General features: G+C 51.4%; 77 protein-coding genes and 2 pseudogenes (1 of these 79 cut by a window edge). 59 read left to right on the top strand and 20 right to left on the bottom strand.

Going from position 1 to position 107700, the window contains the following annotated elements; genetic code table 11:
- The first annotated feature begins 128 nt into the window (after positions 1–128).
- From EXY20_RS38835 to EXY20_RS09835, 14 genes are all read left to right on the top strand, one after another.
- Positions 129–335: a DUF5348 domain-containing protein gene (locus tag EXY20_RS38835; protein WP_268966181.1), complete on the top strand. Its 207-nt coding sequence runs from the start codon at positions 129–131 to the stop codon at positions 333–335.
- A gap of 688 nt (positions 336–1023) precedes the next feature.
- On the top strand, positions 1024–6048 hold the full coding sequence (locus tag EXY20_RS09895; RefSeq protein WP_135550333.1) for an apiosidase-like domain-containing protein: 5025 nt from the start codon (positions 1024–1026) through the stop codon (positions 6046–6048).
- A 106-nt stretch (positions 6049–6154) separates the two neighbouring features.
- Positions 6155–7804 (top strand): sensor histidine kinase, encoded by a 1650-nt coding sequence (locus EXY20_RS09890; protein ID WP_235885534.1) that lies wholly within the window; start codon positions 6155–6157, stop codon positions 7802–7804.
- Between the two features lie 24 nt (positions 7805–7828).
- Positions 7829–9382: a response regulator transcription factor gene (locus EXY20_RS09885; protein WP_135550329.1), complete on the top strand. Its 1554-nt coding sequence runs from the start codon at positions 7829–7831 to the stop codon at positions 9380–9382.
- A gap of 104 nt (positions 9383–9486) precedes the next feature.
- Positions 9487–10869, top strand: a complete 1383-nt coding sequence (locus EXY20_RS09880; RefSeq protein WP_235885533.1) for an ABC transporter substrate-binding protein — start codon at positions 9487–9489, stop codon at positions 10867–10869.
- Between the two features lie 103 nt (positions 10870–10972).
- The gene (locus tag EXY20_RS09875) at positions 10973–11845 is read left to right on the top strand and encodes a carbohydrate ABC transporter permease (RefSeq protein WP_167859128.1); all 873 of its coding nucleotides are present in this window, start codon (positions 10973–10975) and stop codon (positions 11843–11845) included.
- A gap of 1 nt (position 11846) precedes the next feature.
- Positions 11847–12674 carry a carbohydrate ABC transporter permease gene (locus EXY20_RS09870; RefSeq protein ID WP_135550323.1) on the top strand — a complete coding sequence of 276 codons (828 nt, stop codon included), beginning with the start codon at positions 11847–11849 and terminating at the stop codon, positions 12672–12674.
- A gap of 88 nt (positions 12675–12762) precedes the next feature.
- Positions 12763–14661 (top strand): ADP-ribosylglycohydrolase family protein, encoded by a 1899-nt coding sequence (locus EXY20_RS09865; protein ID WP_135550320.1) that lies wholly within the window; start codon positions 12763–12765, stop codon positions 14659–14661.
- Positions 14662–14890: 229 nt separating this feature from the next.
- Positions 14891–16501, top strand: a complete 1611-nt coding sequence (locus tag EXY20_RS09860; RefSeq protein WP_135550318.1) for a response regulator — start codon at positions 14891–14893, stop codon at positions 16499–16501.
- Positions 16502–16522: 21 nt separating this feature from the next.
- Positions 16523–18361 carry a sensor histidine kinase gene (locus EXY20_RS09855; protein ID WP_135550316.1) on the top strand — a complete coding sequence of 613 codons (1839 nt, stop codon included), beginning with the start codon at positions 16523–16525 and terminating at the stop codon, positions 18359–18361.
- Positions 18362–18517: 156 nt separating this feature from the next.
- Positions 18518–19477: an ABC transporter permease gene (locus tag EXY20_RS09850; protein WP_135550314.1), complete on the top strand. Its 960-nt coding sequence runs from the start codon at positions 18518–18520 to the stop codon at positions 19475–19477.
- Positions 19478–19493: 16 nt separating this feature from the next.
- A complete protein-coding gene (locus EXY20_RS09845; protein ID WP_135550312.1) occupies positions 19494–20372 on the top strand; it encodes a carbohydrate ABC transporter permease in 879 nt (292 codons plus the stop codon).
- A gap of 50 nt (positions 20373–20422) precedes the next feature.
- On the top strand, positions 20423–21967 hold the full coding sequence (locus EXY20_RS09840) for an extracellular solute-binding protein (RefSeq protein ID WP_135550310.1): 1545 nt from the start codon (positions 20423–20425) through the stop codon (positions 21965–21967).
- A gap of 62 nt (positions 21968–22029) precedes the next feature.
- Positions 22030–23337 (top strand): FAD-dependent oxidoreductase, encoded by a 1308-nt coding sequence (locus EXY20_RS09835; protein WP_135550308.1) that lies wholly within the window; start codon positions 22030–22032, stop codon positions 23335–23337.
- Between the two features lie 146 nt (positions 23338–23483).
- Here EXY20_RS09835 and EXY20_RS09830 read toward each other — a convergent pair whose 3' ends face one another.
- From EXY20_RS09830 to EXY20_RS09820, 3 genes are all read right to left on the bottom strand, one after another.
- A complete protein-coding gene (locus EXY20_RS09830; protein ID WP_167859127.1) occupies positions 23484–24320 on the bottom strand; it encodes an AraC family transcriptional regulator in 837 nt (278 codons plus the stop codon).
- Between the two features lie 97 nt (positions 24321–24417).
- Positions 24418–25518: a Gfo/Idh/MocA family protein gene (locus EXY20_RS09825; protein ID WP_135550303.1), complete on the bottom strand. Its 1101-nt coding sequence runs from the start codon at positions 25516–25518 to the stop codon at positions 24418–24420.
- 8 nt (positions 25519–25526) lie between these two features.
- Positions 25527–26609, bottom strand: coding sequence for a Gfo/Idh/MocA family protein (locus tag EXY20_RS09820; protein ID WP_135550301.1), 1083 nt, complete (start codon positions 26607–26609; stop codon positions 25527–25529).
- A 704-nt stretch (positions 26610–27313) separates the two neighbouring features.
- On the opposite strand from EXY20_RS09820, the gene EXY20_RS09815 reads away from it, so the two are divergent.
- A complete protein-coding gene (locus EXY20_RS09815; protein WP_235885495.1) occupies positions 27314–28234 on the top strand; it encodes an alpha/beta fold hydrolase in 921 nt (306 codons plus the stop codon).
- A gap of 401 nt (positions 28235–28635) precedes the next feature.
- Here EXY20_RS09815 and EXY20_RS09810 read toward each other — a convergent pair whose 3' ends face one another.
- The 6 genes from EXY20_RS09810 to EXY20_RS09785 form a co-directional block, all read right to left on the bottom strand.
- Positions 28636–29892: a metal-dependent hydrolase family protein gene (locus EXY20_RS09810; protein WP_135550299.1), complete on the bottom strand. Its 1257-nt coding sequence runs from the start codon at positions 29890–29892 to the stop codon at positions 28636–28638.
- A complete protein-coding gene (locus tag EXY20_RS09805; protein ID WP_135550297.1) occupies positions 29876–31357 on the bottom strand; it encodes a lanthionine synthetase LanC family protein in 1482 nt (493 codons plus the stop codon). The genes EXY20_RS09810 and EXY20_RS09805 overlap by 17 nt, the downstream gene beginning before the upstream one ends.
- A 12-nt stretch (positions 31358–31369) precedes the next feature.
- Positions 31370–32122, bottom strand: coding sequence for an amino acid ABC transporter ATP-binding protein (locus EXY20_RS09800; protein ID WP_135550295.1), 753 nt, complete (start codon positions 32120–32122; stop codon positions 31370–31372).
- Complete coding sequence (locus EXY20_RS09795; protein WP_135550293.1) at positions 32119–32826, bottom strand: amino acid ABC transporter permease; 708 nt, start codon at positions 32824–32826, stop codon at positions 32119–32121. Before EXY20_RS09795 ends, EXY20_RS09800 begins: the two co-directional genes overlap by 4 nt.
- The gene (locus tag EXY20_RS09790; RefSeq protein WP_135550290.1) at positions 32823–33536 is read right to left on the bottom strand and encodes an amino acid ABC transporter permease; all 714 of its coding nucleotides are present in this window, start codon (positions 33534–33536) and stop codon (positions 32823–32825) included. The genes EXY20_RS09795 and EXY20_RS09790 overlap by 4 nt, the downstream gene beginning before the upstream one ends.
- Positions 33537–33612: 76 nt before the next feature.
- Positions 33613–34449, bottom strand: a complete 837-nt coding sequence (locus EXY20_RS09785) for a transporter substrate-binding domain-containing protein (protein ID WP_167859126.1) — start codon at positions 34447–34449, stop codon at positions 33613–33615.
- Positions 34450–34670: 221 nt separating this feature from the next.
- On the opposite strand from EXY20_RS09785, the gene EXY20_RS09780 reads away from it, so the two are divergent.
- Both EXY20_RS09780 and EXY20_RS09775 read left to right on the top strand, forming a co-directional pair.
- Positions 34671–35261 (top strand): TetR/AcrR family transcriptional regulator, encoded by a 591-nt coding sequence (locus tag EXY20_RS09780; protein ID WP_167859125.1) that lies wholly within the window; start codon positions 34671–34673, stop codon positions 35259–35261.
- Between the two features lie 201 nt (positions 35262–35462).
- Positions 35463–36314: pseudogene (locus EXY20_RS09775) on the top strand (NmrA/HSCARG family protein); the annotation flags it as partial.
- 184 nt (positions 36315–36498) lie between these two features.
- On the opposite strand, the gene EXY20_RS09770 reads toward EXY20_RS09775, so the two are convergent.
- Positions 36499–37137, bottom strand: coding sequence for an FMN-dependent NADH-azoreductase (locus tag EXY20_RS09770; protein WP_135550273.1), 639 nt, complete (start codon positions 37135–37137; stop codon positions 36499–36501).
- Positions 37138–37271: 134 nt separating this feature from the next.
- Here EXY20_RS09770 and EXY20_RS09765 point away from each other — a divergent pair, with 134 nt between their 5' ends.
- The 4 genes from EXY20_RS09765 (at position 37272) to EXY20_RS09750 (ending at position 42684) form a co-directional block, all read left to right on the top strand.
- A complete protein-coding gene (locus tag EXY20_RS09765) occupies positions 37272–37643 on the top strand; it encodes a winged helix-turn-helix transcriptional regulator (RefSeq protein WP_135550271.1) in 372 nt (123 codons plus the stop codon).
- 297 nt (positions 37644–37940) lie between these two features.
- A complete protein-coding gene (locus EXY20_RS09760; protein ID WP_167859124.1) occupies positions 37941–39356 on the top strand; it encodes a sulfatase family protein in 1416 nt (471 codons plus the stop codon).
- A gap of 127 nt (positions 39357–39483) precedes the next feature.
- The gene (locus EXY20_RS09755) at positions 39484–41643 is read left to right on the top strand and encodes a right-handed parallel beta-helix repeat-containing protein (protein ID WP_167859123.1); all 2160 of its coding nucleotides are present in this window, start codon (positions 39484–39486) and stop codon (positions 41641–41643) included.
- A 42-nt stretch (positions 41644–41685) separates the two neighbouring features.
- Positions 41686–42684 carry an SGNH/GDSL hydrolase family protein gene (locus tag EXY20_RS09750; RefSeq protein WP_135550265.1) on the top strand — a complete coding sequence of 333 codons (999 nt, stop codon included), beginning with the start codon at positions 41686–41688 and terminating at the stop codon, positions 42682–42684.
- 117 nt (positions 42685–42801) lie between these two features.
- Here the strand turns inward: EXY20_RS09750 and EXY20_RS09745 are convergent, their stop codons facing one another.
- A complete protein-coding gene (locus EXY20_RS09745; RefSeq protein WP_135550263.1) occupies positions 42802–43893 on the bottom strand; it encodes a GntR family transcriptional regulator in 1092 nt (363 codons plus the stop codon).
- A 188-nt stretch (positions 43894–44081) separates the two neighbouring features.
- Between EXY20_RS09745 and EXY20_RS09740 the strand changes: the two genes are divergently transcribed.
- The 7 genes from EXY20_RS09740 (at position 44082) to EXY20_RS09710 (ending at position 57109) form a co-directional block, all read left to right on the top strand.
- A complete protein-coding gene (locus EXY20_RS09740) occupies positions 44082–45737 on the top strand; it encodes an ABC transporter substrate-binding protein (RefSeq protein ID WP_135550261.1) in 1656 nt (551 codons plus the stop codon).
- A 91-nt stretch (positions 45738–45828) separates the two neighbouring features.
- Complete coding sequence (locus tag EXY20_RS09735) at positions 45829–47775, top strand: ABC transporter permease subunit (protein ID WP_167859122.1); 1947 nt, start codon at positions 45829–45831, stop codon at positions 47773–47775.
- Between the two features lie 28 nt (positions 47776–47803).
- Complete coding sequence (locus tag EXY20_RS09730) at positions 47804–48679, top strand: carbohydrate ABC transporter permease (RefSeq protein ID WP_135550257.1); 876 nt, start codon at positions 47804–47806, stop codon at positions 48677–48679.
- A 30-nt stretch (positions 48680–48709) separates the two neighbouring features.
- Positions 48710–49378 carry a hypothetical protein gene (locus tag EXY20_RS09725; protein ID WP_135550255.1) on the top strand — a complete coding sequence of 223 codons (669 nt, stop codon included), beginning with the start codon at positions 48710–48712 and terminating at the stop codon, positions 49376–49378.
- Positions 49375–51486, top strand: a complete 2112-nt coding sequence (locus EXY20_RS09720) for a sulfatase-like hydrolase/transferase (protein ID WP_135550253.1) — start codon at positions 49375–49377, stop codon at positions 51484–51486. The genes EXY20_RS09725 and EXY20_RS09720 overlap by 4 nt, the downstream gene beginning before the upstream one ends.
- An 89-nt stretch (positions 51487–51575) precedes the next feature.
- On the top strand, positions 51576–54704 hold the full coding sequence (locus EXY20_RS09715; protein WP_135550251.1) for a hypothetical protein: 3129 nt from the start codon (positions 51576–51578) through the stop codon (positions 54702–54704).
- Positions 54701–57109, top strand: coding sequence for an alpha-L-rhamnosidase-related protein (locus EXY20_RS09710; protein WP_135550249.1), 2409 nt, complete (start codon positions 54701–54703; stop codon positions 57107–57109). The genes EXY20_RS09715 and EXY20_RS09710 overlap by 4 nt, the downstream gene beginning before the upstream one ends.
- Positions 57110–57328: 219 nt before the next feature.
- On the opposite strand, the gene EXY20_RS09705 is transcribed toward EXY20_RS09710, so the two are convergent.
- Positions 57329–58126, bottom strand: coding sequence for an arsenite methyltransferase (locus tag EXY20_RS09705; protein ID WP_135550246.1), 798 nt, complete (start codon positions 58124–58126; stop codon positions 57329–57331).
- Positions 58127–58246: 120 nt separating this feature from the next.
- The gene (locus EXY20_RS09700) at positions 58247–58696 is read right to left on the bottom strand and encodes a MarR family winged helix-turn-helix transcriptional regulator (RefSeq protein ID WP_135550244.1); all 450 of its coding nucleotides are present in this window, start codon (positions 58694–58696) and stop codon (positions 58247–58249) included.
- A gap of 35 nt (positions 58697–58731) precedes the next feature.
- Here EXY20_RS09700 and EXY20_RS09695 point away from each other — a divergent pair, with 35 nt between their 5' ends.
- The 18 genes and pseudogenes from EXY20_RS09695 (at position 58732) to EXY20_RS09610 (ending at position 85705) form a co-directional block, all read left to right on the top strand.
- Positions 58732–59103 carry an arsenate reductase ArsC gene (locus EXY20_RS09695; protein WP_167859121.1) on the top strand — a complete coding sequence of 124 codons (372 nt, stop codon included), beginning with the start codon at positions 58732–58734 and terminating at the stop codon, positions 59101–59103.
- A 13-nt stretch (positions 59104–59116) separates the two neighbouring features.
- The gene (locus EXY20_RS09690) at positions 59117–59443 is read left to right on the top strand and encodes an ArsR/SmtB family transcription factor (RefSeq protein ID WP_135550240.1); all 327 of its coding nucleotides are present in this window, start codon (positions 59117–59119) and stop codon (positions 59441–59443) included.
- Between the two features lie 69 nt (positions 59444–59512).
- Positions 59513–59935, top strand: coding sequence for an arsenate reductase (thioredoxin) (gene arsC / locus EXY20_RS09685; protein WP_135550238.1), 423 nt, complete (start codon positions 59513–59515; stop codon positions 59933–59935).
- Between the two features lie 20 nt (positions 59936–59955).
- Positions 59956–61029 (top strand): ACR3 family arsenite efflux transporter, encoded by a 1074-nt coding sequence (gene arsB, locus EXY20_RS09680; RefSeq protein WP_135550236.1) that lies wholly within the window; start codon positions 59956–59958, stop codon positions 61027–61029.
- A complete protein-coding gene (locus EXY20_RS09675; protein WP_135550234.1) occupies positions 61026–61313 on the top strand; it encodes a hypothetical protein in 288 nt (95 codons plus the stop codon). Before arsB ends, EXY20_RS09675 begins: the two co-directional genes overlap by 4 nt.
- A 320-nt stretch (positions 61314–61633) precedes the next feature.
- Positions 61634–61957 (top strand): annotated as a pseudogene (locus EXY20_RS40610) (alpha/beta fold hydrolase); the annotation flags it as partial.
- Between the two features lie 303 nt (positions 61958–62260).
- Positions 62261–63352, top strand: coding sequence for an acyltransferase family protein (locus tag EXY20_RS09665; protein WP_235885520.1), 1092 nt, complete (start codon positions 62261–62263; stop codon positions 63350–63352).
- A 250-nt stretch (positions 63353–63602) separates the two neighbouring features.
- Complete coding sequence (locus EXY20_RS09660) at positions 63603–64400, top strand: M55 family metallopeptidase (protein WP_135550229.1); 798 nt, start codon at positions 63603–63605, stop codon at positions 64398–64400.
- A gap of 485 nt (positions 64401–64885) precedes the next feature.
- Positions 64886–72232, top strand: coding sequence for a fibronectin type III domain-containing protein (locus EXY20_RS09655; protein WP_135550227.1), 7347 nt, complete (start codon positions 64886–64888; stop codon positions 72230–72232).
- Positions 72233–72439: 207 nt separating this feature from the next.
- The gene (locus EXY20_RS09650; protein ID WP_135550225.1) at positions 72440–74995 is read left to right on the top strand and encodes a beta-mannosidase; all 2556 of its coding nucleotides are present in this window, start codon (positions 72440–72442) and stop codon (positions 74993–74995) included.
- Positions 74996–75043: 48 nt separating this feature from the next.
- Entirely contained in the window at positions 75044–76828 is a 1785-nt protein-coding gene (locus EXY20_RS09645) for a glycoside hydrolase domain-containing protein (RefSeq protein ID WP_135550223.1), read from the top strand.
- A gap of 37 nt (positions 76829–76865) precedes the next feature.
- Positions 76866–77327, top strand: coding sequence for a hypothetical protein (locus EXY20_RS09640; protein ID WP_135550221.1), 462 nt, complete (start codon positions 76866–76868; stop codon positions 77325–77327).
- Between the two features lie 142 nt (positions 77328–77469).
- Complete coding sequence (locus tag EXY20_RS09635; RefSeq protein ID WP_135550219.1) at positions 77470–78168, top strand: Fic family protein; 699 nt, start codon at positions 77470–77472, stop codon at positions 78166–78168.
- Positions 78169–78435: 267 nt separating this feature from the next.
- The gene (locus tag EXY20_RS09630; protein WP_235885517.1) at positions 78436–80049 is read left to right on the top strand and encodes a response regulator; all 1614 of its coding nucleotides are present in this window, start codon (positions 78436–78438) and stop codon (positions 80047–80049) included.
- Positions 80042–81865, top strand: coding sequence for a sensor histidine kinase (locus EXY20_RS09625; protein WP_135550215.1), 1824 nt, complete (start codon positions 80042–80044; stop codon positions 81863–81865). The genes EXY20_RS09630 and EXY20_RS09625 overlap by 8 nt, the downstream gene beginning before the upstream one ends.
- Before the next feature lie 255 nt (positions 81866–82120).
- Positions 82121–82966, top strand: coding sequence for an ABC transporter permease (locus EXY20_RS09620; protein ID WP_167859119.1), 846 nt, complete (start codon positions 82121–82123; stop codon positions 82964–82966).
- A 19-nt stretch (positions 82967–82985) separates the two neighbouring features.
- The gene (locus EXY20_RS09615; RefSeq protein WP_135550211.1) at positions 82986–83876 is read left to right on the top strand and encodes a carbohydrate ABC transporter permease; all 891 of its coding nucleotides are present in this window, start codon (positions 82986–82988) and stop codon (positions 83874–83876) included.
- A 125-nt stretch (positions 83877–84001) separates the two neighbouring features.
- The gene (locus tag EXY20_RS09610) at positions 84002–85705 is read left to right on the top strand and encodes a type 2 periplasmic-binding domain-containing protein (RefSeq protein ID WP_135550209.1); all 1704 of its coding nucleotides are present in this window, start codon (positions 84002–84004) and stop codon (positions 85703–85705) included.
- A gap of 132 nt (positions 85706–85837) precedes the next feature.
- On the opposite strand, the gene EXY20_RS09605 is transcribed toward EXY20_RS09610, so the two are convergent.
- A complete protein-coding gene (locus EXY20_RS09605) occupies positions 85838–87043 on the bottom strand; it encodes a right-handed parallel beta-helix repeat-containing protein (protein ID WP_135550207.1) in 1206 nt (401 codons plus the stop codon).
- A 406-nt stretch (positions 87044–87449) separates the two neighbouring features.
- Here EXY20_RS09605 and EXY20_RS09600 point away from each other — a divergent pair, with 406 nt between their 5' ends.
- From EXY20_RS09600 to EXY20_RS09555, 10 genes are all read left to right on the top strand, one after another.
- Positions 87450–88067, top strand: coding sequence for a TetR/AcrR family transcriptional regulator (locus EXY20_RS09600; RefSeq protein WP_135550205.1), 618 nt, complete (start codon positions 87450–87452; stop codon positions 88065–88067).
- Between the two features lie 5 nt (positions 88068–88072).
- The gene (locus EXY20_RS09595) at positions 88073–88411 is read left to right on the top strand and encodes a DUF1801 domain-containing protein (protein ID WP_135550354.1); all 339 of its coding nucleotides are present in this window, start codon (positions 88073–88075) and stop codon (positions 88409–88411) included.
- Between the two features lie 128 nt (positions 88412–88539).
- Complete coding sequence (locus EXY20_RS09590) at positions 88540–89070, top strand: dihydrofolate reductase family protein (RefSeq protein ID WP_135550203.1); 531 nt, start codon at positions 88540–88542, stop codon at positions 89068–89070.
- A 295-nt stretch (positions 89071–89365) separates the two neighbouring features.
- The gene (gene hppD, locus EXY20_RS09585) at positions 89366–90481 is read left to right on the top strand and encodes a 4-hydroxyphenylpyruvate dioxygenase (RefSeq protein WP_135550201.1); all 1116 of its coding nucleotides are present in this window, start codon (positions 89366–89368) and stop codon (positions 90479–90481) included.
- A gap of 33 nt (positions 90482–90514) precedes the next feature.
- Complete coding sequence (locus tag EXY20_RS09580) at positions 90515–91471, top strand: hypothetical protein (protein WP_135550199.1); 957 nt, start codon at positions 90515–90517, stop codon at positions 91469–91471.
- Between the two features lie 2 nt (positions 91472–91473).
- Entirely contained in the window at positions 91474–92739 is a 1266-nt protein-coding gene (gene fahA, locus EXY20_RS09575; protein ID WP_135550197.1) for a fumarylacetoacetase, read from the top strand.
- Between the two features lie 24 nt (positions 92740–92763).
- The gene (locus tag EXY20_RS09570) at positions 92764–93942 is read left to right on the top strand and encodes a homogentisate 1,2-dioxygenase (protein ID WP_135550179.1); all 1179 of its coding nucleotides are present in this window, start codon (positions 92764–92766) and stop codon (positions 93940–93942) included.
- A complete protein-coding gene (locus tag EXY20_RS09565; RefSeq protein WP_235885481.1) occupies positions 93929–94228 on the top strand; it encodes a YerC/YecD family TrpR-related protein in 300 nt (99 codons plus the stop codon). The genes EXY20_RS09570 and EXY20_RS09565 overlap by 14 nt, the downstream gene beginning before the upstream one ends.
- 138 nt (positions 94229–94366) lie before the next feature.
- Positions 94367–95356 carry an aldo/keto reductase gene (locus EXY20_RS09560; RefSeq protein WP_135550174.1) on the top strand — a complete coding sequence of 330 codons (990 nt, stop codon included), beginning with the start codon at positions 94367–94369 and terminating at the stop codon, positions 95354–95356.
- A 167-nt stretch (positions 95357–95523) separates the two neighbouring features.
- Complete coding sequence (locus EXY20_RS09555) at positions 95524–97191, top strand: response regulator (RefSeq protein ID WP_167859118.1); 1668 nt, start codon at positions 95524–95526, stop codon at positions 97189–97191.
- 608 nt (positions 97192–97799) lie between these two features.
- Here the strand turns inward: EXY20_RS09555 and EXY20_RS09550 are convergent.
- Genes EXY20_RS09550 through EXY20_RS09525 form a run of 6 tightly spaced genes read right to left on the bottom strand, consistent with a single transcriptional unit; the run spans position 97800 to position 103477 of the window.
- Positions 97800–98672 (bottom strand): carbohydrate ABC transporter permease, encoded by an 873-nt coding sequence (locus tag EXY20_RS09550; RefSeq protein WP_235885479.1) that lies wholly within the window; start codon positions 98670–98672, stop codon positions 97800–97802.
- 11 nt (positions 98673–98683) lie between these two features.
- Positions 98684–99625, bottom strand: coding sequence for an ABC transporter permease (locus EXY20_RS09545; RefSeq protein WP_135550168.1), 942 nt, complete (start codon positions 99623–99625; stop codon positions 98684–98686).
- Entirely contained in the window at positions 99618–100619 is a 1002-nt protein-coding gene (locus tag EXY20_RS09540) for a Gfo/Idh/MocA family protein (RefSeq protein ID WP_135550166.1), read from the bottom strand. The genes EXY20_RS09545 and EXY20_RS09540 overlap by 8 nt, the downstream gene beginning before the upstream one ends.
- Complete coding sequence (locus tag EXY20_RS09535) at positions 100616–101626, bottom strand: Gfo/Idh/MocA family protein (protein ID WP_167859117.1); 1011 nt, start codon at positions 101624–101626, stop codon at positions 100616–100618. Before EXY20_RS09535 ends, EXY20_RS09540 begins: the two co-directional genes overlap by 4 nt.
- Before the next feature lie 4 nt (positions 101627–101630).
- A complete protein-coding gene (locus EXY20_RS09530) occupies positions 101631–102614 on the bottom strand; it encodes a Gfo/Idh/MocA family protein (RefSeq protein WP_135550162.1) in 984 nt (327 codons plus the stop codon).
- 26 nt (positions 102615–102640) lie between these two features.
- On the bottom strand, positions 102641–103477 hold the full coding sequence (locus tag EXY20_RS09525) for a sugar phosphate isomerase/epimerase family protein (RefSeq protein WP_135550160.1): 837 nt from the start codon (positions 103475–103477) through the stop codon (positions 102641–102643).
- A 368-nt stretch (positions 103478–103845) separates the two neighbouring features.
- On the opposite strand from EXY20_RS09525, the gene EXY20_RS09520 reads away from it, so the two are divergent.
- The 3 genes in view from EXY20_RS09520 to EXY20_RS09510 are tightly spaced (at most 54 nt apart) and all read left to right on the top strand, a layout consistent with a single transcriptional unit that may run on beyond the window.
- Positions 103846–105381, top strand: a complete 1536-nt coding sequence (locus tag EXY20_RS09520; protein ID WP_135550158.1) for a type 2 periplasmic-binding domain-containing protein — start codon at positions 103846–103848, stop codon at positions 105379–105381.
- A gap of 54 nt (positions 105382–105435) precedes the next feature.
- Positions 105436–107250, top strand: coding sequence for a sensor histidine kinase (locus EXY20_RS09515; RefSeq protein ID WP_135550156.1), 1815 nt, complete (start codon positions 105436–105438; stop codon positions 107248–107250).
- A 13-nt stretch (positions 107251–107263) separates the two neighbouring features.
- Positions 107264–107700, top strand: partial view of an alpha/beta hydrolase gene (locus tag EXY20_RS09510; protein WP_235885470.1) — the 5' portion only. The gene runs 361 nt beyond the window's last position; the window shows 437 of its 798 coding nt (coding positions 1–437); it begins with the start codon at positions 107264–107266; the stop codon falls past the right edge of the window.

Below are 107700 nucleotides of genomic sequence, written 5' to 3'. Positions count from 1 at the left end.
CTACGATTAGGGTAGCTCAGGCGCTAGATTCGGTCCATTTTTCCCACGATTAAAGTGGGGAATTTTGCACGATTATTTTGGGGAAATCACTTTGATCATTTTGGGTATTTTTATTCTACCGTAGACATCTGGCGTACAACCGGGAAGACGACCGCTGGGAAGTCCAAAGGCTGAGTGGCGTCTATGCGCTGCACTGCGGCGATCGCGTGGAGCTAAATCTTGGCGAAGGTCTCAGCCGGGTAGGCCGGCTGGAAATGGACCGGGTTTGGTATGTCACGTTCGGCTCCATCTCCTATTATTTGCGCGAAAAACAAACGTACCGGATTGCCATCTGAATCGAGGGCCAACAACAACAACCGTTGTTGGCCTTCATCGACCTCATTCCCGTCTATTTACGGCGTCAGTGACATTTGGACAAGAATATTTACCGATTGTTGCAGACTTTGAAATTGCAGTGCTGCGGCAGAAAGGAATTTCATTATTTCCCCGATCCGGATGTTGTCGTTGGCTCAACAATCGTAAGCCGAGATCTATCCAAAAGAACCAGGATCGTGAGTTTGCATGCAGACCAAACCCCAAAAATGTGATAACTATACACAAAGGAATGTCATGTTTTTCAGTTCTGTTTTTCAATACAATAATGAAGATATTTATGATACGCAAAAGGAGAAGCGTCATATAATATTTTTCAAATTAGTAATAAATTACCATTTATTGAATGAAACATGTGCGTGGTCCATATCCATGCCTGCAAGACCATTTTCCTGGTCATCAACCCATAAAGATACTGATGCTTTGATAAGTGCAGCCCAGAATTTGTGCGATCTCCGTAAAGGATCGTCCTTCCAGATGCAGACGAATTGCCAAAAATCATTCGTACAAATGTGTATTGTCCGTCTAAGGTACGAATAAGTAAAAAATAGCCGAGTAAAAAGTATATTTCAGCTATAATTGGTCCCTTCCAGCAGATGATAAAATTTAATTGCAAAAAAATCTATAATCATCATTTGAAGGGGTGAAATTATGTCAAAGGTTTATTATCAAACAATGACAATCCATAATGTAAAGCATTTCATGAGCAGGTTATTAGTTCTTATTTTATTTTTGTCAATTATACCAATCGGCAGTGTTAAAGCAAATGCTTCGAAATTGTATTCTGAATTGCCGTTAGGGCTAAACCTTGTTTCAGAAGGGGCGCTTGTAACAGGATACAACAATATGACATTTAACGATGGCGTTAAAAGCAACCTAACAGACGGCAACCTGAGTTCGATGTCGGGGGGATATGGCCTTGTTGATTTTTACGTAGATCTCGGTCAAAAAATAAATGTCGATTACGTCAAAATTTATTTCAATAGGCTGTGGAATGGAACCAACACCCTTTATGTTTCAGATGATGCCGTCACATGGAGTCAAGTTGTTATTGGAGACGGTAGTGTCGGTAAATATGAATATTTGCAGGATACTACTGCCACCGACGCATTACATAATTCCAATATATTTGGGGCTTTATTGCCATCGGGAACACATGGCAGGTACGTAAGATTAACGACAAAGGATTGGTCGGATATATATGAATTTCAAGTGTATTCCTCTCATGTTACTCCTGTTGAACACCTAAAAGTAACAGGCTCTGCCACGATGACTGTCGTAAAGGATTTCTCCATGCAAATGAATGCACAAGTGCTACCAAGCTCAGCAACAGACAAAAGTATAACCTGGAGTGTTCACGCAAAGTCAGGGTCAACCGGAGCAGCCTCAATTGATGCAGCAACCGGATATTTAACAGCAATAGCACCGGGTATTGTGACCGTTCAGGCAACAGCTAACGATGGGCCTGGTATAATTGACACAACAGATGTTGTGATTGAATCTTCTGTAGAGCAGTGGCGTAACATGGAGTTCTCACTAGCCAGTTCCGAAATCTACACCAATCCATTTATGGATGTAGATGTGACGGCTACTTTCACGGGGCCTGCCGGGGAAACGTTGACACGTCCGGCTTTCTGGGATGGCGGAAATACTTGGAAGGTGAGATTCGCACCCACATCTGTTGGGGAGTGGACTGTTACTACACAAACTACCGATTCAACAAACACAGGCCTTACCTTTGGCGCGCCAATATCGTTTACTGCTGTTCCATACAGCGGATCATTGGACATTTACAAGCACGGCTTTGTTCGCACAAACCCCAATGAACGTTATTTTTCTTACCAAGACGGAACGCCTTTCTTTTATTTAGGTGATACGCATTGGACCATGCCGGCAGAGGACTACTATTCATCGAACGTCGACGGGATCGATTCACAATTTAAATATGCGGTCGATCATCGCGTAAGTCAAGGTTTCACCGTATATCAATCCGAACCTCTTACGCCAAAGGTAATCCTTAATCTTTCAAATGGGGTTCAACAGGCAGATATAGCACGATTTCAGGAAATCGATAAAAAGTTTCAATATATTGCCGATGCTGGACTTCTTCATGCCAACGCGGCGCTGGTTTTCACAAGCGGATTGAATGTTACGGATGCCAATACACTTGAAAAGTTGGGCAGATTCTGGCAAGCGCGGTATGGCGCCTATCCTGTGTTGTGGACTATCGCACAAGAAAGCGATCCGAATTTTTATGGCGCCATAGATCCAAGCTATTGGCAAACGATTGCAAAAGCAATACATGATAGCGATGCTTATCAGCATCCATTGACAGCACATATGGAAAACATGTCTGCTCTTGCGACAACATGGGGAGATAAAGAGTATCATTCCTGGTTTGCGGCGCAGCCTGTGGATTTATTGAAATCTTTATTTGAATCTTTCTGGAATTACTCTACATCAAAACCCTATATCAGCTATGAAACTCGCTATGAATTTAACGATGAACCGACAGACGATGCTCGTACATCTCCGTATAAGGCTTTTCAAAATGGTTCATTTGGATTTGGTTACGGGGCACAAGGGGTTTGGGCGAATAATCAATCACCGGACAATTGGTTTCACTATGGGCCCTATTATCGATGGTTCGATGGATTAAATGCCCCAGCGGGCAGTCAAATGACTTATTTCAAAAATTTCTATTCCAGTTTGCAATGGTGGAAGCTTACTCCGAGCTTCACGGACACAACGAATGCCGATTTCACCCAGAACAACAAATCATACCTGGCGGTTGAGGGCAACAAAACTTACGTCGCTTATTTTGCAGATACCCAAAATAGAGCAACAGGTACCATTACTCAAATGGCAAACACGGTATATAAAGCACAATGGTATAACACAAGAACGGGAGAGTATACGCTTATATCCAATCAAGTAATACCTGTTAACGGTCAATGGGTCATACCGGAAAGACCTGATAAGAACGATTGGGTGCTGTTGGTTACGTCAAGTGAATCCTCACTTGCGTCGAAGCTTATTGTATCAAGTGCAAACAATGCTACGACGATTTTTACGCAGAACGGAAGCTTGCAGATGACGGCAGCGGTAAATCCTGGCCAATCATCGATAAGTGTAAACTGGAAAGTAACGAATTTGGATGGAACAAATACCGATTTGGCAACCATCAATCAAGACGGCATGCTTCGTGCAATGAAAAACGGGAAAGTACTGGTTACCGCATCAACGGATGATGACTCCATGATGGCTTCGAAAACGGTTATCATTACGAGGCAGGACAATCCGAATCCACCAGACAAAGCACAATCGCTTACGATTAAAGATGGCGGCAGTAATCAACTCTTGCCTTATTTTGAACCAAGTAATACCTTGGATCAAAGAGTTTCGTGGGCCGTTTACGAGGTTGATGGCGTAACGCCAACCTTTAAAGCAAAAATCAGCGAATTTGGCGTCATTAAATTGCAGCAAGAAGGCGTTGTAAAAGTAGTAGCAACCGCTCTAGATGGTTCAGGGCTTAAAGCTTCGTACGACATTACAATACCTGAAATAATCGACATTATTACGAATCCATTGCTTGTAGGCGCTACAGTGACGGCATCCTCGGCAGATTATGGGAATGACTATCGGCCGATCAAAGCCATTACAAGCCAGCATGGGGATTGGAAGGGCTGGACGTCGATCATCCCTACGAATGAATCGGAATGGACATCCTATGATAACCCTCAATGGCTGCAGGTGCAATTTGCACAACCGACTACTATGAACCATGTTGAGGTTTATTCAACCGGGTCTGGTTATCAAATGCGAGATTTTGATGTTCAATACTGGGATGGCGATAATTGGGTAAATCTTGCATCTATAAAAGATAACCAGCAATCTTCCATTACCCTGTTATTCCCTGAAGTTATAACAAATAAGATCAGAATTATATGCTACAAGGGAGATCCATTGGGCATAGCTCGAGTAAGTAGTGTGGAGGTTTATTATGATGCCCAGTCGCATGATTCTCGACTAAGCGGAATTAACGTCGGAGGCACAGCAATCCAAGGGTTTGCAGCAGGAACTACAAGTTACCGCGTCGTAATGCCGGCAGGGACATCCGGTATTCCAACCGTAACCGCTACAACGACTGACAGTCGTGCGAATGTTGCGGTTAGTCAAACAGTGTTACTGCCTGGGACTGCTACCATTACAGTAACAGCAGAGGATGGAACTACAACAACGATCTACACAGTAGTAATAGAAACTACTCCGGCAGATGCAGTCTTTGCAGCAGATATTACAGCGCCGACCAACACCGATGTGACTGTAACGATCAGCTATCCCTCAGATGCGGTGTTGAAAGAATACAAAGTGGGTGCAAGTGGCACATGGACAGCATATACAGTTCCTGTTGTTGTTTCTGAAAATGACACGGTGTACGCAAGAGGAACGAATGACGCAGGAAACTTATCCAATATAACGAATTATGCGGTAAGCAATATCGATAAGATAGCGCCTGTTACTGCAGCTACCGTATCGCCTTTGCAGCCGGATGGACTAAATGGTTCGTACGTAAATCCGGTCACGGTAACATTAACCGGCAGCGATAGCTTGTCAGGTATAGCGAAAACAGAGTACAGTCTGGATAATGGGACGACATGGCAGCTTTATTCGTCGGCTGTTATGTTTGACAAGCAAGGCCGGTATACCATGATCTATCAATCAGAGGATCAAGCAGGGAATGTTGAACTCCCTCAGATTCTTAGCTTTACTCTTGCTGCAACAACTGTAAAAGTCCAGCTAATAGACAGCAACGGGAATCCGCTGAACGGCGGAATAGTTAAATATTATGATGGAGGATGGAAGGATTTTGGCGTAACCGATGCTTCCGGATCAGTAAGCAGATCTTTACCGAATAAAAATTACACTTTCGCGATGACGTATGAAGGAACATACAAGGAAATGGTGCAAAATACCGGAACAAACGCAGTGGTCGTATTCCAGACGATCAACGTCAAGGTACAGCTAAAGGATAGTCAAGGGAATCCGATCGACAGCGGAACGGTAAAATATTATGCGGGAAGCTGGCGAACCATCGGCAATACAAGCGGCGGCGAAATCAGCAAGGAATTGTTGCCCGGCTCTTACACCTTCGGCATGACGTATGAAGGAACATACAAGGAAATGGTGCAATATACCGGAACAAACGCAGTGGTCGTATTCCAGACGATCAACGTCAAGGTACAGTTGAAGGATAGCCAAGGGAATCTGATCGACAGCGGAACGGTGAAATATTATGCGGGAAGCTGGCGGACCATCGGCAATACAAGCGGCGGCGAAATCAGCAAGGAATTGTTGTCCGGCTCTTACACCTTCGGCATGACTTATGAAGGAACATACAAGGAAATGGTGCAAAATACCGGAACAAACGCAGTGGTCGTATTCCAGACGATCAACGTCAAGATACAGCTGAAGGATAGCCTGGGGAATCTGGTCGACGGCGGAACGGTGAAATATTATGCGGGAAGCTGGCGGACCATCGGCAATACAAGCGGCGGCGAAATCAGCAAGGAATTGTTGTCCGGCTCTTACACCTTCGGCATGACTTATGGAGGATCGTATAAGGAAAGTGTAATAGACATCGCGACAAATTCAACGGTATTATTCCAAGTGTAAAAATATCGTATAATCAAAACGACGGTCTCTGGATCGTCGTTTTGTGTGCGCCCGGCAGCTCATGATGCTTAAGGGTGAAAGTCCGTTAGGGGGCGTTCCTTTGAAAGTGATTCAATGGATTCGAACAAGGTTATTGTACAAAATGCTCATTCTTTACTCGCTGCTAACCTTAGTACCGTTATCAATTGTTAGCGTTTCATTCTATGCTAAATCGAAAAATTTATTGGAAAAGAAATCGACCGAAACTGCCCAGCAAACCCTATCCGAAGTATCGGAAAAAATAGATGGCACCTTGTCTGCCATCTCGAAACAACTCAATCTTACGGGTCAAAATAAGTTTATCACCACTTTGCTGATAAGCAAGAATGAGGCGCAGCAGAACGAATTAGAGCCTATTGTCATGAATGTTCTTCAAGCAGAAAAAACGGATGTGAAACGAACAGTCGGTGATTTTGTGGACACCATTTATTTGCGAAGCAATAGTGGAAAAAGTTATTCCGTAGGTTCGAATACTGCGCTTGAATTTGACGAAGCATTCCAAATTATGCCCTTTGAGTTTGACTATATCCCGCAATGGGCCTTTTTCACAGATCGCAACAGAATGGCCTGCAATCTTAAAATATTCGACAAAAGTACAGGTACTGAAATCGGGAGATTAATACTGACACTTGAAGTCCGGAAGGTTACGAAGCTTTACGAGCAGTTCCCGCATGATGATTTCTACATAACGAATGCCAATAATATTGTCGTATCTGCAAACGATGATAGTAAAATTGGCAAGTTAATAAATCTTCACTTGCAGACAAACAAAGTGTCCCTAACCCAAAAGTCCCGATACTCCGATTTTCAATATGTCTATCTGATTCCTTCAAAACCAGGCCAAATTATTACCAAGCAGGCCTTCTTCTCTGTCTATGTTACACTCATTTCCTGGTTCGCTGTAATTCTCATCACTTTTTGGATTCTAAGAAGGGTGAGTGCGCCAATTATGAGGTTGACTCGATTGATGCGAAAGGCGGAAAAAGAAGAATATGGATTGATGAACGACGTTCGAACAACGGATGAAATTGCTGTCCTTTGTAATGGATACAATCAGTTGGTTATGAGGACGCAAGAGTTAATTGAAAAAAACTATAAATCCGGGCTGTTGCAGAAGGAAGCGGAATTAGCCGCGATACGGATGTACATCAATCCCCATTTTTTATATAACACACTAGAGTACATTAGTATTCTTTCGAGAACCAAAGAAGGATCCGATCATATTCCCGATATTGTGCAAAATCTTGGCGGTATTTTCCGCTTTTCAATTGCGCCCGGGGATACATTCGTACCATTGAAAACGGAGATTTTCTTTGTAGAGAAATATTTGCAAATTCATCAACTGCGTTATGGAAACCGACTGCATTTCGAAATTGATGTTCCCGACACCTATAAGTCTATTCCCATCCCAAAGCTCATTCTTCAGCCGCTTGTGGAAAATGCGTTTGTACATGGAATAGATCGACTTCAAATTGAGGGTCGTGTTGTTGTGAGGGCCTATGAAGCGGATTTCAAATTAATCATTGAAGTAGAAAATTCGGTTGGTAACCCTGTCGAAGCACCTGAACATCATGATGAACGAAAAGGTCTTGGTTCTGGATTGCAAAATGTCAATACTCGCATCCTTTTTCATTACGGTCATGATTATGGGGTCACGTTATTGCAAGAAACGAACATTACGATTGCCAGGGTAACCTTGCCGATTACTTTTCATTAAATCCCTTTTTAAGGAGAGAACCCTTTGAATATATTAATTGTTGACGATGAACAAGAAATTCGCGAGTTTATCGCTGATCTGCCGGAATGGAAGCATGCGGGCTGCAAGGTGGTAGGAACTGCTTCCAACGGACTTGAAGCTTACGAAATCATGACCCGGTTGAAGCCGGATGTGCTCATTACGGATATTAAAATGCCTATAATGGACGGTATTGTATTTGCGGAGAAGGTGAAAAAGGATCGCCCCGAGTTGCCGATTATTTTTTTAACCGCATACAGTGATTTTGAATATGCAAGGCACGCGATAAAGCTGGGGATTGTAGATTTTATAACCAAGCCGTTCAAACCAGAAGATTTGGTTAAAAGTGTCGTTCTATTACGTAAATACGTTTCCCACCAAAATGAATGGCTTTGGCAGGATGAATTTTTTGCTTTTTTGGGTAATCCCGCTCACTCGGATGATGAAAATCGATGGTGGCTTAACGATCATGATGTGGATGATACATCCTTTCGATTGTTGTATGTGGATATCGATAATTCGCCTGATGCGGATCATGTGTATCAACCTTTTTCCCGTTTGGGATTGAAAGACAAAATCGATGCGATCCTCAAAAACAGCTCCTTTTCTTTTTGGACTGCCCTTCCGCAAACAGGTATTTATTATTTGCTTTTTGATGATCTATATGAAATGGGGGAGCCCTCTTCGACGCACGTTATGAACTTGGCAAGAATGATTATGGCAGCTTGCAAGGAAGATGCCGCACTAAGTATATCGATTGGAGTTAGTCGTCATCTAACCTCGTTTCTGCAATTGCCGGAGGGGATCCGGCAAATTGGCCAATGCATGGAATACCGGATGCTGTTAGGCAAAAAATCAATCATTGCCCATGAAGCTCTGGATCAATTGTTCTTTGATCATAACCGATCCCAAGAAATCTCGCGCAATGAAATTTCACTGCTGCTGCAGAAAGGGGATTGGGACGAGGTATATGGATTCCTTCGTTCCACCTACAAGAAAATGCTGACGGAAGGCTTTAATAAGGTCGAAATTCAAAACTTTAATATGCAGATTATTGAATCCTCCGAGTCTTTATTGCAAGAATACGGGATTTCAACATCTTCAGGACAGCGTGTGGAGATTAGGGAAAAGCTGCTCGCTTTTAATATTTTAACGGATCTGATGCAGTTTCTCGAATCCTACCTTCGTCAAGTGATTGAGCAAATTCAAACGAAAAAGGCGGATTTCTCCTCACGATTGATCCACGAGATGAAGAAAATGATCGTACAGCATTATGCTGAGGATCTTACGCTGCAGATGATTGCGGAACGGCTAAATGTCAATTATTCGTATCTGAGTCGGATCATCAAGAAAGAAACGGAGAAGAACTTTAAAGACTTTCTGCTCGATTACCGGATTGAGGAAGCGAAGCGAATTTTAATACAAACGGATCTCAAATCTTATGAGGTGGCGTATGCCGTTGGTTTTAAGGATGCGAATCACTTTAGCGAAATCTTTAAAAAAAATGTCGGTAAATCCCCTGGTCAATATCGAGAAGAGGTACGAATGAGTAAAAAATAGCCTTTAATAAGGTAAATTACAGCTATTATTGGTCCCTTTCAGCAGATGATAAAATGAAACCACAAGTAAAAAGGCAAATGAGAGGGTGGTATTCGTTGAAAAGAATGACAATAGTTTTATGCTCGATTATGTTGACATTCGGCGTTTTATTGGCTGGATGCAGCAGCAAAAAGGAGACGCAGGCCAGCAGCGCACCAAGCGCCGCGGCAACGACAGGTGCTGCCAGTGCGGCTCCATCTTCGACACCGGATGCGGCAAAGCAAAAAGAATTTACGATTCGAGTTGGCGCCTGGTTTATCGATGATCGTCAGGTCATGCAGAATTTCAAAACGAACATTGAAACGGCCTACAAAAAGATTTATCCGAAAGCGACAATTCAATGGGAAATTACGCTGGGTGCAGCGTACTCGAGCAAATTGACAGCCCAATTAGCGTCGAATTCCGCACCAGATGTCATCTTTAATTCGACCATGAACAAATATACGGAAGGTGGATACTTGGCCGATTTGTCCAATGAACCATGGGCTAGCAAGTTAATTCCTTCCGTGAAAAAATCGTTTACCTACCTTGCAACGAAGGACGAATACAAGAAATATGACGGGAAAGTGTTTGGTGCATCAATGGGCGTAGGCATCCCTGGATATTGGTATAACAAGAAAATATTCTCCGATCTTGGTATCGCTGCTCCGAAGAACACGCAAGAATTATTCGCTGCTAGCGAAAAAATAAAAAAAGCCGGCATTATTCCACTGGCGCTTGGGTTTAAAGACACTTGGACTGTAAAACTGTTTTTTAATGCGGTAGTTCAAAACTATGGATATAGCAGCGACGATAAGTACGGCAGGAATTTGTATGATGGAATAAAACGCTTGGATGGACCGGAAATGCAGGCGGCTATGCAGTACTTCCAAACTTTGAAGGAAAAAGATTATGTGAACAAAGATGCGCTCAGTATCGACTGGCCGCAATCGGCCGATTTGTTTACATCTGGCAAAGCCGCGATGATTATGCAAGGCCCATGGATGCCGGGTACGGCGGATGATAATTTTAAGAAAGGCGCAGCGAAATTCGACCTTGGTTATTTTCCTGTCTCCGACGATAAAGGATACGTCGATCTTTCTCCAACCACCGACCAAACGTTATCCATAAATGCAAAGACGGAATTAATGCAACAATCCAAGGACCTTGTTGCCGTTATTTTAAGCCCCGAGGTGTATGCCCCGTTTTTGAACGGCAGCCTTTTCACCTCGGCGATTGACGGAATTGACGTCAAATATGACAATCCAGTCATGAACGAAGTATTATCCTTTGTAAAAAGCGCGAAGTCACATAATGATTGGACAGGCTATATTGGCCAAGGAAATGATGTTCTGGTAGAAGAGGTAACGAAAATCGTATCCGGCGTAAAATTCAATCCGGATGATTTGAAAGCGGCCCAGAAGAAATTCGAAGATAACAAGAGTAAAATCAGTCTCGCTCCGGAGTGATTCCTTTCATACGGTCTCAGTCGCAGTGTAACTGCGACTGGGATTTTATTCCTTAATTAGACTAACGGCAATACAATTTATAGACAGGGTGATGGAAGTGAGCATGAAGCAGCGCGCCTATATAACAGCGGTTATCTTTCTATTGCCAGCAATGTTGCTTTTTTCGGTATTCAATTATTATCCGTTTATTTTGAGCATCTTTTATTCGTTTACCGATTGGAATGCAGTTAGCAAGGCGAAATATATCGGAATTCACAATTATTCAGCTTTTTTTACGGATCCTCGGATGATTCAAGGCCTGAAAAACACAATGAAAATGGCGGTTTTCGGCGTCGTTATTCAGAACATCGTTGCATTGGCATTGGCGGTTGTATTAAATCAAAATCTTCGAACCCGTGCTTATTTGCGAACGGCGTTTTACTTTCCGGTCATCATCAGCATGGTGGTCACTTCCGTCATTTGGAGCCAGCTGCTGAAATACGGCGGTGTATTAAACAGTATTTTAACTAATCTCGGTCTTGAGCAATGGGTGTATGATTGGTTGGGTACGGTTAAGACTGCATTTCCAACGATTATATTACTAACACAGTGGCAGGCCATCGGGTTCTGCGCCGTGATTTATTTGGCAGGACTTCAATCCATCCCAAAAGACATTTATGAAGCGGCCTCTATTGAAGGGGCAAAGGGGATGACTTTATTCCGCACTATTACCCTTCCCATGTTGATGTCAACCGTTACGGTCGTCATGTTCTTAACGGTAGTGGGGGCGCTAAAATTATTCGATTTGCCCTTTATCTTAACGAACGGCGGACCCGGTCAAGCATCATATACCATATATCTTGCCACCTTCAATGCGGCGTTTCATGACAGCGATTATGGGTATGCTTCTGCTGCCGGCGTTATTTTAAGTGTTTTCATCGTAGGGTTAACCTTAATACAGCTTTCCATCACACGCAGTCGGGAGGTTGAGTTGTAAAGTGAGCCAAAGAAAAATGACTTCACTCCCGCTGGAAATGTTGTTGATTCTCATTTCATTCCTATTTCTATATCCAATTTACTTCTTGTTCGTAGGCAGTTTTAAAGAACCGAAGGACTTTTATAATGCTTTCAGCTTTCCAACGACATTATATTTAGGTTCGTACGAGAAAATATTTCAGAAAATCAATTTTTTCCAAGGGCTGATGAATAGTACGATCGTTACCCTTGGTACATTGATGCTAACGATAATAATCGGGTCGATGGCGGGATATATTCTGACTCGAATGAATCAGAAATTTTTTCGGTTCGCTTACCTATTTTTATTATCAGGTATGATTATCCCGTCCATCGGGAACCTGATTCCTTTATTTAAGCTAGCCATTTCCTTGCATTTAATGAATACACGAACTTTTCTTATCATTCTCTATACTGCGGGGCAAATCCCGTTTACCGCCTTTTTGTACTCCGCATTTACCAAGTCAATCCCCCGGGAGCTTGAGGAGTCAGCCAGCATTGACGGTTCAGGGAAATTCCGCATGTTTTGGACCATCGTATTCCCGCTTCTTTTACCTGCTACAGGCACCTACGTGATCACCCACGTTTATGGGCTTTGGAATGATTTTTTAACCCCGTTGATTTTTCTGAATCAACAGAAGCACATGACATTAATGCCATTAATCTATCAATTTATCGGCAATAATCAGTCGGTTGATTACGGTCCCATCTTTGCCGCGAGTGTGATGACGGTATTACCGATCATTGTGTTATTTCTTTTCACTCAGAAGTATATGCTTCAAGGACTAGTAATTGGCTCTGTAAAGGGCTAGTGTTTTATCGAATCGAAGGCATGGATCGATCAAGGAACCGCTCCAATACGAGGTCATCGCCTTAATAGCCGACATCGGAGGTTTTCACATGAATACAAGCATATTAAATGAACAAGACTACTATCGCATCGTATACGGGGGATGGCTTGGTAAAAATATTGGGGGGACGCTTGGAGGACCGGTCGAAGGCATAAAAGAGTTGCTTGAATTGACCTATTATCGGGAGCTGCCGGACGGTCCGCTGGAAAATGATGACTTGGACTTGCAATTGGTGTGGCTGCACGCCTTAGAGCAGTATGGTCCGGGATTGACTGCTCATGAGCTTGGGCAAGAATGGTTGGAACACGTCTTTTTCCAGTATGATGAATACGGTTATGCCCTGACGAATTTGCGAAGAGGTCTTCTCCCGCCGGTTGCAGGTTGGTTCAACAATCCATTCAACAACTGTATGGGGTCTCCTATACGTTCTGAAATATGGGCAATGACGGCACCTGGAGCGCCGGGAATTGCGGCTCGCTATGCATATCATGATGCGATTGTAGACCATGCTGGCGGGGAGGGAGTATATGGTGAAATGTTTTTTGCTGCTTTGGAGAGCGCCATTTTCTTTGAGAACGACCGGGATCGGTTGATCGAAATTGGAATGAGCTATATCCCCGGGGAGTGCCGCACCGCCAAAGCGCTGAAAGATCTGATTCGTTGGCATCAGGAAGGGAAAGATTGGTTAGAAGCGCGTTCGCTTATTCTGCAACACCACGGCGATGAAAATTTTTCAGACACTCCGCAAAATATAGCATTTACAATCCTTGGATGGTTGTATGGTGAAGATTTTGAAGATGCTATTTTGAAAGCCGTCAACTGCGGTTACGATACGGATTGTACCGCGGCAACTCTGGGTGCTATATTGGGAATGCTGCTGGGAGCGGAAGGCTTGCCTGAAAAGTGGGCGAATCCGATTGGTGATCGAATCGTTGTCAGTCCTCCAATCAAAGGATTCCCTGCGCCTAAAAATTTGGACGAGCTTACCTGCCGAACAATCCGAATGGGCAAACAGATATTGGCCGCTTGGGACACGGGCATTCTGGTGCATGCCGACTTTTTAACATCTTGGAACCGACTACCGAATTCGGATGGATCAGAAGAGTCTGATCCAGCAATAATTGAGCTTTGGGATAGAAAAGCAACATCGGTTCGCTATTTGCTGCCCCAAGGAACTCGAAGCTGTCCTGACGCCGAACTGGTCATTGACTTTGGCTCGGAAGGTCCGGCTATTGGAGCGGGTCAAAGGAAGACATTGCATTTCACTTTTACGAATCGTTCGCTAACCCCTATTGTCGGCAACATCGCGCTTGAATTGCCTTTGGGCTGGGAAGGTCCGAATGCGCATGAGGTCAGCCTGCAGCCTGACGAATCCTTCCAGTGGGACGCAGAAATCCGAGCATCAACGGTTGCAACTGCAAGCCACTTGCTCGCTTTTCGTTGGACAAGGAGTCATGATAATGCGGTATGGGCTGTTCAGAAAGTGTCTTTCTCACTGGTCAGTGCGTCAAAGTGGATCGTCTGGGGACCGGAAGGTGACGAGGGAAAAGAAATATATGTCCCTGGGAACCGATTGGACTGGGAAAAGGCATTTGGACTGGATTCTGATGAATTGTTGGCTGACGGAGCCTACCGAGCGCAAACTACGCTGACTAATCCGATCGAACGCAAGGTTCGACTCATTTCAGCAGCTAATGGTCCCATAAAGCTGAAGCTAAACGGTCAAGTTATCATTGCATGCATGGAAACGTTGGAGTTTATGCCGGCGTATCATCGCGCCCCGAAGCAACAATGGGCAGAGCTGACTTTAGCTGCTGGAACCCATAGGGTGGAAGTAGAGGCACATAAGAACGGCATTGCGCTAGAGGTTTATATCTTGCCTGTTGCGCAACGAAACACAATAACGCCCGGTTCATGCTATTACCATACGGATATATTGTTGGGGTGACGCTGCCTTTTCCGAAGCTACTTTTATGCGCAGTAACACGTTTTTCTTGTCCCGGACAAACTGACATGAGGTCGGTTTGTCCGGATTTTGCGTCATCGGCAAACGCCAGGCGTTAATGTGTCGTTTTTTTGTCATGCACCAGCGATTTGGCAATCATACCAGCCGGTATTGACCGTATTTTTGTATAATGAAAGAAATGGACGTCATCCGGATTAAGGGGGGCTTGCGAATGTACAAATTGCTGATTGTGGATGACGAGCCGGCAACACGAGCCGGTCTTCGCGAATGTTTTGATTGGATAAGCTGCGGCATCGAGCCGGCTGGAGAAGCGGACGACGGCGACGTTGCATTACGGATGGCCGAACAGAACCGATTCGATATCGTCATTACTGACGTCCGGATGCCGAAGATGGATGGAACCCTGCTTGCACGCAAGCTGCGCGACCGGGATCCACGAGTGAAGATCGTCTTCGTCAGCGGCCATGACAACGCCGAATATTTGAAGTCGGCGATGCAGGTCAGCGCGGTCGACTATATTTTTAAGCCTATTGTGTTGCGGGAGCTTCGCATCGTGGTGGAACGTGTCGTTGCCGAATTACGAATGGAGGATGCTAAGGCGCGCATCGATCGTGAGATGCAAGATAAGCTGCGCGAAAGCATGCCGCTGCTGCGGGAGCGGTTCCTGCTCTCGCTGCTGGAGGACGGTCCTCTGCAATCGAATCGTCTGCGTGAAAGGCTCGTATTTCTCAGTCTCGAACTGCCGGTCGACGATCTCTACACGGTACTGGTCGTTAGCGTCGACAACCGGGCGGAGGTTTTCGAATCGCGCACGGAGCGGGAACGGCAGCTGCTTGCCTATGCGCTGATCAATATTTGCCAAGAACTCATTGAACGCCATATGGGCGGCTATATATTCGAATCGCAGAGCGGAGAATTTGCCGCTCTTCTTTATGGAGGAGACGGCGGCGAGGAAAAACTGCTTCAGCTCGCGGGAGAAATTCGCGAGAATGTGGAGCGGTGGCTGCGGATCAGCGTCACCATCGGTGTCGGCGAGCGCGCGGCAGGGCTCGCGAACGTTAGTAAAGCGTTTGCGTCCGCGCGGGAAGCGGCCAGCCGCAAATGGTTTCTTGGCAAAAATCGGGTGATCACGATGGATTGTCTAGAGCCACTGCACGAAGACGGACATCGTGTGTCGTACACCGCGATGGAGCGTCTGGTGCTCCTCATTCGCGCCGGCGAAGAGACCTCGGCGGTAGCCGTTTTGGACGAGTCGTTCGCGAAACTTGCGCAAATCCGCCAGGATGGCTTCGTATACGGCCGCAACATCGCGCTGCAAATCATGCTGCTCGCCGATCAAGTGCTGCTCGAGCTTGGCGTCGAGCCGGAAGAGACGGAAGCGGTCAACACGGCGCTTTGGCAGCAACTGCTGCGTCAGGAAACGCTTGATGAATTGCATAGGCTGGTGCGGCAGCGCGTTTCGCAGGCATGCTCCCGAACAAACGAACGTCGGTCCGGCAAATTGCGCAATCTGGTCGAACGGGTGCAAGCTATTGTGGCAAAGCGCTTTGCCGACAATTTGACCGTGGCTGATATCGGCAAGGAAGTTTATTTGACACCGACTTATGTCAATTTGCTGTTCAAGCAGGAAACAGGACGCACGATCAATGATTACGTCACACACGTGCGTATGGAGAAGGCCAAGGAAATGCTTCGCGATCCGCGCTTGAAATTTTACGACATTTGTTTGGCCGTCGGTTATGCCGATGCCAGCTATTTCACCAAACAATTCAAAAAAGTGGTGGGTATGACGCCGAGCGTCTACCGGGAGCGGCTCGGATGAGAATGGATAGGAGGCATATCGATGCGCCGAACGATCAATGCAGTCGCCAGGTTAAAGCGTTCTCTTCCGCCCTACGGTGCGCTTCGCAAATGGCTGTTTGTTTATTTGCTCGTCATTGCGCTTCCGGCCGGCATCTTGGTCGTCCGTTTCTACCAGCATTCGGCCGCGATCGTCGAAGATGAGGTTTCGCGGTCCCTGTTGCAAACGATTCGGCAGGCGAGCATTAATTTGTCCTATCGGCTGGAGCGAATCGTCGATATTTCGAACGCAACGATGATGAACGCAAACTTGTTTGCGTATCTCGACGAAGCCGGCGATAATGCGGCTTCAGCAGGGCAATTGCAAATTGTCAAAGACCTGGGGCAATTGATCGGCACCGTTCAAAGCAACAAAGACGTGTTTCGCCTCCGCTTGTTCGTCGATAAGACCAAGTTGATCGCTGCGGAGAGGGTCAATGTTTTTCCGCTGGACGATCTGAAGGAAACAGATTGGTATGAAGACGTCATTGCGGCAAACGGCCTGATCGTGTGGACCGGCGTATACCGGGAGAGCTTTTTCAACAGAGAGAGCGCCGCCATTTTTTCCGCGGCTCGCATGCTGCGCGATTCGAACCGCTATGACCGTTTGTCCGGCGTGATGCTGATCGATGTAGCCGCATCTTCGCTGACCGACATTATCGCCAGCGTCGTTATGCCGGATCAATCAGTCGTGTATATTGTCGATGACGAAGGCGTCGTAGTATGGCATCCTGATCCGGCATTGATCGGCACCGCCATTCCGATCTTTGCGCCGGAAAAAGCGGACGCAGGCAAACAAGAGGGCATGATCAAGACGGAAACGGCCGACGGGAAAAGGTTGGTGATGTTTTCGCCCATAAAGGCGACCGAATGGCGGCTTGCCGCCGAAGTTTCGGCTGCTGCGATAAGCGGCCGCACCCTGCAGCAGGGACAAGCGGCAGGGGCGGCGACACTGACTGCCGTTTCCATCCTTTTCCTGGCCCTCATGTTCGGTTTGCTCGCATTCATCATCCGCAGCATCAACCGCAGGCTTCAGCATGTCATTTCCGCGATCCGCCGGGAAGGCGTCGAAAGGTTAGGGGAGAAACCTGCGCCAGGCGGGGGCTTCGTCATTCTGGAGGAAAGCGTTGATCAGTTGGTCTTGCGTATGAAGTCGCTGATGGAGCAAAATTACCGCGCCCAAGTGATGGAGCGGGAGGCGCAGCTTCGGGCGCTGCAGGCGCAAATTAATCCCCATTTCCTGTACAACACACTCGATCTGATTCATTGGAATGCGGTTCGACACCAGGCGGATGACGTTAGCCTCATGATCGAAAAACTGTCCCGCTATTTCCGCCTCAGTTTGAACAAAGGGCGGGATGTCGTCAGCGTGGGCGACGAAATCAAGCTTGCGCAAGTATATCTCGATATCCAGATGAATCGGTTTCCGGCCAGTTTTCGTTACGAAATCGAAATGGAATCCGGAATCGAACCGTTCATGATGCCCAAGCTGACACTGCAACCGCTTGTTGAAAACGCGCTGATGCACGGGATCCGTATGACGGATAACAAAAATGGAATTATTCGCATCACGGCAGGCAGGAGCGGAGACAAGCTGCTGCTGGCTGTCAGCGACGACGGGGCAGGGATGGAGGAAAATCTGGCACGGAGCTTGCTGAGCCGCCCCAGCCCTTCGCAGGAGCTTCACGGCGCAGGCAGTTCGTACGGTCTATATAACGTCCATGAGCGGATCCGTCTTTATGCCGGCGAAGGCTGCGGCCTTTCGATCCGATCGGCTCCGGGAGCGGGTACGACAATTTTGGTCGCTTTGAAAACGGTTTTGTCGGAAAAGGCTCCGTCCTGATTCGCTGTAGAGCGGCGCCGACGCCGCTGCGTTTGTTGTCCCGGCAAAGTGTGAGGTAATGCACTAGCGATTGCTGTTTTGTCCGCTACAACTGTTGGTCCAGCCATTCTATACTATGACATGTAAGGCACCCAAGTGATGAGAGGAGGGTATGGAATGAAACGGACGGCGACAAACGGGAGTTGCAATGACGGGACGAGAAAGCGGAGTGAACGGAGAGGCTGGCGGCTGTTTCGCACTCATCTCGACATGTATGCGCTGCTGGTCCCGGGACTGCTGTTTATGCTCGTGTTCAAGTACATCCCGATGTATGGCGTCGTCATTGCGTTTCAAAATTTCAACATTTTTGATGGCATTTCCGGCAGTCCCTGGGTAGGTTTGGAACAGTTCGCAAAGCTGGTCCGATCCGATGAGTTTTTCCGCGTTTTTCGCAACACGCTGCTGATCAGTCTGTACAAAGTCGTGCTGTTATTCCCAATCCCGATCGTCGTCGCCTTGCTGCTCAACGAAGTGGCAGCCATGTGGTTCAAGCGGACCGTGCAGACGATCATTTATTTGCCCCATTTTTTGTCCTGGGTGATTATTGCCGGCTTGTTTATCAACATCCTTTCGCCTTCAACCGGCATTGTCAACGCGCTGATTGCCGGGCTCGGAGGAAGTCCGATATCGTTCCTGATCGACAACGACTGGTTTCGCAGCATTGTCGTTTTCACGGCGGGCTGGAAGGAAAGCGGCTGGAACGCGATCATCTATATTGCCGCAATCGCCGGCATTGGGCAGGATCAGTACGAAGCGGCGGCAATCGATGGAGCCGGGCGAATCAGACAGATGTGGCATATTACGCTGCCGGGCATTCTACCGACCATCGTGCTCATGTTCATCCTGCGCATCGGCGGGTTGATGGAAGCAGGTACAGAGCAAATTCTGATGCTGTACAATGCCGTCGTATACGAGACGGGCGACGTGATCGGCACGTTCGTATACCGGATGGGATTGGGCAAAATGGAGTACAGCTTCAGCACCGCCGTCGGATTGTTCAATTCCGTGATAGGATTTGCGCTCATCATGGGCGGGAACTGGCTGAGCCGCAAAACGGTCAAACGAAGCATCTGGTGACAAGGAGGGGGACGGGATGATCAGAAAAAACGCGGCCGACCGAACGCTTCATGTGGCAGTATATCTCGTACTTACGGCGATGACCGCCGTTACACTGCTGCCGTTCGCCAACGTGCTCGCCAAGTCGGTCAGCGCGGAGTGGGCTGTCGTATCCGGCCAGGTTGGCGTTTGGCCGATCGATTTCCAATTGGATACCATGCGATACGTGATAACGTCGCAGCCGTTTGTTCGCGCGTTTATCGTTTCCTTGATCGTGACGGTTGCGGGTTCCCTGTTTTCGATCCTGCTCACGGCGATTACCGCATACCCGTTGTCCAAGCGACATTTGCCCGGCATGCGCGGCATTATGGTGGCCTTTGTATTTACGATGATGTTCAGCGGCGGTACGATTCCGAATTACTTGCTGATTCGTCAGCTCGGGCTGATGAACAGTTTATGGTCACTCATTCTGCCGGCGCTTATCAGCGTGTTCAACATGCTGATCGTCAAAAGCTATTATGAAAATCTTCCGGAAAGTCTGGAAGAATCGGCACGAATGGACGGCGCACGGAATCTCACGCTGCTATTCCGGATTTTGCTTCCGCTCAGCATGCCCGTACTGGCCACGATTGCGCTGTTTTACGCGGTGTATTACTGGAACGATTTTTACCACCCGATGCTGTATATCAACTCGTCGTCGCTGAAACCGCTGCAGCTGTATTTGCGCGATATCGTAATGGACGCGGATACGACGCAGGCGGGCGTAAGCAAAACTGCGGACGATCTCCTGAACATTTCACCGGAAGGCATTCGCGCGGCAACCGTTGTCGCTTCCACGGTGCCCATCGTTCTCGTTTATCCGTATTTGCAGAAATATTTTATCAAAGGCGTATTGATCGGTTCCGTCAAAGGGTAGGGGCAGTTCAGGACGTATCGCCCGACATTCGTAAATAGGAGGGGTTGGAATTGAAATGCACACTTCGCGCGACCGCGCTGATCGCGCTGACAGCTGTTTTGTCCATTACCGCCGCATGCGGCAAATCCGAAACGCCGAAAGGGGCGGCCGGAACTGCCGCTCCTTCGGCCGCATCCGCAACAGAAGCGCCCAAGCCGCAATTGCGGGCACTTCACCAATGGCAGAAGGACGACTACAACACGTATCCGGTGGCCAAAGTTATCGAAGACAGAACCGGATACAAAGTGCAGTACGATATGCTTCCGCAAGACGATGCGACGAGCAAGCTCAATTTGCTCATTTCGTCGGGGGAGCCGTACGATTATGTGCTCACAGGCGGCGACAGCGCGACAAAAGCGCTGTATTCCGACTACGCCAGAAGAGGCGCGCTGGTCGACCTCGGACCGCTGATCGACAAATACGGTCCGAACTTGAAGGCTTCGATTTCGCAGGAATCGTGGGATGCGATTAAGGTAGACGGCAAAATATATGCGGTTCCGACGCGATCCATCGATTTTGCCAGCAACGATCTGATCATTCGTCAGGATTGGCTGGATAAGCTGAATTTGACGATGCCCACGACGGTGGACGAATTTATCACCGTGCTGAAGACATTCAAGGAGAAAGACCCCGGAGGCAACGGAGACAAAAATATCCCATTCACGATCGGCGGAACAACTCCGCTTGTCGCAAACCTAAGCGGAGCGTTCGGCATCCCGAACAACTGGAACGATGTTGGCGGCAAGCTGGTGCCGAATCCGCTCAATCCGGCTTTTGAGCCCTATTTGGTTTTCATGAATGAATTATTCAAGCAAAAACTGCTGGATCAGGAGTTTCCGGTAAACAAATCTGCCACGGTGCTGGAGAAATTTACGAGCGGCAGGGCCGGCATCATCCAGATCAACTGGGCGGACGCTCCGACAATCGCCGACGCGCTCGCCAAAAATCAACCGAATGCCAAATACACGCTTGTTCCTCCGCTCAAAGGAAAAGACGGGAAGTCGGGGCTTAGCAGTAACGGCGGCGGATTGGACCGCATTACGTTCGTGCCCAAATCGTCCAAACATCCGGAAGACGCGATCAAGCTTATGAACGCCAAGTTGGAAAAAGATACATTCAAGCTGATGACGCTTGGCGTTGAAGGCAAACATTATACGTTCAAGGACGGTGTCTACTCGCCGATCCTGCCGATTTTTACCGATGAACGCAACGCATCCAACAACTACTTGAACGGCATCGATGAGCAAAATTACCCGACATACTGGCAGGCGCGCGTGCGTAAGGATGCCCGGTTGTTCGCCGCTTGGGAATATATGAACCTGAAGCTGCCCGCATCGTCCAGAGTAGCGGATCCGCTCGGCATGGCGCCTTATTTGGCTGAATACGCCAAAAACAACCAGACGCTTGCCACACTGATCAACGATTACGGCGTCAAAGTGATCGTCGGCGCCGAGCCGATCAGTGGCTTGGAGGCGTTTCGGCAAAAATACAAACAGTCCGGCGGCGAAGCGAGCCAAAATGAAATCAACGCGTGGTACGCGGGCAAGAAAAAATAACCGAATCCGGAGCGGGTCGGGAGACGGCAACTCGTTTTCCGCCCGCATCGCAAGGAGGAAGCATGGAGACATACACGGAAACGAAAACGATTCCCGCCATTGACGCGGCTGACGTCATCGTAGTGGGAGGCGGTTCGGCTGGCATTATGGCGGCCATTGCAGCAGCCCGGCTCGGCAGCAAGGTGCTGCTTATCGACCCGTCCTCCGCGCCGGGCGGCACGTCGATCATCGGCTTGCCGCTGGCCGGCTTTCACGACGGCGTTCGCAGCGTTGTCGGGGGCATACCGGATGAGTTCATGAACCGACTGGAAGCGCGGGGCGGCTTATGGGGGCCGAGGAATGCGGCTTTTATCCCGTCCGATCCGGAGATCATCAAAATGATCGCAATCGAGATGCTCGAAGAAGCGGACGTGGAGATGCTGCTGCATACCATGGTGGTGGACGCGGTCGTACGCGAAGGTCGGATTGACGGCGTGATTGTCGAAGGCAAGGGGGGCAGACGTTTGCTGCGTGCCCCGCTGTTCGTCGACGCAAGCGGAGATGGCGACGTATGCCATTATGCCGGTGTTCCGATGATGAAGGAGGAAGGCGAGCTGCAGCCGCCTACGCTTATGTTCGTCGTTGGCAACATCGACATGGACCGGTTTGAGGAGGCGGGCGGCTATTCCGTTTTGATGCGGACTTACCAGGAAATTTCCGCCAGGGAACAGTTTCGCAATCCGCGCCGCAACGAATTGTCGGGCGGATGGCGTCTCGGCTCGCGGAAGAACGAGCTTGCCTTTAATGTGACCCGCATTCTGAATATCGACGCTACCGATCCGCGGGATTTGACCCGTGCGGAGGTCGAGGGTCGGCATCAAGCGTGGGAATTTCTGGATCGATTTCTTAAGCCGCATATCGCCGGATTCGAGCAAGCATTTATCACGAATACGTTTCATCGTGTCGGCGTGCGCGAAACGAGACGAATCGTCGGCGAATACGTCATCCGCGAGGAAGATTTGTGGCAGTTCCGCAAGTTCGACGATGCCGTATGCTGTGGATGTTATCCAATCGATGTGCACCATGCGAGCAGCGAAAGCACGCATTATCCGAAGGAGCACTTTTACAACGGCCAATACTATTCGATTCCATACCGGGCGTTGGTGCCACTGCGCGTTGACAATGTGCTGGCTGCAGGCCGCTGCCTGTCCTCCGACCATGTCGCATTCGGGGGACTCCGGGTGATCGGCAATACGATGGGCACGGGGCAGGCTGCCGGCACAGCGGCTGCGCTTTGTTTGCAGCACGACGTTATTCCACGGGAGCTCGATGTTGATTTGCTGCGCGACACACTGCGGCAGCATGGCGCTTTTTTGGGCGTACCGACATAAACGGGATTGATCAGGCTGCTATTTGAAGCAGCCTGTTTTTTTTGGGGAAAATGAGATGAGCTTTGGGAACCGAATCATTCGGGTGTATATACCACCGATTATCATTCGACCGATCCCTACGACTGGCTGCAGAGTTATCAAGTAAATTATTCGTGCCTGTCAGAAAGCATTCCTTTCCGGTAGTTCATTGGAGACAGACCTACATACGATTTATAAAATCGAGAGAAGTTCGACACTTCTTCGAAGCCGAGCGACACTGCTATTTCCTTGACGCTCATATCTGCGGTGGCGAGCAGTGTTTTGGCGCGTTCAATTTTCATTTGACGGTACATATAGATCGGGGATGTCCCGAACAATTCCTTGAACCGGGCGCTGGCGTAAGTATCGTTCAAATACAGCTCGCTCGCAATATCTTTCAGCGTTAGTCTTGAGCCAATATGTCGAACCATTCCGCACAAAATGCCGAGGAACGGCGTCGTGACGGGAGGGCGGATGACGGAGTTTTCATGACCTAGGGCACTGTCGAGCAGAATGGAGAGCACTTCAAAGCATTTGGCTTTTCTGTAGATCGCGGAAGTAATGGAATGGCGATGCCCCATGGCGTTCATAAGCTCGCCGAAGGCTGTTTCGAACGGCTCGCTCTTTCCGAGGGAATAAACATAAGGGATATCGAACAGGGACAGTACGTCGATGCAGTGCTCGATTTTATAGGTAAAATGCCACCACAAAAACTCCGTTTCCTCATCCGTATCTTTAAACTGATCGTGCTCCACATGGGGAGGGATGAAAATAACCGTGCCGGGACGAATCACATAGGTGTTGTTCCCGACACGGAGCTTGGCTGTTCCCCGTTTTACGTAAGTCATCATATAGAACGATTTCAGCACGCGATTGTAAATCCCGATTTCACGACGGGTATGAACGTCGTAAGTCAACACATGAATATCCGCATTTTCAAGTAAAAAGAGTATGGAATCGTTCATCGGCAGTACCCGTTCCTTAATTCGACTTTTGCGGTGTAAGCTAGCTACAGCATAGCACATACGGTTCGGGTAAGGGAATACACAGCTTGCTGCCGGATCAAACCGTAACGACGACTCGGCTGCCCTGCCGGGCGGAAGCTTCGATCGCCTGGAGCACGATTTGGTTGCGAAGGCCGTCCTCGAAGCTGGGTCTCGGCTGCACGCCGGCGGCAATGCCGCCGACAAATTCGGAGACGAGGTTCACGAACGTATGCTCATAGCCGAGAATATGGCCCGGCGGCCAGTATGCCCCGGCATACGGATGATCGTCTTCCGTGCAGTTGATGACGCGAAAACCTTGGCAACCGGGAGAATCATCCTCCAGGTAAACGTGCAAGTGGTTCATGTTTTCCAGATCCCAACGCAAAGAGCCCCTAGAGCCGTTGATTTCAATCCGGTTGCCGTTTCGGTTGCCCTTGGCGAAGCGCGATGCTTCGAACACGCCGACGGCGCCGCAGTCAAACCTTGCCAGGCAAGCGGTCGTATCGTCCACATCGGCATTCGGGCGGAACGATGCCATCTGAGCTGTCACTTCCCGAATTTCGCCGACCAGGAAATGCGCCAGATCGACCGAATGCGCCAATAGATCGCCGAGCGCACCGGAGCCGCTTTCCTTTTGGTCGAGTCGCCACGAATCGGTCACTGTTTCATGCATCAACCAATCCTGCAGATATACCGCACGGAAATGATAGATTTGCCCGAGCTTTCTTTCTTCGATCAATCGTTTGGCGAACTGAACGGCCGGCGCGAACCGATAGTTGAAGCAGATCATATGAATCACATTTGCAGCGACAGCTGCGTCCAGCAAGCCTTGCGCCTGTTCCACGCTCAAAGCGAATGGTTTCTCGCACAAAATATGTTTGCCCGCCCGGGCGGCAGCCAGCGCGATTTCGTAATGCGAACCATTGGGCGTGCAAATATCGACCGCATCGATATCATCCCGTTCGACCAATCGGCGCCAGTCGGTCTCGCATTCCTGCCAGCCCATGGACTCGGCAGCAGCGGCTAAGCCGCGCCTATCTCTTCCGGCAATTGCCTGAAGCACCGGGAACGCACCCGTACGGAAAAAATACGGTACGGTACGATAAGCGTGGCTGTGTACTTTGCCCATAAACTTGTAGCCGACAAGTCCGATGCGGACGGGCTTCCCGTTCGTCATATACGAGCTCACGGCTGCACCGCAACCAGACGGTCGACGATCATGCGGAACAGCTCCAGATCCTGCATATAATCTTCCGCCGTCGTGACCGGATCCGCTCCCTGCGTAACAACCTCATACCAATGCTCCAGCTCTTCGACATAAGCATCCTTGAATGTCGGACGCACCACGCTTTCGTTGTGGCTATCCCCGACGGTTTCCTGGATGTGCAGAGCCGTCGGAAGCTGGCGGATATATGGCGTATTGTACTGCACCTTCACCGTTTTCTCCGGCCCGAACACTTCGATGTACGCATCGAAACGCCGCTGACGATCCGTGCCAACCTCATAGCTGGCCATAAAGCTACCGTAATCGAATAGGACGTGCCAAAAGTTCCCTGCAGCCACGGCGGATATGACGCCCCTCGGCATACCGAGCATATGTCTCATCGCCGACAAATCGTGACAGCCCAAGCCGCTCAGCAGACCATACATCCGGCGTTTTTCCGCCGAAGTATGTTCTCCGAGCGCTTCCAACTGCTGTGCTTCGATTCTCGTTGCGCGTTCCTCTCCGAGATGAGCGGGAAGGTCGTTCGGACGGTAAACGTCGCTGCTCTGTTCGATAAACAGGCGGTTGCTGCCGATAATAGCGCGGATGTGCACGTAATTGATCTTCTCCAGCTTGATTACTTCATCGAGCGCCAGGCGAAAAGCCGGTGCGAAACGGCGCATATACCCGACCATGACTTGCTTGCCTGATGCATGCTTCTCCCGGATGATCGACTCCGCGTCCGCTTTCGTTAAACACATCGGCTTTTCCACAAACACATGCAGCCCTTCGCGCAAAGCGGTAACCGCGCAGTCCTTATGGTGCTCGTCGCTATTCAGGACGAACACCGCATCGAGTCCGGGCTGCTTGACCAGCTCGCGGTAGTCGCCGTACTTGCTGCTATCGGGAACCTTGTATTTCTCGCCTATGTAGGAGAGCAGACTGGCCGAAATGTCGCAAATGGCGGCGATTTCATATTTGCAGCCCAACATTTCCAGGATCGGCAGATGGATAATTTGCGCGACTTCACCAAGTCCGATCATACCTATTTTCAATCGTTTCATTAATGTTATCACTCCTTTCGTATTCTGCACTTATTTTAGCGTAAGAGCTGAATTGGTTAACATGGCATTTCTATAAGAAAAGTTATCACTTCTTTGGGGGCTGATAGACTTGCTTTACCTTCTTTTGTTTATCGCTTTACTTGCCGCGGCAAACGATTTAATTAAATCTGAAGCAAAAAAAAAACTAAGCCACGCGGGTTTGCGGGCTTCGTTTTCTGATTAATTATGGAATATAGCCGGAATGCGACGACTCGTACGTCGGTCCTGGAGTAGGCTCATGCAAATGCGCATGGGCCTACTCGATTTTTTTCTAGCCATGGATGGATTGATTCTTTTCAAACAACTTTTTAATGATATGCTTAACGTGAGTACATCACTATACATTGGATTGTGCCCTGGACAGTAATCTGAGGGAGAACGGTATTTGAAGGTGCGAATACTCATAAAAGCACTTTGAAATCAACGAGGAATAGGTAATAGCATATAAATTCACTTCTACAGGATTGGGCATGGTTATTACGGTTAAATGCGATGTGTGGGGGAAGAAGGTATGAAGCCGTCAACGAAGTAATTCCGCAACAAGAAATGGATCGCTATTGGAGTGTCAATTGTTTACCTTCCGTACACTCGGCATATATCATTGGACCTGGAATCATCGGCCGTTGCTATATTTGGAATGTGAATCTTTAAGGCGCCATAGGCATATGCTCAATTATGTCGTCTATGAGAGGATGTTGTTCGTGTTTCCTTATGCTCCAGGGGATTATATTCCAAATCCTAATTATCGGTTTATGCCTCAGGGATTGTACTATAACCCATATACCGAACCGAGGCAGGTTTGGTGGCAATATCCTCAAGATTCTGGAGGAAGATATCGGGCAATGGCACCTCAACGGCTAACCTTTGTACTTGTGCATGGTTCCTGGGCCGACGCTCACTTTTGGGACGGAGTTGCCGCAGTGCTGCGTAATCAAGGAAACATAGTCTATACACCGGAATACGCAGGCCATGGATCGGATCCAAATAAAAATGTCACGCATGACATGATTACGAATTCTGTCGTTGATTATATTAAACACTTGAACTTGCACGATTTTATTCTCGTTGGACATAGCTTCGGTGGAACAGTCATCCAAAAAGTTGCCGAACAGATACCCGATCGCATTAAACGTTTGGTCTTCTGGGATGCGTTCGTATTAAAAGATGGAGAATCGGTTGTTGACGAATTGCCGCCTCAAACGAAAAAAGGTTTTGAACAGCTTAGAGCCATGTCGAATGACGACACCATCATGCTTCCATTTGACTTGTTTCCAGCTTTGTTCGTAAATACGGCCACTACCGAGGATGCGAAACTATTTTATACAAGTGTTGCTCCGGAACCGGCTAAACCGCTTTTCGAGAAACTGGATCTTAAAGCATTCTACGCGCTGCAAACCCCCAAAAGTTATGTATATTTCTATCAAGATAATGTAATGCCTCAAGGGGAGGGCTACGGTTGGAATCCCCATATGTCAATGCGACTCGGTCTGTTCCGCCTAATCGTTGGCGATGGGGACCACTTTACGGATACGCGTACACGACCGGCGTATTTGGCGCAAAAGATTTATGATGCGACTCGGGATTGATCTTGCTTCGACTGGGTCGGTGGTTACAATGATTGTAATCTGCTTGGTATTGTGTTTGTAATTCTGGATTACTTTTATAAGTAAGATTCAGTATCAGATTCGATCATTTATGATCGGGTCTTCTTTGACTTTATAAGTTAAGTTGTTGCCACATGTGAATGGTACTGTGACGGCCACAAGGGCAAATGAAAATATAACACATGTTCAGTTTATTAACTTATGCGAATCCTTCGAGGTGTGCCGTGCAGACGGTTAACGTCCGCTGATTCCAGCCATTTTGCATGTCGAACCCCGCTAAGACTGATGATCGTCAAGGAAGCCGTGCAGGTGGCGGATTCAATGGCAGGTTAAGGAACCGAGTCATTTTCTATCGACAATCAGCCCTGCTGAACGTGACGGGCTCAAAGCGTATTCTTATAAACCACCGCATCTTTCATGATGAATCGAATATTGGTTGCGTCCGCCAAAACGTCCAGATCCTCAACCGGATTTCCGTTCACAATGAGCAAATCCGCAAACGAACCTTCCTCCAAGACGCCGATTTTCCCATCCGGATACGGATTTTGATATGTGGAAAATTTGATGAGTTCATGAACATTTCCGGTCGCCGCGACGATGCCGCGGAAGCTGCCGAACCGCTGTTTGTATATTCGGAAATCGTCATGCTGAATATCAGCGGCTCGTTGGACATCGCCGAAGGCGTCAGTGCCATACAGAATAGGAAGATTGTATTTATCGATCAACTCGGTTGCGTTTTTTTCGCCTTCGCGAAAACGTTCGATAAGCTTGATGGACGATTTCGGCAAGCCATCCGTCGGATACGCCCTGCTCAATTGGGGGCCCGGCGTGATCCAGATGCCCAGGTCGGCTACGATTCGGGCTGTCGCTTCATCGAGCAGCGTAGCGTGTTCGAAGCATTTGACACCTGCCTGGGCCGCGCGCTGCATGGACTGCGGCGTATACAGGTGCGCCATTACATAGGTGCCGTAATCGGCGGCCGCACCGACGGCCGCTTTCATTTCTTCCAAGCTGAACTGTACGGTCGAAATCGGATCGTAAGCGGAGCTGAAACCGCCGCCCGCCATAATCTTGATTTGGGATGCCCCCAGAAACAACTGTTCCCTGACCGCGCGGGTCACTTCTTCAGCACCGTCCGCAATGATCGATAATCGGCTCTTCAAATCGGCGGAAGCATAGATTCCGTCGGTAATTCGTTCTTCCGCATGACTCGCCCGGATATCGCCATGCCCACTCGTCTGCGAGATCATCGAGTTGGAGGGAAGGATTCTGGGGCCGTCAAGAAAACCGTTGTCGATATTTTTCTTCAGGCCGAAGGTGATGCCGCCCGCATCACGCACAGTTGTAAAGCCGCGGAGCAGCATTTCCTTCGCGAACCGCACCGAACGGACGGCCTTCTCGTCTATCCGCCAGCCGTCCGACAGCGTGTTGCCGGTGATGGACAAATGCACATGGGCGTCGGTCAATCCCGGTATGACGGTTAGGTTCCCCGCATCGTAAACCACATCGAAAACGTCCTCCGCAACCGATCCGCCGACGATTGCTTTGACAAGCTTATGCTCGATGACGATGTTTGCATGTTTCTGCAACGCGGCTTGTTTGCCGTTAAACACATTGGCATTCTTAATGAGCAGGTTCATTGGAATCGCCTCTTGTTCGGTTTGGTTCGAAGTGTTCCGGATAGGGATCGTCCATCAGCCGATGCCAATGAACAGAGCCGTTCAGCACTTGGTACAACTGAAGCAGCGTGTTTGCGATGCCCGCGGAACCGTGCATATATCCTTTGTTCAACGTTATGGTATCCGGCTCGAGCCGGGTCTCCGCAAGCGGCCAAGCAATTGCTCCGTTGCCGACTTCTTCAGCTTCGCCGAGCAGCACTTGGGCACAGCGTATCGCCACATCGAGGTATTGCCGGTTCCCGAATACCATGTACCAAGCGATGTATAGCTGAAGTATCGCGGCCGTTCCGCAGCATACGCACGTATTATTCCAATAGCCGGAAGATTGCACTTCCGGCGCGCCGAGGCCAAGGATGCCTTGGCTCATTTCCTCGATCGTACGCTTGTATCTGCTTTCGCCGGTCATTATATATAACTGGTAGATCAGCTTCGACGTTCCGGCTGCGCCGTGGCAGGCGCCCAAATAAAATGTCCGGTCCTGCGGATCGTCCATCAGCGGGACCAGCGCCCCTTCGTCCAAGGGGACGATTAAGGCATGCAGGTAGTCCGCCGCCGACTTGGCCGAAAAGAGAAAAGCCTCGTCTTGCGTATAATCATAGAACACGGACATCGCATAACCGATCCCTGCAGTGCCGATCACAAAATTAGGAAAACTGTACGGATAACCGTCGGGCTTAACATCCCACGATTTGCCGCCCCGGGGACTGGCTGTTTGGCTGTTGACTATCGTTTTGGCGGACGCAATTGCGAGCGAACGCAACGATTCGTCGTTCAGCGCGATGGCCATTCGAAGCAATAGCAGGGCAATGCCGGAATCCCCCAAGGCATAGTAGGGGAGCCCGGTCCAACGTACATCTCCCTTATTACGTTCGGCCGCGTCGGCGAAATAGTCGGCGATTTCCCGCAAAACCGCTAGACTGGCGGCTTCCTTAGTGGCTTCGTAATGCGTGATAAGTGCGCTCGCAATGCTTCCTATGCCTGAATTGACATTCAGCTCAAAATGCTGATTCGCATATGGATGACGAATTCGCAATTGCTTCCGCCAGTGCCGGCGGATGTAGCGAAAGCCTTCGCTGGACAATCGCCCGTAGTCGCTGTTGTTGGTGGACTCGAATAACGCCAAATAAAAATAGGCAATGCCCGCAGCGCCGTTTTCAAATCCAAGGTCCGGCTCGGCATCAGGCGTATCGACCCAATAACAGCCGTCCGGACCGGATACGCGAAATCGCTCGATATAACGGTGAGCCTTTGTGGCCGCTTCGAGAAGGTCGGCGGTTTCGGCTCTGGGGGCCGAGGTAAAGGATTGTCCGATAATGTGGGTACGGATCGTCATTGAGCAGCTCCCTATATGAGGTAGTTCAAAAAGTCGGCTGGCGAGCAGTTCGCCGTCAGGCGAACGACCAGTCTCGGTGCTGAAAAGTGTCATTTTGAACTCGCATTATATGTGAAATTCGACAGGCTCCAAAATTCGTTTCAGGAACTGCCGGGTGCGTTCTTCCTTCGGCTTGACCAACACATCGCCGGGGGCGCCTTCCTCCACGATGGCGCCGCCATCCATAAAAATGACCTTGCTGGCCACGTCGTGAGCAAACGATATTTCATGCGTGACGATCATCATCGTGATGCCGTCCACGGCGATTTTTTTGATCAGCGCCAGCGTTTCGCCGATCAATTCCGGGTCCAGCGCCGACGTCGGTTCGTCGAACAGGATCACTTCCGGGCCGAGCGCAACCGCTCTCGCAATGCCGACGCGCTGCTGCTGTCCGCCGGAAAGCTGCGACGGATAATAATCGTGCCGATCCGCTAGCCCTACTTTGGCTAGCGCGTTTCTGGCGATTGCAACGGCTTCCGCTTTCGGTAGTTTTCTCCCGACGATCAAGCCTTCGGTCACGTTCTCAAGCGCGGTCTTGTTGTGGAATAGATTATGATTCTGGAATACGAACGCCGTTTTTTTGCGAAACGCGAAAATATCCCGTTTTTTCGCTTTGTTCAGCCCGACCGTCTTGTCTCCGATGGTGAGCGTGCCTTGGTCGGCTTTGTCCAAGAAGCCGATGCATCTCAAGAGAGTCGTTTTGCCGGAGCCGCTCGCACCCAGAATGACGACGACTTCGCCTTCATCGACCCGTATGTTCACGCCTTTCAGAACGGCTGTTTTTCCAAACGATTTACGAACGTTTTTGACTTCGATCATGAGGCGTCACCCCTGTATTTTCCGATACTCTTCTCCAATGCTTTGCCCAACCATTCAATGATCAGACTAAGTCCCCAATAAACCAGCGCGGCGGCCAAATACGCTTCGAAGTAGCTGAAATACAAGTTGGCGTATTTCAAAGCGCCGTTCAGCACATCGACGACTCCGATCAGGATCACGAGGGACGTCGACTTCATCAGCGCAATAACGATTCCCGTAAGAGAAGGCACGAACACCACCATCATTTGCGGAAATACGATGCGCCTGAACGTCTGGAAAAAAGTCATTCCTACCATATAGCCGGCTTCGTACTGGCCTTTGTCCACCGACAGAAGCGAACCGCGTATATACTCGCTCATGTGGGCGATCACAGGCAAGGAAAGCGCGAATAGACCGACATAGACGCGGTTGACATCCCGTATCGTAACGGTCAAATGCAGCAATCCGACGATTCGATCGAAATGCGTTACGAAAAGAATGCTGGAAACGACTAAAATCAAATTGATCGGAATCGCTTTGAACGCGATGATGAACGCGTCGGCAGCATGGGAAAGCGCCGGAATCCGGTAAGTCCGAAGGGCCGCGACCATGACGCCGAACAACAATCCGACGAGGACGACCGCCAGCGTAAGCAGCAGTGTAATGTGGATATAGGATAAGGCGTTCTTGAAAGCGGCGACGATATATTCCGGCTTGATGTTCATAGCGATCCATCCGCCGGTTTTCTGCCGTAATCCAATTTTTTCAGCAGGATCGAACAGATTTTCTCAAGCACGATACTGGATGCGACAAAAATAAGGGCGGCGTCCGCATAACCTTCCAGCGAATGATACGAGCTGTTGCTGAGGATGGTAATCATCCCCATCATATCGACGACGCCTAGCATATAAGCGAGTGCGGTTGCCGGAAGCATCCCCACGACCATGGCGCCAAGTCCCGGCAATAGCACCCGGAACGCCTGCGGCAGCACGATTCTGCGAAACGTTTGCGCATCGGTAAGCCCCACCATATGCCCCGCTTCGACTTGGCCGCGCGGAACGGACAGGATGGCGGCACGGATGTGTTCCGCCAGAAACCCGGCTTCATTCAACCCGTATGCCAGAAACACAAATATCAATTTGTTCCAGCCGGATGCGACGTTGCTGCCGAATGCCGCTTGCAAGAGCAGAGGCAAACCGTAATACACCAGGAACAACTGAATGAGTAGAGGCGTACCTCTTGTAAATGAAATATAAACGGCTGCCAATTGATGGAGTACCGGAATCTTTCGGATGCGGATTACCGCCACAATGGTCCCGAGGACAAGCGCCAATACGGTCGAGACAACGACCACATAGAGCGAAACCGGGAATTTGGAAAGTATTTTCGGGAAATACTCCGCCATCCGTTCGAACGAGAAGAAATCGTTATCCATAATCACCTTTCCTTCACGCCCGCTCGCGCCGAGAAGCCGATTCCCGTTCAGCACGAACGAGCGGACCGTATGCCGCTTATTGGGGTTTTACGGTGACGTCGATGCCGAGTAGCGCTCTGGAAAGATTGCCGAGCGTGCCGTCTTTCAACAGCTTGCCCAGGGCGGCGTCAATCTCGTTCCGCAGCGATTCGCTGCCGTAGTTGTACAGAAGATACGTGCCGTTTTTTTTGCCGGGGTCGTAGAACAGATTGCTGCCGGCGATATCGAACGCATCCTTGCCGTAGGCTTCCAGCAGTGCTTTATCGTTCAGCGCTTCGCCGAACAGCGCGTCGATCGCGCCGCTTTTCAGATTGGCCAGCTGCTGCTCGACCGTACCGGTGTCCCAAACGGTTAGGATCTTCTTGTCGGGATGAGCCGCGTTGTACTTTTCTACGTAGCTGGCTACGGAAACGCCGGGCGCTAGCGCGATTTTCAAACCGCCCAAGTCGGTTTCGCTTTTAACGACAATAGGGGAGCCCTTCTTGACCTTTAATGTATAGCCGGTATTTTCATAATAGCTCGCTTCACTGTACAGGTATTTGGCCGCCCGTTCATCCGTCCAGCTGGCGTGTACCGAAAGAATATCGAACTTCTTGGTGTCGAGCCCGACGAAAGCGGCCTGGAAATCGGTGATCGGTTCGTATTTGAATTCATATTGCGGCAGCTGCTCATCAATTTTGACAAGCGTTTCATAATCGTAGCCCTGCCATTTTCCTTTTTCGTCCAATACGCTGATTTTCGGAATGCCGTTAACCAGACCGACGGTAATTGTCTTGGGTTTGGCCGCCGTGCCTTCTGTGCTCTTGCTATTGCCACATGCGGCGACGGATAGCGCCAACACCAGCGGGAGAGCAATCCCCCATCCTTTTTTCATTGTTCGATTCCTCCTCATGATTGTATAACTTAGATTTCAAATCAACTTACTTGGTATTAGAATTCGCCGACATCCTTCTTTATGAGCTCATAACGAATTGCGATTCTAGGAAACATAATATTACCAAGTTAAAACATTGTCAATACTGTTATAATAAATTTCATTACTTCGGTAATGTAATTCATTTTCCCTGATAAATGTTTTATAATGGGGCAAAGGGGTTGGAAGCGAATATGAGTGCCAGAGGTGCAACGAAAGACGCTATTTTAGCTGCAGGCATAAAATTGTTTAATCAATATGGTTTCGACAACGTGACGATCAATCAGATTTGTCAAGAAATCAATGTGACCAAAACCGCGTTTTACTACCATTTCAAATCCAAGGACGAGTTGATTTCCGAATTTTTCTCGTTTGACAATCTCGTATCCAATGACGATTTGTTGAACCTTCTTGCCGTAACCGATTTTGCCGAGCAGGTCATGAAAGCGATGGAAATATTCGTGAAGCACATCGTTCGATCGGGAGTGGAGATGACAAAGGAAAACTACCGGGTTCACCTGCGCAATCAAATCCTTCCTCTCGACAAGAGCAAGTCCGCGCTGCTCGGAAGCATTATTCCTACGCTGCTTCAACGGGCCAAAGACGCGGGCCAAATCCACAATCCGGCGAGCGCTGAGGACCTGCTTGACACGATGTGCAATTTGGCCAATGGGGTTATTCTGAATTGGGCCATGACAGGCGGCAGCTACGATATTCTGGGGGAAACAAGGAAGCGATTTGAAATTTTGTTGATCGTGAAAAGAGAGAAGTAGCAGGTTTGACGCTCCGCTCAATTGAGGGGGCGTTTTTTTGTTTGATTCCTTTGTGCAACAAAACATTACTGTGGTATTGACTTAACTTTACCGCGGTAATATAATTCGATTATTCGATGCGATTGGAGTGATCAGATATGGAGCAGAAGGAAACGAGAACGATATTGGTGATCGGCGGTACAGGTACGCAAAGGCGGCAACGTAGCCCGCGAGTTGTTGCGGCACGGTCATCGCGTGCGTATCCTGACCCGGAACCCGGAGTCGGCGCCCGCTCAAGCGATGGCCGCCCAAGGTGCGGAAGTGATCCGGGGAGATTTGGCCGATCCGGCATCACTCGGACCAGCGATGCGTCGTGTGGCGGCGATTTTTTCAGTGCAGTACGCCGATCCGTACGACCTGACGATCGAGCCTCGGAACGCCGCCAATATGGTGCAAGCCGCCAGGGACGCCGGAATCGAACAAGTGGTGCATACCTCGGTCGCCGGCAGCAATTTTTTTCCGCGTTGGGATAAATATCCGTATATGACCCAGACCTGGGACAATAAATACGACATCGAAGAGCTTGTCCGAAACGGAGGCTTCCGGTATTGGACGGTTTTGCACCCATGCTGGTTCATGGAAAATTTCGTGGCGCCTAATTCGGTTGTCATGGCCCCGGAATTGAACAATGGCGTTTTGTTCGGCACGATGCAAGGAGACACGCCGTTAAAGCTGAATTCGGGGGAGGATACGGCCCGATTCGCCCGCGCAGCTTTCGAGGATCCGCAGAAGTTTCACGCCAAGGATATCAATGTCGCAAGCGACGAACTGTCCATGACGGAGATTGCCGAGACGCTCAGTCGGGTGCTTGACAAAAAAGTGATTTTCGAAACCGTCGGCAGCGAGGAAACCCGGAAACGCGGTATGCTGGAAGGCACGACTTATTTCATGGAGTGGTTGGAGGAATTCCCCGGATTCGGGTTCGATATGCAGGATACCTGGCAATATGGCGTTTCGATGAAGTCGTTTGCGGAATGGGTGGAAGAGAATCGAGACCGGTTTGACATTCTGTAGGCAGCAGTCGTGGCAGCGGCAGTGCAGTGAGGGTTGTCCCGGATTGCAAACGGATGCTCGAAAAAAATATCATAATGAAAACGATATGCAGGCTGCTTGCTGAAGCAGCCTGTGTTTTGTGCAAAATAAGAGCTCTTCATCTTAAAATACTTACTTAATCCGCTTGGCGGGAGATGAGCTTCTATTAGAAACGTTTGGCAGCTTCCTTGGCGCGTGCGATTGCTTTTTCTTTAAATGCCGGAGCCTCCTCAGCGGATAATAATGACGTTCCTTCCACGAATATCACCTCGATGGATTGGATTCCATAGAACTGTAATATCTTCTTCAGATAGCTGTATCCCATCTCTAGCGGAGCTAAAGGACCTTCCGAATAAACGGAACCACTAGCTTGAATATGGATGGCTTTCTTGTCCGGCAACAAGCCGATCGGACCATTCTGGGTATATTTGAATGTCTTCCCCGGTATGGAAGTCGCATCCGTGTATGCCTTCAAAACGGGCGGGATCGAGAAATTCCACATCGGGGACACATATACGTACTTATCGGCAGCTACGAATTGGTCAACGATCGCTCCAAGACGATCTACTTTTAATTGTTCGGCATCGGACAATTGATCGAAAGACAAACCCGCCCGAAGTGTTCCCCACCCGCGCAAAACATCGGCATCGAATGGCGGAATATTTTCCTTGTAAAGATCCAAATGAACAATTTCGTCCGCCGGATTGGCCTCGCGGTACGCCTCAATAAATTGTTGGCCTACCGCTAGGCTGAAGGATGCATGAGGATCAAGGGGATGCGCGGTGATATAAAGTACAGTCGCCATTAATCAAAACTTCCTTTCTGTAATCGGAATCAATACGCTTTCTATGGTGATTATAAATTACCTACTTACTTATGTTAAGTAGGCACAATAATGTGGTATAGTATTAAAAAAGGTACTGTAAGGGGGCGGGTAAAATGAAAAAGAATCCAGACCAGTGTCAATTCGTAGTGGCGATGGATTCGATCGTCGGTAAATGGAAACCGATTATCATCCACTATTTGCTTCAAGGCAAACCTTTGCGGTTCAATGAATTAAGAAGAATGCTACCCGATATCACGCAAAGGATGCTTACCCTCCATCTGCGGGAATTAGAGGAGGAAGAGATCGTTACACGCGTTATTTATCCGCAAATTCCGCCGAAAGTGGAATACTCCATTACGGAATACGGCAAGAGCTTGACCCCGATTTTGGAAGCTTTACACCAATGGGGAGCGGCTCATATCGAACGAAAGAAGCTCGGAGAAGCGAAAAAAGAACAAAAAGAACCGGACCAGCGTTCGACATAACGCTCGTTCGGTTCTATTTAACTGGTTCAGGTTCCCCGAGTCAATTTGGCATGCTCAACTCCATTTAAACGATAATTATTGGACTTAATTTTAAATAAAAGACTTTAATATAAACATTAAAGTCTATATACACGCTTTTATTTCATGTTATAAGATCGATCTATATGTATTATTACATCGACTGCAAGTGTTAAAAAGAAAGCTTTCGAAGTGAATATTACACTTTATAATGCTCGAAGAAGATCAAATCGCAAGAATGATTGAAAGAATAGCCAATGGTTGGGAGATGAGACCGTCGTGGATCGAACAGAGTCATCGGTCAGGCCGAATGTGTTGTTTATTTTTTCCGATCAGCACAGATGGTGCGACCTCGGTTGTTATGGAAACAAAGACGTTGTTACGCCTCATTTCGACGCTTTCGCGGAAAAGGCTGCCGTATTTACTAACTGTATCTCGAATTCGCCACTATGCGTACCGTCGAGGGGAACGTTGCTTACAGGGGTGTATCCACTCCGCCATGGCGCCGTAACCAACGATTTGCCAATAAAGACCGATGTCACCAGTACCGCGCATGTTTTTGCCGATCATGGTTATCGGACCGGCTATATTGGCAAATGGCATCTGGCCGGCGTGCCGCGGGAAACGCCTATCCCGGCGGGAGACAACAGACTCGGCTTTAAGGAATGGAAAGTATGCAACTGCGCGCACAGCTATTTGAAATTTTATTATGAGAATGAGGATAACGAACGATTCTGGCATGAAGGCTACGAACCGGAGCTTCAAACCGACTTATCCATCGATTTCATTCAGCGCAACCGCGATCAACCCTGGTTTTTGACACTATCCTGGGGAACGCCTCATTTCCCATACTTCGAGCAGCCTGCATCCAACCTGGACCGCTATTCGGAAAAAAGCTTGCGATTGAGGGAGAATGTCGAAGAAACCCGCAATACGACGTTTGCGATGCCCCATCTTCCCCAAGAGGAGATGCTGACCAAAGAAGAGATACGTCAAACGTACGGTGCTTATTATGGCCATATTACGGCTCTTGACGAACAATTCGGCCGATTGATCCAGACGCTCGAAGCGACGGGTCAGCTTGACAATACGATTGTCGTTTACACGAGCGATCACGGCGATATGGTCGGCAGTCACGGATTTTTCGATAAGCAGCTTCCGTACGACGAATCGATCAAGGTTCCGCTGCTCGTGTATTGGAAAGACAAGACGGTCGTGAGGCATTCGGATGAGTTGATCGGGCTGGTCGATTTGCCGGCAAGCCTCCTGGGCTTGGCAGGCCTGCGTTTCCCCACGGATGTGGACGGCCGCGATTTGCATCGGCTGTTTGTCGATAAGGCGGCAAACGGTTTGGAGGCGTGCTACATATTTGAACATATGAGCTGTCATATCGCCGAACAGCAGGGAATTCGGCCATGGAGAGGCGTCAGAACGAAAGCGTATACATTCGCGCGCCATATCGACGATGATGGTTATCTGCTGTTTGATAATATCCGCGATCCGTTTCAACTGGACAACCTGATTGACAAACCTGAGAAGGCGCATATGCGGCAGCAGTTACTGACTTTGGTAAACGATTACATCGATCGTCACGATCGATTGCTTCCGCCCGTTGGCTTTATCGTGGCGGCCGGCTTGCGGGACAAGTGGAACGAGAGCCAATCTTATTTTGGACTGCCGCTGCTCGATGCTTGACGAAGCAGTAGCACCTGGAAGTACGAAGTTGTACGAAAGGAGGTGGTAAAGAACACCCGCTATCATGAGAGGCGGGCGAGAGTTGCACAATTTCACTAGTTCGATCAATATACAAGGAGGGATTGAGATGTTTTTTGGTAAGGAAAGCATAAAAGGAATCCGTATGAGCTTGAAAGTGTTGAGTATTGTTATGGTTGTCCTGATTGCCGGGGCCTTAGCGAAAAAATCCGTCTTTGCCGATACTTATGTCGTTGTTGCCGATCGCACGGCCATGTTGGCGCTGGATGGCACGGTGGATAGTGTTGCATACCTGCAGGAAAGCGACGGACGCGGAGGGCTGTTCGAATGGAATGCAGCAAGCGTAGCCAGTACCCTTACCGGGGCGTGGATCGTATCTTCAGCGGTCAATAGCAGCACGGACACGATCACCAGCGTTTCCCATCGCTTGTTCACCGGTATGGCGCTCTTCACAACAAGCGCGGTCAATGGTCTGGCGACCAACACGATTTATTACGTGATAACGGTCGATGCCGACAACTTCCAGCTTGCGACAAGCTTTGCCAATGCTGTTGCCGGTACGAAGATCGACTTGACCGGCACCGCTGCGGTTACTGTCAAGCAGCACTTCGATCCGTTGGGAGGATTCTATGTTACCCCTTCCAGCGACGTAACAGGGGCATCGGGTGCTTGGGCGCGTGTGGACCGATTCGACAGGAGGCCGTCGATCACCGACTTTGGCGCGGCCACGACCAATTCGGCTGCGGCGAATGATGAGGCCTTTCAGGCGGCGATCAATTTCAACGGCGATGTTTATGTCCCGAAAGGGGTGTATGAACTGTCCCGAAAAGCCGTACGGAGCGGCGGTTTGACGCTTTATGGCGATGGTCCTGGAGCGTCTGTCCTGTATTGGAAAAATGCGACCTCACACGGGATCGAGATCAAGCTGTCTCAGGCCTTGACCGATTTTGCCGATGTGCAGAATCTTGATTTCAGAACGAATGACACCGCCGGAACGTCGGTGGCGATCAAATTGGACGGGTCGGCCCAACTCATCGAACGCCCCGCGCACCTTCGCGGAAATGGCACCCGTCAGATGGCTCACTTCGACAATATCAATATCTACGGTCTGGTCGATCCCTACGTGTCCGGATTTGACGGTCCTTCGGTAGCAGGGTGGGACGGCGGCATATGGGCTAATGAAACGATCAACGTCAACCTCTCTAACATTTATTTTAACGGTATGTATAATGGCACCACCCAGGAGACGGATCTTCTTTCGTCATTCGGCTTCAAAGTCACATCGTCGGATGCGGGTAAAGGGTCGGTATTCAAGGTGGATAACTGTCAGGTGTATTACGCGGAAAAAGCGGTCGAATTCGATACGGTCGAAGGCGTTCAGGTTCATCATAGCGTCCTCGTGGCGGTTAAGTACGGGGTGTTCGGCCATATTTCGGGAACCAAGGCCGGTCCGCAGGTTTCTTTGGTGGACAATCACATCAATGCCCAATTCCGCGGTGTCGACATCACCGATCAACAGCAGGTTTTCATCACAGACAATCTGATCTACCAGAGACCGAACATTGTAAACAATGGGATCGGGATCGCCCTGAGCAATGTTAAGGATGGCATAGTAGCGAACAACATCCTGGTTCGCAATACCTCTTTAACCAACGCCAATTACGAATACCGAGGCATTGTGCTTGCTTCGGGCACCGAAAACGTGCAAGTGTATGACAATATTGGGCGCGACACCACCTATGTGGTGGAAGCCCAGGCTGGATCGTCCGGTAACCGCGTCTACCGCAACGATCTGCGGAATGTAAGCCCGAATGGAAGTTTAACGAGAGAATTGTATACGGATAACGGCACGGGCAATACATTTGGGTCACCGTTTTATTCGGCCACCAATGCGGCATTGGTGGCGGCGAGTGCTGGCGTCGACACGCCGCTTGCGTCAATTTCCATCCCCTACGTATCGTCACAACAGCGTTTCGATGTTTATGCGAATGTGCGATCCGCAAAAGGGAGTAGTGGCGTTGACGGATTGACGGATATTTTTGTTAAAAAGAGTGCCGGGACTGCCTTGGTTACGTTCGATCATTCGCTGGCTGAACTGCGCATCAGCCAAATACAAGCAATGGGGGACGTTTCCAGATGGAACCTAGTCGGAGTCGTTACGGTGACGAGTCCAGGTACGCTCACCCTTTCCCTGAACGCCAATTCGGCGGGGGCGAATGCCAACTTCACTATTGGGGGCGCACAGTTTGTACTGGTCGAGCGGGACTAGCCTTGGAGTCCATGAATGGATGATCGAATAGGGGGGACTCACATGCGAGTTCAACAACAAACAGAAGCTTTTGTATTCGTGAAGGAAGAGGCATTGCCCTTAAGACGACGCCCCCTGCCGGGGGCACGCGTGCGTGTCTTCAGCAATGCCGACAAGGCGAACCCTGATTTGATCGAATATGTCGAAGGACTCGATTATGCTGTTGACTATACCAACGCTTCTATTCATAGACTGACAGGGAGTCACATTGCGGATTGGTCCATTCATCCATTGTACGGATTGGTTGGTTTCGACCATGCGAAATATCCAGACTTTAAAAACGGTGCTTTCACCGTTTATGCGGAATATGATTATACACCGGAACAAGCTGATCCGAGTATTCCCAGTGTGATGAACAAACTATCGACTCTTCTTCCGAGAGTGACCAAAAAGCTACAGACGGGTGAAGAAGTTGTCTACGTCGTTTATGGAGATAGTATCAGCACCGGTGCAGAAGCTAGTCAGGAGAGCTTTGCATACTTCCGCCGTTTCGCCGATTACCTCTGCCACCTGTTTCCTGAGGGAAACATCCGAATCGTGAATAAAGCGAAAGGTGGAGAAACGAGTGAAGGAGGAGCAAGCAGAGCGGCAAGCGATGTTGTCCCTCTGCAGCCGGATCTCGTCTCTATCGGTTACGGGATGAACGACCAGAACCAGTACGAGCACAGTGTTGGCGTTCCTCCATCGGATTTTGAACGAAATCTCAGACATATGATCGAAACCATTCGGTCAAACGGGGACACGGATATTCTGCTGGTAACTCCTTGTGAGCCCAACCCTCTATGGTGCTATACAAGCGGGAGAATGGACGAATATGCCGATGTAATACGCCGGCTCGGCGAACATTATGGAATAGGTGTCGCAGACGTTCAACCGATATGGAAACTGGAGCTGGCTGCAGGTAAGACGTCGGAAAGCCTGCTTCAGAATAATGTTAACCATCCGAACGATTATGGACATTATCTCTATTTTTCTGCCTTCGTTAATCTGCTCGGAAATTAGCTTTTCTCTGATGTCCCGCAAATAAGAAGAAGAGCAATGCCGCGGAACGGTTGCGGTGTCGCTCTTCTTCGTTTGATTCTGGAACTTGAAATTTTATTTTGAGCGGGGAACTCGTGTTCAAATCAGCGCCGTCCTGGAAAGGGCGGTGCTTTCGCGTACGATAAGTGTCGGTTTTAACCGTTCATTATCCGGCTTTCCATCCCATTCAAACAGCAGCGTTTGAACTGCCCGTTTGCCTAACAAACGAGTATTTTGTTGCACGGATGACAAACTGGGGGTCAAATATTTGCTGATGGGGGAATCGCCATAACCGATGATGCTAATATCTCCAGGTACGGTCATCCCGTGCTCCTTGATCGCACGAATGGCGCCGAAGGCGATGTGATCAGTTGTCGCAAAAATGGCTGTCGGCGGGTCCTGGAAGGCCAGCAGCTTCTTGCAGCCTTCATATCCGACATCCTCCGCGTTCGTTGTTCTGGAAATTTTGACGATCAGCGAAGGATCCTGCTCGATTCGATATTGTGCCATTGCGAGGGCATAGCCTTGCAAGCGAAAGTTGAATTCCTGATTGATGTCGCCGTGCTTGCCTTCAGGTAAAATAATGCCGATGCGGCGGTGCTGGAGCGATAGAAGATGCTGAGTCGCCAAATATCCACCTGTATAATTGTCCACGATAATAAAGGGAATGTTCAAATGGGGAAAATACATATGAACATTGATCATCCGCCTGTTCTCCGCGCACCACTTCTCCATTACTTGCACATCGAACGAATCGGACAGCAGGATGAATCCGAACTCTTGCGGGTCCACAATGTCGTGTACTTCGTTTTCATTGCAAATCCGGAATTGCAAGCCACGCTCCTGAGTCACTTCCATAATGCCTTCAATCATGTCCGTGATGAACACATTATTTAATTCATAAATGCCGGTATAGGCGGAATGGACCAAATAAATCGTTTTGACGGCATGTTCGGCGAACGGCAGATAAGGGTGATTTTGTTGATTAACGAAGGTTCCCTTTTTCCGATATCTGACGATCAACCCTTCTTTCACAAGGTCTTGCAATGCCCGCTTGACGGTAACCTCGCTAACCTGAAACTGTTTGGCGAGCTCTACTTGATTGGGAAGCGGGGCATTCGCTTGTAACTTCCCGGTATGGATTTGATGTTTAATTTTTTGATACACGTGCTTATACAACGGACCTGTCACAACAAACACCTCAATATATACCGAATATGATTATTATCTACTATAATGGATGGTAGTGTTCTTGTCAAAAAGACTTAAAAAGACTTATATATCTAGTATTAAGTTTATTTACATCTAAATATAATTTTATTATCATTTATTTAGGCTATTTATCCAATTAGCGATCGCAATTGGGAACGCTTTCGCCAATGAATGGAAACTGGGAGGGTCAAACATTGAGTAACGGAAAGGTCATTTTGAAGAGCTTCAGCACGACGATGTTGGCATTGACTCTAGTCGCAACAGGCTGTTCCAAATCGAATACCGCTGGGGATGCTTCCTCCAGCAAACCGTCGCCAAGCGCAACGAGCAGCACGCAGTCCACGCCAGCCGCGTCAGCCACGCCAACTGCGCAATTGAGCGGAACAATCAATCTAAGTTTTCCGATGGGGACGGCCAAACCGGCCTGGGAGAAAATTGCGCAGGCGTATCAAAAGATTAATCCGAATGTCAAAATCACCATCGACGATAAGGACAGCGCGACATATGCCGATTGGTTGAACGCGCAAATTGCGGGTGGGAATACATCGGCGGATATAGTCGTCAATAATACGGCAGCCAGCTATTTCGGCGAAAACAAATTTGTCGATTTCAGCGCATACCTGAACAAGACGAATCCATACGGGAAAAAGAACTGGAAAGAAATGATGGATAAGGCCGCATACACTCCAAATGGTCCCCATGGCGAAACGTATACGCTCAGTATCGACTCGTTTCAAATTCCGTGGTTCTACAACAAAAACATCTTTAAGGATGCCGGCGTAACTCCACCGACCAATTGGGATGAACTGATTCAAGTTTCGCAAAAAATACTGGATAAAGGCTATCAACCGATCGCCCTTCCCGGAAATGCCGAAAGTTTCTGGACCGGCACCATGGGCTGGCTGCTCCTTCGATACAATGACCAGTATTGGAAGGACATGGAGGAGAAGTTCCACTGTACGAAAGACGATTATTGTTTCGACCCGGAAATCGACGGCAATTGGAAATTTGACGTGAAAGACAAATTTAATGACGAGAAAGCGAACTTCAATACGCTTAAGGTGGTCAAAGCGCTGCAGAGCGGCGAAATCGGAGCCGCCAACCCGAAAACGAAGGCCATGTACAGCAATTTCAACAAGCTGATTCCCAAGTATACCGGCGATAAAACGTTCTTCGAGGTAGATAGCAAAAAGGCCCAGGATATGTTTATTCAAGGGAAAGCGGCTATGTATATCGACTTGTCTTCGTTTGCCGCCAATTTCGAAAACGTGATGAAAAACCAAGCCAATAAATTTGAATTGGGTTATTTCTGGGATCCGCCGATGACAGACAAGGAAACGGCGGTCCAATATGTACGCAAGCAAGCGGGAAACCTCGGATTCATGGGAGCCATCAACAAGAGCAAGGAACAAAACAATCTCAATATGGACTTCTTGATGTTCTTCGCTTCTCCGGAAGGGCAGAAAGTGCGGTTTGCGGCTTTGAGCGATGCCAATGTGGCGCCTAGCGGTTCGGTTCTCGTCTATGGCGTCGAGCTTCCGCAAAAGTGGAAAGACACGCTCGGCCCGATGGCGCTCGAGGTGGACAACAGCAGATTCAATCGCAACCCGTTGATTATTTTCTCCCGCGGCTTGAACGACGAGCAGCAGAGCGTGCGGGAATTCCAGGATTTGTCGCAGCAATTTTTCTTCGGGAAGATCGACTTGGATACATTCACGAACTCCTTGCAGCAATCGTTAGTGAAAACCATTCCAAGATGGCTGGAACTGAAAAAGTATCGTCCAGATGCGCTCGATACTGTCAGCAAGAACCCGGCGAAATAATAGACGTTGATCGCGAGGAGGCGGCATGCGCCGATTTGGATGGTCCAGATCGGCGCATGCCGTGATGTTACGGAAAGACGAGGAGCCAAACGTGAAAAAACTTTATGGGATCGGAGCGCTGCTTGCGCTGATGCTCATCGCCACCTTGTCGCTGCAAGTCGCGCTGCCTTCAGGTACGTTTTCCCCGTTAGAAGAAAACGTCGTTCCGGGGACAGATGTGAACAAACTGGTCTCATTCAAACAAGGAATGGGATTCGCTGCCGGGCTGCGAAATGACAAGGTGATCGCATTTGACGGCAATGGGGTCAGGTGGGAATTTGCAACCGATGGAGCGGTCAATGACATGCTGGCGACGGAAGAGCGGCTCTTGGTCGGATCGGATGATCGCAAACTGTATGTGCTCGGGCTCGAGCAGGGCAAGGAGCTGCTTCGCGTAGATGTAGGTTATCGCCCCACGGCCATTGCCGCCGACAAGGAAGTGCATTATATGGCGGTTGCAGGTTCGCTGTCGGCATTAAAAAACAATCTCTTTTTATACGATCAGAATGGAAAAGAACTGTATCGCACAGACCCGGGCGCGGCGGTTCCGTTTCTTTATCTGAACGACTCGAACGCAAACGCGATCTTTATTACGAACAACGGGGAAATTCACGAATTGAACAAGTCCGGCCAGATCGAAAGAAGCGTCGGGCTGGATTATGAACCTGCAGATGCGTTCTTTGAACAAACGACCGGGTCTTTGTATGTGGCGGACCGCGAGGGGCAAGTGTACCGCTTTGACAATGAGCTTCGGCTTTCCTGGAAAGTGAATACGGGAAGTCCGTTGACATCCATCGTATTTTCAAAGGAACACGATCTTTTGATCGCTGCGGTATCTGATGGAACCGTCATTGTGCTGAACGGAAACGGCAAAGAGCTGTCCCGCACAAAACTTCCTGAAACCGTCAGCCAATTCAGTCCGTCGTTCGAGCCGGATCGTTTCACGTATCTGAGTGCGGACAATCGTGTACTGTCCTATTCAATTGAAGACATGGATCAGCGGGCGGCATCGGCTCGGATACAATCGATCCTGCGTTATTTGGGGTACGCATTCGCTGCTGCGCTTGTTCTACTCGTTATTTTCGCAACGCCAAGGGTGCGAAAGAGAGTCGTTTCCATTTGCTCGCGGTTGGCTAGCGTACTCTACAAACACAAAATATCTTACTTGCTTTTATTGCCCACTTTGAGCTTAATCGCTGTTTTTAATTATTATCCGTCTTTCAATGGATTTTTGATCGCATTCATGGATTACAAGCCTGGCGCGTATAAGCGCTGGGTAGGTTTGGACAATTTCAAAACGATGATCGATAATGCTTACTTCTTGGCAGGAGCAAGGAATATGTTCGTGTTCCTTGTGACCGATTTGCTGAAATCGCTCATACCGGCCGTTATTTTTGCGGAGTTGATATTTGCTTTGCGCTCGAAATTTGCCCAGTACTGGTCGCGCGTCATGCTTTACTTGCCTGGAATCTTGCCGGGCGTGGCCATATTGCTCATCTGGACGGACGGCATCCTGTCATCCGGCGGATTGATTAATCAATTGCTCGACTCGGTCGGGCTGTCCTCGTTGTCGCGATCGTGGCTGGGGGATCCGAATTCGGCCATCTGGGGGCTTATCCTGATCGGATTTCCGTGGGTCGGCGCCTATATCATCTTTTATGGGGCCTTGATGGGGATATCGTCACAGCTTTTCGAGGCATCGAAAGTGGATGGATGCAGTTGGGTGAGACGGGTCTGGTCCATCGATCTCCCACTCATTATCCCGCAACTGAAGTTTATATTCGTCGTTAGCTTCATCGGTTCGATTCAGGATTTTGGACGCATCTATCTAACGACAATGGGCGGCCCTGGACATGCCACTTATACGCCGATGTTGGAGCTTTACTACAATATGACAAGGTTTCAAAACTACGGAGTTGCGTCCGCGATGGGAATTTCGATGTTCGTTGTCATTTTTGCGGCTACGCTCGTGAATATGAGAATCAAGTCGCTGGATTAGCGCGGCAGGAGAGGAGGGGAAGAAAACGATGAATGCCATTATGGCGCTCAGGAAAAAGTTGAACAAAGGAAAAGGCATTGATGGCCCCGGCGCTCAGCTTGTCATCGGGATCATATTGGTCGTTACAATCATGATCGTCTTGCTGCCGATCTTGATCACGGTGTTGCTTTCGCTGAAAACGAATTATGAAATATCGATGGGGATTTGGAAGCTCCCGGAACAATTCAAATGGGGAAATTGGTCCATCGGCTTTAACCAGTTGCTGCCCAACATGTTGAATAGCATTGCGATCTGCTTATTGTCGACTGCCGGAATTGTCTTCTTTAGCTCCATTTCTGCCTATGTATTCACGCGGCATTCCTTCCCGGGCAAGGAAGCGCTGTTCTACGCCATCATTGCCCTCATGATCGTGCCGGCGGTCCTCACGTTGACTCCGTCCTATGTGCTGATGATCGATCTTGGCATCAAAAACACTTGGTGGGCGTTGCTCTTTCACTATATTGCCGGCGGACAGATCGGCGCGATATTTCTGCTGCGAACGTTCATGTCGCAACAGCCGGGGGAACTATTCGAAGCCGCGAAGATGGACGGCGCAGGCGAATGGGTTATGTATGCCAAAATCGCCGTGCCGCTCGCCATTCCGATTATATCCGTGCAAGCGGTGACAAGCTTCAGCAGTATATACAACGATTTTTTGTGGCCGATTCTCGTCATCGACGAGCAGAGCAAGCAGACGCTGATGCCTGTCTTGCGAGCGCTTACGAATCAAACGCAGGGAGAGTACAGGGAGCAGGGAATCAGCTACGCAATGTTTCTACTCAGCGGTTTGCCTCTTGTTTTCACGACGTTGTTCGGTTTGCGATATTTCATCAATGGGGATTTTGCATCCGGAATGAAGCTATAAGCAACATCACCTTCAGAAGGTTGTGATCGCATGTTTCAGGCAAGAGGATGGCTTCACTGGTCATACGTCAAGGCAAGCTTGTCTTGCTATTACTGGAACCTTCATTATGTCATCCTGTACAGTCTGCTGACCGTGGTGCTGCTTTTGCCCGTCGTCACGGCCGGCCCTGCGATCTGTGCGTTGTGCGTTAGCATGAGAAAGGTCGCGGACGATCGAAGTGTCAAGCCGTCGGAATATTTTCGGCAATTGACAGCACTGTGGAAATTGGGGCTGCCTTTGTCTGGGGCAATGGCTGCAGGCGCCGGCGGGGTCGGGTGCAGTTTGTTCCTGCTGACATTAGAGGGAGAGACGGTTTATCGGACGATCGCGTGGACCGCTTTGTTCCTGATCGGTATGTTCGTTCTTTTCCTCTTTTACTACCCGTTCGCAGTACGATCCGGACAGTCCTTCTATACGACGCTCGTTCAATCGGCGCAATATGGGGTTTATTATGCGGTGGATACGATACTGATCATATGCATGATCGTGATTTACTACAAAATACTGGCTTATTTCTCCGGCTTCGCCGCGCTCGCGCTGATTCCCGGTACGGTGGCGTTTATGGGCGCGCGATTTATTCACTATCACAATAAACGGATCGAAGATGAGCAGAATGGCCGCAACGTGTCAATAAAATCAGATTTGAGGGACAATCAATGAATAAGGATAACTCTCTGCGCTCGGTTCGCAAGAACGTTGTGTTTATATTGATCGACGACTTGGGTTGGATGGATGTCGCCCTGAATGGAAGCACCTACTATGAAACGCCAAACGTTCAGCGTTTGGCTTGCGAAGGAATGACATTTACGCATGCGTACGCGCATCCGTTATGTTCACCGTCCCGTTCTGCCATTTTAACGGGACAATATCCTCATCGAACCGGCATCAATAATCCAGGCGGCCATTTGCCGGACAATACGGAAGGGTTTCAGTTTGACGGCGACGACGGGCCGGTTTGGCAAAAATATGTGACCAAAAAATCGTTGACTGCTTTGCCAGCCCATTTATATACCATCGGCCAAGCTTTTCAGGAGAATGGTTATAAAACGGGATTTATCGGCAAACATCACCTGGGTGTGGGCAGCGAATATCAAATGAAAAACCGCGGTTTTGATGTCGATCTGGGGATGCCTGTCCCAGGGCCGGGCTGCTATTACGACCCTTATTTCCCTCACATTCCGGGCAACGTATTCGATACGGGCAGTTTATTTCTCGAAGGGGAAAATATTACGGACCGTCTTGCCAGAGAGGCGGATCGATTCATCGCGGCCAATAAAGACAACCCTTTCCTGCTGGAAATGTGGGACTTTTCCGTACATGCGCCGTTCCAGGGCAAAAAGGAGTATATTGATTATTTCCGAAAAAAGCATGTTCCGGAAAGTCCGCAGAACGGCAACTTTCATATGGCCGCCATGCTCAAAACGATGGATGACGCAGTAGGAAAAATATTGGATTCTTTGGAGTCGAACGGCATTTCCGATCGGACAATGGTCGTCTTTATAGGCGATAACGGCGGCAACATGTATGACGCGATCGACGGACATTTTCCAACGAACAATTATCCGTTGCGGCAAGGGAAAGGGACGATTTATGAAGGCGGCATACGTGTCCCCTGTATTGTGAAGGTTCCCGGCGTCACAACCCCTGGTTCGTCCTGCAGCGAGAACATTCATGTGGTAGACTTTTATCCGACTTTGCTGGATTATGCCGAAATGCAAGTGCCGGACGAAAGATTCCGCCAAAACGGTCAGGTGCTGGACGGCGAATCCATCATGCCTTTATTGCGGGGGGAACGACAAAGCTTACCTCGCGCCGGTGTGTTCACCAATTTTATCGCCAATGTGCCGGCACCAGGTAATACGGCATCCGCCGCAATCAACAGCGGAAAATGGAAATTGATCGTCAACTACGAATTAATGGGCGGTTTGAAACAAAAGTATGAATTATACGATTTGGATGCGAATATTTCGGAAACGGTCAATCTTGCCTCCCAATTCCCTGAGAAGGTAACAGAACTGGAAAGCTATATCCTGGCGCATCAGGAGTGCATTCCGCAAGCGAAACCGAAGCTGAATCCATCCTACATCGAAGGTTCGACTGTTCCGGTGGCATTCCGGCGATGGGATGAATGGGTGAAGGAGTTTACCCGAAAAGTGGAGAACGATCCGGATTTATCGGAAGCGGGAGCTTACCCGAAGATCGTATTGGCTAATGAAACGACGGCGTTCTATAAGAAAATTCACCATTCGCTGATCATGAAGATAGGCAAGTTTACCGCCATTTGCAACAAGTATGATGGCAAGATTACAAACCGACAGGTGCCTGTCATGGTTGAAGACATTCCTTTCATTCCACTTGAATTTGTCGTTACCAAGCTCGGATATGCCTATTCACAAACCGGGGAAGAAGCTACCATTACGCTCCATAACCAAATACTCACGCTGAAAATAAATGCTACCACCATAAATGGAAAGCCAGCAAGATTAAGGCATGCTCCGGTCCTGGTGAATGATGCTTTTATGCTGCCGTTGCCAGAATGCCAGACCATTATCGGGAAGTCGGCGATAGCGGATGCAAGCGGCCTGATTATTATCGACGATGATCTCATCATGTTAACCGACGCCGAAATCGCAATGGCCAATCGGCTCATCGATTCGTTCGCCGATTACGATCATGCTTACTGGAACGCGGAAAACACGATCACGATGGTCAATCAGGCTGAAATGGAAGATGAATGGGAACAAAACAAACAAGTTCACCCTCGATAACTTGGTGTTGATTCTTCATCGGAGCTCTCTAAGTCTGGGGAGTTCTTTTTTGATATTCTATCCTAGCATTATAGGAGGTTGATCCGGACTTGATACTCGACGTATACCGAAAATTTCACGAGCCAACGATGGCTTATCGTGGCAAACCGCTGTGGTCATGGAACGGAAAACTGGAGAAAAACGAACTGCTGCGACAAATTCATCTATTCAAGGAAATGGGCTTCGGCGGCTTCTTCATCCATTCCCGCACAGGTCTCGTTACCGAGTATCTCGGTGACGAGTGGTTCGAGTTTGTGAATATCTGCGCCGAAGAGGCAGACAAACTTGGCATGGAAGCATGGTTATACGATGAAGACCGATGGCCAAGCGGAACTGCCGGTGGCGCGGTGACGAGAAATCCGCGGCATAGGCTAAAGTTTATCAAATTGGAGATGGTTGCTGCTTCCGAATTCGAATGGAGAGAAGACTCGTTTGCGGCCTTTGCCTGCCGGCTCGAGGGGCTTGCCGTCTTCGAAACGAAGCGCCTGGAGCGAGATACTTTCGCAAACCTCACCCTTGACCAAACGGTACTGATCTTCTCCATCGTCGAAATGGCGGAGGAGACCATGTACAACGGAAGCACGTATCTGGACACGTTGAACCCGGAAGCGACAGAAGCGTTTTTACGTTCAACCCACGAGAAGTACAAGGCGCACTGCGGCGATAAACTGGGCCGCTCCATTCACGGCATCTTTACGGACGAACCGCACCGGGGAAGCTTGTTCGACGGGTTCGGCCTCGCCAACCGGGATGCGGAGTGGCTTGCTCCCTGGACATACTCGCTATTTGGTGAGTTCCGCGAGATGTTCGGCTACGACCTGGAAGCCCGATTGCCGGAGCTGTTCCTTCAGCCAGAAGGCCAAGCGGTTTCACAAGTGAAATGGCATTATGTCGAGCTTCTCCAATCAATGTTCCTGGAGCATTTCGCCAAGCCTGTTCAGGATTGGTGCATGCAGAACGGGCTGCTGCTGACCGGTCATATTTTGCATGAAGACAGCCTGGCAGCCCAAACAGCCGTTTCCGGTTCGATGATGCGCTATTACGAGCATATGGATATTCCCGGCATCGACCATTTGACCGAGGGCAACCGAAAATATTGGATTGCCAAGCAATTGGCTTCGGCAGCCCGTCAGCTCGGGAGGAAATGGCAATTCTCCGAGCTCTATGGCGCGACTGGATGGCAGATGCCTTTCGCGGGCCACAAGTACGTGGGCGACTGGCAAGCGCTGTTCGGAATCAATGTCCGGGCGCATCATTTGTCCTGGTATACGATGGCGGGGGAATCGAAGCGTGATTATCCGGCGAGTATTTCCTACCAATCGGCTTGGTGGCAAGATTATCGTTTTGTCGAAACGTATTTCGCCCGAATCGGGACCATCATGAATCAAGGAACGCAGACGTGTGAGGTTCTCGTTATCAATCCGGTGGAGAGCGTATGGTGTCAGGTTTACCCGGGCTGGTCGACTTATTTGCAAGCGAACGCTCCTGCCGTGCAGGAGTTGGAACGCCAATACGCTGCGTTATTCGAGTGGCTGGCCGGTTCCCAAATCGATTTTGATTACGGGGACGAGGAGATGATGGGGAGATTAGCCAGCATTGAAACGAGCGATCAGGAGGGACCGAATCTCCGGATTCAACACGCAAGCTATAAAGTCGTTATTGTGAGCGGCATGACGACGATCAGGGCGACAACGCTTCGTATTCTTGAACAATTTATGCTGGCCGGCGGCAAGGCCATCTTTGCAGGCGAAACTCCCGCGTATGTGGATGCGCTCCCGTCATCCGCGGCGGCAAAGATCGCTTCCCGGGGAATCTGTGTTCCGTTCGCGAGGGAGAGCATTGTCCATGCATGCAAAATGCATAGCAACGTGTTTGCTGAGGCGATTTGCGAGTTGGATTTGCATGCGGATCCGGTACCGGATCTTTTTTGCCAGGTTCGAACTGACGGCGACGTCCGATATGCACTATTTATGAACATGGACCGGGAACGGTGGCAGCGTGACGTACGCATTCGGCTGAAAGGGGCAGGATACGTGCAGGAATGGAATTGCACCGATGGAGGACGTTTTCGTTTACAAACTCGACAAGCGGACGGCTATACGGAGTTTACGACCGATTTTCCGCCTGGCGGGGAACGCCTATTCATGCTTGCGCCTGACTGCGAACCAGCCGTTGCGGATAAGCTCGAAGATTGTTTCGAGCTGATGCAGACGCTGCAAGGCCCGTACGAATACAAGTTAAGCGAGCCTAACGTGTTGGTGCTTGACCGAGCCAGGTACCGTTTGAATGGCGGCGACTGTCAGCCGGTGCAAGAAATATTGAAAGCGGACCGCGAGATACGGACAACGTTGGGCATGGATTTGCGTGGCGGCATGATGCTGCAGCCTTGGTATGTCGCGCAATCGCAAGACTCTTCCTTCGAGACACAAGCGTTTCCTCTTGAGCTAATGTTCGATTTTCAAATTGATGATATACCGGTGGGTCTGATACAGCTTGCGATGGAACAGCCGAATTTGTTTACCGTCTACCTGAACGACCGGTTGTTGCCTGTTCCCGACGATCCGGACTGGTGGGTCGATCCATGCTTCCGTAAAATACCCGTACCGAACGAATGGTTGCGGGAAGGGGCCAACACCATCCGCCTGGAAACAGCTTTCCGCCAAGGCGTCGATCTGGAAGCGTTGTATTTGTTGGGCGACTTTGGCGTTCGTTTGACTGGAGCGGATACGATCGTTACCCGACTTCCAGCACGGATCACGGCCGGAGATCTTGCCGCGCAAGGATTTCCTTTTTACTCGGGCACGGTGACGTATTTCCTGACAGTTGACCCTGAGCGGTTACGAAATCGTAAGGTTCGGCTGGCACAACTCGATTATGACGCGGCATGCGTAAAAGTCGCGATCGCAGGCCAAGAATCGCAAATGCTCGCTTGGCAGCCTTACGAAGCCGAGCTGGATTGCGGTGCAGCATTCGACGGAAAGATTCAACTGGATGTGGTTCTGACGAGGCGAAATACGTTCGGACCGCTGCATATGGTGCCGGTCTATTCGTGGGCCTACGCACCTGAACACTGGGTGACGGAAGGAGATTCTTTCTCCGAAGCGTATCAGTTGGTACCATCTGGGCTGCGTCACGCCCCCGAGCTTTACATTATGCAAGGGAGGAAAAATAAACGATGACCGAAAAAGGCGAAAATAGGAATGACATGATTCCGCTTACCCCGATCTGGATTGCCGAACCATCGCGCAACGAAAATGTGTATGCGGCTTTTCGGGCGACGATCGGGATCGAGCGGGCTCAGTGGCCGCTTGCAATTCGGGCGGCTGCAAGCAGCCAATACAGGTTATATATGAACGGCAAGGAGGTGCTGTTCGGTCCTTCTCGCTCTGCAGGTAACCGCATGGAGCTCGATGAATACTTGGTTGATCCGCGAGAGGTGGAGGGAGATACGCTGCACCTGACTGCTGTAGTGACCAGTTTCGGGGTGGTGACTCGTTTTACGGCTGAGGATAGCATACCATTTTTCGCAGTACAGGTATTGGATGGCCAAGAGGAGCCTGTGGAACTGGAGTGGTTGTCCAAGGAGTTGATCGCATATAAGCATCTGAACAAGCGCCTCAATGCCCAATTGGGATGGGCAGAGTCCTGTGATACGCAGGAACTGGGCGATCTCTATGCACCCGTTATTCAAGAAGGCATTGGATGGCATGCGCCAGTTGCCGTCGATGTTGGCTTGAATTTTGTCAAGAAAACGATTCCCAATCTGGTGCAGCTTCGGGGTTCCGTGCAAAAGACGGCGGAAGGAACCTTCGCTAATCGATTCGGATATGACGACGATCATCCCGTGGTGCAGTTTGTCATGCGCGATCTCGCTCCGCAGCTGCCTTCCCAGGGGCGATGGTATCGATTTGATTGTCATAAAATTGGGCTTTATCGCCCGATGATCGATCTGACGGTTCCTCCGGGAACGAAGGTTGAAATGGGGTACAGCGAATCGTTGCTCGATGATCGTGTCTACCCTGTCATCCATTTATCGGCCAGCGAATCCACCCACCTGGATCGATGGATCGCCAAGGGAGGTCGACAAACGCTGCAGACGTTTTCGCCGCGCGGGTTTCGTTATCTGGAGCTGTACATAACAGGCGCCCCCGGAGAGATTGAGCTTCACAGTGTGAATGTCCTGCAGACGACGGCAATCGATCGCATTCGGGCGAGCTTTACTTGCAACGATGCACGTTTGAATCAAATCTGGCAGTTATGCGTGGACACCTTGCAATCCTGCACGGAAGATGCGATTGCCGATTCGCCGACAAGGGAGCGCGGGCAGTGGGTAGGTGATGCCGTGCTGGTCGGTTTGGAGACAATGTCCGTCGTGACCGGTGATCTCTCTATCATAAGACGAACGCTTGTTCAGGCCACAGCCTCGCTCGGCGAACACGGATTCGTGGCTGGGCATTATCCGGCACAATATGCGTATATTCCATCCTTCGCGCTCTTGTGGCTCAGCGGCTGCCTTCGCTACTACGAGTTTACCGGGGATGTTCATTTGCTACAGGAAACGCATGAAGCCGCATGCAAGACGATCGATACGATGATGGGCATGGTCCAGGAACGGGGGCTGTACGTACCGCAGTATTGGAACTTTGTGGATTGGGGCTGTCTGGTTGAACCATCGGAAATCGATGTTGCGCTGAATATGCTTTTGCTGCGTGCGCTTCGCGACATGGCGGAGTGGGATCGGCTTCTGGGACGAGACGCCGAATCGGCGGTCAGGCTCGGGCAAGCGGAACAGCTGATGAAAACCATGATGCAGGTTGCTCGTTGCGACGACGGGCTGTTTGGCAAAGGCGTCGCCCGAACCGGAGAAATTGCTGCTTCGCCAGGCTATCACGCAACGGTGCTTGCGCTTGGCCTGGGGTTGGTGGAGCGCGATAACGTCAGCCAGGCGATACGCTTCATCAAGGAGCACATGATGAAGTCGTTTCCAAATGACGTTCTTGCACCGCGGCTCGCACATCCGTCAGCCAATCACGATCAGCTGATTACGCCGTATTTTGCCCATTTTTCGTTGCAGACGCTTCTGGAGCATGGCGAAGACCTGTTTGTCCTGCAGCAGTATCGTCAATGCTGGGGTTGGATGCTGGATCAAGGCGCAACGACGCTGCTCGAAGTGTTCGATCCGAGGTGGAGCCATTGCCATGCGTGGTCCGGCAGCCCAGCCTGGCAGTCGACCCGCCATTTCTCCGGATTGCATCCTGTCGGAGTATTCTCATTTTCGGTAACGACATACGAGTTCAAGCTCCTCGCAGGGGATCTTGAACATGCCGAACTGACCTTCGTCGATGTGGCAAGTGGCGGCCTGGTTCAAGTAGCGTGGCGAAGAGTAGGGACGCTCATTCAATACAAGCTAGTTTGCGAGCGCCCCTTGCGAATCAAACTGGTAGATGCGAGATGGTCGATCGTCGAAGCCGAAATTGATGAGAAAGGTTCAACTACATGGTCAATAAACGAGGAACGGCTTGTTCAGCGTAACTTGACGTTACAGCTTTTTGAAAAAGACGTGGATAATGGAGTGTATCAATAGATAAGAATTAAAAACAAAGATTTATGTTAAATAAAGAGCAGTTTGCTGTGGCAACTGCTTTTTTATTTATCATTGGACCTGGAAACAAATTTACACCATTCGGATTGAACGGCGTAATAGTGGCAATCGGATAATGTTCTTGTCATTTATCGGACAATGTTCTTGTCAACCGACACTTATGGAGCCAAAGAATGATAAATACTATTTTGCAGACACAACTTACTTCACTGCCTGGATTACCGCGGAAACAATGTACTGTTCGATATTTGCGCCAGGTACCCAATCCTTGATAAACGTACGGGAATCTTCTTTGGGCTCAATAGGAACTTCTTGAAAACCGCTCTTCACCAAGATGGACTGCAGCTCCTGAATGGAGGATGCTCCAGATACACAGCCGGAATATGCTGCTATGCTGTTTTGCAAATCCTCTGGAAGCATCGCTGTCAAAACGACATCCGAAATCGCCAATCTGCCGCCCGGTTTCAAGACGCGATAAGCTTCCTGGAATACTTGCGGCTTATCAGGGGACAGGTTGAAGACACAGTTTGAAATAATGACGTCTACCGATGTATCAGCTACCGGTAAATGTTCGATTTCGCCCAATCGAAATTCTGCATTCTTATATCCGCCATTCGCCGCGTTGCCGCGCGCTTTGCTGATCATTTCCGGCGTCATGTCCACGCCTATCACGCGCCCGTTTTCCCCAGCTTGTTTCGCGGCAAGAAAACAATCAAATCCGCCGCCGCTGCCAAGATCAAGCACAACTTCTCCCGGTTTCAATGTGGCAATTGCTTGAGGATTGCCGCAGCCTAGTCCCAAATTAGCTCCTGTTGGTACCGTGGAAAGCTCTTCGGAGGAATAGCCCAATTTCGAAGATACGGCGTTCGCATCCATTGTCGTGTCACAGCATCCAGAGGTTGGTGTGCAGCAGCTCCCTGAAGTTGTATCTTGAATTGCGATTTCTCTGTAGCGGCCACGCACATTTTCCCGAATTTCGTTTTTGATCAGTACATTCATTTATACATCCTCCTGATAAATGTATTTTTATAAATGGGTATAGGCGGTTGATCTCAAAATGTTGGACTATCACTCAGTAGGTTATTATTTGCATTTTGCAAGTATTGGAGAAAAAGAATTTCACTCAATCGGAGGGGCACAACATTGGCCGGACTTCGACATGGCTTCCGTTAGTAACCGAATGGATCGAATGACAGTTTCTTTCTCAAATTCGTTCATGTGCGAGAAGACTTCGTTCAAATACATGTTCATTTGCTGATCGATGCTCGTCGCAACAAACTTTCCTTCTACCGTAAGCGACAGTAAAAACACACGTCGGTCGTCCGCGGCGGGTATTTTTTTGACCAGGTTCAACTTGATTAAGGATTGGACTTGGCGACTGAACGTCGTAATGTCGATACCGAGCGCTTCTGCTACTTGCTGCATGGAAGGATCGTGCCTGCGGTCGATTTCATATAAAATATGGCTTTGCGGAAGGGAAATATCGATTCCGCCAACGCTGCAGCAATTTTTATTCAGAAATCCTAACCGACGCGTTATGAGCTGAAACATGTCACGTACATTTTCCATGATCATCCCCCCTGACTCCTTTATACATGATATATTTGGCGGAAGCTTTTGCAAATGAGATAGGGGGGGCGGCCGTCATCGCGGAAAGTGCCGGTCTCGAACCGCAACCGATCCATCCGTTGACGATTGCAGCGATGAAAGAAGTCGGCATTGATCTTTTACAAAAACAACATAAAAAGTTGTACATGAAGACTTTCATTAGTGCGCATATTATTATAAAATTATGTGATGATATGAATGAAAAATGTCCCGTTGTCCCCTTTGGCACTCGCAGTGAACAATGGAATATCCCCGACCCTTTACCTGCTGACGGATCCGAAGCAGATATGGATGAAGTACGTAAAACACGCGATATGATTGAAAGAAAGGTGCGCGAGCTATTGCGCAGTCTTGAGCTTTCAACATAAGAAAGGAGAACGGATGGATCTCATATACAATATGGCGGAAACTTTTAAGCTATTGGGTGATAAATCGCGGCTGACCATTCTTGCCCTCCTGCGTGAGAAGGATATGTGTGTTTGCGACATCGTCGACATTTTAGAAATGTCTCAGCCCAGCATCAGTCAGCATCTGCGAAAGCTGAAAGATGCCGGTCTTGTGCGTGAATCAAGAAAAGGGCAATGGATCTATTATTCATTAACGATTGATGATGCGCCCATTGTAAAGGATGTATTGAAGCATATTCCGTCTCAACAGCCGAAGATTGATGAATTGCAGGCAAAAGCAACGAAAATCGCTTGTGACTGACGATTTTCGTGTTTTGCCGTTCTTTATATAAGCATATAATAACATATTTAATTAAAGGAGATGCAGAACATGGACAAAAAATTGATTTACTTCTTATGCACCGGTAACTCGTGCCGCAGCCAAATGGCGGACGGTTTCTTGAAAGCGATTGGTGGGGAGCAGTACGAAGTAAAAAGCGCCGGTCTGGAGGCGCACGGCTTGAACCCGAGGGCCGTGCAAGTCATGAAAGAAGCCGGTGTTGATATTAGCGGCAATTCTTCCGATGTAATTGATCCGGCGATTCTGAACCGGGCGGATTATGTCATTACGCTTTGCGGCCATGCCGACGAGCATTGCCCGGTAATCTCCAATAAGAATGTCGTGAAGTGGCACTGGGGCTTCGATGACCCGGCGAAAGCACAAGGAACGGAAGAAGAAATTATGGCGCAATTCCGCTCCGTACGCGATGCCATCAAGAACCGTATTACGGCTTTCGTTCAAGAGGGGAAATAACGATATCGGGGGAGTCAACAGTGGCCAATCAACATAAACAACGATTGTCTTTTCTCGACCGATATTTGACGGTCTGGATTTTTGTCGCCATGGCGATCGGCGTTGGACTTGGGAACTTGTCGCCATCCTTCGTGGATGCGCTTAATGAAATGCAATCGGGCACGACTTCAATACCGATTGCAATCGGACTTATTTTGATGATGTATCCTCCGCTGGCTAAAGTACGTTATGAAGATCTAGGCCGAGTTTTCCGGAATGGCAAAATACTCGGACTGTCTTTAGTGCAAAATTGGGTCATCGGCCCAATCCTGATGTTTGTCCTGGCGATCGTATTTCTTCAAGGGTATCCCGACTACATGGTCGGCTTGATTATGATCGGACTCGCTCGCTGCATCGCTATGGTTATCGTGTGGAATGACCTGTGCAAAGGCGATACGGAATATGCGGCGGGACTCGTGGCGTTCAATTCGATTTTTCAGGTGTTGTTTTATTCGGTCTATGCGTACGTATTCGTAACCGTCTTGCCAGAATGGTTCGGAATGCAAGGGATGGTCGTGGACATTACGATCGGCGAAGTCGCCAAGAGTGTATTCATCTATTTGGGCATTCCGTTTCTCGCCGGCATGCTGACTCGCTATACCTTAGTGAAAGCAAAGGGGCGTTCCTGGTACGAGTCCGTTTTCGTGCCGAAAATCAGCCCGGTTACGTTGGTAGCGCTGCTGCTAACGATTATCGTCATGTTCTCCCTCAAAGGTGACGTGATTGTGGAGCTGCCGCTCGACGTGGTTCGAATCGCGATTCCGTTGCTGATCTATTTCGTCGTGATGTTTTTGGTGTCGTTCTTCATGGGCAAACGGTCGGGAGCCGGCTATCCTGTTACGTCGACGCTAGCGTTCACCGCGGCGAGCAACAATTTTGAGCTGGCAATCGCAGTTGCCGTCGGCGTGTTCGGTTTGCACTCCGGAGCCGCGTTTGCCGCCGTCATCGGCCCGCTTGTAGAAGTACCGGTCATGATTGCACTTGTAAATGTAGCGCTTTGGTTCCAACGCAGATACTTTTCATCCGGATTGATCGGAAAGGAGACGAAAGCATGATTAAACGAATGCATGTTGCCGACGACAGAATGGATTCAGATCCCGTTGGCGGATCAATCCGGCTTACGAAAGAAGAAGGATTCCGGCAAGCCATAAAGGCTATTACGCAGGCGTACAGGGAGAATAAGCGAGTAGCGTTTCATTTCATAACTGTCAGATTAGGGGAAAGCGAAATCGAATATGCTGGCGACATGCATGTCGTTTCCTATCCAAAAGGGTTAGCTGCGACTCTTTATGAGTTGAGTGGAAATACCAGAAATAATCCGAGTGAAAGCTTGCAATAATCGGTATTTACATGATGGTGTCCTAAAAGTAAATGGACGCCTCACATCACGTACGTTTTCGCCGAATGAAAAGTACCTAACCTCCAACTCTAAATCGGCCGTTGATATATTTGGAATGTGAATCTTTAAGGCGCCATAGGCATATGCTCAATTATGTCGTCTATGAGAGGATGTTGTTCGTGTTTCCTTATTCTCCAGGGGATTATATTCCAAATCCTAATTATCGGTTTATGCCTCAGGGATTGTACTATAACCCATATTCCGAACCGAGGCAGGTTTGGTGGCAATATCCTCAAGATTCTGGAGGAAGATATCGGGCAATGGCACCTCAACGGCTAACCTTCGTACTTGTGCATGGTTCCTGGGCCGATGCTCACTTTTGGGACGGAGTAGCTGCAGTGCTGCGTAATCAAGGAAACATAGTTTATACACCAGAATACGCAGGCCATGGAACGGATCCAAATAAAAATGTCACGCATGCCATGATTACGAATTCTGTCGTTGATTATATTAAACACTTGAACTTGCACGATTTTATTCTCGTTGGACATAGCTTCGGTGGAACAGTCATCCAAAAAGTTGCCGAACAGATACCCGATCGCATTAAACGTTTGGTCTTCTGGGATTCGTTCGGCTTGCAGAATTGATTTTGAATATAAACCATATGCCGTGCTCTTTCCCGTTGATCGGGGACGAGGACGGCATTTTGCATGCAGCGTTTACTGTGGAGAAGCGGTCTGAACGGCTGCGCAATAATCGCGGAGGGGCTGCGCATCGGAATCGCACCGTTTACGCTGATGTTCGGCGAGGCTGAATAAGATGACAAATTTGGTGCTTTTGACACACTCTCGAAATGGGATTTTGCTACGAAAATTAATATAAGATTTGGGATTTGTTTTGAACAACATGCATGAAAAAACAGCAATGGGGGATGAACGTTGAGGAAAATGACCAATGCAATTTTTTGGCTAAGGGCGATCGCTTGTTTATCCGTAGTTGCCATCCATGCGATTTCTATGAGCATTGTAAATTATGATAAAGCTGGTAGTGGAGGACTGGACATTACCATATTGAGAATCATTGAAATGACGATTCTATTCGGAACGCCTGCGTTTATTTTTATATCTGAATTCTTAATCGCAAAAACCTATAAAGATGGATTACCCCAAAAATTCATATGGAATAAAATCAAATATTTAATACCCCCTTATGTTTTAATGGGGTTCATCTACGCTTTTATTGAATACAAAGTGGAAGGCGCTTCTTTTTTTCATACCCTGTTTAACAATATATTCCTAGGCGACTTTGTCTGTTGGTTCATATTGATCATCATACAATTTTATTTATTACATAAACTAATAGACAAATATTTAAAACAAATGTCTGCAAAGTGGGTTGTAGGAGGCTCCTTTATCGTAAGTGCTCTATACCTTAGTTTTTTTCAAATAATTGTAAAGGATCCGTTGGATTTTATTCCTTTTCATGAGTACATATGGAGACAGGGATACTGGTTAATGGTTTTTGGTTGGCTCTATTACTTTTCCTTAGGTTATTATATGGGAAGAAATTACGACTATGTTATGGCTCTTTTAAACAAATACAAATATATCATTCTCATTCTGCCGGTTTTTAGTCTTTTGTTAATATTGGGCTTAAAATCCCTTGAAATCGTGCCACACATATCTTCCAAACGACCTGACTATCTCGTGCATACTACTGCAATTATATGGCTTGTATTTTATTTAACAGAAAAAAGTAAGCGAGTTCCTAGGTTTATTTACTTTATTAGTAACTACTCTTTTAGTATTTATTTACTGCACTCCATATTCATGTATACCTTAAAACCACTTTCATTTATGAATATGATTACCTATGCGATTTCTCTTTTTATTATTGGTATCGTAGTTTCTATATTTCTCTCGTTCCTAATAAATAAGTTCAGCATAGGCAAATATCTTGTCGGAATTGTTCGTACAAATGGCAGCAAAGTTTCCAATCTGGCGGGGCAGCGATACAGTACCGACAGACAACAGTTGTAGCAAAAGTCGGGCGACGAGAACATAGGCCGAATCAAGTCCGCACTAATACTAAGGAAAGATGGGGCTCCTTTTCCGGGAGCTTTTTTACATGGAGCTACACTCGCCATTCGTTCCAATCCCGTTTTTATTGACGGGCGGCGGCATCCCGCAGATCGGATAAGAGTCACTCAGTATAAGCCAAGATTCGCTTGTTACGCGACCTGTCCGTTCACTTTATCATGGTGCTATCCGATGCATGAGGAGGAGCATGATGAAATTTTACGTCAGCGTGGACATGGAAGGCATTGGAGGAATCGCTTACAGGGAGCAAATTATGCGCGGGGAGATCTACTACCAGGAAGCGCGCCAGCTACTGACGGAGGAAACGAACGCGGTCGTGGAAGCACTTGTCGAGGCCGGTGCGACGGAAATTGTAGTCAAGGACGCGCATGCGCTCGGTCTGAATTTTTTGTACGATCGGCTTCATTCCGCCGCCTCTTATGTGCTGGGCCCGCTCAAATTGCCGAATCGGTTCCCCGGCATCGATTCGTCGTTCGACGGCGCATTGTTGATCGGCTATCATGCAATGGCGGGTACGGAAGGGGCGATTCTCGATCATTCCTGGAGCTATTACGATATTTATGGACTCGAGCTCAACGGCAATCCGATCGGTGAAATCGGGTTCGAAGCGCTTCTGTTTGGCTTGAGAGACGTTCCGGTCATTTTCGTTTCCGGCGACGATAAAGCGTGTGCGGAAGCGAGGTGCCAATTGGGCACGACATTTACCTACGAGACGAAGAAAGCGCTGGGCAGGCATAGCGGCGTGCTCAAGGCACCCAAGCGAGTTTGCTCGGAGATCGGGGAGGCGGTCAAGGAGGCGGTGCGCGGCCGCACAACGTGCAAGCCCTACACACTTCCGGGGCCGTACGAGATGAAGATCGATTACACGAGCGCCAATTTGGCGGAGGCGCATGTCTATAACGAATCGGATACGTTCCGGACGGGCGGCAGGACGAGGGTAATCCGGGATGACGACTTGCTTCGCTTGCTGACCAGAACATTTATGTAGCACCCGATCGTCGACAAGCCGATCGCCATGTCTGCAGAAGCGTCTGCCATGATCGATCTCGCAAGGGAGTGCGGACTCGTTCTGTCCGTCATTTCTATACATCGTCCGCCAGCGGCGGCCAAATCGAAATGATCCGCTTTATCGAAGCGGCCAACGAAAGTAGGGAAAGTGGCAAGACGGTTGCGTTGCAATGTTTTAAGGACAAATAGCCATGCTTGTCAGGACGAGGCGGACCAGCCATTCCCAATTGATTGAAATTGACCGAGCATAAGACAATTTATCCTAATGGATTACGTCCTTGTCCTATGTCAAGCTTAAAACAGAAAGCGCAGCCTGCATCTCATCCGGGAAGCAGGAGGCGCTTTCATACATTTGAAGTGAAAGGAGGACGTGTTGCTTAAGCGATCCGTCATGTTTCGGGTCATCGGATCAAGCGATGTAGCAGCGGAAAGTACCCTACAATTGGAAAGGAAGTGCCGGTCCAAATGCTTTTGATTGTAAAAAAGTCAGGTACGTACGTATTGATTACCGCATTGCTATCTACGCAGTTTTTGTTCTCCGCGGGCTCTAAGGCGTATGCCGACGCAACGGAAACGAATGTTGCTCTGGGCAACGCGGCGGTCACTACGAATGGCATGGTCACGAATGCCGTTTCCTTGGGAAAGCTGGTGGACGGAGACCGTACGACGAGCGCCTATGCGCTGATCGACGCTTCCACCGGGCCCAAGTGGGTTCAGCTCGACTTAGGCGAATCTCTTCCGATCACACGCGTGAATGTTTTGAACGATTACAACAATACTGCGCCGAGAACCGGTCGGGACATTACCATTCAACTATCCAATGATGCCACTTTCGCAACCGGCGTCACGACGATCTTCAATAACGACGCCGACAATTCGGCCGGCCAGGGAGCGGGCACCGACGCCGCTTATGTGGAGCCGACCGACGGGACCGGCAAGTCCATTACGTTAAGCTCGCCGGTAAGCGTTCGCTATGTGCGTTCGTGGGCCAACGGGCACATACGGTCGTCGGACGGATCGACTCAAACGGTCAACACCCCTGTCGAGCTGGAAGTCTACACAGCCACGCCTGCGACGAATGCCTCGCTTCCAAGCTCCGTCGGGTTGTCGGCCGGGACCGCGACCGTGAACAGCGCCGTTCTGTCCTGGACCAGCCCCGAACCGAGCGCGATTGCCGGCTACGACATCCGGTTTTCGACTTCGCCGATTACTGCCGCCAACTGGAATAACGGACTGGTCGTGAAACGGATCGTAGGCGAACCGGCTCCGGCTGCCGCAACTACGGTCCAGACGATGACGGTGAAAGGATTGCCGTCAGGGGTTCCCGTCTATTTTGCCATGAAGACGGTGGGCTCAAGCGGAGAGGTGTCGAATCTGAGCTCCGTCGCATCGGTTTCCACGAAGCCGGTTGCGAATATTGCGCTCGGAAAGACGGTTGCGTCGAATGCGACCAGCCCGAGCAACCAGCCGCTTAGCGCGGCGACAGACGGCGTTAAGGACCGCGACAAGTACGTGCTTTACAGCGTGGCGGACGGTCCGAAGTGGGTCCAGGTCGACCTCGGCAAAGCTTACGACATCGCTCGGATCAACATCCGCAACGATTGGGGCGCAAGCGGGACGTACCGCAAAGGAGTCGATCTGATCGTCCAGACATCGAACGATCCGACCTTCTCGACAGGCGTTACTACCGTGTTCAACAACGACGGCGACAACAGCTCGGGCCTTGGCGCCGGAACCGATTCGGAGTATATGGAGCTGGCGGACGGAAGCGGCAAAGACATTTTCCTGAATGATACGGTAAACGCCCGTTACGTCCGGTATTGGGCGAACGGCCACATTCGGACGAATGGCCAGTTGAATTTGGTAGATACACCGGTTGAGATCGAGGTTTATGCCGATCCTCAGGATCCTGTAGCTCCGGCGGCCGTGTCGGATTTGACCAGCACGTTTACGAGCTGGAAATCGGTCGAGCTCAGCTGGACGGCTCCTGGCGACGACGGCAATACGGGCACCGCGACATCTTATGATTTTCGCTACTCCACCTCACCGTTAACCGAGGCGAACTGGGCGAGCGCCATACGGGCGACCGGCCAACCTGCCCCGCTGGCGGCCGGGTCCTCGCAATCGTTCACGATCGGAGGGCTGACCCCGAACACGATGTACTATTTCGCTATGAAAACGAAGGACATCGTCAATGAATCTGCCCTCTCCAACGTGTTGTCCGTCACGACGTTGACATCCGATACGACGGCTCCCGCGGCCATTGCCAACCTTCAGGTGACGAGGGCCAATCTGCATTCGGCGAAGTTGACCTGGACGGCTCCAGGCAACGACGGCAACGTCGGTACAGCCGCCCAATATGACGTCCGCTATTCCACTTCGCCTATCACGGAAGCGAATTGGGCGTCCGCGCAGCAGGCGATCGACGAACTGCAGCAGCTGGCACCCGGTTCGGCGATGCAATTCAAGGTGAAGGAGCTGATTACGGGATCGACCTATTATTTCGCAGTGAAAACCAGTGACGATGTAGGCAACGTATCGGCGCTGTCCAATGTGGCAAGCGCCGCGATCGCCAACCCGACGCCTGATGAAGTCACGGTTTCATCCTTGAGCGCTCTTCAGCAAGCGATCGATAATGCCCCTTCGAGCGGTCGGGTCATTACGCTTGCTGCGGGAACGTATAACCAAACGACCGGCATTCAGATCAACAGCAAAGACAACATCACGATCCAGGGCGCAACTTCCAATTACAACGATACGGTCGTGAAGGGACCCGGCATCGCGAACACTTCTCTGGATATCAACTTCAAGATGTATGATTCGGACTACGTCACTTTCAAAAATATGACCATCCAGGACTCCAACTTCCATGCGATTCAGGTTAACGACGGCTCGAACTATTTCCATGCCGACAATCTGAAGACGTGGGATAACGGGGAGGGCGGCTTCAAGACGACCTTTAGCCTGACCTCAGGCCGAGGCTATAGCGATTTCGGGGTGATCGAGAACTCCGCAATCGGGTATACCGTGAGCGGCGTCCAAAGTGTCGTGGAAGGCATCGACATCATTGCGGGCCGCGGCTGGATCGTGCGCGGGAACCGCATCGAAAATACGAAGACGGCGTCCGGCAACGGCGGCTACGGGGTGTTCGCCAAGGCGAATTCGATCGACACGATTATCGAGGACAACGTGCTGGTGAACAACTTTATCGCCATCTCGTTCGGCGGCGGCGGCTCGGCGCTCACGATTTTCCGCAACCAGGATACGACATATGAACACCGCGGAGGCATTATCCGCAACAATGTCGTCTACGGCACATTGGACGCAGGTATATACCTCAATAAAGCGAAGGACTTCAAGATAGCTAACAATACGATTATGAACACCGGTTCGGGCGTCGGCGCCATTGAGCCTCGCTACGCGCAGACTACCGGAGAAATCCGCAACAACCTGATGACCGGCGCCGTCAAGCTTCGCGAAGGCGGCACCGCGACGCAGAGCAACAACATCACGGGCGCCAATTCCAGCTGGCTCGTGAATCCGTCCGGGGGGGACTTCCATCTGCATCCGTATAACGGTCTGGACGCGAGGGACGCAGGCATGACACTGGCAGACGTTCCCGCCGATATCGACGGGCAGGCCCGGCCGTACGGAAGCGCGTACGACGTGGGAGCCGACGAATTTGTGCCCGCCGAGACGATTCCCCCGGCAACGGTGGCGAATTTGACGGCCGGCAGCGCTACGGCGCGCTCGTTCGTGCTGACGTGGAACGCTCCCGGCGACGACGGGAATGTCGGAACGGCCTACCAGTACGACATTCGTTATGCGAATGCTCCGATCACGGAAGCGAACTGGAGTACCGCCCAGAAAATCGAAAGCGTTCCGCTCCCGAAAGTTGCCGGTACTTCGCAGTCGTTTACCGTATCCGGTCCGACAGCCGGCGCGACCATTTATGCGGCGATGAAGACCGCAGACGATCAGGGCAACCTGTCGGCGCTGTCTAACGTCGCCCAGATTACGATGCTGGCTTCCTCGGGCTTGGAGTTCACCCCGACCGACGACGCGTATGTCGCGCTTTCGGGCGACCGGTCTCACACCAGCGGCTCGCTCATCACCCAGAACAACGGAAACTCCACTTATTTCAGCTATATTAAAGCGAACTTCACCGGGTTCGCCGGCACGACCGCCGAACAGGCCACTTTAAAGCTCTATGTGTCGCCTAAGCCGAATAAACCATGGGCGGTGACCCTATATGGCTTGACCGACGATTCCTGGGCGCAGAGCACGATCCGGAATACCAATTTGCCAAGCGAAACCGGCGCCGTGACCTTGGGGACGCTCCCGGTCAACCTGCCGGGCTGGTACGAATTCGACGTGACGGATTTCGTGAACAGCCAGATGGCCGACAAAATCGCCACCTTCAAATTGCACGACCCGCTAGCTCAAGGCGGATCCTTGTACATTAACAGCTCGGACAACGCCTATAACCGGCTGTATCTGCAAGTAAACTCGACGGATACGGCTGCTCCCGCCGCGATCAACGATCTCGCACCGGGTCAGAGGACGATGAGCAGCGTCGAATTAAGCTGGACCGCACCGGGCGATGACGGAAACATTCGCACCGCCAGCGAATACGACGTTCGTTATTCCACATCGCCAATCAGCGAAGCGAACTGGAGCTCGGCTACTCCGGTCGTCGGCGAGCCGACGCCGACCGTCGCCGGAACGAAGATGAAGTTCACTGTGCTGGGCCTGACGAAGGGCGCGACGTACTATTTTGCCATGAAGACCCGCGATAATGCGAACCATGAATCGCCGCTTTCCAACGTCATCCAGGTCGTTATGGAATCCACCGTCAACGTCGCGCTCGGCAAAGCCGCCTCGACGAACGGAACGATTACCAATGGATTGCCGATTTCCGTTATAACGGACGGTTTGAAGGCACGAGACCAATACGCGCTCATCAGCGTCGCCGACGGACCCAAATGGGTTCAAGTCGACCTGTCTCAGGCTTACCCGATCAGCCGGATAAACGTCCGCAACGACTGGGGCGCGGATTCGACCACCTATCGAACCGGGAGGGATCATATCGTTCAACTTTCGAATGATCCGACTTTTGCGACAGGCGTTACATCGGTGTTCAACAACGACACAGACAACAGCTCGGGAATTGGCGTCGGTACGGATGCCGAGTATCAGGAACCCGGCGACGGTTCAGGGAAGAACATCACGCTCGCACCCCCTATAAGCGCGCGTTATGTACGGTTTTCGGCTAACGGGCATGTACGGGTGAACGGTCAGGTAAATTTGGTCAATACTCCGGTTGAGATCGAGGTCTACGCCGACCCTGGCGACAGCATCCCGCCTGCGGCTGTAACCAATCTGTCCGCCAGCAATACGACTTGGAAAACGACGACCTTGTCGTGGACGGCTCCGGGAGACGACGGTTCGACGGGAACGGCTCAATCCTATGACATCCGCTATCATACGGCCCCCCTTACGGAGGCGAATTGGAACGATGCGGTACAGCTGGCGAACGAACCCGCGCCTCTGGTCGCCGGGACCGTACAATCGATGAATGTGACCGGTCTGCCGCCAGGCACTGCGCTTTATTTCGCGATGCGGTCGTTTGACGAAGCGATGAATGCGTCCGCCTTGTCCAATGTGCTGACGGTGACAACACCGGCTACGGACCCGACTCCGCCCGGAGCGATCGCCGACTTGCAGGCCGTCGCGCCGAATATGCGCAGTGTGCAGTTGACCTGGACCGCGCCGGGCAATGACGGCAACCTTGGGAAAGCGGCAGGCTACGACGTCCGTTATTCGACGTCGCCGATTACCGAAGCGAACTGGGCGTCCGCCACACAAGAAGTCGACGAGCTCGCGCAGAAAAATTCGGGCCTTGCGATGAAGTATCAGGTCAACCGGCTGACGACGGGCACAACCTATTATTTCGCCGTCAAAACGTTCGACGATGCGGGGAATTATTCCGCTCTGTCCAACGTGGTCAGCGCAACGACGGTTGCTCCGACCCCGGATACCGTCACGGTATCGTCCCTGAGCGCTCTTCAGACGGCAATCAATAACGCGCCGGCAAACGGACGAATCATTACGCTGGCTGCGGGCACGTACAGTCAAACGGCCACAATTGAGATCACGGGCAAGAACAACATCACGATCCAAGGGGCGACGGCCAATTACGACGATACGGTCATCGTTGGCCCGGGCATCAACAGCACCGTAATGGACATCAACTTTAAAGTGAACGATTCCGACTATGTCACGTTCAAAAACATGACGATCCGCGATTCGTATTATCATGCGATCCAAATCAACTCCGGTTCCGATTATTTCCACGCGGATCACTTGAAAACGTGGGATAACGGCGAAGGCGGCTTCAAATCTACCGGCAGTACCAATCTGGAACAGCCGTACGCGGACTACGGCCTGATCGAAACTTCCATGATCGGCTATACGACGAGCGGAATGCGCGGCAGCGTGGAAGGCATTGACTTGATCGCTTCCAAGGGCTGGATCATTCGGGGCAACACGTTCATGAACGCGAAGCGAACCGACAACAGTCCCGGCTATGCTTTCTTTGCCAAAGGCAACTCGATGGATACGGTTGTCGAGAACAACATCTTTAAAAACAGTGCGGTCGCGATGTCGTTCGGCGGCGGCGGAACGGCCCCGGAATATTTCCGGTTCGGCGACACCTCGCTTGAGCATCGCGGCGGCATCATGCGCAACAATGTCGTCTTTGGAACCTACGACACCGCCGTCTATATGAATAAGGCTGCCGACTTCAAGGTGTACAACAACACCATGTTGGGCATCGCTCCTGGCGTAGCCGTAGGCGGAATCGAGTCCCGCTTCGCGGGAAGCGGCGGGGAGATCCGCAACAACCTGATGGATAAGGCCGTCAAGCTTCGCGACGGGGGACTCGCCACTCAAAGCGATAACATCGCCAATGCCGGCTCGAGTTGGTTAGTGAACCCGGCGGCAGGCGACTTCCATCTGAATCCGTCAACTGCTCAAGGGGCCATCGACACCGGTTATGCGCTGCCCGTCGATGTTCCGACCGATATGGACGGACAATCGCGTCCGATCGGCTCCGCTTATGATATCGGGGCGGATGAATATGGCAGTGTCCCTGAGGCGCCGACAGGTCTATCGGCCAGCGCGACGAGCGCAGCGGTGCAGCTCGGCTGGAACGCCTCGACCGGGGCGACGAGCTACAACGTGAAGCGCGGCAGCGTGAGCGGCGGACCGTATACGACCATAGCGTCGGGCGTTACCGGCGCGACCTACACGGATTCGACCGTTTCGAACGGGTTCACGTACTACTATGTGGTCAGCGCGGTCACCGGCAGTATTGAAAGCGCGAATTCGGCTCAGGCATCGGCTTCGCCGACAAGCGGTGCAGCCCTGAGCCGTTCCGGCTGGACGGCGGCCGCCTCGGCGACCACGTACTCGCCAAGCTTGGCTCTGGACGGCAATGCGGCGACTCGTTGGACGACCAGCCGCTCGCAAATTCCAGGGCTCTACTATCAAGTGAATATGGGCTCGGCCAAAACGTTCAACAAGCTGACGCTGGATTCGACAGGCGGCAGCGACTTCCCTGCCAGCTACGAGGTATACGTGTCCTCGGACGGCACGAACTGGGGAACTGCCGTCGCCAGCGGAACGGGCAGCGGCAACATTCAGACGGTCACTTTCCCGATTCAAACCGCATCATACATCAAGGTCGTGCTAACCGGAACGAAAGCGAATTGGTGGAGCATCTACGAGTTCAACGTTTATGAACCTTGATCCGCTTTCCAATTGAATGAACGATATGCCCTCCCGCTCTCTGAACGGGAGGGCGTATTCATTTCTATCCGAATCGGTACGGAAACGGATAAGAGTTCCTCAGTATAATTTAGCATTGCCTTCTACTTGGGAAGAGCCGCTCGCTTTACCATTAGGGAGAAGAACAAGTGACCGCGCCAAAAGCGGCGAGGCTGGAAGGGAAAAGAGATGCCCGTGAGCATGACGCGCAAGAGCAAGCTGAATGCAAATTGGATGCTGCAAGGCTTTGACCGGCTGGAAGAAATCCCGGCAGCCGTTCATCGTACGGGTTATGACAAGGGGGACTGGCTGGAAGCCGCGGTGCCGGGGGACGTCCATTCGACGCTGCTTGCACACGGTCGTATCGAGGATCCGTTCGTATCGACGAACGATCAGAAGTGCCGGTGGATCGAGCGCAAAATATGGGTGTACCGCACGGAGTTCGACCGGCCGGATTCAGGGGGCGACTGCGATGTTTTCCTAACCTTCGAGGGACTGGACACGCTGGCGGAGGTGCTTGTCAACGGGGAATCCGTTGCCGTATCGAGTAATATGTTCGTGCCGGTGAGCGTCAAGCTGACCGGGAAGCTGAAGGAGCAAGGCAACGTAGTCGTCGTCCGCTTCGATCCGGTGGTGGAATACGCCCGTACGAAAGATGTGTCCCGCTTCTGGTCGAAGGTCAATTACGAGCGCATCTGGCTTCGCAAGTGCGCCTGCAATTTTTCCTGGGACTGGAGTCCGCGCATGGTTACGGCCGGCGTCTGGAGGGACGTATGGCTGCAGACGGTGCGAAAGGCTAGAATCGACCACACTTTTTTCCGAACGCTGTCGATTGGGCCTGACGAGGCCGAAGTGCAGGTCGACGTGGACGTGAGCCGGTATGACTCGGAGCTTCCGCTGCTCGCAGAGGTCGCCTTGGAGGGGGGCGATCAGTGCTTCCGGCATGAAGCCGAGGTGAAGGACGGCAAAGCGATCGTCCGCTTCAAGGTGGAGCAGCCCCGCCTCTGGTGGACGTTCGACCTGGGAACGCCCGCTCTGTACAACTTGACGGTTCGGCTGATGGAGCGGGGAACGGGAATGCTGCTCGATACGGCATCCGATCAAGTCGGGATACGGTCCATTGAGGTAAATTTGCGATCCGAAGCTGGAAGTCCGCGCTTTACGTTCGTGTTGAACGGCAGACCGATTTATGCGAAAGGCGCCAATTGGATCCCTGCGCACAATTTCATCGGGGCGATTCCGGACGAACGGTACGCCGACCTCATTACGCTGTCGCGGGAAGCGAATATGAATATGCTTCGCGTATGGGGAGGCGGGGTTTACGAGAAGGACATCTTCTACCGGGAATGCTCGCGTCAAGGGTTGCTCGTCTGGCAGGACTTCATGTTCTCGTGCAGCGAAGTGCCCGATTTCGACGCGGACTTTATGGAGAGCGTGCGAGAAGAAGTGATCGCGAACGTGAAAGCGCTTCGAAGCCATCCATGCATCGCGATTTGGGCGGGCAACAACGAGAACCAGGCGATTCACAGCGAGAAAATGCACTATCGAAGCGATTACCGCTTCTATGGCGAGAAAATTTTCCACGACCTGATGCCGGGCTTGCTGGAAGATCTGGATCCGACGCGCCTGTACTGGCCGAGCTCTCCTTGGGGCGGCAACGACCCGAACACCTTCGCCGAAGGGGATACGCACAATTGGGCCGTATGGGCCGGCGACGTGTATCCCCGGCGGTACGGGGAGGCTTCCCGTCAGGACGTGACGGCTTACGGCATTTCCTATCGAAGGTATGCGGAGGATACGTCGAAGTTCAGCAGCGAGTTCGGCATTCACGGCAGCACGGTGAAAGAAACGCTTCGCCGCTATATTCCCGAATCGGAGCTGTATTACGGCAGCTTCGAGCTGGATTACCGCAACAAGGATTACGAACCGGAGAAGGCGGATATCACGATGGCCGCTTATTCCGGGCTTCCGAACGATCTGGAGCAATACATCGATTTTTCGATGCTCTGCCAGGCGGAAGGACTCAAGTTCGGAGTCGAGCATTTCCGCAGGCGCAAGCCGGAGAACAGCGGCTCGCTCATCTGGCAGCTGAACGATTGCTGGCCCGGCATCAGCTGGAGCCTGATCGACTTCTGCCTGTTCCCGAAGGCTTCGTATTACTACGCCCGCCGGTTTTTTAACCCGATTCTGCTTTCCTTCAAGGACGAGGAGGACGGGGGCGTTTCCGTCTGGGTGACCAACGACCGATACGACAGCTTCGAGGATACGATTACGATCGGGGTGCAAAATTGCTTCGGAAACCCGACTTACGAACAAAGCTTCGGGGTTCGGGTCCAGTCGAACGGCTCCCAATGCATGGTCCGGTATTCCGCGGCGGAAATCGAGTGGCGCTTCGGCGTGATTGACCGGAGAAGCCACTTCCTCTTCGCGAGAAGCACGCGCGACGATGTTTACGACAATCATTATTTCTTCGCCGAGCAGAAGCAGCTGCGCTTCAGTCCTTGCCGTTTGCAAATCTCGCGGAAGGAGCATCCGGACGGAATCGAGATCGAGCTCCAGGCCGATACTTTCGCCCGTTTCGTGAGGCTGGAATGCCCGATCGATCATACGATGTTTTCCGACAATTACTTTAATCTGATACCGGGCGAACGGAAGTCGGTCATTGCGACCAATCGGAAAGGAAAGACGCTCACGGCTGCGGACATAACGATCGGCGCGTTGAACGCGGCGAAAGTGCGCAGCTGACCGACGAACGGAAAAGAGTGTTTCCATTAACCGCGAAGGGGACGAGCCATGAGCAACAGTTATTTGATCCACGATATGATCCGCATTTGTCCGCAAACCGGAGAAGTGCTGGAGAAAGAGGCGCGCGTCGGTTCGCCGGGCGAGCTTCGGAAGAACCCGCAGGCGTTGCTTTCCCCGAGAAACGCCTACGTTTCCTTTCAAATCATCCTTCGGCTAGGCGGCGGTTCCATAGAAGACATTCGGATTCAGGCCGAATCGGTTAAGGGAGAGCGCGGGGAAATACCGGCCGCGGAATTCACGTTCTACACGCAGTGGTTCCACCGGATTCAGGGACGCTACTGCCCCGATGCGCTTGTACCGCTTGAGGAAGGACAATCGAGCCGGCTTTCGCTTGCATCCGTGACGGGTATGAATGCAATTGAAGGGCAATCGTATGCCGCCGTTTGGGCAGACCTGTTCGTTCCTAGAGACGTCAAGCCGGGCGACTATCACGGTACCCTCCGCGTTACGACCGGAGCCGGGACCGACTCGCATCCCATTCGCTTGAGAGCGCTGGAGACGATCGTTCCGAACGAGTCGTTCATGATCGCGGATTTGAACAGCTACGCCGATAACCTGTCCAGACGGATCGGCTGCTTGAGAAATAATGACAACCGCTACGAAGACGGTACGTTTTTTAACGTGGAGAAGCAATTTTTCCGCATGGCTCACGAGCATCGCTGCCTGTTCCACTATTTGCCGTACGCTCACTCCGGCGACATTCCCCCGACGTTCGCTCCCGAGTTGGAGGGGAAAGGCAAGGCGATGCGGGTGAAGGACTGGTCACGCTTCGACGAGCATTTCGGTCCTTATCTCGACGGCTCCGCCTTCGCGGACACGAAGAGGGGGGCGATCCCGATCCCCTTCATGTACCTTCCGTTCAACTTTCATTGGCCGGCCGATTATGTGAAGTTCGGGACAAAAGGCTACCGTACGGAATTTGCGGCTATTATGGAAGAGTTCCATCGCCATTTTAGCGAGATGGGCTGGCTTCGCACGAAGTTCGAGCTGTTCCTGAACCATAAGAAGCGCTATAAGCTGTTTCCGTATGACGGGGATGAAACGCGGTTCGTATGGGACGAGAAGATTAATGATATTTTCTACGATCTTGCAAAGGAGGTACTGGAGAAAGAAGGCGGCGCGAAGTTTATATTCCGCACGGACGCCAGTTGGAGCTACGGCCTGCATTTCGAGAAATACGCCACTATGATCAAGATGTGGGTCGTCAACCAGCAAATTTTCTCCTGGTTTCCGGAAGGCTTGCAATCGCTGCGCAAGGCGGGCGACGTCGTGTGGACGTACGGCGGCACGCAATCGATCGGCCAGTCGCTGATGGCCACCGTCATTTCCCCGCTTACGGCTGTGGTGCAGGGCGTTGACGGGTTCTGCTTCTGGGAAAATACGCTTTGGGGGGACAAGTGGCCGATTACGCCGGATTCAGACGGCCGGGCGGCACTATTTTACCCCGGAGACGAGCTGTTCGGCATACGCGGGCCAATCCCGTCCATCCGGCTCAAGACGATGAGAGGGGCCATGCAGGTCGCCGATTGCATGGAGCAGTGGATCCGCCGACAGCCGGAGGGAGGCCGGGAACGAATCGCCGGGATCATCGCTCGGGCGCTTGACATCAAGCCCGGTTCATGGTGGTCGGACAAACCGCATTTCCTGGACCGTCCTCCCTACCTGTGGCTGGACGGCATGCTGAGCGAGGCGCCGAGCGCCTCGCTGCAACGGGGGCAGCCGCCGGAAGCGTTCCATGACATGAAGCAAGCCCTATGGGGCATGTTGGGATAAAGGGGGAATACGAATGAACCGACCACGGTATAGTTTAATGGAAATCGCCAGGCTGGGCGCCCTGTTTCTTCCCGGGGATGCGCTGGAGGACGTCATGCCGCCCGAGCGGAAGGAGTATCCGCTCCTCGTCTCCGGCGCCAAGGGCCGATTCGCCGTCACAGACGAAATCGATTTCGTCGAGGAAAACTTTAACGCTTTGAAAAGAGTGCTTCTGCTGACCGAGAGAATCGACCCGCAGCGGGCGCCTTATACGGCCCTCTGGATCCGGAGGCCGGAAAATCCGTCGCACGGCGAGATCATGGTTGCCGGCCGCGCGCTGCCGGGTGAAGGAACGGACATTCAGCCGCTCTGGCCGGAAATTCTGCGCGCTTTTGCGGGTCAACCGACACGCCGGGATCGCAACAAAGGCGAGACCGTCTATTATCCGGTACGAAATTCGGATGAAGACATCGTCGGAGTCCTCGAAGTAACGGAAAACCTTGCGCCATTTTTTGTATGATCTGCTTGAAGCACCGAAGCCGCTTGCCGGCTCGGTGCTTTTTTTCCATGTCAGGAGGGGAGCGGAGCGTTCGATAATATTGATGAAAGGTGATTTTGCTTTCGAAACCGGATATAATGAAAACAGGCAGGAGGGAAACAAAATGAAGCCATTTTCAGATAAATATGCGCTGACCAAACAACAAAGCCTATTTCTGGCTAAGAAGAAATGGGACGAAAATATATACTGCGGCATGAAGATGGAAAACCGGAATATTACCTTTCCGCAAACCCAAACGATACTGAACGGTGTCAATGTCCCCGGTGTTACGCTGGACGACATACAAGCCGTCCTTAATATGAGGGATGCTTGGCGTTATTTATTGAACTCGATTGATGAGCCGATTACGCTTCCCCTCATTTGCAAGCTCAATGAATACGTCGCGAGGAATGAAGCGCTGGAATGGGGCGTTTTAAGAACCGGGCGTGTCGGAATTTCAGGCACGGATTATGTGCCGCCGCTCCCGGTGCAGAGCGAGATCGAACAGGAATTGGCGGACTTGCTGGCTGCGGACATGACCGCAACGGAGAAAGCCATTACGGCTTTCCTATGGGGAGTGCGGCGGCAAATGTTTTGGGATGGAAACAAGCGGACCTCTCTTCTGCTCGCAAACAAGCTTCTTGTCGGCAATGGACATGGTATGCTGACCATTACTGAGAAAAATATGGAGCGGTTTAACGAATTGTTGTCAGCCTACTATACGACGAACGATATGAGCGAGATCAAGCCGTTTTTATATGAACATGCGATCAGCGGTATTGACTTTGAGCAGGAAAAGCGTCGTGAATCAGCGCACTCATGAATCCAAGGACGTTATACGAAAGGCCACCTTCATTTTGATTCTGAAGGTGGCCTTTCAAGCCGATTTGTTGCTGATTGCCATGTTTTTCAATCCACCTCGTTACAAACAGAATACCGGGGAGGATAATATTGACCTGAATAGTTTAAGGTTGACATATAGCGAAGGCCGATGAAGAGCAAGCACAATGAGAGTAGAGAACGCGGTAGAAATCCGATTCTGATTGAGTTGGCGATCATGTCCCAACAGGAGGATACTAACTTGGTTCGGGTGCTCGTGGTAGACGATGAGAAAGAAATTCGCGGCGGTCTTGTTACCCGGCTGCCTTGGGCGGAATGGGGGGTCGATGAGGTAATGGACTCCGATGATGGGGATACGGCGCTGGAGCTTGCGCGTCGGTATCGTCCGGAATTGATTATTACCGATATTCGCATGCCTCGCATGAGCGGATTGCAGCTGCTGGAGGAGCTCGCTCGCGAGCAGTTTGAAGGAAGGGTCATTGTCATCAGCGGATTCGACGATTTCCATTATGCCAAGGAAGCATTCAAGCTCGGCGTTTCCGATTATTTGCTTAAGCCGATCAGCAGGGACGAACTCGAGAAGGCGGTAGCCGTCTCGCTGGAACGGATTCGGGCGCAAGCTGCCCTGGAGCAGGATAGGAGCTTAATCCGGCAAGGCTACGAGCTCGCCATCCCGCGCATGCGGGAGGAGCTCCTCAGAAGTTTCATCGAGAAACCGTACCGGGAAGATCAGGTCTTTCGGGTCCACCATAAACTGAAGCAGCTGAAGCTGGAGTGGATGCTGCAGGGAGAGCTCCGTTTGGTCATGTTCGGAGTGGATAGCTTGAAGGCGCTTACAGACGGAAAAACCCAGGAGGACAAAGATGCCCTTCTTGGCTTGCTGGGGGAGAAGCTCGATCTCCTGATGAAGGAATGGCAGCTAGACCGGTTTGTCTTGTTCCGCTCCAAGGAGGATACATGGGTCGCCCTGGTTGAGGACGGGGAAGCCATGGAGGGGACGCTCGAACGCTTGATCAAGCAGGTTTGCTCGCGAATCGGGGTAGAGCTCGGCATCCGGCTGAATCAGGGAGCGGCAAGCTCGGCAGGGCCGATACAACGTCTTCATGACTTGTACCGCAGAGCGCTGGAATCGTTCGTTTATCTCAAGGTATATGGCAGCCCGGAAGCCGATGCGCCCGAGGATGATCCGCAGATGAACCTGGAGGTTCATCTCGACAACCCGAAGGACCTGGCGGAAATCCTCAAATACGGGTCGGAACAAGATATTCACGATGCGATGGAGGGCTTCCCCCGCCTGGTCAAGTCGTGGAACGTTCAGCATCCGCGCGACCTTCAGCAGCGGACGTTCGAATGGCTGCTCGAGCTGTTTCGAACGGCCCAGCGATCAGGCTGGAAAGATACGTCGTGGGAGAAAAATCCGATCCTGCTCTGGGAGCATCTGGAACGCTTCGATACGCTGGAATCGCTGCAGCGGCAAGCGACGATTCGGCTGCTCGCAACAGCCGCGAGTTTGAAAGCGCAGTCCGACTCGAGAAGCCAGATCGTGCATGAGGCCAAACGGATCATAATACAGCGGTATAACGATAATTTGACGCTGCAGATGGTCGCCGAGCACGTGCATGTCACACCGGTATGGCTAAGCAAGCTGTTCAAGAAAGAGACCGGCATGAATTTTCTCGAATTTATGACGGACATCCGCTTGACCAAAGCGGCGGAGCTGCTCACCGATTTGAATTACAGGGTGTATCAGATCAGCTATATGATCGGCTATCAGGATCCGGTTCATTTCTCCAAGCTATTCAAGAAAAAGTACGGCTGCAATCCCCAGGAATACCGAAACAGCAAAGGGAATCAGCATGAGTAAGCCGTCCGCCGTACAGGTCAGAAGATTCTCGATCCGACATCAGGTGATTCTCCTGTTTTTTCTCGTGGTGGTGCTGCCTTTTCTGTTTATCGGTTATTTTGCCTATTCCAAGTCGGTCAAGGCGATCCAGGACGTGAGTTCCATCGTTTCGAAGGAAATGATGGACAAGAACGCCAGAAATCTGGAAAACTATTTGGAATTGGTGGATACGGCCCAGAACGAGATCATGTATTCCGCCGATATGCAAACGCTTCTTAGCATCGTACCGACCGATACGTTGGAGGAGATGGCGATTGCCGCCCAGCTTATTCAGTATTCGAGTATGCTAAGTGTCAACTCTCATGCGTATTCCATTCGTATTTTCCCGATCGAGCCTTCGCGTTACCCGACTTTTACGCATGCGATCTATCAGGGAATCGACGTAGAGAAGGAGGAATGGTTTCGCCGGGCGACCGAGATGAAGTCCCCGTTCTGGCAGCTGTTCCTGCCGAAGGACAACAGCGTCTTGTATAAAGAGCCGATCCTCTCCAAGGTGAAACAATTGTATGGCTTGAACAAGTCGGAACCACTCGGATATGTGGCGGCCGATATTAAAGTGAGCACCTTAAGCGATTATTTGGCCCCGTTTCAAATGCTCGATCAGCAGCAAGTCATGCTGCTCGACGAGTTCGATACGATCATTTACCACCAGGATCAGCAGCGGATCGGAACCCGCATTACGTCCGCTGATCTGGTCTCGTATTTGCACAAGGTGCCGGAGTCGATGAGCCCGGTTGAGATCGGCGGAGTCAAATATATGGTAACATACGCTTCACTCGCCAAGAGCAACTGGAAGGTCGTGAGCTTGCTTCCGGTGTCCGTCCTGACGAAGCCGGTTTCGGGAATCGAGCATGTCAGTCTTTTGTTCCTGCTCTTTTATTTCCTATTATCCATGTGCACCGTCGCATACATGACCTTCCGGTTCACCAATCCGATTCAGAAGCTGGTCCAGTCCATGCGTAAGGTGGAACGAGGGGAGTTTTTCACCGGGGGGGCTCAAATGAATCGGGCGGATGAAATCGGCTGGCTCTACCGCGGCTTCGACAATTTGGTCAAACGGATCGACCAGCTCGTCACAAGCGCCGAGAAGGAGGCGAAGGACAAGAAAGAGCTCGAGTTTCAGGTGCTTACGCATCAGATTAATCCGCATTTCCTCTATAATACACTGGAAGCCATCCGCTGGAAGGCGGAGAGTCGGAAAGCGGACGATATCAGCGAAATGGTGCGATCGCTTGGGAATTTGCTAAGGCTTAGCTTGAACGATGGCCGCGAATTGTCGACCGTGTCGCGGGAGATCGAGCATGTGAAGGCGTACGTCAGCATTCAGAATGCGCGCCAGAGCGCATCGATCCGCATTGTTTACATGATCGAGGAGGAGATCATGCAGCTGCCCTGTCTTCGGCTCATGTTCCAGCCTCTGGTGGAGAACGCAATCAAGCATGCGACTCCGCATGCCGGTGACGGGGAAGCAGTCAAAATCGTCATCAAGGGCAGCCGGGAGCCAACATGCTTACGTTTTGAGATCATCGACAACGGCCCGGGTATTCCGAAGGAGAACCGCGCCGCGCTCCTCGCGTCGTCGGAGACGTCTTCGAATCAAAGAAAAGGCGTTGGCCTGCGCAACGTCCATGAGCGGCTTATGCTCTATTTCGGCGAGCGGTTCGGTTTGCATATTCTCGATCCGGTCGGAAGCGGAGCCGTAATCGAGTTGATCCACCCGGTGCTATGCGAAGAGTTTGAAGAAGAACACGGTAAAGATGATCGTTCCGGCACCTGAATGAATGTCAGGTGCTTTTGTTTTGAATCCGTTTAATATTCCCTCAGTAAAGAACAACTTTGCGCAATACAAAGCGGAATAGGCCAGGCGATATAATGGAAACAAACCAGACGGAGGAGAATCGGAGTGAACAGTAACGTTGCCGTGAATGCGGATTCAATGAAGTCCGTCAAGCCAATTAAGGCCAGCCGATGGTCTGTCGTATGGAAACGGGTCAAGAGGCAGCATCTTTTATTATGGATGTCCGTTCCGATTATGCTGCACCTGATCCTGTTCCAATTCGTCCCGTTATGGGGCTGGCTGATGGCCTTTAAGGATTATAATATCGGGCTCAGCCTATGGGATGCCAAGTGGGTGGGGCTCAAGCATTTCAAGGCGTTGCTTGAACACGACGATTTTATAAAAGATTTACGCAACAACTTCGCGATGAACACGATGCAGCTGGTAGCAGGCACGGTAACGGCGATCGGACTGGCAGTCATCTTGAGCGAGCTGCGCAGCAAGTCGTTCGTCCGCATCGTGCAAACGATGACCTATCTGCCGCATTTCGTTTCCATGGTCGTCGTCGCCAACATTTTCGTCATGCTGCTTTCGCCTGACGACGGACTGATCAACACGCTGCTGATCAAAATGGGCATCATCGACAAAGGCATCTTTTTCTTCGGCAAACCGACCTGGTTCTGGGTGCTGCATACAATCATTATCACGTGGAAAGGCTTCGGCTGGAGCGCCATCCTTTATTTGGCCGCGATATCGGGAATCGATCCAAGCCTGTACGATGCAGCGCAGGTCGACGGCGCCAGCCGCTGGCAGCGTGTTACATTCATCATCCTTCCGTCGATTATGCCGACCGTCATCCTGCTCTTGATTCTCGGCATCGGGAACCTGGTGACCGGCGGTTTCGAATCGCAGTTCCTGCTCGGCAATGTCATCAACGCAGAATATTCGGAGGTCATCTCGATCCTTGCGCTGCGCTTGGGGCTTAACGGAGGAGACTTTTCGTTCGGAACGGCAGTCGGCATTTTCAACTCCGTCGTCAGTATGACACTTGTCCTGATTGTCAATTCGATCGCAAGGCGCTATCAAGCCAACCTCTTTTAACGAATGGAGAGAATCCGCTATGCTGCATCATCGAACTGCGGGAGAACGTATCGTTGATGTGTTTTTATACGCGATATTGACCGTGGCCGCTATCTCCACCATCTACCCGTTCATCTATTTGCTAATCATCTCGCTGAACGAGACGACGGACGCGCTCAAGGGCGGGTTATACCTGTGGCCGCGGAAATTTACGTTTGAAAACTACGCATACGTCTTTCAGAACGATAGACTGGCGCGGGCTACGCTCAACTCTGTGACGCGAACCGTGATCGGAACCGTGATCTCCGTCTACTTCAACGGGATGTTGGCTTATGTGCTCAGCCGCAAGCTGTTCATGTTCCGGAAGCTGTTCAGCTTTATTCTTGTGGTAACCATTTATGTGAGCGGAGGCTTGATCCCTACTTACCTGCTGATCAAAAACCTCCATTTAATGAATACGTTCGCCGTCTATATCATTCCGGGCATCGTAAGCGCCTTCTATGTATTCGTCATGCGAACGTTTTTCGAGCAGCTGCCCGAGGGGTTGGTTGAATCCGCTTACATCGACGGGGCCAACGATTTTCGAATCTACACCTCCATTATCCTGCGAATCAGTCTGCCTGTTGTGGCGACGATCGCATTATATGTAGCCGTTAGCGAGTGGAACCAGTGGTTTGACAACTACTTATACAACAGCCGCAACGAAAAGCTGGCGGTGCTGCAGTACGAGCTGCAGAAAATGATTCAAACCGTAGAAACGGCAGCGAACTCGGGCACGGACGATAACAACGAAAACATTCGTCGCGTTATATCGCCGACCACGATCAAATCGACCTTAACCATATTGGTCACCGTCCCCATCCTTCTCGTTTATCCGTTCCTGCAAAAATATTTCGTAAAGGGCATGACGCTAGGGGCGATGAAGGATTGACTGCAAGATTTTCTAGTTGACCGATTTTCCGATTTCTTGATTTCACGGCAGCTTCCGCAAACCGGTGATAAGACGGTTGCCGCCTGAAATAAATCGAACCATCATGAAGTGGAGGTCGCAACAGAATGTGGAAAAAGAAAAGCTTTACCATCGTTACCGCCGTTTTGCTGATCGGCAGCCTTGCATTGACCGCCTGCTCCAAGAACAATTCGGGCAGCGGTTCAACGACTTCATCGTCGCCGTCGCCATCCGCCTCGACCGCTGCATCCACCGCCCCGTCGGCAAAGCCGACAAGATCGCCTTTTACGTTCACGATGAACACGGATAACCCGAACATCAACTGGACGAGTGAAGTGGCGCAAGAAATTACGAAGCGCACGGGCGCAACGATCAAGTGGGACATCATTACAGGCGACTTCCGCACGAAGATGAACGTATGGCTTGCAGCCGGCGATTTTCCCGAGGTCGTGAACATTCACGACAATACGCTGCAATCGTATGTCACCGCGAAAGCAGTTCTCGATTTGACCGACCTCATCAAACAGAACGCGCCTAACATTATGAAAGCGTATAACAACGACCTGTCCTCCCTCCAATGGTCGGACGGCAAAATTTACGGCCTGCTTCCGCCGCCGACGCAGAAGGTCGTCAGTCTCAACCAGACCGGCTGGGTCTCGATTCAGGCTGCCGTCCTGAAGGACGCCGGCTACCCGCAGATCAAAACGCTGGAAGATGTCGAAACTTTTGTGTCGAACTATATGAAAAAAAATCCGGAAATCGGCGGCGGCAAGACGATCGGCTTCTCGAACTTTGGCGCAGCGAACGCGCTTTACAACGTGTTTGACACGGCAGCCCGTTCCTACGCCGGCTTCCCGACGACAGCGCAATATTTCGTAGACGATCAGAATAATGCCAGACTGCGCTTCTTCGAGCCAGGCTATACAGATGCGTTCAAGTTCTTTAATAAGATCAACAAAGCGGGTCTGTTCGATCCGGAATCGCTTGTACAAACGCAGGAGCAGTTCACCGCGAAATGCAACCAGGGTCGGGTGCTTGTCGTATTCGGCGGAACCGGCTGTACCAATACGCTGGCAAAGAACGGGATGGAGGACCGCTCTTACATTTCGTTCGACATCGTCGCTCCAGGTAAAACCAAGATGAATGTGAAGCCAAGCACGTTCGCGAACCGCGGCGGCGACATGTGGCTGTCAATCACGAAGAACGCGAAGGATCCCGTTCGGATCATTCAGTTCTATGACGACATGTTCAAGCTGGAAAATCAGATCCTCGTTGGTTGGGGTATCGAAGGCAAGTATTACAAGGTTGAAAACGGCAAGCGCGTTGTGACAGACTGGTTCGTTCAGCAAACGAAAGACCATCCGGACACTTTCTATGAAGATCTCGGTGTCGGCTACGCACGTCCGATGTCGGCCCCCTATGCATCCGGCTTCACGTTGTCGGACGGCGATTTTGCGCTGTGGTCGAACTCGGAAAGCTGGATTGCGAAAAACATGAACAAGACGCAAGTCGATACGCTTGCGAAATACAATGCGAAGACCATGTCCGATCTGCTGGTTAAAGGTACGGAGAAGGATTATCAGTTCGCTCCGACGATTGCGAAATGGACGCCGGAAATCACGAAGTACAACACCGAGGCGATTGCGGAGTGGGGCAAGGCGCTTCCGAAGTTTATTTTCGAGAATGACGCTTCCAAGCTGGACGGCATCTGGGCGGATCTTCAGAAGACGCTCAAGGACAAGGGCCTCGACAAACAAAACCAAGATGTCACAGCCATCTACCAGGATTATCTCAAATCGGTCAAGAAGTAAAAGCAAGGCCGGCGCCAATCCACCGGGAGGCGCCGGCTATTTTACGTCGATACCGGATTTCTCATATTTTGCTCTATTGCAGCAAAAAAACCTTAGGAATCCTAAGGTTTTTTGAATGAAAGGGAGTTTGCGCTACGCCGGGTTTTCGGGGAACCAGTGCGAATGAATCTTCAAGCCGCAGTTGACGAACTCGTTGTTTTCCATCCGGATATCGTATGTGTGTTCCTCGAGACAAATGCCGATCGTGCGCTCCTGCGACGTTCGGGTGAACCCGATCCGGTTCGCCGCCAGTTCTACGTCGTGGGTGTAGCCGCGGAATCGGATGCCTACGAACCCCATATTTTCCGAGCCGTTATCCATCAAGATGTTGCTTTCGACCCGATTGTAGCTGGCGGAAGACGGCTCCGGCTCGTTCCGGAAGAAAATGCCGTAATACCGATTGTCGGAAAAGTCGTTATGCCGGATCACGTTGTGCGTATCCTTATGTCCGATCGACAGACCGCTCATCGCGTTGCCGATCGCTTTGCAATGTTCGACGACGCTGTTCTGCACTCTCCAGCACAGGAAAATACCGTCCATGCCGTTGTCCAGGAAACGGCTTCCCCGGATCTGCGTGCCGGAAGTGCCGCTTCCGGGATGAATCCCTTTGCCCCGGTTGCAGACGCTGTCGCAATCGATGACATGAATATCGGAGCAATGCTGATAGCTGATTCCGTCTCCGTTGTAGTTTCGGATCGTACAGTCCTCCATGACGACCTGCCGGGCGCCATACAAATAGATGCCTCCGTTCCGGCAGCCCTCCGCGAACGTCCGATTGTGCGGATTGCCTTCAACAATCAAGTGGCGTATGTGCACGTCCTCGCAGCCGATCCCGCTGATTACGGAAGCCTGGGTGGTGACGATCCCCCCGTCGGTGACGAGGACGGTGGAATGAAGCTCGCGATCAAAATACAAGATGCTGCCTGACTTGCCGGTGATAACGGCCGCCGTGTCGCCGAAGCCCATGCTTGCGGACGCCTTGCGTATGGTAACGGTTTGACCGATCGCGAACGGATCGGGGTTCTTCACCGTTACTTGCGATTCATGCAGATCGGCGTCGGCCGCAAGCTCCGATGACCGTTCCTCTCCTTGATGGAGGAACGTCTGTCCGGGCACCCCTTCCAGCGTTACACGGGAACGCAGATGGAGGGTACTGTCCAAGCGGAATGCGCCGGGGCCGATCCGGACGGTCCCTCCGCCCAATTGAGCCGCGTAATCGATCGCCGCTTGAATGGCCAAATTCGCTCGACCGGTCAAATCGCCGGCTTCTATGCCTACGGTGATTATTATTTTGTTCATGCGGGCTGTACTCACTCCTTCAACGGCTATGTCAACTTTCAGTCTAACATCGGCCGAAAGAATGCCGCGACGGGACAAATATGTTTTTTACTTAGAAGAATTTAACCGGTTTGCACGAGCTTTCCGCCAATAAGGCGGACAAGTCGGGCGAGGAGTCCGTCGTTACAGTAAAGCGGCGATCGGCGAGCAGATCATCCCGCGGTGCAGTTTGTCATGAGCTGACGGTTCCTCCGGGAACGAAGAAAACGGGCATCATTGAGCTATCGGGGAGGTTAGTTACAACGCCAGATAATCTGGCGGGAAACAAAAAGAGGTGCAGGCGTCTTGACGGCAGGTTAACTTTGGAATAAGATAATGTCAGTCACCACTGACAGACAATTTATAATCTGCAGAAAGGTAGTTGATCATGCGTCAAAATAAGCAAGGGAGCGCAGAGAAATTGTTACGGGCTGCGATCGACCTGATTTCGGAGAAAGGCTACCATGGCGTCACGACGGAGGAAATCGCCTCATCGGCCGATTTAAGCGAAAAGACGCTTTTTCGACATTTCGGCAGCAAGCAGAATTTGCTGGAAGCCGCCCTTGAACGATTTCAGTATGCCGAAGAGATGCGAGTACTCTTCAACGAGCAGATTGTATGGGAGTTAGAAGTCGACCTGCTAGCCATCAGCAAAAAATATCATGACATCATGAACCGAGACCGCAAGCTGATTCTGATCGCCTTAAAGGATGAGGTCCATATCCCCGGATTTAAAGAACGTCGACTGCAACATCCTCGGCAATTGCTGATGTTTCTGACAGATTACTTCGTTGAAATGAGCGACAAAGGCAAAATAGCTTGTGCGAACCCCACTATGCAGGCGTTTACATTCATGATGGCTCAATACGGCACATTCATTAACGATTTGGAAGCGGGTAACAATTATCCAGGTATCAGTCTCGATCAGTTCATAGAAGAGAATGTGAAAATCTTCGTCAGGTCTCTGACTCTGTCCAACACTAACTGTGATAAGGAGCTGAAATAGCAATGATGAATCAGGAAGTTTCCGCATTTATCGAGAGCCTAAGTCAACCATGGCAAATCGAGGTCAGTAACCAACTGCGCCAGATGGTACATCAGGTTATTCCGGAAGCCGAAGAACGCATTCAATACAAGAAGCCCCACTTCCTGAAAGATGGACATTATGCAGCGGTTATATCGCCGTCGAAAGATGCCATTGCATTCATGATCATGAATACTTCCGGCCTTACGTTTCCAAAAGGATTTGAAGGGCCGGACGAGAGGAAATGGCTAAAAATTCGAAAAGAGGATACTCCCGATTACGGTCTCCTTGCCGATCTTCTGGTTCAAGCTTCAAGCACTCTATGAGGCAGTATTGTTTAATTTACCCTCCTTCGATAAACTAGAGATAACATGCAGACATGAAGGAGGCTACAAATGGAACGCGTAAGCCTGATGATGAATGTAAGAGAAACCCAGGGAGGAGAGTCGGTCGCATGGCAAAGATCGTTTTCGCATTGAACCAGTCTCTGGACGGTTTCGTCGACCACATGGCGTTTCAGCCCGACCCCGTGTTATTCCGTCATTTCATCGACGATGTGCGCGATCTGACAGGCAGCCTGTACGGGCGCCGCATGTACGAGACGATGCGGTATTGGGACGATGATCATGATGAATGGGACGAGTCGGAACGGGAATACGCAGCGGCGTGGCAAAGCAAACCGAAGTGGGTGGTGTCGAGGACGTTAACGTCCGTCGGTCCGAACGCTTCTCTGATCGAGGGCGACCTCGCAACGGCCATACGTGGACTGAAGGCTCAGCATGAAGGGGTGATTGAAGTTGCCGGGCCGGAGTTGGCGCACAGTCTGACGGAGCTCGGTCTCGTTGATGAGTATCGGCTCTATCTCCATCCAGTCGTACTGGGTCACGGCAAGCCGTTCTTCGCCGGTCCGCGGCCGCCGCTGCGCCTTGTGGCAAGCGATCGAATTGGCGATCAGGCGATCAGGTTGACGTATGTTCCAGCTTAGTTGTTGACCCAGCGGCTTAATGGGCACGATCGTTTATAAGGAGCAACTGCCGAGGCAGTTGCTCCTTAAATTTTTTTGCAGGCGGTCCTTCGACAGGGGGGATCGCCTGATGTTATTTTTAGAGAAAAATAACGAAAAAGCCTGCTGCCGCAAGGCATGCCGCTGCAAGTAAACGCATTAAAGCGTGAGTGCGTCGCCACTTGCACACATCATTGCACGTTTTTGCGGGAAACCGGAAGCCTGAATATAATGGCAATCAGGAACGTTGGCTACTTATATCCAGGAGGAACCGCACATGGCTAAACAAGCGATTGACAGGACGGAGAAGCAGCAAGATTTTTTCCCGATTCAGGATTTTGATCATATTGAATTTTATGTGGGAAATGCCAAGCATACGGTCTATTTCTTGTGCCGGGCGTTTGGCTTCAAGGTGATCGCTTATGCCGGATTGGAAACCGGCCAGAGAGACAAGGTTTCTTATGTGCTTGAGCAGCGGAAAGCACGCTTCGTTATTTCCGGCGCGCTGCAGGAAGACCATTCGATTGCGGCCTTTATCAAGAAGCATGGAGAAGGGGCAAAGGATATTGCGTTCCGGGTAGACGATGTTGAAAAGGCTTACGCCGAGGCGATTTCGCGCGGAGCGCATGCCATCCAGGAACCCCAGACACTTTCGGACGACTACGGAACCTTTAAAAAAGCGATGATCGGCACATATGGCGATACGGTTCATTCCATCGTGGAACGAAAAAATTACCAAGGTCCGTTCGCCCCGGGATACCAGGCTGCGGAAGGGGGCATTGCCCATCAGGATGCCGGGTTGATCGGGATCGACCATGTGGTCGGCAATGTAGAGCGAATGGACGAATGGGTTTCCTATTACGAGCGCGTCATGGGCTTTAAGGATTTGATCCACTATGACGACAAAGACATCAGCACGGAATATTCCGCCTTGATGTCGAAGGTGCTGTTTAACGGCGGCCGCATCAAGATGCCGATCAATGAACCGGCTGCCGGCAGACGCAAATCGCAGATTGAAGAATACCTGGAATTTTACAACGGCCCTGGCGTTCAGCACGTTGCCCTGTTGACCAACGATATTATCGCAACGGTGCAGATGATGCGTGCGAACGGGATTGAGTTCCTTCGTACGCCGGACAGCTATTATGAAGCATTAACCGGTCGGGTCGGCCCAATCGACGAAGACATGCAGAAGCTGCGCGAAAACAACATTCTTGTCGACCGCGACGAAGAGGGATACCTCCTGCAAATTTTCACAAAACCGCTTGTGGACCGACCTACTTTGTTTTTTGAGATTATCCAACGCAAAGGGGCGACTACGTTCGGCGAAGGGAATTTCCGCGCGTTGTTCGAATCGATCGAACGGGAGCAGGCGAGCCGAGGCAACCTGTAAACGAAGCTTCGTCGAAGGAGAGGCGGTAACGTCATGTTTGCCAGCATGAAAGCCTTCATGGGACAAATAATCGATTATGCGGGATTGTTTCCGCCTGCGGCGCTGCCTCTGGAGTCCGCTATTCGTCATTATGCGGCATACCGGAACGGGCCGGATGCCTGGATGCTTGGTAATTTCGTCCTGGCGGCGACTCAATTGCCACAGCTGGATGCGTACATGCCGCTATTTACCGCCGAACGTCCGCTGCCGCTGGCGGTGGTAATCGGCCGAAGCAAGTCGGCGGAAGGAACCCTATATCTGCTGCAAGACGGCTTGACGAAGATTGGGCAGCTTCGCAAGCAACATGGCGCTTCGATCCGGATCGGTATGCTTGAACTTCCGCTGCCTCCCGCGGCGGTTGATCGGCGATTGCTCGCTAACATCGCATCGACTGCGGGAGCAGAGGAGCTGCAAGTATTTTGTGAAATGACCCACCCGCTTCACGACAACTGGGAAGCCAATATGCGGAAGGCACTTGACGAAATCGCGCTCTTTAATGGAAGCGGTCCTTTGCAGCCAGGCGTCAAGCTGAGGACGGGTGGTGTCACGGCAGACGCCTTCCCGACTCCCGGGCAAGTTGCCGTATTTCTGGCGGAGTGCCGTGACCGGGGATTGGCAATGAAATTCACCGCAGGCCTGCATCATCCCGTTCGCATGTACCGGGAGGAAGTTGGGACGAACATGCACGGATTTCTCAATGTTTTTATGGCTGGTTTGTTGGCGCACACTCATATGCTGAATGTAGCGGAGATCGAACAAATGATGGCGGAAGAAAACCCGGCGAGCTTTTCCTTTGCGGAAGAGGGGCTAGGCTGGCGGGAGCTTTCGGTTTCTGCCCGGCAGGTGGAAACACTTCGCAACCGTGTACTGTGCGCCTTCGGGAGCTGCAGCTTCGACGAGCCGCGGGAGGAGTTGCGTCAATTATATCCATTCGAACAGAGGTGCGGCTAGCTATGTTGCGTTCTTTTATCGAGGTGGCCCCGGACAGTCATTTCCCCATTCAAAATTTGCCGTACGGCGTCTTTCGGCCCCGCACCGGCGGCGGTCAACCGAAAATCGGCGTCGCCATTGGGAATTACGTATTGGATCTGGCGGTTCTGGAGGAAGCCGGGTATCTGAAATCGACTGAAGCCGCCCCTATCAGGATCTGGAGCGAACCGTCGCTGAATGCGTTTATGGCGCTTGGTCGTACCGTGTGGAAAGCCGCTCGCGAGGAAATTCAAAGCTTGCTTGCAAACGACAATCCGAAGCTGCGGGACAATGCCGAATTGCGGGCAAGGGCTCTTGTTCCCCGGACGGATGTCGACATGCTGCTTCCGGTCGAAATCGGAGATTATACCGACTTCTACGCTTCGCGAGATCACGCTGCGAATGTAGGCACGATGTTTCGCGGCAAAGACAATGCGCTGATGCCGAACTGGCTCCACCTGCCGGTCGGCTATCATGGCCGCGCAAGCTCCATCGTGGTGAGCGGTACGGATATCAGGCGCCCTCTCGGACAACGGAAGCCGCCGGAAGCGGCGGCTCCGATGTTCGGTCCGAGCAGGGAGCTGGATTTTGAACTCGAGGTCGGCTGTTTGATCGGCAAGGGGAACGAGCTGGGCTGCCCTGTTCCGATCACGCATGCGGAGGAGCATATATTCGGCCTTGTTCTGGTCAACGATTGGAGCGCCCGCGATATTCAGTCCTGGGAGTACCAGCCGCTCGGACCGTTTCTTGCGAAAAACTTTGCTACCTCCATCTCCCCTTGGGTGGTTCCGCTCGCAGCGCTCGAGCCATTCCGCATTTCCGGCGAAATACAGGAGCCGCAGCCGTTGCCTTATTTGCGACATAACGGTCCCCATTCGTTCGATATTCAACTTGAGGTATATCTGAAAAGCGAAAGCATGCAGCAGCCGGAACGCATCTCTGCCGGCAATTTCCGCCACTTGTACTGGAGTATGGCCCAACAGATCGCCCATCACACCAGCAGCGGCTGCAATTTGCGCGTCGGCGATATGCTGGGCTCCGGGACGATCAGCGGCCCACGGAAAGAAAGCCGGGGCTGCATGCTGGAATTGACCTGGAGAGGCACGGAGCCGCTGCGGCTCGGCAGCCGCGAGCAACGTGTATGGCTGGAGGATGGCGATCAGTTGACGCTGTCGGGCTGGTGCCAAGGGGACGGATACCGCGTCGGGTTCGGGGAAGCAACCGGACGCATCTTGCCGTCCTCACTATAATCGCGGAGAAAAGGAGGGGTTCTTATGCCGTTCTATCACCGCATGGGGCGGATTCCCCATAAACGCCACACGCAGTTTCGCAACGAGGACGGCGGGTTGTATCGCGAGCAAGTAATGGGGACCAAAGGTTTCTCGGGGATCCAATCGATCCTTTACCATCATTCGGCGCCGACGGAACTATTGAGAGCGGAATATTTGGGTGCCCTCGATATCGTTTACGAAGAGCCGGGCGCGCTTGGTTATCGCCACTTCAACACGTCCGCCCATCGGGAAAAAGGGGATGCGGTTAGCGGCCGGCACTACGTGGTCGGCAATGACGATGTGCTTATGGCGGTCGTTAACCTGACGGAACAGATGGACTATTTTTACCGAAACGGTTCCGGAGATGAACTGCTGTTCGTCCATTGCGGCACCGGAATACTCGAAACGATGTTCGGTACGCTGCGGTACAGACCGGGAGATTATATCGTCATCCCGATCGGGACGATCTACAGGGTTGTTCCCGATCCGGGGCAGTCAAAGCTTCTTGTGATCGAAACGAGCAGCTGCATCTCCACTCCGAAACGTTATCGCAACGAACATGGTCAGTTGCTGGAACACAGCCCGTTCTGCGAAAGAGACATTCGTTTGCCCGAAACGCTGGAAACGTATACCGACACCGGAGAGTTCGAGGTTCGGACGAAAGTCGGAGGAAACCTGCATGCCCACATTTACGGTTGTCACCCGTTGAATGTCGTGGGCTGGGACGGCTATTTGTATCCGTATATTTTGAATATCGGGGACTTCGAGCCCATTACCGGTCGCATTCACATGCCGCCTCCCATTCACCAGACGTTCGAAGGGCACAACTTCGTCATTTGCTCGTTCGTGCCGAGAATGTACGATTATCATCCGCAAGCGATTCCAACGCCGTATTTTCACAGCAATGTGGACAGCGACGAAGTGCTTTATTACGTGGAAGGGAATTTTATGAGCCGCAAAAATATTAATATCGGCTCCGTAACGCTGCATCCGGCAGGAATTCCGCACGGTCCGCACCCCGGCACGATCGAAGCCGGCATCGGCAAAACCGAAACAAAGGAATTGGCCGTCATGCTCGATACGTTCCGACCGTTGAAGGTAGTCAAGGCCGCACATGCAATGGAAGACAAAAACTATTTGTACAGTTGGTCGCAGAGGCGGGATGGGTGTGACTCGCAATAACGAAAACAATAAAGATGCCGATCAATTGTTCGATGCGATCCTAAGCCTTCGATCGAGGGAAGAGTGCTACGCTTTTTTTGGCGATCTCTGTACGGTTAAAGAAATGCAGAGCTTGGCGCTGCGCCTGGAAATCGCCCGGTTGCTGATCAACGGTTCGACCTATCTGGAGATCATCGACGAAACGAACCGGAGCAGTGCGATTGTTTCGAGGGTGAAAAATTGTTTGTTGTATGGAAATGGCGGGTTTCAAACGGTCTTGAACCGTATAGCCGGTTCGGACCAATGACAGCCCTTTTGCGTAGTCGCGATGTGTATATGAATGTAATCATATGATTATTTCATAATCGGCGCGGCTGCAATAAAGTAAATAGTGTGGGATGACAGCCATGACAACGAATAAATCGGGGATCGGAGTGAACGTAAAGTGGAATACACGTATTTGGGGAAGTCGGGTTTGCGGGTCAGCCGCTTGTGTCTCGGCACGATGAATTTCGGCGGCGTGACGAGCGAGAAGGATGCCTTCTACATCATGGATGCCGCAGTGGATGCCGGAATCAATTTTTTCGATACGTCGAACAATTATGGCAAAGGCAAAACCGAAGAAATTATCGGTCGCTGGTTTGCCCAGGGAGGCGGCCGCAGGGAGAAGGTTGTGCTGGCAACGAAGGTGTTTACCGGGGTTGCCAGCCCCGAGGAGGACGGACCCAACAAGGCCGACGGCCTGTCGGCTTTTAAAATCCGCCGCAATCTGGAAGCTTCCCTGCGCCGGATGCAAACCGACCATATCGAGCTGTATCAGATGCATCATATCGATCGCCACACGTCATGGGACGAGCTTTGGGAAGCTTTCGACATTCAGCAGTACCAAGGCAAAATTCTCTATGTAGGCTCGAGCAATTTCGGCGCGCGGGACTTGGTCAAAGCGCAATACGAAGCGAAGCTGCGCCACAAGTTCGGCCTCGTATCCGAGCAGCATATTTACAATCTCATGTGCCGGTTGCCGGAGCTGGAGCTCCTGCCTGCTGCGATCGAGCACGGCATCGGGGTCATCGCCTACAGCCCGATGGGCGGCGGATTGCTGGGCGGCAACGCAAGGAAGCCGGCCGAAAATACAAGAAGCTTCTACACCTTGTCCGGTATGACGCAAGGCAAGATCGACCGTCACCGGGAACAGCTCGAATCGTTCTCCGCATTCTGCAAGGAAATCGGCGAAAGCGAAGACGTTGTGGCATTGGCAGGCATTCTGCTGCATCCCGGCTTGACCGCCCCTATAGTCGGGCCGCGTACGATCCTTCAACTGCAAAGCTCGCTGCGAGCCGTGGAGGTCAAGTTGGACGAGTCCGCCATAGCCCGGCTTAATGAAATTTTCCCCGGCCACGGACCCGGCCCGCTCTCGTACGCGCGGAATCGCTAGGGCGGCTTGCCGCAACCCCGATTCATCGGAACGAAGAGGCGCACCTCCGGATTTATGGTCGGGGTGCGTCTTTTTTTACGGCGCCGGGAATGATAGAACGCTTTCGATTGGGTTATCATTTATAATGGAAGGTACTGGACCGATTCACCATGCGGGAGGGGAACGCCGTGTTCCGACTGCTGATTGTGGACGATATCAAAATTGTGGCGGACGGCCTGATGGACATGCTCCGTCACAACATGGCTGCGCAACTGGAGCTGTTCAAAGCGTATTCGGCGTTCGAGGCGCTGGACGTGCTGAGCGGCACGAAGATCGATATCGTCCTGACGGATATCAAAATGCCGGTGAAGACAGGAATCGATCTGCTCAGGGAGATCAGAGGGCAATGGCCGCGCTGCAAGGTTATTTTCCTGACAAGCTACAACGATTTTGAATACGCCAAGGAGCTCATCAATCAAGGGGGGTTCGAATACGTACTCAAAACGGAAGGGGACGAACGTATTGTCCAGGTGATCGGGCGGGCGGTGCAGACGCTGAACGCCGAGCTGAGAAACATGGAATTGATCGAACGGGCGCAGACCGATATGGACAGGGCCAAGTCGACTCATCGGAAGGAATACGCGCTTGAAATGCTGGAAGGGATTCATAAATCCGAGGTGTCCCGTCGGCAGCAATTTGCGTATTACCATATTCCGCTTGCGGCCGACAAGCCCGTATTCGTCTTGATTGCCCGAATGGACGGTTGGAAGGAACTGATGAACGTTTCCGACCGCACGTTGCTGTTGTACGCCGTTTCGAACATCGCAGCGGAATACTTCTCGGCGTCGCTGTACTTTTTGCATACGCCGTTCGAACGGACGAAGCTCGTATGGCTGCTGCAGCCGAGGCAGGTGGATTTGTCCGACGAAGAGGCGTGGAAGCGGGCCGCCCGGTTCCTGTACGGAACGTTGGAAACGGTTCAGGAAACGTGCCGGGAGCTGCTGCAATTGCGCATTTCCTTCCTGCTCGGTCGCCGCCCGGTTCCATGGGAGGAGCTGCCGGACAAGTTTCAAAGCTTGTTGTTCATGCTGAAACGGGGGATTGGCTTTACCAGCGAGCTTCTGCTGACGGACGAGGAGTTTCTGCAGCTCGAAAATTCCGCTCGGGGAGGCAAAGGAACGAAGTCGAATTCCATCCATCCGCTTCTGTACGGACAATTCAGCTTGCTGTTCGATTACTTGCACAGCAGCCGGAAAGAACCGTTTATCGACTTGTATCGGGAATTGCTGGAGCTTGTGGCCAAGCAGGCGGCAACGAACGAATATGCCAAAGTGGAAGCGTATTACTTTTTGGCTTCGATTTTTTTGTCTTTTCTGAACGAGCGCAATGTCATGACGGACCTTCACGCCAAATTCGATTTGTCGCCGCTGTTTGTGCTCGATCCCGGCAACATCCACGATGATTTTGGCGCTTACTTCGAGAAGCTGGCCAACCTGATTTTCGAATCCAACCTGTCCGAGACGAACGAAAAAACAAACCGGATCGTTTCGGAAGTCCAGCAATACGTGCATCATCATATGCATGAGGACATTTCCTTGCCCCGGCTCGGCGAAGTCGTCCATCTCAACCCTTCCTACCTGTCCAGGCTGTACAAGGAAATGACGGGACTGTCGATATCCGACTATATCATCGAAGTCAAGCTGATCAAAGCCAAGGATCTTCTCCGGAACAGCCATCTGAAAATTCATGAAATCGCCCAAACACTGGGGTACAATTCGAGCATAGCGTTCATCCGGTTTTTCAAAAAAATCACCAATATGACGCCGCTGGAATACCGTGAGAGCTTGCAGGCGTGAACGGCAGCAAACAGTCGGTCGGAACGGAAGTTCCGGCCGGCTGTTTGGGCGCCGCCGGTTTAAGGCGGCTTTTCCGGCTTATTTCGCCAGAGGTGGGCTGAGGTGAAAATAGGCAATGAAAAATGGCCTATTTGGCCTCAAATGGGCAGTCGACCCAAAATAGCCAGTGATTTCGCTGGTTATTCGTGAAAATCCGGTCTAATTGGGGCTGTTTGACCCAAATATCCAGTGTTTTCACTGGCTATTTTGGAAGGGGGCCCGTTTTTGGGGGAATAGGCCATAAAACATGGCCTATTTCGCAAGGTGCTTCATCGGAGTGGCACAAAAAGCGAATTTGTTAGTTGGCGGCGGGGAGAATGCCGCACTTTGAGCAATATGTCTGCTTGGGGCGAGGGGCGGGAGCGGTGAGCGGGGGTTGGGATGGAGAAGCGGCAGCGTTCGCCTTTGTTTTCCGGATTCCTCCTCGGCCTAATCGTTCGAAGAATCCGGAAAACAAGAAGCGATCGGAATCCTAACCCCCGCGCGCAGCGGGAGCCGGTTTCGCCGGGGGTTGCCGGGTTTCGCAAAGGTTCACCGGGTTTCGCCAGGGTTCTCCGTTGCTGCGGCGATCACCCTTTGACGGAGCCGATGAGCACCCCTTTGACGAAGTGCTTCTGCAGAAACGGATACAGGACCAGGATCGGCAAGGTGCCGATGATGATGGTCGCATATTTCAACGACTGGATGACCGTTTCCGTCTGATTGGTTCGCTGCGCGGCCGTCGCCTCGCTGTCCAGCTGCCCGGCGATCACCAGATCCCGCAGGAACACCTGCAGCGGGTACAGGTCCTGATTTTTGATGTACAGGAAAGGCGTGTAGAAATCGTTCCAGATCCCGACGGCGGTAAACAAGCCGATGGCGGCGTAGACAGCCTTGGACAGCGGCGCAACGATGCGCAGGAAAAAACCGAAGTCGTTCAAGCCGTCGATTCGACCGGCATCCTCAAGCTCCGCAGGAATGCCTTCGAAGAAGGCGCGAAACACCAGCACGTGGAAGGTGCTGATCAAATTCGGCAGGATCATCGCCCACATCGTATTGATGAGTCCCAGCGATTTGACAACCAGATACGTCGGAATCATCCCGCCGCTGAACAGGATCGAGAAGACGATCAGGAAGGTAAGCGGTCCCCGCAGCACCATCCGGCTTTTGGAGAGCGCGAATGCGCCCAGCGAGGTGACTACAAGCGAGCTGAGCGAGCCGACAACGACGTAGATGATCGTATTGCGGTACCCGATATAGATGCGGTTATTGTCGAATACGCGTGCGTACCACTCGGTGGTAAACCCTTTCGGCCAGAAAAACACTTCGTTTCGCGCCACAAACTCATGGCTGCTGAGCGAGATGCTCAGCATGTAAATAAAGGGGTAGATCATCGTCGAGATCAGCAGAAGCATACAAACAGTGTTGATAACGGTGAACAAGTCGATTTTAGCTGATTTCACGCCATTCCCCCCTACCATAAGCTGACCTCTTTGTATTTCTTGGAAATAGAATTGGCAGCCAGAAGCAGCAACAGGTTCGTGACGCCGTTGAACACCCCGATCGCGGCGGCGTAGCTGAAGTTGCCGTTCACAAGCCCGACGCGATACGTGTAGGTCGAAATGATATCCGCGGTTTCATAAGTCAACGGATTGTACAGCAGGAACACCTTCTCGAATCCGGTCGACAGCAGGCCGCCGATATTCAGGATCAGCAGCAGGACGATAACGGAGGAGATCGACGGCATGGAAATATGCCAGATCTTCTTCCACCTTCCGGCTCCGTCGATATCGGCCGCTTCGTAAAGATGCGGATCGACGGTCGTCAGCGCAGCAAGATAAATGATGGTCCCCCAGCCGACGCTCTGCCAAATGCCGGAGGAAATGTAGATCGTTCGAAACGCCTCGGGAAGCGACAGAAAATAAACCGGCTCGACGCCAAACAAGCCGATAATCGTATTGATCAATCCTCCCGACGGGGAGAGGAACATCGTCAGCATGCTCACCACGACGACATTGGAAATAAAGTGGGGCAAATAGCTGACTGTCTGGACGAATCGTTTGAAGACCGAGCTTCTGATTTCATTGATCAGCAGCGCAAGCAGCAGCGGAGCGGGGAAGCCCCAAATCACGCTGTACAAACCGAGCAGAAACGTATTCTTGAGCAGAATCAGAAAATCGGGCGTGCTGAAAAAGAGCTCGAAGTACCGGAAGCCGACCCAATCGCTTCCCCAGACACCTTTTCTGACGTTGTAATTTTTGAAGGCGATCGCGATCCCGAACATCGGCAAATACTGAAAAAGCACATAATAAACCAGCGTAGGCAGGAACATGAGAATCAAATATTTGCTTGCGATCACCCGCCGCCAATAGCTTGTTTTGCCCAGGATGGGGACGTGCGACTCCGGTTCAGCCATGTCGAACACCTGCCTCCATTTCGCAATACCGGGATTCGGCATTGGAGCGATAAGCTGCCTTGACGATCTTCAGCGATTGCAAGCCGGCATGTCCGTCGGCCATCGGCAGCGGCACCGCGCCTTGTGAGAGGCAGCCGATAAACGCGTCGATCATCGCCTGGTCGACGTCATCGAGCCAAAGCTTCCATTCGACGGCGCCGCTGCCGTAAAGCACGGAAGATTGCTTCATCACGTCGAGCGTTGCGGATAGGCGCGTGCCGACAATCTCCAGGGTGAAGTCCCCCCATGTCGGAAAAGCGTCGGGCCGCGACCAGCTGGGATCGATGGTGGCAAGTACGCCATTATCGAACTCGATCATGACGATGCCGCAATCCTCGACGTCCGTGTCGCCGAATGCCGTGTCCAGCTCGGCATACACCCGTTTGGCTTCGGCAGCCAGCAAATAACGGTAAATGTCGGCCAGATGCACGATGTGGTCGATCGCCGCACCGCCGCCCGACAGCTTGGCGTCGATAAACCAGCCGCCCGGTTTTTTCCCCCGATTGGTGCCGTGGACGGCCACGATGTCGCCAAAAGCGCCTTCTTCGATCATTTCCTTCAGCTTGCGGATCGTATAGGCGTGTCTGACCGGGTAGGCGACGGAAAGCGCGATTCCCCGCTCGGCGCAATACCGGACCATTTCCTCGGCCTGGCGGATGTCCGTCGCGAGCGGCTTTTCGCACAGCACATGTATGCCGGCGCGGGCCGCTGCCATCACATGCTCGCAATGGCGCGCATTTTCCGAGCAAACGATCACGGCCTCGAGCTGCGCCGACAGCAGCATGTCCTCCAGGCAACGATAATAGGTGCCGCCATATTGCCTGGCCGCCTCCCGGCCGCGCGTTTCCTCCTCATCCCAGATCGCCGCAAGCTGCGCTTCGGGGTTCCTCGCGACCGCAGCCGCATAGCTGTGCGCGTGCATGTGCGCGAAGCTGACGATTCCGATGCGTTTCATGGACGGAGCTCCTTTCCCGTATCGACCGGTTGGCCGGTTTCGGCGGCAAGGTTGACGGCTTCGCACAGCCGAATGGCGCGGATCGCGTCTTCGGGCGTAACCAGGGCCGGCTTGCCGGTTGCGATGCAAGCGATAAAATGCGCCAATTGACGCGTCATCGGGTCTTCGGCCAGCCATATATCCGGGATCGATACGGCGTCGCGCCGTTCTTCGCCGGACGAGGGCGGCTTCTTGAACGACAAGGGAGCGGAGGCGCCGCTATGATGGACGAGCACGCCCTCCTTGCCGGCAATTTCAAAGGACGTTTCGAACGGCGGATAAGCCCAGCTTCCTTTGACCAACGCGATGGCTCCGCCTTCCATACGAATCGTCGCCGATACGAGCTCCACCCGCCGGTCCTTGTCTCCGCGGCAGACGCGCCGGGCGGCTACCCGCTCGGCTCGGCCGAATGTCCAGAGCAGCCAATCCAGATCGTGGATCAGCATATCGAGCGCCAGGCCGCCGCTTCGGCGGACATCGGCATACCAGTCGCCGGAGCCCAGCGGATAAACGCCCGACCTCGACAGGTGGACGACGCCGACAGGCCCAAGCGCGCCGCCACGTGTCAGCGTTCGGGCTTGCTCGTATTCGGGGCAGAAGCGAAGCACGTGACCGACAAACAAACGCACCTTGTGCCTGGCGCAGGCTTCGGCTATTTCCCGGGCGTCTTGCTCATGCAAGGCGAGCGGTTTTTCGCAAATGACGTGTTTCCCGTGCGCGGCGGCGCGAATCGCCACTTCCTTGTGGAGCGCAGTGGGCAAACAAATGTCGACGATGTCGAACCGGCCGTCCGCGAACAACGCGTCGACGTCCGCGAATGCGGCGGCGCCGTAACGGGCGGCTGCCGCCCTTGCCGCTTCCGGCGAGCCGGAGCAAACGGCGGCCAATTCGACGCCGTCCATGTTATGCCATGTTTCGGCATGGAGGCGGCCCATCGTTCCGAGCCCGATCAAGGCTACCTTCGGCATCGGGTTACCTCCCGCTGCGACCGGACGGCTCCAGCACGACCGGCAGCCCGCTTGCGGCGGATTGATTGGCGGCGACGGATACACGCAAGGAGCGGAGCGCTTCCTCGTAAGGGACTTTGATTTTCCCGGCATCGCCTGTCAGGATCGCGTCGATGAAAGCATCGTCTTGCGCCTTGTACGGATTGACCGTCGCGGCCACTTCCCGCTCCCCGCTCTTGTCCCGGATGATCAACCGGTTCTTGTAAATGCCCAGCCGAAAATCCCTGCCGAATACTTCGGCGGCCGTCCTCATGTCCGGCTGCGTGAAGCTGGAGTCGAGGCTGCCGACGGCGCCGGAGGCGAATGTCAGGTTGACGCTGCAGACGTCCGGTATATCGAGGTTTTCCACATCTCCCATAACCCGCAGTGCCGCGCTGGCATAGACACGCTCAATCTCGCCGGCCAAACAACGGATCAAGTCGACGATATGCGTCGTCTGCTCGACCAATTGGCCGCCGGACTTGGCCATGACCCGCCACCAGGGAGTCTCCACCAGTCCGCACAAGTAGTGGGCGTGCGTCATGGCGATCGTTTTGTCCCGCAAATAATCGAGGGCTTGTTCGACAATATCTAGATAGCGCAGGCAATATCCCGTCGAAGTGAGGATGCCCGCCTTCTTGATAACCGCCAGCTTTTTTTCCGCAATCGCGGGATCAAGGCCGATCGGTTTTTCCGAAAACAGGTGGATGCCCTTTGCCGCCAGTTCTTCTTCGATGGTGCCGTGGGCGAAGGGAGGGACGCAGAGGAAAACGGCGTCGATGTTCTCCTTCTCCAGCATGACCGCATAATCGGTGTAAGCAGATACGCCATGCTCTCCGGCAACCCGCTCCGCCGTTTCCTTGTGGATGTCGCAAACTGCAACAAGCTTCGCCTTGTCATTGGCGGCGATATGCTCCCGGTGGCCTTTGGCGATGCCGCCCGTCCCTATCAAAGCAACTTTTACTGTCATCCCAGCATCTCCTTTTAAAATAGTAGTCAGCGAGCCGCGCCGCCGAGAATGACCGCGATATGGCGCGCGCTGTCGTAAACCGCCTGGTATGGATCCTGCGCATACGGCGAAATTTCCGCCGTAACGGTATCGTCGTAGCCGACCTCGACCAGCGCTTCGCGGACCATCTTCCAATCCACGTCGCCGGCGAGCAGCGGGACAAGCCCGTTCGCATTCCCGACCCGGAGACGGAAATCCTTGACATGCACATTAAAAATCCGGTGACGCAGCAGCCGGATCCACATCTGCGGAATGCCGCCGAAGGGCAGCACGTTGCCGACGTCAAAATAGGAGCCGACTTGGGGCGAATCCAGCGCATCGATATAACGAATCATCTCCAGCGGGGAGAGCAGGAAGCGGTTTCCGACGTTCTCGATGCCGACAAGCACCTGGCGACGTTCGGCCAACGGGACGATGCGCTTCAGCTCCTCCAGGCTGCGGGTGTAGCATTGCTCATACGAAACGTCGTTGTTGACAAAACCGGGAATCACCAGAACGGAACGGATGCCCAGCAGCGCCGCCAATTCAATCTGCTTCTCGATCAGCTTCCTCCCGTTTTCCCGGACGGATTCGTCGGGGGAAGAGAGCGGCATGCTCCCGAACAAGCCGCACGACAAGCTGCGGAGCTGCAGCCCGCGGCTGCGCACTTGTTCGCCGACCGCCTCGGCCTGCGCAGCCGTCATATCCTTATGCAGCCCAACCGCATGGGCGCTTTCGTGCAGATTCAATTCGATGGCGTCATAACCGGCCTCTTTGCTGACGGCCAATACCGAATCCAGGGGCGTTCCTTCGGGAAAGCACCATTGATTCACACCTTTTAGCATGCGCAAAACTCCTTCGGGTTCATGTCTTTTCGTATCCACATCCAGTATAGAAGGCAGCGATTCGGGCGGGATATAGACTACTTTTTACATTGATATAATGTTAATGACAAAAAAATTTTCGGCGCGCTTTCGGCACTCCGCATGGTCATGTACTGTACATAAAAGTCATGAGTAGCTTATATTCGGCGCTATAGCCGATCCGTATAATAATGAGCAGAATCCCTCGATATCGAATGTTGCGGCTGCATGGCCAAGGGATTGATCACACAACAGGGGCTCGTCATGACGAAAGGAAGGGGGATCGTTTGCCGGTTGATTGGAGAGGCGGTTGTTGTACAATAATAAGGGATTAAGGAGTGTTGAGACGAATGAAAAGATGGACAGGCATGCTGTTTATTCTCATTTTGTCGCTTGCGGTTACGGTCGCATGCAGCAGCGGCGGTACGAAATCCTCGGACCAGCCGGCCCCGGCTTCGGACAAGAAGACGAATCCGCCCGCAACGTCCGCCAAGCCGACCCAGAAGGATTGGGGATCGGTGACGGCGATTTACAAAAGCCACCCAAGCGCTCCATTCAAGGACAACTGGCTGATCTGGGACATTTATCGCGAAAAGGCGGGCGTGCAAATCAAGCCAAGCGCCTACCCCGGGCAATTCTGGGAAGCATGGGAGTTGACTTTGGCATCCGGCAACCTTCCTGATATGATGTACGTAGAACCGTCCAGACGCGCCAACAAAGCAGGTCAGGACGGCTTCCTGCTCGACTTGAACAAGTACATGGACAAGATGCCCAATTTCAAAAAGTGGCTCGACAAAAATCCGGACTACTACAAATTGCTGGTCGATTCCGAAGGGGCGCTGTATATGACGCCCAACCCGGGCGCCTACTCGCAGTTGGACTCCTCGTTTTTTTACCGGGAAGACATCTTCAAGAAGCACAACCTGAAAACGCCGACCAACTACACGGAATTTCTCGATGTGATGCGGGAGCTGAAGAAGCTGTATCCCGACAGCTATCCGTTCGTATTCGACGGTTGGGCGCCGGGGCTGCTTTCCGCGTCGTTCAATACGAGCCGCGAATGGATCTACGACACGAAGAAGAAAGATTGGGTGTACGGACCGGCAACCGACGAATACAAAGAATTGGTGACGTTCATTGCAACCGCCTACAAGGAGAAGCTGATCGCTCCGGACTTCCTTACCATGAAGAGCGAGCAAAGAAACGAACTGATCTATAACAACAAAGCGTTCATCCAAAGCGCTTACCTGGACAACCTCGACGGCTGGCTGGCGGTCGGCCGGAAAACCGATCCGAACTATACGTGGTCGTCGATGATTCCGCCGGCGGGCTCGAACGGCGGCGCGTTCAACAGCTACGCGGCCATGTACGAGATGGGCATGACCGTTACCGCCGATGCCAAAAACAAGGAAGGCGCGTTTCATCTGATCGACTGGCACTTCACCGAAGAAGGCAAAGAGGCGGTCAGTTGGGGCAAGGAAGGCGTCACCTACAGCATCGTCGACGGCAAGAAAAAAATGAACGGCATCACCAACGCGCTCGAGCTGACCAACAAATACGGGATCCGGGCGAACGGAACCGAGCTGTGGTTTGACAGCGACGTGGTCAATTCGCTGATGAGCCCGGATACGAGGAAGGCGTTCGATGTGGCGGTAAAGTACCTGGCTCCGCCGCAGGTTGCACCCAAATTCAACGCGGCGGAGAACGAGAAGATGTCGCTGATCCAAACCGCGATCGGCAAGTACGCCGAGGAGAACGTCTCGAAATTCATGATCGGCAAACGGCCGATGAGCGAATGGAACGATTATGTCGACGGCTTGAACAAGCTCGGCATGAAGGATATTCACGATATTCACGTGACGGCATCGAACAGAGCCAAGAAATAAGGGCACGCCCAGGCGAACAGATACGATCAGGAGGCGCCACTAGGTGGCTGCCTCTTGTCTTTTCCGCACCGAACGGTGTGCGGCATTCGTCCGGACAATCGTGCGGCGGGAGGCATCATGCGCAATCGAATGGCAAGCGGATTGCTGCGAAGGGATACGTCCATCTATTCCAAGCTGATGATCATGTTCATTGCGGTGTTCATCCCGTTGTATTTCATTGCGTACTTTATCATCAACTGGGGAGAAGAGAAAAATCGGAGGGAAATGGGCGACGCGCTGCTCGCGACGGCGGATAGGGGCCTGCTGCAGCTCGAGCGGGAAATGCTCCGCATCGATTATTATATCGATCAGATTACTGTCGCGATGGCGATCCGAACGGTGCAGTTCAGCCTGAGCCACCCCGATAAATACGACCAGGTCGGGTTTATGCTGGAGATGAAGAAGTTTACCGGCGACGTTCAAACGATGAATACGTTCGTGGATCAAGTCATTGTCGACTTCCCGGACTGGAATTTGCATCTTGCCAGCGACAGCACCATCGAGCTGATCGGCAACCATCTCGGCGAGTTTTCCAACGGGCCGCTGTGGAAGGCGATCAACAACCGCCTGTTCATGGGCAATTATTACAGCGTCAATTTGCCGGATGGCCAAGGAGAAGAACAGTTTTTGCTTGCCGCCGAGCTGTCCCTCTCCCAGCTGCACTCCTTCCTTGAGAATATTGCCACCTACGAGGCCGGAGGGGCGATGCTGATCAGCGACGCATGGGACCTGCAGAGCGAGCGCTACTCCAAGGACGCCAAGCAGATGCGCGATGTCATGTATGCCAAGGCGCAGCAATCGGATGCGAACAAAGGATTGATCACGGACGCGGCGATCGACGGCCGCCATTATGTCGCCGCCTTCAAGAAATCCGCGGTGTTTAACAGCGTTATGGTCGTATACGTCCCCGACGACGAATATTACTATCCGCTGAAAATGTACAAGTGGCTGTTCTGGATCATGACGCTGCTGTCCCTTGGCATTGTGATTCTGTTTACGTACTGGATTTACCGCGTGCTCCATCAGCCGCTGCAGAAGCTGGTCGGTTCCTTCCGCAATGTGGAGCGCGGGCAGCTGCATACTGCAATCGAGCATGCCAAAAACGACGAGTTTCGTTATATATACGGCAGATTCAATACGATGGTCGTCAATTTGAGAACCTTGATTACGGAAGTGTACGAGCAAAAAATGGTCAACCAGCAAACGGAGCTGAAACGGCTGCAATCGCAAATTAACCCGCATTTTCTTTATAATAATTTTTTTGTGCTGTACCGGCTGATCCAGAGCAATCGGAACAAGTCGGCGTCGGACTTCGCCCTTTATCTCGGGCAGCACTACGAGTTTCTGACCCGGAGCGACGAGGATAGCATCTCTTTTTTCAAAGAAATGAATCATGTGCAAAATTATGTGGAGATTCAACGGTTGCTGGTGGAAGACAGGGTGCAGGTATTTGTCGAAGAGCTGCAGGAGCATTTGAAAAGCTTGCAGGTGCCGAAGCTGATCATCCAGCCGATCGTGGAAAATGCCTATAAATATGCGTTTGAGGAAAAATTAAGCAACGGGCTATTGTTTATTTCTTTTCGCAGCGAGGATGGCTATTTGATCATAACGGTCGAGGATAACGGAGACGGTCTGACCGAGGAGAAGCTGGCGCACATGCGGTCGCTTCTTTACGCCGAAGCGGTTCCGGCAGACGAAAACACCGGGCTGCGCAACGTACACCGTCGTCTGGTGATCCGTTTCGGCGAAGATTCCGGCATTCGGCTGCATACCGGCTCGCTCGGCGGCTTGTTGGTGGAAGTCCGAATTCCTGTCGGAGGCGAGCAATAATTTTGGGGTCGAGGTGAGTGCATTGGACGCCAAGCCGTATTTGTTTTATTCCTGTGCGTTGAACAGAAGACAAGTTTGTTATGTGCATTTGCCGCAAGGCTATGAAGAAACCGACGAGCGTTACCCGGTTGTTTATTTGCTGCACGGCCGAAACGGGATGGAGCTCGACTGGCCGGTAAACGGGCATGCGGGAGAAACGGTTGCCGCCATGGTGCGGGACGGGGAGTTGCGCGATGTTATCCTGGTAATGCCAAACGATGGCGGCTACGGCCGGGGGACGTTTTATGCGAACTGGTATGAAGGAAACGAGTGTAAATTCGAGGATTATATGGTCTACGACTTGGTCGGGTTCATTGACGGTACGTTTCGCACTATCGCCAGTCGGACAGCGCGGGCGATTGCCGGGGATTCGATGGGCGGCTACGGTTCGATCATGTTGGCCTTGCGGCA

The organism is Paenibacillus cymbidii (genome assembly GCF_004764705.1).
Taxonomy (GTDB): Bacteria; Bacillota; Bacilli; order Paenibacillales; family NBRC-103111; genus Paenibacillus_AN; species Paenibacillus_AN cymbidii.
Note: the sequence above shows the minus strand (reverse complement) of the source record. Positions and strands in the feature narration are given on the sequence as shown.

Excerpts from the sequence above, each read along its gene's own strand:
- hppD (WP_135550201.1), top strand. The coding sequence starts at position 89,366 with ATGGCTAAACAAGCGATTGACAGGACGGAGAAGCAGCAAGATTTTTTC.
- EXY20_RS09650 (WP_135550225.1), top strand. The coding sequence starts at position 72,440 with ATGCCCGTGAGCATGACGCGCAAGAGCAAGCTGAATGCAAATTGGATG.
- EXY20_RS09835 (WP_135550308.1), top strand. The coding sequence starts at position 22,030 with ATGGAGACATACACGGAAACGAAAACGATTCCCGCCATTGACGCGGCT.
- EXY20_RS09785 (WP_167859126.1), bottom strand. The coding sequence starts at position 34,449 with ATGAAAAAAGGATGGGGGATTGCTCTCCCGCTGGTGTTGGCGCTATCC.
- EXY20_RS09725 (WP_135550255.1), top strand. The coding sequence starts at position 48,710 with ATGTTTCAGGCAAGAGGATGGCTTCACTGGTCATACGTCAAGGCAAGC.
- EXY20_RS09795 (WP_135550293.1), bottom strand. The coding sequence starts at position 32,826 with ATGAACATCAAGCCGGAATATATCGTCGCCGCTTTCAAGAACGCCTTA.
- EXY20_RS09595 (WP_135550354.1), top strand. The coding sequence starts at position 88,073 with ATGAATCAGGAAGTTTCCGCATTTATCGAGAGCCTAAGTCAACCATGG.
- EXY20_RS09770 (WP_135550273.1), bottom strand. The coding sequence starts at position 37,137 with ATGGCGACTGTACTTTATATCACCGCGCATCCCCTTGATCCTCATGCA.
- EXY20_RS09875 (WP_167859128.1), top strand. The coding sequence starts at position 10,973 with ATGAAGCAGCGCGCCTATATAACAGCGGTTATCTTTCTATTGCCAGCA.
- EXY20_RS09845 (WP_135550312.1), top strand. The coding sequence starts at position 19,494 with ATGATCAGAAAAAACGCGGCCGACCGAACGCTTCATGTGGCAGTATAT.
- EXY20_RS09625 (WP_135550215.1), top strand. The coding sequence starts at position 80,042 with ATGAGTAAGCCGTCCGCCGTACAGGTCAGAAGATTCTCGATCCGACAT.
- EXY20_RS09855 (WP_135550316.1), top strand. The coding sequence starts at position 16,523 with ATGCGCCGAACGATCAATGCAGTCGCCAGGTTAAAGCGTTCTCTTCCG.
- EXY20_RS09660 (WP_135550229.1), top strand. The coding sequence starts at position 63,603 with ATGAAATTTTACGTCAGCGTGGACATGGAAGGCATTGGAGGAATCGCT.
- EXY20_RS09800 (WP_135550295.1), bottom strand. The coding sequence starts at position 32,122 with ATGATCGAAGTCAAAAACGTTCGTAAATCGTTTGGAAAAACAGCCGTT.
- EXY20_RS09860 (WP_135550318.1), top strand. The coding sequence starts at position 14,891 with ATGTACAAATTGCTGATTGTGGATGACGAGCCGGCAACACGAGCCGGT.
- EXY20_RS09655 (WP_135550227.1), top strand. The coding sequence starts at position 64,886 with ATGCTTTTGATTGTAAAAAAGTCAGGTACGTACGTATTGATTACCGCA.
- EXY20_RS09790 (WP_135550290.1), bottom strand. The coding sequence starts at position 33,536 with ATGGATAACGATTTCTTCTCGTTCGAACGGATGGCGGAGTATTTCCCG.
- EXY20_RS09865 (WP_135550320.1), top strand. The coding sequence starts at position 12,763 with ATGAATACAAGCATATTAAATGAACAAGACTACTATCGCATCGTATAC.
- EXY20_RS09640 (WP_135550221.1), top strand. The coding sequence starts at position 76,866 with ATGGAAATCGCCAGGCTGGGCGCCCTGTTTCTTCCCGGGGATGCGCTG.
- EXY20_RS09850 (WP_135550314.1), top strand. The coding sequence starts at position 18,518 with ATGAAACGGACGGCGACAAACGGGAGTTGCAATGACGGGACGAGAAAG.
- EXY20_RS09535 (WP_167859117.1), bottom strand. The coding sequence starts at position 101,626 with ATGCCGAAGGTAGCCTTGATCGGGCTCGGAACGATGGGCCGCCTCCAT.
- EXY20_RS09645 (WP_135550223.1), top strand. The coding sequence starts at position 75,044 with ATGAGCAACAGTTATTTGATCCACGATATGATCCGCATTTGTCCGCAA.
- fahA (WP_135550197.1), top strand. The coding sequence starts at position 91,474 with ATGTTGCGTTCTTTTATCGAGGTGGCCCCGGACAGTCATTTCCCCATT.
- EXY20_RS09540 (WP_135550166.1), bottom strand. The coding sequence starts at position 100,619 with ATGAAACGCATCGGAATCGTCAGCTTCGCGCACATGCACGCGCACAGC.
- EXY20_RS09520 (WP_135550158.1), top strand. The coding sequence starts at position 103,846 with ATGAAAAGATGGACAGGCATGCTGTTTATTCTCATTTTGTCGCTTGCG.
- EXY20_RS09635 (WP_135550219.1), top strand. The coding sequence starts at position 77,470 with ATGAAGCCATTTTCAGATAAATATGCGCTGACCAAACAACAAAGCCTA.
- EXY20_RS09665 (WP_235885520.1), top strand. The coding sequence starts at position 62,261 with ATGACCAATGCAATTTTTTGGCTAAGGGCGATCGCTTGTTTATCCGTA.
- EXY20_RS09710 (WP_135550249.1), top strand. The coding sequence starts at position 54,701 with ATGACCGAAAAAGGCGAAAATAGGAATGACATGATTCCGCTTACCCCG.
- EXY20_RS09820 (WP_135550301.1), bottom strand. The coding sequence starts at position 26,609 with ATGAAACGATTGAAAATAGGTATGATCGGACTTGGTGAAGTCGCGCAA.
- EXY20_RS09690 (WP_135550240.1), top strand. The coding sequence starts at position 59,117 with ATGGATCTCATATACAATATGGCGGAAACTTTTAAGCTATTGGGTGAT.
- EXY20_RS09815 (WP_235885495.1), top strand. The coding sequence starts at position 27,314 with ATGCTCAATTATGTCGTCTATGAGAGGATGTTGTTCGTGTTTCCTTAT.
- EXY20_RS09740 (WP_135550261.1), top strand. The coding sequence starts at position 44,082 with ATGAATGGAAACTGGGAGGGTCAAACATTGAGTAACGGAAAGGTCATT.
- EXY20_RS09530 (WP_135550162.1), bottom strand. The coding sequence starts at position 102,614 with ATGACAGTAAAAGTTGCTTTGATAGGGACGGGCGGCATCGCCAAAGGC.
- EXY20_RS09580 (WP_135550199.1), top strand. The coding sequence starts at position 90,515 with ATGTTTGCCAGCATGAAAGCCTTCATGGGACAAATAATCGATTATGCG.
- EXY20_RS09825 (WP_135550303.1), bottom strand. The coding sequence starts at position 25,518 with ATGACGAACGGGAAGCCCGTCCGCATCGGACTTGTCGGCTACAAGTTT.
- EXY20_RS09675 (WP_135550234.1), top strand. The coding sequence starts at position 61,026 with ATGATTAAACGAATGCATGTTGCCGACGACAGAATGGATTCAGATCCC.
- EXY20_RS09610 (WP_135550209.1), top strand. The coding sequence starts at position 84,002 with ATGTGGAAAAAGAAAAGCTTTACCATCGTTACCGCCGTTTTGCTGATC.
- EXY20_RS09615 (WP_135550211.1), top strand. The coding sequence starts at position 82,986 with ATGCTGCATCATCGAACTGCGGGAGAACGTATCGTTGATGTGTTTTTA.
- EXY20_RS09590 (WP_135550203.1), top strand. The coding sequence starts at position 88,540 with ATGGCAAAGATCGTTTTCGCATTGAACCAGTCTCTGGACGGTTTCGTC.
- EXY20_RS09805 (WP_135550297.1), bottom strand. The coding sequence starts at position 31,357 with ATGACACTTTTCAGCACCGAGACTGGTCGTTCGCCTGACGGCGAACTG.
- EXY20_RS09720 (WP_135550253.1), top strand. The coding sequence starts at position 49,375 with ATGAATAAGGATAACTCTCTGCGCTCGGTTCGCAAGAACGTTGTGTTT.
- EXY20_RS09730 (WP_135550257.1), top strand. The coding sequence starts at position 47,804 with ATGAATGCCATTATGGCGCTCAGGAAAAAGTTGAACAAAGGAAAAGGC.
- EXY20_RS09810 (WP_135550299.1), bottom strand. The coding sequence starts at position 29,892 with ATGAACCTGCTCATTAAGAATGCCAATGTGTTTAACGGCAAACAAGCC.
- EXY20_RS09895 (WP_135550333.1), top strand. The coding sequence starts at position 1,024 with ATGTCAAAGGTTTATTATCAAACAATGACAATCCATAATGTAAAGCAT.
- EXY20_RS09705 (WP_135550246.1), bottom strand. The coding sequence starts at position 58,126 with ATGAATGTACTGATCAAAAACGAAATTCGGGAAAATGTGCGTGGCCGC.
- EXY20_RS09830 (WP_167859127.1), bottom strand. The coding sequence starts at position 24,320 with ATGAACGATTCCATACTCTTTTTACTTGAAAATGCGGATATTCATGTG.
- EXY20_RS09600 (WP_135550205.1), top strand. The coding sequence starts at position 87,450 with ATGCGTCAAAATAAGCAAGGGAGCGCAGAGAAATTGTTACGGGCTGCG.
- EXY20_RS09570 (WP_135550179.1), top strand. The coding sequence starts at position 92,764 with ATGCCGTTCTATCACCGCATGGGGCGGATTCCCCATAAACGCCACACG.
- EXY20_RS09620 (WP_167859119.1), top strand. The coding sequence starts at position 82,121 with ATGCTGCACCTGATCCTGTTCCAATTCGTCCCGTTATGGGGCTGGCTG.
- EXY20_RS09750 (WP_135550265.1), top strand. The coding sequence starts at position 41,686 with ATGCGAGTTCAACAACAAACAGAAGCTTTTGTATTCGTGAAGGAAGAG.
- arsC (WP_135550238.1), top strand. The coding sequence starts at position 59,513 with ATGGACAAAAAATTGATTTACTTCTTATGCACCGGTAACTCGTGCCGC.
- EXY20_RS09525 (WP_135550160.1), bottom strand. The coding sequence starts at position 103,477 with ATGCTAAAAGGTGTGAATCAATGGTGCTTTCCCGAAGGAACGCCCCTG.
- EXY20_RS09765 (WP_135550271.1), top strand. The coding sequence starts at position 37,272 with ATGAAAAAGAATCCAGACCAGTGTCAATTCGTAGTGGCGATGGATTCG.
- EXY20_RS09545 (WP_135550168.1), bottom strand. The coding sequence starts at position 99,625 with ATGGCTGAACCGGAGTCGCACGTCCCCATCCTGGGCAAAACAAGCTAT.
- EXY20_RS09700 (WP_135550244.1), bottom strand. The coding sequence starts at position 58,696 with ATGGAAAATGTACGTGACATGTTTCAGCTCATAACGCGTCGGTTAGGA.
- EXY20_RS09755 (WP_167859123.1), top strand. The coding sequence starts at position 39,484 with ATGTTTTTTGGTAAGGAAAGCATAAAAGGAATCCGTATGAGCTTGAAA.
- EXY20_RS09880 (WP_235885533.1), top strand. The coding sequence starts at position 9,487 with ATGACAATAGTTTTATGCTCGATTATGTTGACATTCGGCGTTTTATTG.
- EXY20_RS09605 (WP_135550207.1), bottom strand. The coding sequence starts at position 87,043 with ATGAACAAAATAATAATCACCGTAGGCATAGAAGCCGGCGATTTGACC.